The sequence below is a fragment of the Oxynema mangrovii CENA135 genome (assembly GCF_016632315.1).
In the GTDB taxonomy this organism is placed as follows: Bacteria; Cyanobacteriota; Cyanobacteriia; order Cyanobacteriales; family Laspinemataceae; genus Oxynema; species Oxynema aestuarii.
In genome coordinates, this window is record NZ_JAEOXH010000001.1 from 770,333 (window position 1) to 885,675 (window position 115,343).

The window sequence follows — 115,343 nt, forward strand, 5'->3', positions numbered from 1 at the left end:
CAGTTGTTTCCGCGATATCCGAACTGGGAACTGTGTCATCGCTTTGTCTTTGAACCGCAACCGCTTCAGTCACTGATTCAGTTTCTTGGGAGATATCGGAAGTTGCAACAGTTGCGTCGGTTTGTCTTTGAACCGTTTCCGCTTCAGTCACTGATGCAGTGTCTTCCGAAATATCCCAATTTAAAACAACTTCTGGCGTTTCTCGTTGAATGGTTTCCGCTTGCGAGGTCGATGTAGTTTCTCTCGGGAGATCTGACTTGGGAGGAACTTCAGAAAGTTGTTTTTGAACTATGTTGGAATCAGTGATAAGTTGAATGGCTTTGCTGGTTGGCGAAAAAGTAATATTTTCTAAATTTTGTTTTTGAAAGCTCTCTGTTTTTAGAGGAAATTTAGATTCGCTACTTTCCTGGGGAATGAGTTGATTTTTTTGGGTGTATGAAGGGTATGAATCGGTTTCTTTTTGTCTTATTAAAGGGTTGTATTCGCCTGATGGAGTAGGGGAATCTAGACGGGGAGTGTTAAACGAGGTTTGTTCGATGTTTTGGGGTGTTTCTGACCCGATCGCGCCGCCTTCAAGGCGATCGCGTTGAATCAAGTTAGGATCGGGGATAGACGGTTGGGGAAAGGATTGCTGGTGTTGGCGGAACGATTGAGGATTTTCTGGGGAGGAGGTGGGGGAGTCGGTTGTTGTTTGGGTTTGTCTTTGTACGGGGGATAAAGATGCTGAGTTTAACCCGGAATCTTCAGGAGTTTCTATTGGTGAATTTGGCGCTAATCCTTCCTCATTTTGCCACGATTCCCACAAGTTCGATTCGGTTTCTCTAGGATAAAAATTGGAAAAATCTGAGGTTCCCGCCATCGTTCTCCCCCCCAAGGGAGAGAGAAATTTTGGTTGCAAAAAACTCTGTCCCAAAGGAGACGGACAGTGTAAGCCTCGATGCAGTCCTAATGGTCTTTCGGACTGGCGAGTTTCTCCCTCTATTGCGGGGAGGTTTTCTCGCGGATTGGCGGTGGGTTCGGACATGGTTTAACTTCCGGAGAAATAGCCTAGGGAATCTCGTTGAACTTTGGTGGCGCCTCCACTTCCGGAGGGGTTGGCGACAACTTTCAATCCTTCATAAGCGAGGGTCAATTCTTCGATCGCCACGGAATTTCCACTCGCTTGCAATGAGGGGGTTTTCCATCCGACGGGTACGGCCCCGATTAAGGTCCATCGTTGCATGGTTTCCCCGGCTTGATTGAATACTAAAATGTTGATGTTGCGTCGTTCTTTTGCCCCAGTTGATAAGATTTGATTCATCCATTCCCAAAAGGTTAAATCGTTCGTAATCCCTCTTTTGAGAGTGATATCATCAAATTTTGCTTGCTTGAGCAAAATCCGTTGTTGGTCGTTGACTCCTCCTTCAAAAAATGTTTCTTTATCGACTTGGATACTCAATCCCGAACATTCACTAAAGGAAGCGGCGATCGCGCTATCTATTTCTACATAAAATCGATTGTCTGTAACGAAGTTTGCATGATTATATTGTCGATTTTTACTCTTAGCCATTACCACCTCCTCCCATATTCACCTCGGCGTTCGCGATCGCGTCTCAATTCTTCTGCCATCATCTCCCAAACCCGATCGCCCAACTCCTGCATTAACATCGGATCTTGGAGGATTTGACCTGCTAATTTCTTCAGCCGCATTTCAGTTTGGCGATCGCCTAAACGACTGTCGAACACTAAACTCGAACTTGCATATCCTGCGGGATCGCTGACTGCGGCAATGGGGGGAAGAAAAGCTTGCCGTTCTCTTCCCTTCAATCCCGATATTTCTGCAGACCGGATGCGGCGATCGCTCATAAAAGCCCCCATTCTACTTACCAGTTTAAACTGCGCTGCGGGCGATCGTCATTAGCCAAACGTCTAAGTTTCAGCCCTTATTCCGGTAAGGGTTGCACGGGAATCAATCCCGTCTGACTTAACAACCGTTGTGCTTCCACTGTAGACAGCATTTCGGCAAATTTCTGTCCGGCAGGTACCCGACTGTTATCCCTCGGGTAAACGACGACAACCGGATAGGCTAACGGATACTGACCTCGAACAAACGCATTAACATTATAACGATAACTTCCTTTGTTGTTGCATAAGTCGGTTTCTGGTGTAATTCCTTTATTATCTGCTTCAACTAATGGCGAGATTGGCACCCGATCTCCTTGCAAAATCGCTAAGGGATAAATCGAGCATTGACCAAAAATTTTACTCAATGTCCCAAATCCTATACTCCCGATTTCTTCACGCTCAAAATCTCGGATAATGGATCGTAAAATCCCAAAAGTAGGCAACTGTAAAAACTGCGGTTCTTCGATCGTAAAACTCGTCGAATCTTGCTGGGATTGGCGTAGGCGATCGAAGGAAATTTGTGCCGATTCTTCTGGCAAAACACGCTGTTTAAAAATCTCGATCGCCTCTCCATCTGCGGGAATGTAGAGTCGGACGGGTAAATTCGGTCCGCCGAGTTCCTGCCAATTTTTGATTTTTCCCGTATATAATTTTTGAAGTTGTTCGATCGTCAAACTTCCGTTGAGGGCTGCTGGAATACTGCGATCGCGGCGCGCATAACTAAAACTAACAAAAACAACTAAACCATCGTAGGCGATCGTTTGATATCCTAATTCTGTATAAAGACTGTCTTTTGCAAATTTTTCTAAACTCGGCAAACTCATGATTCCAAAATCGACTTGTTTCGATTGAATCGCGCCGATCGCTTGCGAAATAGATTCTTTCGGTCGGTAATTTAATTCAAACTTCGGTTTGTCTTCTGCCAAACTTTCGGCTAAAGTTTTGCCTTTCTGAATTAAGTTTTCTTGAGTTAAAATATAGCTCCAGTTTCCTTGTTTTTCTCCGGTATAAGTAAAATTCCCGTCGGGAACTCCTGCCACTTCCTCAATGCAGCAAATAACGCCATTTTTTTCTTCAATGTTTTTTTGTTTGCTGCGGGCGATCGCCACCCAAATCAATAGAAATAGTAATAGAAGTCCCGCCGTTCCTAAAATTAAAAAAGGTAGCCTTTTTTGCCATTGACGATCGCCTTTCTGGGCTTCTTTTTCGGCGCTTATCTCTTCAACGACTTCAATCTTTTCTCGCACTTGTGTAGAGATAATCCCCCGTTGAAAAGGAATTTTTAATAATGCAATTCGTGCGGCTTCTGCATTGGGGAAAGCAACAGCATTGACGCCGATCGCCCGTTCGATAAACTGTTTTAATTCCGGAGTGACATCCGTCGGCCAATTTCGCTCGATTTTCGGATCTAAATGTTCGTTGGTTTCCGGATCGATCGTCTGTCCTGCTAATAAATAAAAGGCGACTTTACCGAGATCGGCTAAATCTTTTTGGGGGGAAGAAGTCGGGATTTGAGAGGCAGGGGGAATAAACCGATATTCCCACAAGGCTAAATCGCATAAATAGATCAAAAATCCCTGCCAGTCGGGTAGAATAATTAAACTATCTAAGTTTATATTTCCGTGGGTCAACCCTTCTCGAATTAAGCCGGAACGTAGACGAAATTTTTGCGTGTGGAGAAACTCCAAACTCTGTAAGATGCGATCGAGAATTTGCCAAACTTGGGCGTTCGTTAATGGCCCGGTTTCGGCGAGATAAGTGGCGAGAGTGGGGGCCGTGTCGAGATGGGCGGGAGTGACTAAATAACAGCGTTCTTCGTTCGGATCGGCGATCGCCTCGATCGGATCGACGAGGCGAAAATCTTGGACTCTACCATCGGCTAAACTCAATCCCGCCAACCGCATAAACATTTCTTTGGTTTGGCGTTCTTCAAGGCGATTAAAATACTGTTTCGGTAACAAATATTCTTTAATCGCTACCGCTTGACGATCGCTCAAACGAATCGCCCGATAAATCCGCCCCATTCCTCGCGATCGCACGAAATTTTCAATTTCATAAACCCCACGACTCCCGCGAATTTGCGTTTCTGGGGCTAACAAGGCGGGAAATCCACAGCGAAGACAATATTTCGCTTTCGGTTGTTCGTCGAGGGTTTTTTGAGTCCACGGACACTCTAACGGATTGCCCCGTTCGCATCGATAATGTTGGTAGTAAAGTTTGACTTGTTGCGGAATATATAATCCCGCCGTTTCTTGCAACTCTGGGGGCAGTTGTTCGCGATCTGTTTCAACGCCCGGTTTCCCTTTGAGGCGATCGCTCACTTTCCCTTTAATTTCTTCTACACTAGGAGTGGGAATCTCTTTGAGATATTCACTCAAAAAAGGAACCATCCACCGCATTCTCGTGGGAATGAGGTTGACCGCCCGCATCAATACACTGCTTTTAACAAAGCCAACAAACCCAACCGCCCGACTGACTTCTTTTTGGCGTGCGGTTTTGGCCAAGTCTTTGAATGATTTTTTAGCCATAATTCATCGGTATTTTAAGCAATAAGTTCTCGTCGCAGCCTCTGTTTCTAGTAGAGACGATTTGACCGGGAGATTTTATTAAAAAATATTGAAATTTTTAACGATTTTGCGCGATCGCGCGTATTGCTAGAGTAGCATTATTCTAACTCAGGTGGAGAAATTCAATGGCACAAGAAGAAGTCGTCCGCCTCTTCCGCGAGGCGCAAACCAATCCCATGTTAAAAGCTCAAGTAAATGCGGCTCCAGATTTGGAAGCTTTTGTCAGCCTCGCCCGGGAGTTGGGATACGATTTTACCCTAGAAGAATGGAAGGCAGCAACGGGTTTCCAAGTTGAAGAATTTGAATCGGAATTGTCTGAAATTCCGGGAATTTAACGGGTTTTAAAATACGCCGTCACGGGTCTCTCAGGTAGGTCGGCAATTAAAATTATGACAAAAATCAACGGAACCTGAAAAGGCTTAGAGACGCGATCGCCCGCGTCTCTAATCTATCCTTCAATTAGGCCGATCGCCCCTCCAACACGAGTTATTGCAATCCTAACTCCGTCAAGGTTTCATTGAGTTGGTTGGTGCGATCGATTTGCGCCTGTCGTTGATTGTTGAGAATGATTTGATGCTGTTGTTTTTGGGCGTACTCTTGCCGAACTTGAGCAATTTGCTGGGTAATTTCTTGTTGGAATTGGGCGTAAGCCGTCTGATTATTTAATTCGGCGATCGCCGCATCAAAGGTATCCGAACTGACCACCACCCCTTTGACCCAACCTCCTGGAGTAATAGGCTCGAAAATTCCTTGAAGATCGTTAACAAGCTGAGCCGGGACGTTAATTTGCTGGGGCGCATTCCCTCCTTTAATATGTTGGTTGTAAATATGTTTGCCAAAGCCAAACGAGGGGGCTTGCTCGAAGCGTTCGACTTTCATGCGGAAGGAGATTTCCTCTTCAATATGATTGATTAATCCCCAGGCATAATACAGCTCTTTCCAGAAGGGAAGATCTAGCGCTTCCTGAATACTTCCCGGCGCATCTTGACTCACCAAAACTCGTTTTTGTCCGGCATTCAAATCGACCGGAACTCGTTGAATTTGTTGGAGAGAAGTTTGCGCTAGATTATTCACTTTTTTCTGGAAACTTTTGCCCCCTCTTCTCCTTTCGTTTGCAGCGCTCCACCACTTTGTTGAACCACGTGGGTTAACTCGTGGGCGAGTAATTCTTGACCGCTTTTACTATTGGGATTGTAAGCCCCTTGACTGAAATGAATATCTTGTCCGGTCGTAAAAGCGCGAGCCTGTAAAGATTTATTCAAATTGTCCGACTGGGCGTTATTATGAATCCGAACGCCACCGAAATTAGCACCAAAAGCGTTTTCCATCGGAGCGCGTACGTTGTCTTCTAGGGGTTGTCCGCTTCCCCGTGTTTGCTCGATAGATTGTTCGATGTTTTCATCCGCCGTTCCTTTGGCATTGGTGCGACGTTGAACTAAAGATTTAGGTTGAATTTCATCCTCTTCCGACGCTCCGGGGATGGGACCTTTTGTCTCTTCTTCACCCATTCCGGGGCGGGGAGATTGACGTTGAACTAAAGATTTAGGTTGAATTTCATCTTCTTCCGCCGCTCCGGGGATGGGACCTTTTGTCTCTTCTTCACCCATTCCAGGACGGGGAGATTGACGTTGAATGGGTTTGCGTTGGGTGGCGCTGGCTGAATTGGCGTTACTAATTTGATTGACGACTTGAGCGGCGACGCGGTCGGCTTCTTGTTCGTATTGGTCGTTGGGGGGGCCGACGGTTAATTTCGTTTGGATGGGAGCGGTGTGGGTCGCGGAAGGCACGATCGCGATCTCACTTAAATTGTGAGATAATGGTTCGACGCGATCGCCTCGATCTGGGGAATGCTCCTCTTCTGACTCGGGAGAAGACTGGGTTTGAACGGCAAAAGGACGCGATTGCAATTGAGTGGAAATATTGGTCGCGGACTGTTGCGATCGCGATTTTTTTTGGATTTCGTGCGCTCGGGTTTTCATCGCTCCGCCTCAAAAACTATAGATCGGGGTCTAACCCAATTATCTCATTAATTTTTGGGTTGCGCCATTCGCCATAAGTCGAATAACAGTCGAATAACAATAGATGCAGAAGTATTGAGTATTTTAACGGAGTCGTCGAACGGAGTACCCCTCTAAACCCACCCCTTAACTTCTACATCGGTAAGCGGTCTTTCCATTTTCGTATATTCACTTTTTGCCGCCTGTAAAAGATGCTGCATTCCGACGGGTTCGTTGGCTTCCGCCGCCAGAAAAGCGGCATTGAGTGCAATATTACGAATGTTTCCCCCGGCGACACTCAAGCGGGATAATTTGACAAAATCGAGTCCTTCTGTGGGCGTTTCTCTCGGAAAAATACGCTGCCAAATTTCAGCCCGTTGGTTGGCATCGGGAAAGGGAAATTGAACGACAAAACGCAGACGACGCAAAAAAGCTTGGTCGAGAGAACTTTTCAAATTCGTGGTTAAAATGGCTAAGCCTCGATACGCTTCCATGCGTTGCAATAAGTAACTGACTTCGATGTTGGCGTGGCGATCGTGAGAGTCTTTCACTTCCGATCGCTTGCCGAATAAGGCATCGGCTTCGTCAAATAACAAGATCGCGCCGCCACCTTCCGCCGCGTCGAACACCCGCCGTAAATTCTTCTCGGTTTCGCCAATATACTTGCTGACCACACTACTGAGGTCGATGCGATAGACATCTAACTTTAATTCTCCCGCTAGCACTTCCGCCGCCATCGTCTTTCCCGTACCACTCGCTCCCGCAAATAGGGCGCCGATCCCGAGTCCGCGTCTGCTTTTGCTGGCAAATCCCCAGGTTTCGTATACTTTGGCACGCTGTCGCACGTGAGCCGCGATCTCCCGTAGCACTTTCCGTTCTTTGTCCGGGAGGATCAGGTCGTCCCAAGTGGCTGCCGAGTCGATCCGTTGGGCGAGTTCGTCGAGTCGGGGACGGGCTTGCACCCGGCAGACCTGCCACAATTGCTGTTGAAACCGATCGCCACGATCGCCGTCGTCCTCGCCGGAGTGGCGATCGAGGCTGCGCGCTTTCAAATAGGCGGATTGAATCCCATCGGAGGTCAGGGTAAAGTGAGAGATCAGATGTTCGATCCCTCCGTTGGGTTCGGGCAGGGTTTCGCCTAAGACGGTCCGCCAGAGGACGCGCTGCTCGTCGTAACTGGGCGGGTAAATGTCGAAGCTCATTAACGGTGCGTTGAGACCGCAGAAGCGATCGCGACTGCTGAGGATGACCGGACAGTCTAAGGCTTCGATAAAGCGGGCGATCGCCCCTTCCTTGGTCCATTCCTGGAGATCGACACGATCGCACTCGATCGTTAAGGCGCGATCGCCGAGCAACCATTCTCGCTCGCACAAACAGCGAATTAAGTTTAACTGCGTCATCTCGTTCGGCAACGCCTCCGCCGCGATCGCGTGCGACTTCAACCCCAAATCCTCACCCGTGCGGACGGCGATCGCCCGCTTCGTCGAACTGTCCGCACCGCACAACTGCAAAATCGGCAAGCGCCGCCCTTCCTGAGATGCACTCATCCAGGCGATCGCCATCTGACGGGCAATCTCTTGATGAGACGGCACCAAAGCCCCGGCAGACGGTAACTCTTGGGCAATTCCTACCAACCGTTCCTCTCCCTGCTCGATCCCGGCGAGGTAGTGCAGAATACGCTCGTCAATTCGTAACGGACTCGCCGTCAGGGCGTGACCCGCACCGATTTCGACCAGCCGCCAACGCCGCAACGGTGCCGCCGGAGTCAGCGCCGCCCAGTTCGCCTCCGGCAAGACCGCCAGCGCCAAACTAAACGTCGGATATATTTTATGTGAATCCCCTTGAGCGCGAGCGCACAAAGATCCCCAGCTTCCGTCAAATTCTAAACCAGCACAAAGTATCAGTAAATCGCGCTCGAAAGCCGACAGGTCGAACAGTTGCGCGAGACGATCTAAGGCGGCAGGGGGTTCGATCGCCTCCAACTCAGGGAGGGCGATCGCGTCTGGATCGCCGACCTGTTGCGCGTTTTCCTGCTGTTCGATCCGACGGTTCAAACCGTGGCGCACCCGGGCGATCGCCGCCATTAAGTAGCGGTGATTGGCTCGATACCAATCCGGAGTAGCGGGTGCATCGATCGAAACCATTTAGCCTCCGTTCTGTTTGAGAAGTTGTTCTAAATAGGGTTGGGCTTCTTCCGGCGACAGCAACAGGTCGCGATCGCGCATCAGAATTTCGTATTTTCCCCCGCGATAACCGTGACCGAGAATCAATCCCAAGGCGACGGCGCGATTGCCCAGTTCGGTAAGCTGGTTATAACTGAGCATTTCGATTTCGCGATCGAGTTGTCTTTTGACGAAATCTTCCATAATTTTAGACTGTTAGATTGTTAGATTTTAGATTCTTAAATTGTTAAATTGATTTCGATCGGTTCTCCCTCCAGCCGATTAGGCGATCGCCACCTTCGGCCCGACATACCAATTAAACGTGGGACTCTCCGGATCGTCATCGATCGCAAGTTGACTTTCCGCCCCATCAATATAAATCCGGATTAAATATTCCCCAGGTTTGACATCGTAGAGTGAAAATAACAACCGACTCGTGTCCTCCCGGTGAACTAACGACTCGAATTGATAACTTTTCGGGTTCTCCACAGACCATTCATTCATGGATAACACGACTTGCTGGGCGGGCGCCACCGTCACGTTAACCGTCACCCCAACACGGGCATTACGCGGTTCGTTGCCGCGCCCTTCGATCTCCTCGACCTCGACCTCCACGACGCGCGGACGCAGGACGAAGGGCAAGGCATTGGACTGTACCATCGGCAGCGTATCCCGTTCTCGGCTCAACTCGGCGATCGCCCGACCGTTATTTCCCGATCGCCGCCCGGGGGTGGCTCCATTGCCGTTCCTCGGGGGTTGGGCAGACTGGGCGATCGGGTGAAGCACTTGCAGGGTATGGACTCCCGCCCGAATGCGATCGCGCGGCAGATCCGACAGAGGCACCTTGATTTCGAGATCGCTGACCTCCGACGGAATCACTTCCAAATCCGCAAAGCGAACCCGCGCCCCCTCGTGGGCGAGATGTTTGCCCCGAATGATTAAGGTACTGTCGAGCAAAATTGGCTGGAACGGCCCGCCCTCCGGCATCACCCTTTCGAGAGTCGGTTGGGTTAAAAAGGGACCGAGACGGCCAAAATTGCGCCCGCGTACCGGGAGCGATCGTTGGTTGGGTTTGTCCCCCTCGATCGTCACCACTAACACTTTATAGGCCATCGATAAAACGTATGGCGTTTGGAAAAAGACCGACCAAACTTTTGATAAATCTTCTAAGTTTAAATCCAACGGCATCACGTTAATTTGTTGGATTTGATATTCTAAGTTAGACTCGCTCAGAAAACCAAAGGTCGAGTCGGCTAAGGTTTCGCGAATCAGATTGGAATCGAGAATTGGAAAATCGCTAAATGTGCGAATGACACTACCTAAAAGTCGTTGCGGTTCTAATTCGGCATCATTGCCATAAAAGCTCATCATGTAATATAAATCGAGGGCCGATTGTCGTTGGGCTTGGGTTCCTTTCATCCGCAATCGGGTCGAGTCCATATTGTTTAAAGCGGGATTGGTAACGACTTGATAGAGAAAGACGTTGACGCCGTGTTCCGGGGTGCCGTTGCCCAAGCTACTCGGTCGCACGGTGGTCACCCGCGCCCCATCGACATCGAGCTGCACGGCAGCTTGTAACGTTCTTTGTAAAGTCGCCGTCACGGTGGCGATCGCTAAATAGTTACTCATAGCCCTGAGCCATTGATTTAAAATATGGGAAGAATGCCCGTGTTTACCCCCATAATAGTCTGCGATCTGAGGGATAAAAATAGGAAAAAAGTTTAGAAAAGGAAGGGGGCAGACCGAAGGTGGGCGATCGCGCCACCACCGATCGCCCGTGGCGGTTATTTGCCTTTGTGGGGAGAACGATAAAACGGTTTTTTAACGACTTTTCCCGGATAGGTTTTGCCGCGAATTTCTACTTCGATGTCCTGACCGACTTTCGCCAACTCGACCGGAACGTAAGCCAGGGCGATCGCCCGTTCCAAGGTCGGCGACCAAGTGCCACTGGTGACCTCACCCACGGTTTGGCCCTCAAAGACCACGGGATAACCGTGACGCGCGATCCGGCGCCCTTCCATTTCCAAGCCGACCAAGCGCCGTTTGAGTCCGTATTCCCGTTGCCGTTCGAGGACGTCGCGCCCGATGAATTCGCCTTTGGAGTCCAAGTGAACCAACCATTTCAAGCCCGCTTCTAGGGGGGTCGTGGTGGTGGTAATATCTTGACCGTAGAGGGCCATTGCCGCTTCTAACCGGAGGGTATCGCGACAGCCCAAACCGCAGGGACGGACCCCAAATTCGAGGAGCGATCGCCACACTTTGACCGCAGTTTCCGGCGAGACCATCACCTCGAAGCCATCTTCTCCAGTGTATCCCGTGCGCGCTAAAAAGCCCGTTTCGCCACAGATCGCGGCTTCTACGTGACCGAACGCAGGAATGGCGGACAAATCCGCTTCTACCAGTTTTTGCAGGTATTCCACTGCTTTGGGCCCTTGAACTGCCAGCAGGGCTTTTTCTTTAGAGAGGTCTTGGAATTCGATCTCGGCGCTTTCGAGTTGGGCGGTCAACCAGGCTTTATCGCGCGATCGGGTCGCCGCATTGACGATCGCCATCACCCGAATTTGGCCGGATTCGTCCGTTCCTTGGTGATAGACGATGATATCGTCGAGAATCCCGCCTTGGGCGTTGAGTAGGACTGTATATTGTGCCTGTCCGGCTTCCAAACGACTGAGATCGGACGGCACCAGTAATTGCAGTTGGGCGATCGTCTGTTCGCCTTTCAATGCAAATTTACCCATGTGGGAAATATCGAACATTCCCGCAGCATTGCGAACGGCGTGGTGTTCGTCCGCAATCCCAGAAAATTGCACGGGCATTTCCCATCCCGAGAACGCCGTCATCCGGGCGTTGAGTTCGACAGCTTCCTCGTACAGGGGAGTTCTGGCAAGGGGGCGAGTCGTCTCTCGTGCAGTTTTTGGCTGAGCCACTATTCGGGTTACCTCCTCGCGAGTTAAACATTCTCCATCTTACGGGAAGGGGGGAGGCTACCGAATCGGTGGGGCGGGGGAACGGCTGAGCAATAGTGAATAATACAGCACTCGGGCGTCTGATGAGGTACAGTGCCGATCCCCCTATCCCCCCTTCGCCCCCCTTTCAAAGGGGGGTTGGGGGGATGGTTGGGGGGATTTCGAGGGGAACGAGGAAAGTCCCCCTTTTTAAGGGGGATTTAGGGGGATCTAAATGTCTTGCAGAGCAGAGAAAAATGCTGTAGGGCGGGGAAAGAGTTGCCTACTCTACTTCATTACTGTTGTCACGGGTAGGGTGGGCAAATATTTGGTCACCCTACTTTTGTTACTCCGAGAATAGATTCACGAAACTCCGACAAGACTGAACGTCTAAATTGCATTAATAAAATCTTTAGATTCTTTGCTCAAGCTGTCCAATCTTAGGATAAAATTGCAATTCAAATACATAACCGAGGCTTACTAAATATTTTCGATCGAAATAAAAATCACTATTTTTTTCCTTTAATTAATCTTTACAAAATTAATTTTTGCGATATTTCCCGACATCGGGCGACATTAGCTTAAATTTTCTTGGCGAGAGACTAGCGAGAGGCGATTCGAGGCGATTCGAGGCGATCGGGGGTTGAACCCTTTGCCAGATCGAGGATATCACCTCAGTTTAGATCGAGGTTATATCCTAATTGTTGCCGAATCATGGGGTCACATCGGCGATCGGGTGAGGTAGTGGTTTCAATTTGTTGATAAAGTTCGCGTGAAGTGTCGCAAAGTGTCGCAAACCGTCTCAAAATATTGCAAGTTAGGGCAGTTGACAAGGCAGATTTATATTACCTAACATTGGGTTCAACAAGTTTAAAAGTGAATCGAGGGTGCCTTGAAGCACGCAACAACCCCAGGGGGTTTAGTGAAATATTTATTGACGGATCTACCCAATGCCCGGTTCACTGTTCCGGGACTTGAACTCAGCTCAGTTTGTCCGATTTGACGATTGGTTTTTTCTTCCGGTAGGAGAGAAATTTATCCGTAGTTTCACTGAGATTCAGTGAGGGTGTCCTTCGTTTCTAGGCTCTGCCTGGAAATGTCCCAATATGAAGCTCTGCCTCAAGTTTATGTTTGTTTTTCTGAACCCAAATTATCGCGGAGAATCTTAATGAAGTTGAATTTAGCTGTTAAAACGTTGCTGGCAACTTTTGCCCTATCTGCGGCGCTACCTTTAGCGGCTGTTGCTGAGTCCACCTCAGCATCGATGAAGCAATACTCAAGTGGTTCTAATAGTACCCGGTTTGTTTGTCGTAGTTATTACGACGAGCGATCTGGGTACACATATCCAGCAACGTTTGCCACGCGAGGAAACAAGCAATCACCTCCTTTACTAGTGTGGCGGACTAACTATTTTGGATCGGAATATCCTCCCGAAAGGCGCTGTAATGACGTTACGCAAAGATTCAACGACGTAGTAAGCTTTTATGGCGGAAGCTTACAAGGTTTACAGCTAACACATGGAAAGGTAAATGGTTCTACGGTTCTTTGCGTCGCCCGATATTATGGTGATGTTTGTACGTCGGAGAATATGCTATTCACCTTAAGACCAGAAAATGCACGTCGGGCGGCAGGAATTGTGCAGCAAATTGGAGCATTTTCACAAGGATATAGTAATGTTCCTCCAGTTTATGAATCTGGTGGCGAACAAGTTTATGTCGATCTGGGGGGTATGCTCGAACCCGAATTAAATTCTTCTGGTTCTGGTTCTTATCAAGAGGAAGACGATTTCCAAGGGTGGTAAGGAGTTATGCAAAATTCGGTTTTGGTGACAGCGACCGTCAGGGAATTAATTTCCTGGCTAATAGCCTAAGCCTGCCCCCGTGTTAGCCGAAACCCATGCCGAAGGCTATAGGCGGGGGTCGGTTAAAACCGACTGAAATTCTGAAATCCAGTTTTTGTAGGTTGGGTCGAACAAATTAAAACCCAACATCAGAAATCTGATAAAACCATCAGAGTTTACGCTTTCTTTTAATACCTAACCCCAAATGTAGGGGTGATTCGCGAATCACCCCTACCATATATAGAGATAATGCGTAAGTTCTGGAACAATCATCTGTGGTTCCCGTGAAAACGAGAATCCAGGAAAAGTCTCTGGTTGGGTTTCGTGGACGCTAGACCCAACCTACGAGTTCCGAATCGCCATGAGGAAAAACTGCCTGTGATGCTTGGGTTAATCCATTTACAATTGTGGAAGTTATTCATAATTGCTGGCTCGGTGGCGAGTTTCTTTCTATTTTGGGTTCTCAACTCCATCCCCGATCGACAGATGTCAGTAACTTCAGCACAAGTCGCTCCAAAAGTTCGGCTGGTCAATAAACCACAAGCCCTCAATCAATCTTCGGTCAGTCAATCGGTGCCAGAAATTGCTCGACAGGTGACAGTGCGAGTGATCGGTAATCCAGGAGTGAGTTCGGGAGTGCTAATCGCCCGTCGCGGAAACACGTATACAGTTTTAACTTGCCAGCATTGTTTGTCCTACAACTACGATAGTGCTTCGGCAAGTCAGTTTCAGGTGCTAACTGCCGATGGGTTAACCCACTCAGCGCAGTCTTTACCGGCTGACGAGTTTGGCTCTGTGGATCTGGGATTGGTTCAATTTACCAGTTCTCGCCGTTATCAAGTGGTGGAAATAGCTGAGTCTCAGTCTCTCTCTGTGGGCGATCCGGTTTATGTGGCCGGATTTCCCAAGTGGCATGGGACGAACCCAAATCGAGTGGAAGATACTAGCGACTGGGGGTGGGATGCCTATCGATTGACTACGGGTGAAGTGGGGATGTTGTTGAATCGTCCCCTAGAACGCGGCTATGGGTTGGGCTACACGAACGATATTGAAACCGGGATGAGTGGCGGGCCGGTTTTAGACCGATATGGTCGGTTGGTGGGGATTAATGGGCGATCGAAATATCCCTTGAATGGGATGGATGCGTTTGTATTTGAAGATGGCAGTCGTCCATCAGTGGCATGGTTTCGAGACATGGAAGCGTTGAGTTGGGCGATTCCGATTAGCCGATTTGAGCAAGTTCAGGGGCGCGGTTCGGCGAACTCTGATGTTTCTCCTCGGTCTCCAGTTCCCACTCGTCGTGAAATGGAAACTCCAGGTTGGTAATTTCAGTTAAGGAATTGACAATGTTATTCAGATTTTCTCAGATTAAATTTTTATCTCATTTTCTCCTGGGAATGGTCACGGTCTCTGCTTGGGTTGCCAGTCCGTTTGCAGCCGTGAGGGTTTTAGCGAATGAAAATGAGTGTGATGAAGCCCGATCGATAAATACGTCAGGCATACCTGAATCTGCACATCAGTTAACCGTAAGAGTTGAAGTTAGAAGGTATTTTCCTGGACCTGACAACCGATGTGCAATAGCTAGCGGTTCGGGAACACTTATTGCTAGAGAAAATGGCAACCAAAAAATTTACAAGTACACTATATTAACAGTCGCTCATAATTTTGGTATAAATACATATATTTTTGAAGATAAACAATTAAAAGACAAGAAGGTAGAACTCATAACCCATGACGAGAAAAGATATGAAGTAACAGCAGAAAACGTTACGCGCTTTAACTCGGATGAAAGATATGGTCTTGATTTAGCTGTGGCAACATTTGAAAGTGATGTAGAATATCCAGTTGCTACCTTGGCTCCTTTACCAGAAGGAGTCAGTTATGAGATTCGAGAACAGCAAGAACAACTTGTAAGAGTGACAGGTTGGCCTAACGATGAAGTAAAAAAAGGTCAACCTGTATTATGGCACAACCTAGGAATAATTAATCCACACGAAGATTATGACTACTTAGGTACAGCAGAAGAAACAAGGCGCGGCTATGTTATGGGATATAATGCTGAGACAGCAAAGGGAGTTAGTGGTGGACCAGTATTTGATGAGCAAGGACGGCTTATAGGAGTTCATGGTCAAGGCAGCGCAGATGAGCAAAATGCAGGTGGCCCAAGTTCTGAAAATATTATTGGCCAAACTGTTTCAGGGGGAATTCCCATTAACACTTTTACCGATCAACTACCAGGTTCAGATCGAAGACCTAAAGACAGGAATACTTTATTCGACAACCTTGAGAAAATCGGGTTAACAATCGGTTCAAGTTCAATGTCAATACAAGCAAGTCTTCCACCTAGCGACTCAGGTAATGACAATATCGCTGAAAATTCTTCTCAGTCTATAGATACTTATCTTGAGCAAGCGGCTCAACATTGGAAAAAGGCGATGACAGCATTAAATGCTTCTGCTGGAGCCGGATGTATCCCAGAATGCCGGGAAGAAGCGGAAAAAGCACTGGCTCAATATGACCAGGCATTAGAGATTATTGGTAATAATCCTTCCAGAGTCCGTGCCCGGGTTTTAGTATTTCGCGGCATCGTACACCAACTCCTAGGAAACAGTAGCAAAAAAGAAAGTGATTGGGAAGCAGCCAGCAAGATAATTCAAGGAGGAGGCGAACCTTTAGCTTATGTCTGGTTAGGCAATACTCTATACCGTTGGGGAAACACACAGAAAGCAGAAGAACTCTGGGACGAAGCCGTCAACATTGCCAATAGTGACGATAATGCTGATGTTTACTTAGAAATCGGCCAATTTCTGATCCAAAATGGCCGCCGTGAAGAAGGGCGGGAATATTGGAATCGTCTCATCACTAGCTTGCCGGAAAACTCTGTTATTCGCCGTAAAATCGCTGACAAGTATACTTATTTTGCAATGGTCGGTTACGATGACTTCGCTTATGACGCAGCAGCATTAGAACAGGCAAACAAAGCAGTGGAATTGGCTCCTAATAATCCCTACGCTCTCTACGATTTGGCAAAAGTCCAGGCTAACTTAGGAAATACCGCAGCAGCAGAAGCCACTTTACAGCAAGCGGCCAGTAACTGCGAGGAAAGCATTTGTGGTACATTAATTGAGGACTTAAATGAAGAGAAACAGCTCAACGTAAATATAGCTTGGGGAGGGAATACATTCGGAAGAGATGAACAATCAAGCGGCTCCTCTAACTCAAATAATCAAGCATCAACTGTCTCCTCTGAAGGGAGCGCTCCAGAACAAGAATTCACCCCCGATCCAAATCGAGAGATTGCAACTGGCCCGACTTATTTCTGCAATGACGCGAGCCGACAAACTATGCGTCGAAGTCAACCCCTAATTGAGTGGCAGTCGAGAGAATTTGGACGGCAATATCAGCCAGACGATCGCTGTACTTATGTTTCCAACCGACTTGAATCTTATGAAACAGACGGTCTTTTAAATCAGGCTCAAATCGATAAAGTTACTTATGGGGTCATCAACGGCTATCGCGTTTTATGTATTGCCACCGATGAAAACGCAGCAACAGCTCGAAATTGTGATAGTGGACAATTGATTGTCACCCTCGGTTCTGTAGATCGAATCAGCATAGGAGAAGCGGACGCAGCACTCAAAGAATTTAAGGATGCGCTGCTCAACCCCAACTACGTCGGCCCCTTAGACAACATTAAAGGAGTATCAAAACCGGAATAATTATTGATGTTTTATCAGGGTTAATTTGCTGCGTTACATCGGCGCCATCCCAGATTATTTGTAGTTCGCAAAAATCTCAGCGCCGACTAACACACTTTACCAATAAATACCTAGTTTAATTCTTGGCTTTCATTTTAATCTACTCTCACTATTCCAATAAACATGATCGACCAACTACTCGACCAACGTTATAAAGTTTTACAAATTCTCGGTGCCGGTGGTTTTGGCCGCACTTATATTGCCCAAGATCTGAAACAACCGAGTAAACCGAAATGCGTGATCAAACAACTTCAACCCCAGGGAGTAGATGACCCAACTTTGTCCGATGCTTCACGGGACAATCGTTGGGACATGGCTCATAAATTTTTTGAGAAAGAAGCGGAAACCCTGGAAGTTCTCGGGAACCACGACCAAATTCCTCGGCTACTGGCTTATTTTGAAGAAGAGCAAGAATTCTACTTGGTGCAAGAATTTATTGATGGCCATCCCCTAAGTTCTGAACTGATTCAAGGTCAGCCTTGGTCGGAAACTCAAGCAATTGCTTTACTCAAGGATATTTTAACGATCTTGGAATTTGTCCACGGCAAAAATGTCATCCACCGGGATATTAAACCGGATAATATTATTCGCCGCAAACGAGATAATAAATTAGTCCTGGTGGACTTTGGCGCCGTCAAGCAAGTGCGCGGCCAAATGATGACAAACTCTGGGGCATTTGGTTGGACGGTTTCTATCGGCACTGAGGGATATCGCCCCCCAGAACAAGCGGCAGGTCGTCCCCGTTTGAATAGCGATCTGTATGCTCTGGGTATGATTGCCATCCAAGCATTAACCGGAATCAATGCTTTTGATTTGCGATTAAGTTATAGCGATCCAAATACCGATGAAATTCACTGGCAAGACAAAGTAACCAATGTTAGCCCGGGACTCATTGAATTTTTAACTAAGATGTTGCGTCAAAACTGGCGCGATCGCTACGAAAGTGCCACCGCAGCCTTGCAAGCACTGGAGTCTCTAACCGCAAGTCCCCCTGAAAACAACTATCAGCCCACCGTGGTTCCCACCGCCGTTGCCACTCAGTTGCCCGTGACCACACCTCCACCCGCACCTGTTGCGGGTACGGAAGTGGCCCCCGCAGCACAGCCCACACAGCAGCCCACACAAGCAACTACAGCATCTAAGACTGCATCAAAACCACTGCCCCTAAAGCCGATCGGTTTAGCAGTTGCAGGAATTCTGGCATTAGCTCTAGTGGGTGGTGGTGTGCGATCGCTGATGAGTTCTTCAGGGGATTCTAATCAGGCGGTTTCTAATTCTACGGTTAACTCGGAGGTTCAGTCTGACAATGAATTAATCAGTTCGGGCGATCGCATTTTAATTCCTAACGAAGGCTTAGATAACCAAAAATTCCAGGAATTAAAAGAATCTGGAGTCGCGGCAATGGCGAAAAAAGATTACGTCACCGCTTACAAAAATTTTAACCAAGCTCTTACTATTAGGCGAAATGCCCCCGAAACTCTGATTTATCTCAATAATGCCGAGATTGGGGATAAAAAATCTTACACCCTGGCTGCCGTTGTGCCGATTAAAGATGGTAAAGATCCAGGCCGAGCCCTAGAAATGTTGCGCGGATTTGCCCAAGCCCAAAAAGAAGTGAATGAAAACGGTGGCATTAATGGCGTGCCGCTAAAACTGGCGATCGTCAACGACTACGATAACAAGGAAAAAGCGACAGAAGTCGCTGAAAATTTGGTCGACGATTCTAATATTATCGGCGTCATGGGACACCATATCACCGGAGTCACCGAGGAGGTAGCGCCAATTTATCAACAAGGCAACTTGGTATTAATTACCCCGATTAGTGTTGTGGACGAACTCACCGATGGCAGCAACCCTTATTTGTTTCGGATGAACCGAGCGAATATTGCCAAAGGTGCCGATGAATTAGCCGATTACATGGTTAAGAATTGGCAGCGGCGAAAAGTGGCCATTTTCTATAATCAGGAATTGGACTATACCAGGGAGATGAAAGATGCATTTAAAGGCGAACTTTTCAATGAAGGGGAAGTGGTCGGCGAATTCGATATATCAAAAAAGAGTTTTAATGCCTATACCGGTTTGCAAACAGCTAAAGCAAATGGTGCCGAGGTAATTCTATTACTACCTAGTCTCAGTACTTTAGACAATGCCTGGGATGTTTTACGGATTAAAAATCAATCCCCAGATGAGTTTGGCGATCTAAAAGTTTTAGGAGACATTGCCACTTTGTATCGCCTGGATACCTTAAAAAAAGGTCGCGATACAGAAGATATGGTGCTGGCAGTTGCTTGGCGACGCGACCCATCCGATACTCAAGGATTTTCTCAAAGTTCTGGAAAGCTTTGGGGGGCGGTCAATTGGGTGACAGCTATGTCTTATGACTCGGCTCGGGCATTTATTGCGGCGATCGAACAGAGTGATAATCCCACTCGCGAGAGTATTCAAAAAGCACTTGTGGCTCCAAATTTTCAAACTAACGGAGCATCAGGAATCATTACATTTAAAAATAATGATGTCATTCCCGATATACAAATGGTGACCGTGAAAAAAATGCCTTCTATAGAAGCGAGTGAATCGAAAACTGGCTACGATTTTGTTCCCGTTGAAGGAGGATTTTCTAGCTTTTAAGACATCCATATCCCTCGTTTTTAGGATCTGCCTAAAAATGCCAACTCTTGAGGCTCTGCCTCCCATTAAGAATCACAGGAGGCAGAGCCTCAAGAGTTGCATTCCCACGCCGAGCGTAGGAACGAGGGAAAATGTAGAGGTGATTCGCAAATCACCTCATATATAAAGGCGATGCGTAAGTCTCAATTTGATAAAAACTCAGCTAGGTATAAGGTCGATGAAGCTGGTATTACGTTCTAAAAATTGCCGCCTATTTTTTACCGGACAAGGCATTTCCCTAATTGGCACTTGGATGACCAAAGTAGCTGCAGGTTGGTTAGTTTATCAGCTAACCCACTCGGCATTGTTACTGGGTTTAGTGGCATTCACTGATGATATTGCCAGCTTACTTTTAGCGCCATTTACGGGAGTATTTCTCGACCAATGGAACCGGCAACGGGTTTTAATTATCACCCAAACTTTTGCGATGCTGCACGCCTTATCTTTAGCGGTGCTGACTTTAACAGGTAATATCAATATTTATGGGATGATTGCCCTGAGTTTATGCCAAGGTTGTATTAAAGCTTTTGATGTGCCAGCCCGACAAGTTTTTATCGCCGAAATTGTCGAGAATAAACCGGAAATTGGGGAGGCGATCGCCCTTAATTCATTCATTATCAGTTCCGGTCGCTTACTTGGCCCTGCTTTGGCGGGAATTGCGATCGCGCAATTGGGCAGTGGCTTGTGTTTCTTAATCGATGGACTCACTTACCTTTTCATCATTGCCGCCTTATTACTGATTCAACTGTCGGCTAAAAATAACCATTATCCCAAAGTCGATCGACCTTGGAAAAAATTGCAACGAGGATTTGCCTATGTAGTCAAGTTTTCCGACCTGGGTTGGATTCTATTATTGCTAGGCTTAGTGAGTTTTATGGCCATGCCCTATGCTTCTTTAGCGCCAATTTTTGCCAAGGAAATTCTGCAAGGCAATGCTGAAACTCTGGGGTTTCTCCTCTCATTTGCCGGACTCGGTTCGCTCACCGGCAGCATTTATTTAATATGGCGCAAGAGAATATTAGGTTTAGAAAAAATAATTCCCCTATCTACGGGACTAGCGGGTCTCAGTCTGATGATCTTTTCTCAGTCAGAAAATTTATTAATTTCGTTAATATCCTTGTACTTAATTGGATTAGCCTTAAGTTTGCAAGTGGCTTCTAGCAATACGATGCTGCAAATCTTATCACCAGATGATAAACGAGGCCGGATTATGAGTTTATTTACCATTGCTTTTATCGGCATGACTCCATTAGGTAATTTATTTAGTGGATTTGTGTCAGATCGCCTTGGTGTGGTGACAACTTTAACAATTAATGGCCTGATTTGTCTGATTGCTGCTGCCATCTTTTCCCAGCAAGTTCACCCGCTTAAGCGTTCCTTAAAACGTATGGTCAGTTCCGAATCTTAACCTTTAACTTGTCATTCCCGCGTCAGTGGAAATCCATTAACAATGGCATGGGTTACAACAGTGTAAATCCTATCCGGTTCTCCCCTTCTTAAGGGGGGTTAGGGTGGATCACCTAATCTCTGATATTTTATTAATTATTCACCATGTTGGCTAACACTGAAAATAAATCCCAATCATCATCAGGTAAAATCGAAAAATTGCTCCAGTCTCTCCAAGAACTGCACAAATTCGTGACAGCCACAGGGAGCCAAGATCCCACCTTTAAAACCGTGGCGGGAAAATTGAGAAGCCTAAGTGCAATTCTCAAAACTGGAAAACTCAAATTTCAAATTGTCAGCCAATCTTCTCCCCTCGCTTATGCAGTTGCCAAAATGGTAGAATCGAGTGCCACCCTACCTGCACTTTATCAATTTCAAACCACAACTTTACCCGGTCAATCTCAACGCACGGAAATTCCCATGCAGGCAGTAGAATATGCTCGCACGGAATTAGCTTCTCCGGAGCCCGTACTCCTGCAATTTACCGACCGCGATCGTGAACAGCCAATTTCTCATGGTCTGCCCAAAAATGGCAAATTACTAATCGGTCGTCGTCCAGACTGTCAAATTCAAATCCCGCAACAATATAGTTTTGCTTCTGGACATCATGCGGAAATTGTCCCAGTTCCAGGAACAGATAATTTTTGTAACTGGCAAATTTGCGACACCAGTACCAATGGCACTTACATTAACGGCGAAAAAATCGAGGGATGTTATCAATTGCAGCCGGACGATCGTATTACATTAGGCTATCCCGAACCGACCGATCGCAGTGCCGAACTTATTTTTAAATTAGAATATAATGTCGCGTCTCCCCAATCCACTCATGGTTCTGCCGGGAATCAAGCATCAGATCCGAACGAGTCATTATATAAAGAACTAATTGACTGCGACATTCTCTGTTTGGTAATTAACCCCACGGCGCCCCTTTCAAACACGGAAAAACGGCTGATTGAGCGAACAACTCAAGCACGACTGTTCAAAACTATTGCAATTTTTGATGTTTCGGCGATCGCTCGCGAACCGGAACGAGTCAACAATAATATTGATGCTTTCAAGCAGTGGCTAAAAAGCCAAAATTTGCAAGGGGCTGTTGCCTTGCCGTTGATTCCCTTGCATCCTTTTTATCCCAGTCCCGAACCCATGACCGAACTGGCGCCAAATGTGCAGCAAGAGTGCGATCGGTTTCGCCAATTTCTAGAACAGTCTGCGATCGAGAAACGGGAGGAAATTCTGATTCAGCGTGTCAGCAGTCAAATCAAACAACAACTCGCTATTTTAGAACGAGCTTACGCAGAAAAAGAAGCAGCCTTGCAAACCGGCCAAAACCTGTCAGTTGCCTTGCCTCCGGGAACAGATATTGATGAACTCGATCGGCAAATCAGAAAAGCCTTCAAGCAAGTAGCGGAAAACAAAGAAAAGTCATTCCGAGAAATTCGAGTCGAATTAAATAAATCCAAAGCCGCATTAATCGATGGATTCAGTAAAGAAAGTTTACTGTATAAAATTAAACAGTTTACCGACGAACTGCAACCTGTTGTTAGCAGAGAAAAAGAAATCGGTCAAGATAAAGATCGGGTTTCCCTGCGTTTACATTCTGACAAAATGAGCAAATCGCAGACCATTCATACTCACATGAACCGTCTTTGCTACGGAGATATGAGCCAGTGGGCAAAAGATGAATGGCAAAGAGTTTATGGCACCTATGGAGATGGGGGTTTGCAGGAAATTTTCCAACAAACTCATGCCGCCTTTGATTTTATTCCCGGTCTCGACTTGCCCAGTTCATCTTTTGCCGCAAACTCAGAGTTTGATGTTTACAAATGTTTGCAATATTCCTTTGTGGAATTTGACAATCAAGTTTCTTTTCAAGACCAATCTTCTGGCAACAAGTTAATGTTATGGGGATCGGCGGCTATGGGAGTTGTCGGTTTGGCAATGGGACAGCCATTTCTGCTGATGAGCGCTGGGATGGGTATGCTGGGCAAACAGGTCGCCCAACAACAAAGTGAAACTGCCAAAATTGAACAAATTACCGAGAATTTACGCAAAGGTTTATGCCAACATTATCAATCTTTAGCGAGAAGTATTGCGGACAAGTTATCTCAGCAGATTAATTTGGCAATTGAAGCGGAAGAACGCCGGTTCAAAACTTTAATGGAAACTACTAGCGATAAAGTTGGAGGCTACATGACTGAACTGAAAAAAGGTTTAGATTCTGCTCAAAACCAGCAGAAACAATTGCAAAAAGAAAAAAGCCAGTTTATGGAGATTCGCAAAAAAATGCAATTATAACTGATTGTTAGATGAGCCTCATCGAGGCTTTTTGCTAATCCTGAAATAAAGAATATTTATTTCAGGATGTCCTGAAACTCATTGCTAAGTATTGAAGCAATGATTAATTCGAGATAAATTTTGGAGATTCAACCAATGGTTTACAGTGGCAACCGCAAGGAATATTACAAAGATTATGACAACGATGGTAATAGTGACTATGCTGAAATTAGTTACGATCGCGATGGTGATGGCCATTATGAAACCACAATTAAAGGTTACGATTACGATGATGATGGCTCCTTTGATGTCGCTTATGGCTCCGTTGATTCTGATGGTGATGGAACCGCTGACTATGAGGTAGTTGCCTATCAGGATGATACCGGAAATGTAAATACTGTTGCTTCTGGTGGCGATCCTTATCAAAATAACTACAATGTTTCAGAGAATAATGCTGAACATGAAGACTATTCTGTATAAACAGAACAGGAGGAGAGCATGAAAACATAACCAAAAATTTCCCCTCTCACTGGTTCGCAAGATTTGAAATAATCCCCCCTGAGAACCAGTAATAAAGCGCTAAAGCGCAATTATAAACCTTCCTGTTAGGGAATATAACTGTTAGCTTGGTAACAAATGAATTCGGAGGAAAAACAATGGCAGATCCAGGTAACTATGAGTATTATGAAGATACCAATGGTGACGGAAAAGTTGACTATGCTTATGGTCGTTACGATACCGATGGAGATGGATATTATGAGACAGTAGTGGAAGCGTTTGATGATAATGGAGATGGCAATGTTGATTACGCTTATGCCAGTTCCGACACCGATTATGATGGCCACCATGACACGGTAGTTGAAGTGTTCGATCATGATAGTGATGGGTACGCCGATCAAGCGCGTTATCGTACTGATTACGATCAAGATGGTCATTTTGAGCAAGAAAGTTCTTATTACGCCTAAAGCCTAATTCAACGCTAGAGACCTCAATATCCTAGAGTCAATTAGGACATTGATGATTCCAGCAGCATCGGGCAGCGCTCGCCTATTGAAAAGATTAATTGGCGAGCGCTTTTATTGACACTTTTGGAACATTAAGATCGAATTGATTAACCTCTACATCTCAATCTTGCCCAATCCCATATTTCAATCTAGATCGTCTATTTTTTGTTTGGAAACTGGAACTTGCAAATGATGACATCTCATTCTCACAACTTTAAATTTTTGACACGCTTCTTTCTCGCAACTGCCACAGTTGCCACCTCCGTTGTACTGTTTCCCGAACTGGTACGAGCCAGCAATAGCCGAATCAGTGGTGAAACAATATCAGAACATTCTGTTAAATTAGTCTCAGCTTTACCCAAGCAAGGCAAGCAAGCAAATTCAGGACAATCCTTGAATAACCTTGGTAATTTTGAGGAATTTATGAGAGCAGCCCCGTTTTACTTACGAGGCAACGATCTTCTGAAAAAGAAAGATTATCAAGGGGCTATAGAACAGTACAATATAGCAATTAGCAACTACTCGGAACATGCTGAGGCATACGCTCAACGAGGAGTGGCTAGGAATCAAATTGGCGATCGGGCGGGAGCAATTCAAGATTTACAACAAGCCGCTATCTTCTTTGAAGCACAAGGTCAACCTGCTGCTGTCGAGAAAGTCCAGGAAATTCTGGATCGATTGCAGCAGTAAGTAGGGTTAGGATTAGGAAGAGCGATCGCCCCCTCACACCTAAATCAATTAAAAGGGCGATCGTTTCTTTTCATTACACATAATACGATCTTCAAAAAATACAAATAATACGGTTATTAATTAACGTTATAATGAAAATTATAAAAATTTTCAAAAGATTCTCCCAAATTAGTATTGCCTCTATACTAATTTTGTCTATCTCTTCTTGCTTTGACGATAATACCTTAGCTGAACTCGATAAAGCCATTGACCTTTTAAGCAATGAATCTGCGAATTGGCGCCAGGTGGTTAAAGATTTGGAAATTTCAACCAAGGAAACCATTCGCTATGACCTAGAAGATTTTGCTAAAAACACCATACACACAGCAGGATTAGAAGGTCGATGTAATGGTAAATTTATCAACGAATATCTTAGCTATGAACTCCTCAAAAAAAGAAACAATTTAGCAAAAGAAATTGGAGTCCCTTCCCGGACTATTCCTGCTCCAAAACCTAAAATTTGTAATGATGTACAAAAGATAATACTAAAAGGTAATCAACCCAGGATTTTGTTTGTTGATTTATATGGCTATAACCTCAAACCTGAAGAAATTGAAATAATTGCCGAGTTGAATGAAAAAGAAGCTCGAAAAGCTAGTGGAAGATATGTTCGTATCAATCAAAACGTATCGGGAGGTGAATTTAAGATTTCTCTAAATCTAGGAAGAAATGGTATTTCTGGTGATTTACTAAGAAAATTTAATCAAATTATCTTGAGAAGTAATAATCAAACGTTACATAGCCTTCCTGTAATTCAGGAGCCTATAGAAGCTAAAGAAGTTACTATCAGCGATCGTCGCAAAATGAGTGGAGGATATGCTACCGGAACAGCAATACTTTATCGCAATGGCAAATTAGTAATCGAAGGAGAAGCTATTGCTACAGAAAAGTTGCACGGTGTTAAAGCAAGAGTGAATGTTGTGGGAGTAGACGAAAACGGAAATCAAATACTTTCAAAAGACTTAGATATCCCTACAGCTTGTGGGAAATTGGACTTGGCTTGTTCTTCCCGTCAAAGTGGTCGTAGCGTTCAAGATATTTCTCTAGAAATAGCCAATAGAGTAATTCGTCTCCAGCTTCATTTTTCTGAACGTTAAGATATGAGTTTTTCTTGGAGAAGCCCCCATGCTATTTGAGTGGATTATGCCACTTACAATCATTTGCTTTTTTGCAGATGCGATCGCTTTTTAGAGGAACGACAGTTGAGAGGCCGGGTTTTTACGATCTCACCTTAGTTAAAGCAGTTAGGAAGTGTCACTTTTTACGAGACGCACTCGTCGAAAAGTTTGGGCAGAAACTTCTTTAAATTGATACAAAAATGTCGCAAAATCGTTCCTGTATCTGGTTTCATAGTAATAAGAATTATATTCACAAACATAAAAGTTGATTGGTAGATTTTCTGGCTATTGCCTGGTTTTGTTAATGCTTATAGCCAGAGCAAATAGAGGCGCAACCCTACTTTAAGTAAAAATGTATAATCATTGAGATAGCATGGGCTTTAAAAAGGTTCGATCGAGATCGACATGCACATACATAAATCTACGATTTTGCATGTCAATCTCTGGTCAGATTACTGCCCTTGACCAAGAATCTGTTGGATTTCTTGGAAGGCACTCATATTTCCTTGTTGCTTGAATAACTCTGCTGCTTGTTGTAAGTCGGCAATAGCTCCGTTACGATCGCCTAATTGAGCCTTGGCAACCCCACGATTGGTATAAGCTTCAGCATATTCAGGATTCAATTCAATGGCTCGATCGTACTCGGCAATAGCAGCATTAAAATCTTCTTCTTGGAAAAAACTATTGCCATCTTCGTAATGACTTTCAGCCAGTTGTAGATTTAGATTACCTAGATCCTCTAACTGTAGAAGAAGATTGTTAAGTTCTTCAGTTACTTCATTAAGTTCTTCAAGTTCTTCAAGTTCTCCTTCTGACTGTGCTTTTACTTCATGGTTAAAACCAAAACTCAAGTTCAAGAAAGTAAAAGCGCCTAAGAGTACGGCAGCGAACAGCTTAATTTTCACAGATAATTCTCCTTTAAGTACAAAAAACTAAATAAACCGAATACCTGTAGAGATAACACCGAACTGACAGTGCCAGCCAATTGTCGCCTGGGGTCAGTCCTATACTCTCTCGCCGTTGAATTTACCCCGAACTACAATAGTGAATTTCTTTAAACCCGATATTAAGTAATATAAATCCAGTTTGTCAATGGCCGGGATCGAAGACATTTTGCGACACTGTGCGACAATTAGCGACACTTTACAAAAGTTTTATCAAATGATTCAAATTTGTATTGCAACAGATCGCCACCCTCGGCTAGGATTTTTACAAAGATTGGAGTATAATTAGTAGCGTAGATATTCGCACAGCCTTATCAAGTCAGGGATCCAACTCCCTAACCTCCATAATTATCTCTCAGCCAAAAAATTTGAAGCCGATGTCGCTGAATGTCTGCAAAGGCGATCGCCTGTCGCACAAGAGCGTTTTGCAAAGATTGATTAAAGATAAACGTCAATTAATTTTTCCTTGGCTAGAAAAGATCGCCAGGTAAGTGAATGGGTGCTAAAACGGCTGGCTCCGATCGCCTGTAATACTCGATCCGTCAGTTTTATAGACAATTTTCTCTCTATTTTTTAGCGACCGAAAATTTTTGTACATTTACTGCTCAATGCTCCGAACGATGGATATAGCAGAAGTTGAAAAACTCGTAGAATTTGCCCAAGCGTTGCTGGACTCGACCACCCATGACCTGCTGACCGATTTAGAAAAAAGTGTCCTCAAAGGGGCGATCGCCGATTGGACTTACGACGAAATTGAACTCCGTGAATCTACGGATTTCAGCTCCGAATACCTCAGAAGAACCGTTTCTCCCAAGCTGCGAAAAAAACTCCTTCCTGCCTTGAAAGCGGTCGGGGTCGTCGATGCGAAAGCGAATACTATTTTAAAAAAAGATTTACTGCGAAAACTGCGGCAAGCGTGGCTTGAAGATCGTTCTACAAAGTCCCTCGAAAATCGATCGCCCCAACCGTCAACCGCCACCGAAGCGATCGAAACTCCACTTTCTGCGATCGCGACGACGAAAACGACAACAACCAACCTGCCGAAATCACCGTGCATTTACCAAAACTTACCGACGCGCGACCACACCACGTTTATCGGTCACGAAAAACAACTGCAGCACTTGCTCAAACTGTTGTCTTGGGAGAGTCGCGTTCACCGCATCGGGATTGAAGGGATTGGCGGCGCCGGGAAAACGACTTTAATTGTAGAGGCGGCGTATCGTTGTTTGGAGTCAAAAAACCTGCCTAATTTTGAAGCAATTATTTTTACTTCGGCGAAACCCCACCGACTCACGGGCACCGGAATTTTACCTCGGTTAAAAAAAGAAAATACCTTATCCGATATTTGCCGCACGATCGCGCGCACGTTGCAATGTCACGATTTGTTGATGGCAACACGCGATCGCCAAATCGAAGAAATCCTCGACTGTCTCACCCAGCAGCGCACCTTATTGATTGTCGATAACCTAGAAACGGCCTCAGATCTCGACCAAGTACGCTCCTTTTTATATGAATTACCGCCAACGGTGAAAGTGGCGATCGCCAGTCGCCAACAAGCTTTATTAGACGTTCCCATTCATCTCGAATCTTTCAGTAAAAAAGAGAGTTTGCGGCTGATTTACCATCACGCCGAACAAAAAAATTTGGAGATCGTACAGCAACAAGCTGAAAAAATTTATGCCACGACCGGAGGCATTCCGGCAGCCATTGTTTATACGATCGGCCAACTCAGCGCCGGATATCCTTTTTCAAAAGCGATCGCCCACTTAAACTACTCTCATAGCGAAATTGCCCGCTATTGCTTCCAAGATTCAATTATTCCCCTACGGCAACAAACGCCCCATTTATTGTTAATGGCATTGGCGATTTTTCCCAGTCCTGCCTTACCCGAAGCCGTTTGCGAAGTCGCCGATGTCTCCAACCGCGATGCTTTCGTTCCTTTGCAACAGTTATCCCTCGTCAAACTGGAGGGAGGACGCTATCAAATGCTACCCCTAACCCGGGGTTACGTGTTAGCGGAACTGCAAGCTTATCCCCTGTTTCAAACATCGGCACGCGATCGCTGGGTTAACTGGTATTTAACCTATAGCAAACAATATGGAAATACCGACGCTCATGAATGGAATGAATATCAAGAATTAGATCGAGAATGGGACAACTTGAGCGAGGCGATCGAATGGACAATTTTACAAGATCGTTATCAAGATTTTGGAGAATTTTGGAAATATTTGAAAGGCTATACCCATTTTGCCGGATACTGGATCGAACGCTTGCGCTGGATGGATTGGTGGCGAGAAACAGCAGAAAAACGCGAAGATTGGTTGACAATGGTACAAGCCCTTCGCGATAAAAGTCGCACCCTAATTTTAGTCGATCGAGCGGACTATCTCGCCCAAGCTCATCAACTTTTGGAACGAGCTTGGAAACTGTGTCAAATCCACCAATTGCCGATCGAAATTGACTTGGCCTTAGATATGACAATTTTGCAAATTCATCAACGGAATTTTAGCTCGGCAGATCGCTGGTTTTCAAAAATTTCTGAAATTCAAGCAACAATCGATTCGAGCGATAGTAATGCGCCTCGACGCTCAATTCAGATAGATTACTATCGGGGCGAATTTTATTTTAATCAACAGAAGTTTATCGAAGCCCAAAAATCTTACGAAAAAGCCTTGCAGAAAGCACAAGATATTGGATGGAATCGAGCCGTTACTTTTTTGCAGATTTGGTTGGCGTTAGTGGCGATCGAAGTATCAAAACTCGATCGCGCGGAATCTTTATTAGAAGAATCTTTTCCATCGGTAAATGTCAATGGCGATCGCCGTTGTCTGGCTTTCTGCAAACGGGCTTTTGCGTTGTTAAAAAAAGCCCAAGGAGATTGGGCTGGCGCGAAACGGTGGGCGGCGTCAGCTAGAGAAGATTTTTGTCAACTGTTGATGCGTCGAGAAGTGATAGAAATGGATGATTTTTTATCAGTCAAAAATTTTTAATATTTAATCTTGATTTTTACTTAAAAATAAATTTTAGTTAGTCAGCAAGTGAATTACAAGAAAAGCCAATAATGATAAAAGAACAACATTCAAAAAGCTTATTTTAAAAGCTTTGAATTCATTGAGATTGTACGATGCACGACAAACATCACAAACTCGTAACGCGGGATTGTTGGGATGTTGAACCCAATGACAGGGGAGTTGTTTAAGATTGCTGTTTTTTTCGTAAGGGCAAGACATCAGAATCTTCCTATAGAGCTTTTAGATCTGTTCTCAATTTAATCTCTAAATTCGATCGAAGAAAGAGATCCCCCTAAATCCCCCTTGAGAAGGGGGACTTGAGGATTTAGGGTGTAGGTTATTCTGTTGAAAATTCAACCTAAATGAGCGATCGAATTCGGTAGATCGATCGCTATATTGACCGTCGGTCGATTGGTTTGAGTCTGTTCTAATAAGACACAGACGCCGGGATCTTGCGAGTCACTTTTAGACTCTTCATTCGATTCATCGTCAGTGTCTGTACTTGCTTCGGCGAGGATAACGCCAAAGTGTCGGTCGAACAGAGATTGTGTTTGTTGAAAGGCAAGATCGAGTTGTTGCCGATCGCCCTCGTCGCGAATGCCAAAATAGGGGAAATGATGGATAAAACGACCGAACAGCATCTGACAGTCTTCAGCATATTTACTCGTGTCTAAAATATGCTGGTGCCACACCCGGTCAATTTCTCGATTGGGGGCGATCGCCAGATGAGGATAGAGGTATAGTAAACAAAGGAACATGAGATAACGAGTTAAAGCGCGACTGACGCGATCGCGGGTCCATCCCGATCCGGTTTCTGGGTGCATCAATTTATAGGCGATCGGACCTAAATCGAGTTGCTTGATTCTGGTAAAAAAGTCACCGATCTCGACCTTAAAACTTAATTCTTTTTCCAAGATAAGCACCTCAATTTGATTACTTCAGAACATCGAGCGATTAACTTCAGCATCAATGAGGAGTTCAAAAAGAATCAAGATCCTAGAAACACCGGAGAAAATTGCTCGAAAGCCTTATAATTAAAACGTTGTGGATTGGGGAGGAAAAAATTATTCTGGGAGATCCCAGATCGGTGAATCGATCGGGGGCTGGAGTTGGAGGGTTCAATGCCGCAAAGAAAAAACATGACCTGGGGGGAAATTCCCAAGCAACGAGTGAGAAATTTTTTAGAAGTTCTGCTCGACAAGCACAATTATGCTGAAGATCTGCTCAGTGCAGAATGGCAAAGCCTCGACGGCGATCGCCATCGTTTATACGTCCATTACACGACCAAAACAAACTTAGTGCGTTTAAGCCGTGGCAATCGCTATCCGAGTATGAAACAAAAAGCAGAAATTCAAGATGCGATCGCCCATTTAGAAGAATTGCACATTTTAACCGACCTGCGATCGGTAAAAACGGGAGCTAAAGCCGAAAAATTATCTTTTTATCTAGATTTACCGACGCGAAACTCGTCGGACATTTTAAATTTTATACTATGCCAAAAATGGCCGAATAAATCTTTCGAGAAAACGAAGACTAAAGACAGTCAATCGAACAATACGAGTGTTGGAGACCATCGCGATCGCCCGATCGCCGTTGCCAGTTCGGAATACGAAGCGATCGCGGAAATCGAACAATGGGGAAATCAAACAATAATTCGATGGAGGATTAAATTTTCGGGCAGAGTAGATCAACTCACTCCGGAATCGATCGCTAAAATGCAGACTACAGTTCGCAAACTCGCGGGAGATAATTCTCTAAATATTATGGATATTCACGAAGGCTCGATCGTTGTTGAATTTGAAGGCAGCGAAGCCGGATTTCGACGCATTCAAACCCTCTTAAATCGAGGGGAATTGACCGAGATTGAGGGATTTTCTATCGAAGCGGTAGAAGTCGTCCCTCAACCGATTCATTTAAGTGAATGGCAATCGAATCGTTGGCCGACAGGTTGGCAGGAACTTTCATCATTACTAACTCCCGCACAATATCAATTTGCATTTGGGTGGCGATCGGGGTGGGAACCGGAAACGATCGCGGGACAAGCGATCGCGATCGCCGGAATTTCACTGGTATTGGCGATCGCCTCAGTCCGAGAAAGCAATAACCAAACTTCTATTCTTTTACAACTGCATCCAACAGGAAACGAGGTAACTTTACCCGCTCATTTAGAACTAATTCTTCGCGATCGTACGGGACAAACCATTCTGACCACGGCAACCGAAAATAGCAACAGTAATATTTTGCAACTAGAGATTAAAGGCCATCCTGGAGAAGAATTCACCCTGAATATTTCCCGAGAAAATGATATAATAACTAAACGGTTTGTCATCTAAATCACCCCAGTCCCGAAAAGCTGATGGCGAAGTTAGTCATACTGATGTTGCAAGACGGCAACTTCGATCGAGGATTTCAAGCCCTCTTACAAATTCGGGGCGACAACCCGCCGACAGAAACGCAAATTCAAATCCCCGGAACCCTACCGCCAGCGCCCGAAATTCCGGCATTGCTCGATCGATGGCGGTCTAGCTTTCGATCGCTCAACATGGCTCGCATCGAAGCAATTTCGACTCAAATAGTCAGACCCGATCCGCAGGTGGCGGGCGAGTTAGCCGATCGCTTAAATGAATGGCTCAATTCCGGGGATAAAAAATGGCGTCAAATTCGCGATTTACTACTACAAAATAGTCACGAACAACTCCGCATTCTCCTAGAAACCGAAGATATTCACTTACGGCGTTTACCGTGGCAGGCTTGGGATTTATTTTCGACGGGGAATTACAAACAAACCGATCTGGCGCTCAGTCCGCGCAGCTACCAACAACCGAAGCCCTCTTTTTCTCAAAGTCAAGCAATCAGAGTTTTAGCAGTTTTTGGATATGCAAAACACCTGAAATTGGAACTAGATCGACAGGTTTTAGAAGAATTGGGCGATCGCCAAGCAGACATCGAAATTTTGCAACAGCCATCTGCAGAAGAACTCCGCCACTTATTGCGTCAAAAAAGCTGGCATATTTTCTTTTTTGCCGGACATTCACAAAGTGACGCCAATGGAAAAATCGGCAAATTCAAGCTCAATGAAAAGGAGTGGATGGAAATTGCCGATTTAAAAAACTCTCTGGATTGGGCGATTAATAAAAATGGATTGCAATTAGCCATTTTCAACTCTTGCGACGGCTTGGGGTTGGCGAATCAACTGGCACAACTGCACTTACCGCAAAGCATTGTCATGCGCGAACCCGTCCCCGACGAAGTCGCGACCCAATTTTTACAAGAATTTCTTAGAGCTTTTGCGAATCGCGAGTCTTTTTACGTCTCCGTTCGCTATGCGAGAGGAGCTTTAGAAGATGCCTTTCACCATCAGTATCCTGGAGTAAGTTGGTTACCCGTAATTTGCCAAAATCCGGCAGGAATGCCCCCCCATTGGGAGCGATGGTTAAATCCCCAACGATCGCCCGTCAATGTCGATGGTTTTCCTCTGCTAGCGGTCACTCGCGAGCAAAGTGACGCAGCGATCGATCGCGCGGCGATCGCGCGATCGCCATTAACCCCAAAACGATTAATTCAAATCGGATTTAGTTTATCTGTCATTAGCACTGTATCATTATTAGCCAGTTATGTTTGGGGAACGAGCGATCCTTGGATTCAAACCTTTGGCGATCGCGGTTGGACGATCGAAATGGCGCGGGGAATGCTTTTAATTGTCGGCATTATTTATTTAATAGGGACGAAGTTTTCCCGAGAAGCTGCCGCAGTTTTTGCCTTTCGTTCTCCGTCAAACGATCCGTATGAAATTTTTAATTTATTTCGCTGGTTTGTGAAGGTGTTTTGTTTCGCGATCGCCATTTTATTATTAGATCACCATCTGTGGACGGGACCGGAAGAACTTAAATCTCTCGTGGAATCAAACGGGAGTGATTGGTTAAATTATCGCCTACCCTATTTATTGTATTTACCCTATTCAACCATTAACTTTGCCTTGGCAATCTGGTTATTTGCTGGAGGGAGTTATGCAGCGATCGAAGATTTGCTCGACCTGCGATCGCAAAGTCTCAATTTGAAAAATAAACTCGAACTGATTAACGAAGAAAATGTCAAAGACGATCGAGCGTGTCAATATATCTTAGATGCATTTAAAATCTATTGTTACGACGTCATTTATTTAGCAAAGCGCTATACTTCACTGTTTTCCGGATTGGCGACAGCGATTTTATTTGAAACGATCGCCAGTCGTTCCGTGTTCGGTCAAGATACCTTATCGGAATCGGCGAAAGCCTGGTTTTGGGTCGGTGCGATCGTGGTGGCGATCGTTTTACTCATTATTTTTTGGGGATTTTCCCATTATGAAACCGTGTTTCAGCAGACCTCTCATTGTTTATCTAAATTTGAGGTAAATTATCAACAGTTTGAAAAAGAAAATAATTCCTTTAATGTTTTAAGACGGATTAGCCGTTCTAATTTGAGTATGTATTTAGGTATCTTGATGTTTTTAATTGCGATCGGCCTGATGTTTTGGTTGCCCGTTTAGTTGGGAGATTGTCAAGACTAAAAGAATGACAAAATGAGGGAGCGTACCTTACAATTGCGAGAGATGTTATCAATGAAATAATGATTAAGATCGTCCGCAGAAAGGTAACCTCACTAGAAGCTCAATTACTGGTAAAAGAAATCCAAAAAACCCCTTATATTGTGGGATATTCTGATAAAGAATGGAAAGAAGCAGAGAATATCCGGGTTGCTGAAGATCGTCAGGGCAATCTGATGGGGGTCAGTTTAAATATTGACTTTGGTAAAAATTGGACGAAAATCGCTGTTTTGTACGTGCGCGAAGCCGATCGAGGGCGTGGAATTGGCAAACGGTTATTTTATAGTGCTTTTGAGGAGGCGATCGCCCGCAAACGTCATGTTTATACAATTAGTGGCAATCCAATTGTGATTAAAATGATGGCCGATTTAGAATTTGCCACTTTTCCAAGTCTGTTGCAATTTCCACAAGCTTACCAGTCCGAAAGAAGGATTGTTTATGTTCACATGTTAGCATGGTTGGCGAATTTGTATAGAATTAAAGAAATGATGAGAAAACATTGGGTTTACGACGAGGAAGAACAGTTTATTTATGGGATTCACTTATCGTCTTCGCGATGAAATGAGATCGGAAAGAACAGTGAAGTTTGTCGGATTGAAACGATTATAATTGTAGGGCTGTAACCCGGTGGATGGGAACGGCTGAGGGGGGCAAATAAAATCGAATGTGAGGTTTTTGAGGCGAACCCTTTAAATCGATCGATATTGTAGATAAAACCGACCTAAATCTGGGAAGAGCGTACCCGGTTCGAGATCGCCTTAAGCCTTTACCACAGTAGCCGTTCCCTAGGATCGATCGCGCCGTCGGGGAACTGTCGCGAGAGGCGATCGCTCGGATTCCCCCTTCCTCAGTTGCCGACCCTGGCGCGGCGATCGTTCCGATCGACTTACAACAAGTGGCGGATTTCATTTCAGAAATCAAAAGTTATAATAATTGCTTGGAAGAACAGTTAGAAAGCTGAGTTTTTCAATTGGAATATGCCAAGAATGCTCGAACTGATTAAATCTGAAAATAAACGAGATTAAGCGGGCGTTCGACCCTCGATCGAGATCGCGACCCGTTCGAGTTCGATCGACCCCAATCGCACGCGCGAGGCTAAAGCGATCGCCTCACTCTTTAAAATTGAGACAACATCGAAACAAATTGAAGACAGTCAAAACGGGAAAACGGCAAGAGGAATGGCGCAAACTGCGGAGTCGGTAAACCAGGGAATGGCTAATATTTTAATCGTAGACGATACGATCGATAGTTTGCGGTTGTTAACCAGCGTTTTAGAGGAACGCGGTTACGTGACGAGACCTCTTCTCGATGGCAAAATGGCGCTGGAAGCGGCGCGGATCGAGCCTCCCGATTTGATTTTACTCGATATCATGATGCCCGAACCGAACGGGTATGAAGTATGCACGCAACTGAAAGCCGATCCCCAAACCGAAAAAATTCCAATTATTTTTATCAGTGCCAAAGGAGAGACCTTCGATATCGTCAAAGGATTATCATTGGGAGCGGTCGATTATATTGCCAAACCGTTCAAAGTTGAAGAAGTGCTGGCGCGGGTCGAAAATCAACTGAAGATTTGGCACTTGCAGAAAGAATTAGAAGCTAAAAATCTCAAACTTCAAAAAGAGATTCGCGATCGCCGGCGGGCGCAAGACTACTTACGAAAAAGTACGCGCCAACTGCGAGACCAAAATCGGATTTTAACGAGACTGGCCAAAAATCGTGCCCTGCAAGAGGGAGACTTGCCCGGCGCCTTGCGCGAAATTGCCAAAACCACGGGGGTGCATCTCGACATCGAACGAACCACCATTTGGCTCTACGACGAAGGGCGCACGGCGATCGAATGCGTGGAACTGTTCGAGCGCGATCGCGGCTCGTCGAACCCCCAACTGAGCTTGAGCGTGGCGGACCATCCGGCCTATTTCCAAGCCTTAGAAGCGGAAGGACCGATCCTCGCCCCCAACGCTGCCGAGAACGCCCAGACTGCCGAATTTGCCGAGCAGTACTTACAACCGTTTGGCATTGTCTCGACCCTCGACACCCCGATTTGTCTCGGGGGTAAAACCGTGGGGATTTTGTGCCTCGAAAGCGTCGGTGTCCCTCGCGAGTGGAACTTACAAGAGGAAATGTTCGCCCGCTCGATCGCCGATTTAATCGCCCTGGCGATCGAAGCCCGGGCGCGTTACGAGGCGCAAAAGGCACTAAAACGAGAGCTGGAAGCCTCCCAACTGCTGCGGCAAATGACCGAAGCGATTCGCGCCCAACTCGATTTAGAACAACTGTTGGAAACCGCCGCCAGTCAGATCGGGCGGGCCTTCGGGGTGAGTCGGGCGTCAATTTTGTTGTACGTCGAGCGACCGACGCCGAAACTTCCGGTTTTGGGGGAATATTTGGGACCCGGGTGCGAAGATTCCCTTTTAGATCTGCACGTTCCCATCGAAGGGAACGCCCACGCCCAGGCGGTATTAGCCAGCGATCGCGCGATCGCCTGTTCCGATGTCGAACAGAATTCCCTGTTCGATAACGTCCGTCAGATTACTCGCACCCACCAAATGCGATCGATGTTGACCGTGCGAACCTCCTACCAGGGAAAAGCGAACGGAATCGTCAGCTTGCACCAATGCGATCGCCTGCGCCAGTGGAGTACGGAAGAGATCGAACGAGTCCAAGCGATCGCCGCCCAACTCGGAATCGCGATCGCCCAAGCACAACTACTCGAACAGGAAAAACAAGCGCGGGCCGAGCGCGATCGCCAAAATCAGCAACTCGAAGCAGAAATTCGCCAACGCCAACACCTGCAAGACGCCCTCACTCACAGCGAAGAAAAATATCGCGCCCTCGTCGAAACCTCCCAAGACGCGATCTGGTATTGCGACCTCGACAGTCGCTATACCTTCGTCAACCCCGCCATCCGGACGATCTACGGCTACGAACCCGAAGAGACGATCGGACGGGAGTGGGTAGAATTTGCCGCCCCGGAACGACAGGAGCGCGATCGCGAGATCTTCAAGCGCTTGGGGAACGGGGAATCCGTATTTCAATACGAAACCACCCATCTCGACCGACACGGACGCAAAATCGAGTTATTGGTCAACGCAACGCCCGTGCGCGATCGTCGAGGACAGATCGAGGCGATCGCCGGAAGCACCTCCAACATCAGCAAACGCAAACAAGCCGAAACCGACATCCTCTGGGCCAAAGAGCTGCTTCAAAGCATCTTCGACAAATCGGCGGACGCCCTGTTTCTCGTCAACCCGAACACCGGACGGGTAACCGACTGCAACCGCCGCGCCCTCGAACTGTTTGAAGTCGAAGATAAAAACGAGCTCGTCGGGATCGAAGGTCACACCCTCCAAAAACACCAATTTTCCGCCGAACAACTCCAGGCCATTTACCGAGAAGTCAGGGCGACGGGGATCTGGTCTCAGGAAATAGAATATATCAGCCGCAAAGGTCGCTTCTTTTGGGGAAACCTCGCCGCCACTCAAATCCTCGTCGGCGGCGAACGATTTAACTTAGTGCGCGTCACCGACATTACCGAGCGCAAACAACGAGAACGGGCCTTATCCTTGATGGTCGAAGGCACCGCCGCCGCCACGGGTCGAAACTTTTTCTATACCTGCGTTCGCTACTTGGCTCAAGTGCTCGACGTGCGCTACGCCGCCATTTCCCAATGCGTCGATGGTTCCGAACGCGGACGCATCCGCACCCTAGCCTTTTGGTCCGGAGAAACCTGGGAAGAGAACGTCGAATACGACATCGCCGGAACCCCTTGTGAGGATGTGATTTCAGGGGAACGGTGCTACTATCCCGATTCCGTACAACAATCCTTTCCCGACGACCTCTATTTCGCCCGTAGCGGGGTGCAGTCTTATTTAGGTTGGCCGTTGAAAGACTCCACCGGAAAAGTTTTGGGACTGCTGGCGGTCTTTGACGTGCGTCCCATGCCCGCCGACCCGGGACGGGAGTCGATTTTGAGGATTTTCGCCGCCCGCGCCGCCGCCGAACTGGAACGGCAGCAAGCGGAGGAAGCCTTACGCAAGAGCGAACAGAGATTCCGGGTGCTGTTCGAGTCGAGCTTTCAATTTTCCGGTTTACTGCAACCGGACGGCACCTTAATGGCGTCCAATCAGACCTCGTTGCAGTTTATCGGTTTGGACGACGATCGCTCCCTGGTGGGCTTGCCCTTTTGGGAAACGCCGTGGTGGTTGCCCGGTCCGGGAGACGAGCCCGACGCTGCCGGGAAACTCACCTCGAAACAGCGCCAATTGCAAGGGGCGATCGCCCGGGCGGCGACGGGAAAGATCGTCCGTTACGAAGTCGAAATCGTCGGGAAAACGGGAGAGGCGATCGTCCTCGATTTTTCGATCGAGCCGATCGCCGACGAAGGCGGACGAGTGGTGCTCTTGTTGCCGGAAGGGCGCGACATCACCGATCGCAAGCGGGCGGAAGACGCCTTATTACAAAGTCAGCGCTTTGTACGGCGGATTGCGGAAGCGTCGCCCAACCTTTTATATATTTACGACTTAATCGAGCATTGCTTGATTTATACGAATCGGGACTTTGGCCTGTTGCTCGATCGAATGCAAGGGAATGAAAGGCCGAGTGCGTTCTGGGAACGAGCGATCCATCCCGACGACCTGGGCAATTATTTAGCTCACCTAGAACAGTTCGAGCAAGCAGAAGACGGGGAAGTTTTCGAGATCGAGTATCGGATCCGCGATCGCTCCGGAGCGTGGCGCACCTGGATCGCGCGCGAAACCCTGTTTGCGAGGACGGCGGACGGTCGGGTGCAGCAAATTTTAGGCACGGCGACGGACATCACCGATCGCCAGCAAAGCGAGTTAGAACTGCGCGTGGCGAAGGAGCGCTTGCAATACTTGCTGACCGCTTCTCCGGCGATGGTTTTTAGCTGCAAGGCGGACGGAAATTACGAGATGACCTTCCTCAGCGACAACATCACCGAAATTTTCGGTTACCGACCCGACGAGTTTCTCGAAGATCCGCAATTGTGGCCGAGCCGCATTCATCCCGAGGATCGCGCGCGAATTTTCCAAGGCTTGCAGCAGTTGTTCGAGTCCGATCGCCACACTCACGAGTATCGCTTTCGTTCCAAAGATGGCCACTATCGCTGGATTCAAAATCAGATGCGGCTGATTCGCGATCGCGACGGCCAACCCCTCGAAATCGTCGGGTACGGCGCCGATATCAGCGATCGCAAACTCGCCGAACTCGCGTTAGAAGAGAGCCAGCGCCGCTATCAAACCCTCGCCGAAGTTTCTCCCGTCTGTATTTTCCACGCGGATCGCGAGGGGCACTGTACCTACATCAACCGCCGTTGGCAGGAAATGACGGGAGTTCCCGCAGAAAACATCCTCGGCGACGGCTGGCTGAGCTACGTCCACGACGAGGATCGGGAGTGGGTGCATTGGCAATGGCTGCAAGCCTACCGCGATCGCTCCCCCTGGAAAGCCGAACTGCGGATGGTCCGTCCGGACGGTTCGGTGCTGACGATCGTCGCCCAAGCGGTGCCGGAAATTGACGAAGACGGCGCCCAAGTCGGCTACGTCGGCACCCTCACCGATATCAGCGAGCGCAAATTAGCCGAAGAAGCCTTGCGCGAAAGCGCCCGACGGGAACGGGCGATCGCCCAAGCGATCCAGCGAATGCGCGAAACCCTGGATTTCGATCGAATCTTCCACGCCACCACCGAAGAACTGCGCCATCTGTTGAACTGCGATCGCGTCGTCATCTATCGCTTCAACGGCGATCGCTCGCTCCACGCGATCGCCGAATCGGTAAGCGACCCCGCCCTCGCCTTACTCGCCGACGAACCGACCACCGAATCCGTCAATCGCTCGGGACCGCAACTGGGCGTGCATCGCAGCGACGCCGAGCAGTTTTTCGCCGCCGAAGGGCTCACCCCCCACCAAGACTGGTGCTATCGGGCGATCGCCGATACGGAAACGGCCCCACTGCCTCCCGAAGACCGCGACGCCTTAGATTGCCTCAGCGCCCGCGCTTATATCGCCGTGGCCATTTTCTGCGGTCCGCGACTGTGGGGGCTGCTCGCCACCTATCAAAATCGCGAACCGCGTCAGTGGAAAGCGGCGGAAATTAACACGATCGTGCCGATCTCGATTCAGTTGGGGGTGGCCCTGCAGCAAGCGCAACTGCTCGACCAAACCAAACAACAGTCCGCCGCCTTGGAACGGGCCGCGATCGCCGCCGACGCCGCCAACCGCGCCAAAAGCGAATTTCTCGCCGCCATGAGTCACGAACTGCGAACCCCCCTCAACGCCATCCTCGGCTTTACCCAACTCATGAGCCGCGATCGCAGTTTGAACGCCACCCAACACGAGCAACTGAGCATTATCAACCGCGCGGGCGAACATCTGCTCGAATTGATCGACGACATTTTAGAAATGTCCAAAATCGAAGCGGGACGCACGGGACTCTCTTGCACTCCCTTCGATTCGATCCGCCTCTTACGCGCTTTAGAAGACATGTTACGGCTCAAAGCCGAACACAAACACTTGCAATTCGAGGTCGAGATCGCCCCGACGATGCCGCGCTACGTTCGCGGGGATCCAGGAAAATTGCGTCAGGTCTTGTTAAATATCCTCGGCAACGCGATCAAATTTACCGAAACGGGAACGATCCGCTTAGAAGTCGAACCCCGCGCCTTCGAGGGGGATCCCGAAACCCTCGGCCCTTGTCGGATCCGCTTCCAAATCGTCGATAGCGGACCGGGAATCGCCCCGGAAGAACTCGACGACCTCTTTAAACCGTTCGTGCAAACCGCTTCCGGACGCAAGTCCCAACAGGGAACCGGGTTGGGCCTGCCGATTTCGCAAAAATTCGTGCGCCTGATGGGAGGGGACATCGAGGTGGAATCCACCGTCGGCGTCGGCAGCGTGTTTCGCTTTGAAATCGACCTCGATCGCGTCGAACCCAGCAGCGTCGGCGAACCGCCTTCCCGGCGACAGGCGATCGGCTTGGAACCGGGACAGCCGGAATATCGCATTTTGGTCGCCGACGATCGCCCGGACAGCCGTCTGTGGTTGGTGACGCTCTTGCGCGAGATCGGCTTTCAAGTGTGCGAGGCCCAAAATGGAACCGAGGCGATCGGCATCTGGCAGCGCTGGCGACCGCAAGCGATCTTGATGGACATGCAAATGCCCGAGATCGACGGTTACGAAGCCACCCGGCGCATCAAAGCCACTGCGGAAGGCAAAAAAACCAAAATCCTCGCTCAAACCGCCAGCGCCTTTGAAGAAGACCGCCAGCAAGTCTTGGCGGTCGGTTGCGACGACTTCCTGCGCAAACCCCTGCGACCGGAAAAACTGCTCGACAAACTCGGCCAGCATTTAGGGTTACGATATGTTTATCGGGAAGAGGAAGAAGGGGCGACCTCGGACGCCGACCTTCCCCCAGAACCCTTGAGTGACGATCGCCTCCGCCTCGATCTCGCTCAAATGCCTCCGGAGTGGATCGAGCGTATCGGTCGAGCCGCCCGCGAAGGGAATGACGAGTTAATTTTAGAAGCGATCGCCGATCTTCCCGAAGACCTCGCCCCCTTAGCCCGCACTCTGACCGACTTCGCTCAAAACTTCCAGTTCGAGAGCATTATGAATTTGGTTCGACCCGAACAGCTCTAATGGGCCAAACTGCCCTCGAAGGGAGATCGCACCCCGACCACTGAAGTGAAAAGTTAAAAGTGAAAAGTTAAAAGTTACTATTCACTATTCACTATTCACTATTCACTTTTCACTATTTCCTCTTGGCTTTTTGCGAGAACGTGGCCCACGAGATTTTACCCCAACCCTCCATGAATTCCGATCTTCCTGAGAATGCCAGCGTCGATATTTTAATCGTTGACGATACCCCGGATAACTTATATATTTTGGCGCGAATGCTGTCGAAACGCGGCTACAAAGTTCGCAAGGCTCTCGATGGCTCGATGGCCTTGACCGCTTGTAAAACGTTGGTTCCGGATCTAATTTTACTCGATATCATGATGCCGGAAATGGATGGGTTCGAGGTGTGTCAGCAACTCAAAGCCAATCCGGAAACCCGCGATATTCCCGTGATTTTTCTCAGTGCCTTGGTGGATGCTTTAGATAAGGTGAAAGCCTTTAAAATGGGGGGGGTCGATTACATTACCAAACCCTTTCAGTTGGAAGAAGTGTTAATCCGGGTTCAACACCAACTGCTGTTACGTCAGGCTAAAGAAAAAATTCAACAGCTCAACGCCGAACTCGAATCGCGGGTGCGCGCCCGAACTCAGCAACTCGAACTCGCCAATCAAGAGTTGAAAAATGAGATCGAACGACGGCAAGAATTGCAAAATGAATTGTTGCACCTGGCCCTCCACGATTCCCTGACGAATTTGCCGAATCGGGCGTTGTTTATGGAGTCTTTACAAAAGGCGATCGCCCAACTCGAACGGGAGGAAAACTATCAGTTTGCCGTCTTGTTTTTAGACTGCGATCGCTTTAAGGTCGTCAACGATTCCCTCGGTCATTCCGTCGGCGACGAACTGTTACAGGCGATCTCCCAACGCCTCCAGCACTGCCTCAAACGGGAGGATTTACTCGCCCGCCTCGGCGGCGATGAATTTGCCATTTTACTCCGTCGCATCGCCGATGAAGCGGAAGCGATCGCCGTCGCCGAACGCATTCTCTCCAGTCTTTCTACCCCATTTCAGCTATCGAGACACGAAGTTTTTATTAATGCCAGCATCGGGATCGCCCTGAGCAATGTTTACGACGATTCCCCGGAATATCTGTTACGGGATGCCGATACCGCCATGTATCGGGCTAAAGCTTTGGGACGCTCCCGCTACCACGTTTTCGATCCGTCGATGCACCAGTCGGTCTTACGGCGTCTGGAGCTAGAAAACGATCTCAGACGGGCGATCGAACGGGAAGAATTAAAAGTTTTTTACCAGCCGATCGTCGATTTGTCAAGCGGTCGGATAGTCGCTTTCGAGGCGCTGGTGCGCTGGTTCCACAGCAAGCGGGGTTTTGTCTCTCCGGCAGAATTTATCCCGGTGGCGGAAGAAAGTGGCGTCATTCACGCGATCGACTTGTGGGTTTTACAATCGGCCTGTCGCCAGCTCCAACAGTGGCAAAAAGTGGGGGCGATCGATTCTAAGCTGTCGGTGGGGATTAATTTATCGGCGATTACGTTTTTGAGACCCCATTTAACGGAGGAAATCCGGCGGATCGTCACCGATCTCGATTTCGATCCGGAGCGCTTAAAACTAGAAATTACCGAAACGGCAATCCTGGAAAATAAGGATCTCGCTCAAGCGAAAATTGGCGAACTGCAACAGTGCGGCATCAAGATCAGTTTGGACGATTTTGGCACGGGATATTCGTCGTTGAGCTACTTGCACGAACTCCCGGTCAACACGCTCAAAATCGACCAATCTTTTATCCGCCGCATGGATGGCAACCCCCAAAATCGCGATTTAATTCCGGCAATTATTACAATGGCTCATACAATGGAAATGGAAGCGATCGCGGAAGGAATCGAAACTCAAGGGCAGTTGAATCAGTTGCGGAAATTAGCGTGCAATTGCGGACAAGGATATCTGTTTTCGGCTCCCCTCGACGCTCCATCGACCCGGGATTTGCTAGCCAGCCAGCCTCGGTGGTAAACCACCCAACTATCAATCGCAGGGGAAGGGCGATCGCGACTTCGGATCCATGGGGGGATGTTATCGCGAAGCGATCGCCGTCGTCGAGTCAACGTGCGAGAACAAGATCGTCCTCGCGATCGCTCCCTTGGAGTATCATAGTCCAGCTAGCGCGATTGCCTGGAACTCTCCGCGCTATTGTCCGCACCTTCAGGGTCGATCCGTTGCAAGCCGCGTTCGCTTAGGGTCTCCCGAGGAGGATCGCCGATTCCAGCATCCCGACCGGGTAAGGGTTTCATTTCTGGAACCGCACTCGTGTCGCCGGAGGGAAGCGAGCCGATTTTCATGTCGGTCTCGACGGGGACGCCGATGGGGACTCGAACGCACAGAGGCTTCTAGACTGACCGATGATTTCAGGGGGTCTACAACAAACGGCGATTCACCTGCGCAGATGCATCGCGATCGCCCGGTTGTCGCGTTTGTCAAGATGTTTTGACTTGAGGACTGGCATCATTATGACCGAACCTGTAAGCGAACGGCCAACGATTCTGATCGTTGACGATACCCCCGATAATTTAAGGCTGCTGTCGGCTATGCTCAGCGATCGCGGCTACGAAGTCAGGAAAGCGATTAATGGCCGTATGGCGTTGATTGCGGTGGAAGCGGCCCATCCGGACCTGATCTTGCTCGATATCATGATGCCGGAAATGGACGGTTACGAGGTCTGCACCCAACTGAAAAGCTCGCCAGTCACTGAGGAGATCCCCGTAATTTTTTTGAGCGCGCTCAACGAAATTAACGATAAGGTCAAAGCCTTTACGGTCGGGGGAGCCGACTACATCAGCAAACCGTTTCACGAACGAGAAGTGTTGATTCGGGTCGAAAATCGCTTGATGTTACGGCGACTGCAAAAACAACTGAGCGAGCAAAATACCAAACTGCTCGAACAAAACGAGCGACTCAACCAGTTAAATGCCGAACTCGAACGCTCGAATCAAGAATTGGAACAGTTCGCTTACGTCGTTTCCCACGACTTACAATCCCCGTTGCAAAGTATTATTGGGTTTGTCGATTTACTCGCTTACAAATACAAAAATAAGCTCGATGAAAAAGCAAATCGCTACATCTATTTTATTGAAGATGGCGCCAAGCGAATGCAACAATTGATTCAAGGGTTGTTGGCTTATTCTCGGGTGGGACGAAAAGGGGGAGAGTTTGAACCCGTCGATTGCAAGGCGATTGTCGATGCGGTCACCCATAATTTATCGGCGTCGATCGCCGCCAGCGATGCGGAAATTATTTGCCATGCTTTACCGGAGGCGATCGCCGATCCGTTGCAACTTTCCCAAGTGTTTCAAAATTTAATCGGAAATGCGATTAAATTTTGCCGTCCAGAGGAGCCGCCGAAAGTGGAAATTTCCGCCGAACGGAAAGACGATCAATGGTTATTTAAGGTGAGCGATAACGGGATCGGGATCGAGGCGGAATACTTTCAGCGTATTTTTGAGATTTTTCAACGGTTGCACACCCCAGAAGAATATCCGGGAACGGGAATTGGGATGGCAATTTGTAAGAAGATCGTGGAACGCCACGGGGGACAGATTTGGGTGGAATCGACGGTGAATGTGGGAACGACTTTTTACTTTACCCTGCCGTGCGATCGCCCCTAATCTCTATCGAGTTATTATTATAGAAATTAATGAGGAAAGATTAAAGGTCAACGGGAGGAACGATGAATGGGATTGGGCGATCGCATCAGTCGGCTGGTTCGTTCTAATTTGAACGACTGGCAAAATCAAAAAACCGACCCGCAAACAGAAGTCGATGCTACCCTCGCCGAACTCCAATCGAGCGTGAACCGAGCCCTAGAGGCGCGACGCCAACTCGAAGGGGATTTGGAGGAAGCGCGCGGGAGGGGCGATCGCCTCCAAGAGACGGCCAAACGGGCACTGCAGCAAGGCGACGAACCGGAAGCCCGCCGGATTTTGTTGGAGAAGCGCACCTATACCCAACAGGCGATCGCCTTGCAAACGCAACTCGATCGCCTGGCGCCGACGGTGGAGCGACTCCAACAACAACTCGCCCGTCTCGAATACCAACGCAGTATTTTACACGGGAGCGCCACCGCCGCGCAGATGGATCTGACCTTAGAAGAACTCAAGAATAATGTGGCTCAGATCGATGCGGAACTCGAATGGTTGCGATCGCAACTGTAATCCCCATTAAGCGGGCGATCGCTCCGTCCCGATGCCCGATTCCCAATGGCCAATTTTTGCCCCAAGGGGTAGCAAACAGCGCCCCTTGATTGCAAAATAGAGGTAGAAAGATGAGAATGTTTTATAAATCTTAAGAAAGGGGGAATCCAGCTATGGATCTTGACTTACGTTTGCTGATTGTTTTGCTGCCCGTGTTAGCTGCAGGGGGTTGGGCGTTCTACAACGTCGGTAAAGTGGCGCTGCAACAACTGCAAAACTTTTTGAATAAAGAAGCCTAAATTCCACACACAAGCGTTGGCACGCACTCGGCACGCGGCGATCGGGTCGATCGTTCCCCACGTCTTGAAGGAACTCTCAGCCCGGTTGCGCGGTCTACCGAAGTAAGCAGCTAAGACTGCCCTTGTGCATTTGCAAACACTAAACCCAAACATATACACCCTATATAAAGCTTCTAGTCGTTGGCTGGGAGCTTTTTTTTTGGGAATTTTTGGGAATTTTTGGGGACCGATGGAGAACGGCGATCGCCCTCAATCGCTCAAAATCTAAATTCTACCCGAGAGGTAAGGTAAAAAAGAACTGACTGCCTCGGGACAGTTCGCTTTCGACCCAAATTCTACCGCCGTGTTGGAGGACGATTTGGCGGCAAATGGCCAAGCCGAGACCGGACCCGCCATAGGCGCGCGAGTCGGACGAGTCTACTTGCTGGAAGCGCTCGAAAATGGTTTCGAGTTTTTCTTTGGGAATCCCGCGACCGCGATCGCGGACTTGGAAAAGGATGTCGCGATCGCCGATCTCGGCGTCCAACCACACCGAACTGCCGGGGGGAGAAAATTTAATCGCATTGCTGAGTAAATTGGTCAATACCTGGATGGCGCGATCGCGATCGCAGTAAATCGGCGCCTTGGGGACCCGCACGAATAAGGAAATTTGCCCTTTTTCGGCGAGGGGTTGGATCGATTCGACCGCTTGCGCGGCGATCTCGGAAGCATCGCCGTTGTGGGGGTGCATGACGATTTTACCCGAGGTCATCCCTTCAATATCGAGAATGTCGTTGAGTAACAACAACAGGCGATCGGTATTGTTGAGGGCAATTTCGAGCATTCGTCGTCCTTTGTGCGCTTCGGCGGAGATGACCCCACTGGCGAGCAAACCCAAGGCGCCGCGAATCGCCGCGACGGGGGTTCGCAGTTCGTGGCTGACCATCGAGAGCAATTCGTCTTTCATGCGCTCGATTTCCTGACGTTCGGTAATGTCTTTGAAGGTGACGACCGCACCGACAATTTGACCATTTTGCCGGATCGGGGCGCTGACGTATTCCACGGGAAAGGGTTTGCCGTTGGGACGGAGGAACCAGGCGTTGGTGACGTACTGGACGCTGCCTTCGGCGATCGTGGTGGCGATCGCGGCTTCGGGTTGGGGGCGATCGCCCGAGGGGTCGTCGGGGGGAGCAAACAGGCTCGCGATCGGCATCCCGATCGCGTGGGATGTATGGGTTTGCAGCACGACTGCCGCCGCCGGATTAAGGTAGGTAATTTTGAGATCCGCATCGAGTCCGCAAATCCCTTCCCCGGCGGAATTGAGAATCAGTTCGTTTTGCAGGCGCAGCCGTTCTACGGCTTGTTCGGCTTGTTTGTAGTCGTTTAAGTCTTGGAGAATACTCAGGGCGTACAGATCGGCGCGATCGGCCATTTGGTGGAGGCGATCGCGAATCGAACCGAGTTCCTGACGGTCGTTGACCGGGGATCGCGGTGCGGGAATTTGCGAATTCGGCCACGTGGGCAGGTTGTTACACGGACAGACTTGGGGAGGCATTCCTCGACTCCGCAAGGGAATGGGCATCGTACAACGCGAACACTCTACAATGTCCCACTCGGGACTGAGAAGGTCGGCGATCGTTTCGTCGGTTCCTTCTAAATAACAATCGCCAAATTCAGGAGTTCCCACTGCTTGCCATAACGATTCAAAATCGCTGCTGTAGCGATCGCCTCGAATCACTGGCCGGGGTTGTTGCTCGATTTCTCCATTACAAACAAAAACTTTCTTGCCCAATTGCAACCAATAAGCAAGATATTGTCTTACTTTTAAGTGGGAGGCCATGAATAAATATCAACCGTTTATTTAAAAAAAACAATTAATGATTTGATTTTAAACTATTTAACTGAATTATAGCCGGACATCGGTAAAAACACCCTAAAAAAAGGCTTAAAATCGATCGCCATTTCCGTGCGATCGCGCCGTGTAAAGAGGTGGATCGGTGGCATTGAACGGGATAAAACGGCGATCGATTCTCTCCCCCGATTGCTGACAGCAGTATCCTTTGAATCTGGAGGCAAGATCGGGGGGGATCGCCGACTTTTGGCCGATCGCGGCATCGAAACAGAGCGGCGCGATCGCGCGACCTTAACCCCCGTTTACTATCCCGTTTTCCCTCAGTGACGGCGGCGGGGCTTCTCCAAGCTCACCGAGGCAAGAGGACGGGGATCGCCGTCTCCGGCAGGACGACGGTTAAACCGGGGGGTTGACCCACCGTTAAAGTCCCGCCAACTTTGCCCCATGTTTCCTGTACGTCGCTGGGGAGTCGAACGGCGATCGCTCCGGGGAGAAACGTCGATCGTTCACGGGTGCGATCGCGAGTTTGAGAGACTTAACTCCTGTAAAGATTGTCCGGTCACCCGACAAATCCGCCAATCGGGAAGGAGATCGGCACCGAGATGCTGGTAAAAGGCGATCGCGGGTTCGTTCCAATCCAATACGGACCATTCCAAGCGACCGCAACCGCGCGCGATCGCCACTTGTGCGAGATAACTTATCAAAGATTTGCCGATGCCTCGACTGCGATATTCGGGCAGAACAAATAAGTCTTCTAAATAGATTCCCGGTTTGGTTAAAAACGTAGAATAGTTGTAGAAAAATAGAGCAAATCCGACTAAATTGGTTCCGACTTCGGCGACGATCGCTTCCGCGTAAGGGCGATCGCCGAATAAATGCGCTTTCAAGGTCTCGGGATTGCCTCGCACTTGATGGGAAAGCCGTTCGTAAGCGGCTAATGCTCGAATTAACTCAAAAATCCCACGGGTGTCGTCTTCGATGGCGGGACGGATGGCAAAGGATAAGTCAGGTTCGGACATCACTGGTCGAAAGGAGGGGGCGATCGCGCGAGAGCTTTTCTATCTTAGAGTATCCTTGCAAGATTTAGACGGACGGCCTCCCCCGTCGTCGCCGAAAAGAGGCGGTACAATCGAAAGGCCGATCGACAGTTAACGCCGATGCCCTTTTCCTCCGAGACTTGCGATTTGCCCGTCGTTTCCCTCGCCGTCGCCGAACCCGGTGGCGCCTACGAGTGGCGGGGGGGCGATCGCCCGTCCCTGTGGGTGGAAGTGCTCGTAGACCTGCCCGGAGAAGACCGCAAATTGTGGACTTATGCGGTTCCGCCGGACTTGTTGGTGCGACCGGGAGATATTTTAAGCGTTCCGTTTGGTTCCCAACAGTTGGGGGCGATCGCCGTCGCGACGGGCGATCGCCCCCCGCAAGATCTCGATCCCGAAGCGGTCAAAGCGGTGGAAGATGTAGTCGTCTCCGGCTTTTTTCCAGCGTCTTATTGGGCGTTACTCGAACGGGTCGCCGCCTATTACTATACCCCCCTGATTCAAGTGATTAAAACGGCCCTCCCGCCGGGACTGCTGGGGAAATCCCAGCGCCGCATCCGCTTGAGTGGGGAAATTCCCAAGGGTGCCGAGGTGTTTTGTACTCCCGCCGCCCGCCAAATTTTGGAACTCCTGCGCGAATCGAAAACGGGGGATTATGCCTGGATTTACCTGCGCCGCCAGGTTCCCAAGGCGACCCGAGGTTTGCACGAACTCAGTAAAAAAGGATGGGTGGAAAGTTATTTGGAACCGCCCAAACCGCCTCGGGCGAAGTTGCAAAAAGCGGTGACGTTTGTCGGTGTCGAACCGGGGGTGGAGTTGACCGATCGCCAGCGCGAAGTGTTAGATGTGCTGCGGCGCCGTGGCGGCGAACTGTGGCTGACTGAGTTGCAGCAAACCTGTCACACCAGTTCCGGACTGATTCAGACGTTGGAGAGTAAGGGATGTGTGGAAATTGACGAACGGGAAGTGTTGCGGACGGGCGATCGCCGTCGGCGGGAGCGCGATCGCCCCAAAACCTTGACAAACGATCAAGCATCTGCGTTAGAAACCTTGCACGGCTTACGAGGATTCAATCGGGTGCTGTTGCATGGCGTCACTGGGTCGGGAAAAACGGAAGTCTATTTACAGGCGATCGCCCCGATCCTCGATCGCGGCGCGTCGGCGATCGTGCTGGTTCCCGAGATCGGACTGACGCCCCAACTGTGCGATCGCTTCCGCGCCCGTTTCGGCGATAAAGTGCTGGTGTATCACAGTGGTTTATCCGACGGCGAACGTTACGATAGCTGGCGGCAAATGCTTGCAGGTTCACCGCAAATTGTCATCGGCACGCGATCGGCGATCTTCGCGCCTTTACCGAAACTCGGGGCGATCGTCCTCGACGAAGAATATGACGACAGTTACAAGCAAGACCGCCCCTCGCCGACCTACCACGCCCGAACCGTCGCCGAATGGCGCGCCGAACTCGCCGACTGTCCCCTGATTCTCGGTTCCGCCACCCCGTCGTTAGAAACTTGGGTGGACTACGCCCCCACGGAACCGGACCCGACCCGCGATCGCTACCGTCGCCGTCAAGCCACGGTTTCCCCCGCCCCCACTCATTACCTCTCCCTCCCGGAACGGATTCACGGGCGCGCCTTACCTCCGGTAGAAGTGGTGGATATGCGGCAAGAATTTCGCAAAGGGAATAAATCGATTTTTAGCGAATCCTTGCAAGCGGGACTGATTCAGCTTGTCGAAACCGGACAACAGGGAATTTTGTTTATTCACCGCCGGGGACATAGCAGTTTTGTGTCCTGTCGCAGTTGCGGTTACGTGATGGAATGTCCCCATTGCGACGTGTCGCTGTCGTACCACCACACTCACGAGGCGGCGGCGGAACGCTTACGCTGTCACTATTGCGGGTACAGTCAAAGCCCGATCGATCGCTGTCCCGATTGCCATTCCCCCTATTTCAAACATTTTGGCAGTGGCACGCAACGTGTCACCCAAGCCCTCGCCAAGCAGTTTCCCGAGTTGCGGGTCATCCGCTTCGACAGCGACACGACCCGAACCAAGGACGCCCACCGGATTTTGTTAACCCGATTTGCGAATAAAGAGGCGGATTTGTTGGTGGGGACGCAAATGCTCACCAAAGGGTTGGATATCCCGCAAGTGACGTTGGTGGGGGTGGTGGCGGCGGATGGGTTGTTGAATTTGTGCGACTATCGGGCCGCAGAACGGGCATTCCAGACCCTCACTCAGGTGGTGGGTCGGGCGGGTCGCGGCGGCGATCGCGGACGGGCGGTGATTCAAACCTACAACCCGGATCACCCGGCGATCGAAGCGGTTCGCCGCCAGCAGTACGAGGCATTTATACAAGCGGAGTTGGAAACTCGCGAGGCGCTGCATTACCCGCCTTACGGGCGTTTGATTTTACTGAGAGTTTCGGGAATGGACGAAGCGACGGTGTGCGAAACGATCGCCGAACTCGCCCACATGCTACAACCGGAACCGGGGTGGGAAGATATCGCCCACGAGGTTTTAGGTCCGTCCCCCGCCCCGATCGCCCGGGTCTCGAATCGCTATCGCTGGCAGCTTTTGCTGAAGTTTCCGCCGTGGGTTCCGGTTCACTTACCCCGTCCCTTGGAGGAGTTGCGATCGCGCTGCCCCCATACGGTGAGGTTGGCGATCGATGTCGATCCGTTGAACTTGGGATAACTCCAATTTGTGCTAAATTTACACAATTAGGTTTACAAAGTATCGGGATCGATCCCCATTTCCCGGAGGCGATCGGCGAGTAATTGCGCCCGTTCTTCCGCCTGTTGTGCTCTTTCTTCCGCCTGTTGGGCCCGTTCCTCCGCTTGTTGACGCAATCGATCCAGTTCCAACGTCGTCAAAAAGCGATCGCCGTCCGGTCGATAAATTTGTAACTCTTCCTGAGACAGATCGAAACGAATTCCCAAACGGGGACTGACCCAACCATCGATCGCGTCAATGGGACTGAGAACCCCTTCCCGACGTTGAAATCCCATAAAATCGAGGGTTTGCGGGTCGTAAGCATAATATTCCTCGACGCCGTGGCGATCGTAAAACTGGAATTTGCGGGTAATGTCCGAGGGTCGATTTCCCGGCGACCAGATCTCGAACACCACTTGCGGGGCGATGTTGTCTTCTTCCCACTGTTTGTACGACCCCCGATATCCCTTCGGTCGTCCAAAAATCACCATCGCATCGGGCGCCTGTCGGATCGTCGGCGACCCTTCCACCGGATACCAGAGTAAGTCTCCGGCGATAAATACGTCTTCGTCGTCGGCGAATAGGCGTTCTAGGTTTTCTTTAATCCAGACGATCAGTTCGAACTGTTTCGTATTTTCCGCCATCGGTTGACCGTCACTGTCCGGATAAACGATCTGTTCTTGCTTGGGCGATCGCACGTCGATGACCATCGTTGTTTCTCCCCAGCGAGTTTTATCTATTTTGACTGAATTTTGATTAAATTTCGAGTCGATTTATTCATTGTAGAGATCGCCGCTTCCCTAGAGACGATCCGGGTCGATTCCCATGTCGCGCAATCGTTGTTCTAAGGCGCGCGATCGTTGTCGTTCCCGTTCCAGTTCCGTTTCTGCGATTTGGGCTCTTTCGTCGGATTGTTTTGCTCTTTCTTCCGCCTGTTGCGCCCGTTCCTCCGCTTGTTGACGCAATCGATCCAGTTCCAAGGTCGTCAAAAAGCGATCGCCGTCCGGTCGATCGATTTGCAACTCTCCCTGAGACAGATCGAAACGAATTCCCAAACGGGGACTGACCCAACCGTCGATCGCGTCAATGGGACTGAGAACCCCTTCCCGACGTTGAAATCCCATAAAATCGAGGGTTTGCGGGTCGTAAGCATAATATTCCTCGACGCCGTGGCGATCGTAAAACTGGAATTTGCGGGTAATGTCCGAGGGTCGATTTCCCGGCGACCAGATCTCGAACACCACTTGCGGGGCGATGTTGTCTTCTTCCCACTGTTTGTACGACCCCCGATATCCCTTCGGTCGTCCAAAAATCACCATCGCATCGGGCGCCTGTCGGATCGTCGGCGACCCTTCCACCGGATACCAGAGTAAGTCTCCGGCGATAAATACGTCTTCGTCGTCGGCGAATAGGCGTTCTAGGTTTTCTTTAATCCAGACGATCAGTTCGAACTGTTTCGTATTTTCCGCCATCGGTTGACCGTCACTGTCCGGATAAACGATCTGTTCTTGCTTGGGCGATCGCACGTCGATGACCATCGTTGTTTCTTCCCAGCGCGACTATTTTTTTATTTTAGCGATTGACGGCGATCTCCGCTTCTCTAACTCGGCAAACTTTTAACGACTTCCAGCAATTTCTCTACCTCAGCATTGGGGTCTAAAAACGAGAATAAATGCTTGAATCTAAGCTTTCCTTCTTTATCTAAGATAAACTGCGCCGGAAGGGGTGCGCCTAACGCCTGTCCGGTCCAGTAGGCGCGGAAAATCCGGCAACTCGGATCGCTTAACAAGGGCATTTTTAAACCCAAATCGCGCACGACGATTTTACTTTGGCGATCGTCGGTACTGGTAATCATTAAAACTTCCGCCCCGGCTTCGACAAATTGTTCGTAAGCTTCGTTGAGGGCTTTAATATGGGGAAAACACAGGGGACAATATTGTTTTTCTGTAAAAATGCGGGTGAAGGCAAGAACTACAGCTTTTTCGCCCCGATAATTGGAGAGTTTAATTGCGCCTTCTCCGTTGATATTGGGCAGTTGAAAATTAGGGGTGCCGACGTCGGAATAGAGTTTATTGGTAGCGGGAATCGGAAAGAAGTTTTTAAAAAAGCGTTCGTTGAATAAGCCGCGAAAATCGGTGGAAGTCAACACGATCGATCTTCTCCTTATCTTCGTTTATATTGGTAATCGATAGCCGTTCTCAATGTAGGATAACTCACCCTATTTTAGAGCGATCGCTCTAAAATGAGGAAAAATTCCGAGGGACAACATGCCCTCGGAATTGATTTGGTATCGGTCTGAAGCTAACAGAGACAAGCGGAAACTTAGACAGCCGCGAAGAATTCTTTCGACTTGACCGGATCGGGGTTCATGGTTTTTTCGCCGGGTTTCCAGCCTGCGGGGCAAACTTCGTCCGGGTGAGATTGGACGTACTGAAGGGCTTGCAGGGTTCGCAGGGTTTCATCGACGTTGCGACCGAAGGCCAAGTTATTGATGGTGGCGTGTTGGATGACGCCTTCTTTGTCGATGATGAACAGACCGCGTAAGGCGATTCCGGCTTCGGGGTCGAGAACGTTGTAGGCGGCGCTAATTTCTTTCTTGATATCGGAAACTAGAGGATAGTTCAGGTCGCCGACACCGCCTTGTTTACGATCGGTTTGAATCCAAGCGAGGTGAGAGAATTCGCTATCGACGGAAATACCGAGGACTTCGGTGTTGAGGTTTTTAAACTCTTCGTAGCGATCGCTGAACGCGGTGATTTCGGTCGGGCAAACGAAGGTGAAGTCCAGGGGATAGAAGAAGACCACTACATATTTGCCGCGATAGTCAGACAGCTTGATGGTCTTGAATTCTTGATCGACAACGGCAGTGGCGGTAAAATCGGGGGCCGCTTGACCGACCCGGATACATCCTTCATTAGCACTCATATGATTCTCCTGTAATAACGATCGAATGATACGGACTTGCAGGTCAGCATCGAAAGGCCAAACCCACGATCGCCGCATTTTGTTTACGAACCTTAACAACTATATCATAATCATAACGATTTTGAGTAACGCGGAAAAGTTCTCAAAAAAAATGACGGACACTGAATCAGGGAAAGGCGATCGGGTTCGATCCTACCATCGACCCGGACGGGGCGATCGCCCATCCAGGATCGGCGATCGCCCGTTGACGGCGGCGAGTGGATTAGATCTCGCGAACGGTCGGTTGGTTCTCTTTAATTTCGCCAATCAAGACCACATCGGTGACGCCAACAAACAACCCGTTTTCTAAAACGCCGGGAATATTGTTGAGGGTTTTTTCCAATTCGGCGGGATTGTCGATGCGATCGAACTTGACATCGATGATGAAATTGCCTTGATCGCTGATTACCGGACCCGCTTTCTTGACGCCCATTCTCAATTGAGGCTGACCGCCGAGTTTTTCGATCGCCTTCATCACCGGAGTCATCGCCATCGGTAAAACTTCCACGGGTAACAAAAACGTCGAACCGAGGCGATCGACCATTTTAGAACTATCGACCACGACGATAAACTCCTCGGCGAGAGAATCGACAATTTTTTCGCGGGTATGGGCGGCGCCACCCCCTTTAATCAAGTTCTTGTTCGGGTCCACTTCATCGGCGCCGTCGATCGCCACGTCGATGCGATCGACCTCATCGAGAGTCGTCAGAGGGATCCCGTATTCCTTCGCCAACACCGTTGCTTGAAACGACGTGGGAATCCCTTGAATATCCTTGAGATCGCCAGACTTGAGACGTTCTCCGATATATTGAATCGCATAAGCCGTGGTCGAACCCGTTCCCAGACCGACGATCGAACCGGACTTAACGCGGTCGGCGGCGGCTTTCCCCACCTGCTCTTTCATTACTTTAACTGGATCTGCGGTGGCACTCATACTTTTTCTCCTAATTCGACGTTGTGATGTAGAAATTGCCATGACAATCAACACCAGTGTTTACTTTACCGCGTTCTTGAAAACGAAAGAACAACTCGTATAACTTGGTCTAAGTTGGCCGGAGCGATCGCCCAATTTCGCTAAAATAATGTAGTTTGAATCATACTTTTGTAGCGATCGCGCCTTGGGAGAACCCCCTAAATCCTCCTGAAAAAGGGGAAATTCAGAATTGTAACATCGGCGATCGCAAGTTTCTATTTTTTCAAAACCATCGATGAAAATTGCTTTTTTAGACCTTTCCACTTGGGACTATAAAATTGAAAGCGCCTATCAAATCCCGTTAGGCGGTTCCCAATCCGCTTTATGTTACCTCGCCGAAAACTTGGCAAAACAAGGACATGAAATCTTCTTGCTCAACGGAACCAAAACCCCCGGACGATCGCGCGGCGTTTCCTGTTTACCGTTAGACGACAACGACGACATTCGCCAACTGTTTCGATCGCTGGATGCGGCGATCGTTCTCAATCAAGCGGGATGGGGAAAAAAGCTCAAACCCTTATTAGGTTATGCTACAAAACTATTTCTTTGGACGCAGCAAGTTCCCAGCTTAAAAGCGATGCAAGCATTAGGCGATCGCGCCGAACTCGACGCCTACGATCGCCTCATCTTTGTCAGCAATTGGCAGCGCGATCGCTTCTTAGACTTCTTCGCGATCGATCTCGCAAAAACTGTCGTTTTACGGAACGCGATCGCCCCGGCATTTGCGAACTTATTCCCAGAACAAACAAATATATTAGCAGCAAAAACAAATCCGCCCATTCTAGCTTATACCAGCACACCTTTTCGCGGATTAGATTTATTACTATCCATCTTTCCAAAGATACGCGAAGCCATTCCCGGAACCAGACTGCAAGTTTTTTCAAGTAAAAAAGTTTATCAAATGGCGACCGAATTAGACGAGTCCGTTTATGGAATCCTCTATCAAAAATGCCGCCAAATGGAAGGAGTGGAATATATCGGTTCGATTCCCCAACCGCAACTCGCCGAAAAACTGCGATCGATCGCCATGTTAGCCTACGCCAATACCTTCGAGGAAACCTCCTGCATTGCGGTCGTGGAAGCCATGGCAAGTGGTTGCTTCGTCGTCACTAGCGAGTTGGCGGCGTTACCGGAAACGACGGCGGGATTCGGTCATTTAGTCTCCGTTGAAGGTGTCGAAGGCTTTTCCTCCGTTCGGGATTGGCAGTTTTCCCAACGCCCGGATTGGCAGAATTACGCCGATCGCTTCCTCGAAAAAACCGTGCAGGTTTTACGCAATTGGCAGTCCGAAGAGTCTGCAAGTTTGTTAAAAAAACAAGTTGAATATATTCAAAAACAATGTACTTGGACGGTGCGATCGCGCGAGTGGGTTCGCTATTTAGAACAAGTTTGCGGTATAAACGAGCGCAAAAATCCGGAAATTGTCCGGGCGATCGCTCGCGAAGTCCGGGGGCAATTGCAGCAGGGAAATACCGGGGAAGCGATCGCCCGATGTCAACGGGCGATCGTGCAATATCCACAGTCGGCGATCCTCTATAAAAGCTTGGGAAATGCATTGCAAACTCAGGGGAAAATTGATGCAGCAATCCGCGCCTATGCGAAGGCGATCGAACTGGATCCAAACTTTGCAGAAGCCCGGGCAAATTTAGGCAGTATGTACTATCATAAAAGGCAATTAGTAACGGCAATTAATTTTTACAAACAGGCGATCGAACTCGAACCAAATTTAACGGGGGTGTATTGGAACTTAAGTAAAGTTTTAGAAGAAAACGGACAGTTAGAAGAAGCTAAGATTTACCGCGATCGCGCGATGGAGCGATCGGTAGAATAAGATGGATGGATAGTAGAGATACAGAAATTCTGTACCTCTACGGGGTTACAATAGGGAAAGGCTGTAAAATTCTAATGTAAAATTATAAAATTGGCGATGAATCAGGGTGTATCTGATTTAAATAAATGGGCAAAAAAACTATTAGAATCGGGGAAATATCAAGAGGCGATCGCCACATGTCAACAATCGTTAAAACTCGATCCGCATTGTCGGCAAACTTACGAGATTTTAGGGAATAGCTTCTCTAAACTTGGTAAAAATAAATCAGCAAAGCGGGTTTATAAAACATTAGAAAATCTCGATCGCCCATCCGCCGAAACTTATTTTAAAAGAGGAAACGATTGCGCTCAGTTAAAACAGTGGGACGAGGCGATCGCCCACTATCGACGAGGGATTGCGATCGCCCCATCTTCGCCCCAAATGTACGAGAAATTAGCGATCGCCCTCTCCCACAGACACTGCTTTTCCGAGGCGATCGCTTGTATCCAAAAACAAATTAATTTGCAACCCCATTCGGCAACTGCTTATCAAAATTTAGCAATATTATTAGAACTTGAAAATAATTTAGAAGCGGCGATCGTCGCTTATTTGAAATCATATCAAATTGACTCGAATAATTTTAGTCTTCTGATTAAATTAGTCAACAGTTTTGCTCTTAACGGGCAATTAGATAAAGCGGTTAGTTTTACTGAAATAGGATTAAAAAAATATCCTAAATTAACGCAAAAATACTTCAAGCTGGAAACAACCAGTTGCGATCGCGAGACGATCTCGATCGGCAATCATTTAATCGAAAAAATAGTTTATTCCAGCCGGGAATCGGCGCGAAGCGATCGCGCGATCGCCTGTCGAGAACTTTACCCGAGTTCGCCGATATCCCTGCCTTCTCAAACCCTTTCGGGAATCTCGCCGCCGGGATTTGTCGTTAGCGTTCGCGAGGGTCAAGTTTGGGGAGATAGCGCCAATACGATCGTCGTTGCTGGCGGCGATCGCCTGTTAGCGGATGTCTGTACGGGTGGGGGAAAAGTTGCGTGGATTTTTGGCTTAAAAACGGTTTATTCTATTCGCAAATTGCCGGGAATGACGGCTTGTTTGTCCGTCCAAGCGGGGCGGGATTATTATCATTGGATGGTGGATGTTTTACCTCGGATCGAATTATTGGAGTTAGGGGGATTTGAGTTAGATAAAATAGATCGTTTTCTGGTTAATCGGGTACAGTATAAATATCAACAAGAAACGTTATCGATTTTAGGGATTCCGCGTCAAACATGGCACGACATCGAGGGCGATCGCTTCATCCAAGCGGAAACCTTAATCGTTCCTTCGATTCCGACGACGGCGCCGAAATGGATGGGCGAGTTTATTGACGGTCCGCCGAGGTGGGTCTGCGAGTTTCTGCGCGATCGCTTTTTACCAAAAGAGGAGGGTGCGATCGCAGTTTCTCCAACGCCGAACAAGATTTATATTAATCGCCAACAGGCGAAACATCGCCGGGTAGTGAATGAATCGGAAGCGATCGAATTTTTAAAGAACTATGGTTTTGTCAGCGTATCGTTGGAGAGGTTATCGTTTCGCGAACAAGTCCGTTTATTGAGTGGAGCTCAAGTCGTTGTCGCCCCTCACGGCGCGGGGTTGACGAATGCGGTATTTTGTCAGCCGGGAACGGTAGTTATCGAGTTATTTTCCCATCGTTATCGGTCGAGTTGTTATCAGGTGATGAGTCATCATTTGGGGTTGGAGTATCGCGCGGTTGTCGGGAAGGATTATCGAAGTTTGGCGGTGTCGGATTTTTTAGAACGCAATCCGAATTTGTTACCCTATAGTATTTACGAAGATATTTATATCGATCTCGAACAGTTAGCCGAATATTTGTAGAGGAACAAGCGATCGCCTCCAATCTACAATCTCAAATCTCCAATCTATTTAGGTTTTGTAATTGTCAAAATCGTCACCGGATTGAGGGGGGCGAAGCGGGTCAGGTGGGCGACGGGGACGGAACGGGAAACCTGAACTTGTAAGGCGCGGTGGGGCCAGTTCCAATCGCGAATCCAGTTAAACGCGGTAGTGAGATGTTCGACGGTGGCGATCGCGAGGACAATGTTACCGCCTTTGGCGAGTTGTCCGGCGCAGACACCGAGGATTTGGCGCAGACGTCCCCCCGTTCCGCCGATGAAGATGCGATCGGGGACGGGGAGGCGATCGAGGATATCGGGGGCGTTTCCGTGGATGGAAATCACGTTGCGGACTTGGAGACGCTGGCAATTTTGCTCGATTAAATTGATTCCGGCGGCAGTTTTTTCGATCGCGTACACTTGCGAGGACGGGAAGAGGCGGGCGACTTCGATCGCCACGGTTCCGGTTCCGGCGCCGACATCCCAGACGGTTTGATCCGGTTTTAACCCGAGTTCGCCGAGGACGATCAGGCGGATTTCGCGCTTGGTCATCAGTCCGGGGCGATCGCGAAACGTGAGGAAAGTGCGATCGCTCAATCCCAAACGGGGCAAATCGTCGATTTCCAACTCGTCGCCGACCTCGCCGCGACGGCGGACCAACACGACGACATTGAGACTGGCGAAGCTTTCCGCATCCAAGGCGGCGATCGCCTCTTCCCCGTTGACCGCAAACGATCGCACTCGTTCGTCGGAACCGCCGAGATTTTCGCAGACCCAAAACTCGTACTGACTGGGTAAATCCAGACCCAACAACACCCGGGCGATCGCCGACGGCGAGTTTTCGCGATCGGTGAGGACGGCGATTTTCTGTTCTCCCCGTTGCAGCGCCTCCAAACATTCATCGAGCGATCGCCCGTGGGCGCTGACGATACAAGCATCTTGCCACGGCACTTTCACCCGATTGAACGCCAACTGCACGCAACTCAAATGCGGGTAAAAATGCAAGGATTCCGGGGGAAATTCGGTCAATAACAGGCGTCCGAGACCGAAAAACAACGGATCGCCACTGACGAGGATCGCCACCCGTTCCGGGTCGATCGCCGGACTCGCCGTTTCCGACTCCCCGGCGGCGATCGCGGGGTTCTCCCGTGCGGACGCAGCGCGATCGAGCTTGCGCCGTAACGATTTCAACGTCAGGCGCAAATCTCCCAACACCAAGCGCCGGGCCGGATGTTCGGGAAAATAACCCAAGTGGCGATCGCTACCCACCAGCAACGTCGCCGCGTCCACAATCTCGCGGACGGGCGCACTCAACCCCTCCGCGCCGTCCAAACCGATACCGACTACATGAATCATCGCCCGGGGTAATACCTTACGGCTTCATCCTTCATCGTTTATTTGCCCGTTGTTCTGCCATGCCAGAACTATTAAAGCATTAAGGATGGCCGCCGCTACAGGGGAACCGCCTTTGCGCCCGTCAATGCGAATCTGGGGGACGTCCGTCTCGGCGAGCACCTGCTTCGACTCCACCACGGAAACGAACCCGACCGGGGCGCCGACGATCAGGGCCGGACGGCGATCGCTGCGTTGAATTGCATCGCACAGGGCCAGCAAAGCCGTCGGCGCGTTCCCGATGACAAAAATCCCCTCGGGATGTTCGGCGAAACACTCCAAGATCCCCGCTTCCGTGCGCGTTTTCCCCGGTGGGGCTTGTTGAAAACGGTCTACGGCGGCGAGGAGGGGATTGTTAAACGTTTTGCCGAGTAACCCGGCGACCCCCTGTTTGACCATCGTCACGTCGGCGATCGCGGGAGCCCCACGGCGCAAGGCATCGATCCCGGAGGAGATCGCCCCCGGACTGAAGCGGATCGCCTCTTTGAACTCGAAATCTGCCGTCGCGTGAATAGCCCGCCGCACGATCGCGTACTGGCGATCGTCGAAGGAATGCGGACCGATTTCGCGATCGATCGTCGCAAAACTTTCGAGTAAAATTGGATGGAACAGTGATGTCACCCCGATGATTCCTCCCCTGGCGGTATTTTATACAAAATCTAACGTCGGCCAATCCGGTTCGCGGGTATAGGCGGTCATATCTGCAAACTGGCGTAACTCCGCCCGGGTGATGACCAACTCGCGATCGCACTCCAACCAACGGTTATTAAACTCCGAAAGCATGACGGCGACGCGATGGCGGTCTAAATCTTTGGGAATTTCGCCGAAATACCCCAAAGTCACGTGAGCAGTTAAGTGATATTGCTGTTCGACCCCCAAACCCATTAAATTTTTATTTTGATAAATCGCCCGTCGCAATTGCAGCACGCGATCGTAAGATTGCTCGTCTTTCGGTACCAGACAGACCCCGATCGCCCGCGTCATGACGATCGCCCCGAGAACTTCCCAGCGAATCGGTTCGGGACTTTTGAGAGCGTCGCACTGCGCGAAACTTTCCGCGATCGCCGATCGCAATTTCGCCTCGTAATCGGGAGATTTCGCCGCCGCATCGCGAAACGCATCGTTCCAAATTAAATCCGCCAGAGTCACGTGAAAACTCGGCGGCGGAACCGCCACCGCCAATCCCTCGCCCATTTGGGTTAACAGTTCCTGCTGACACTGTTGTAAATCTTGATAAAACGCCTCGTTTTGGCGATCGTCCCCCCATGGCGGCGCCACGATCGTATATCCCGGAAACGGAACCGCTTGTCGCGTCCCGTCCTCACTCGGCTTGTATTTCGGCGAGGTTTGAATGTGCTGGAGAACGCCGAGATAACTTTCGAGCAAAGTCATCCGCGCGACGCGATTTAAGTACAGTTGTAAGGTATCGTCCAATCTGATCGGCCTCGTGAAGTAAGCGAACATCAAGTTAGAGGGTCGGGAAAAAGCCACAGTCACAAACAAAACCCTTGAAGGCTGCACCCCCGGGCTTCTATCTTGGTCTATGCGGTTTCCTCGTCCCCTCGTAACGGTTTCCTTTATGCCAATTTACCTCTATTGGGGTTCCGATGAGTTTGCAATCTCGAAAGCCGTGGCGGATTTGCGCGAGAAAATACTCGATCCGGACTGGGTGAGTTTTAATTTCGACAAAATCCCCCCAGACGAACCCGACGGCCCCATCCGCGCCCTCAATCAAGCCATGACCCCGCCATTTGGAAGCGGCGGTCGCCTGGTGTGGTTGGTCGAAACGACGATCGCCCAACAGTGTAGCGCCGATTTACTCGCCGAAATGGAACGAACCCTCGGCGAAATTCCCGAATCGAACCTGTTGTTGTTGACCAGTCGCAACAAACCGGACGGACGGCTAAAATCGACTAAATTATTGCAAGAACGGGCGACGATTAAAGAATTTTCTCAAATTCCCCCGTGGCAACAAGATAAATTAATCGGCAAAGTGCGACAAGTCGCCGACGAATTGGGTGTAAACTTGAGTCAAGGCGCACTGGAAGCGTTAGCCGACGCGGTCGGAAATGACACGCGATCGCTGTACAACGAATTGGAAAAGTTAAAGCTGTACGCCGACAGTCTCGGCAACGGCGCGATCGACGAACGGGCGATCGACAGCTTGGTTACGTGCAGCACCCAAAGTAGTTTTCAACTCGCCACTGCGATCCGTCAAGGAGACATTTCCACGGCGTTAGAATTGGTTGCGGATTTGATAAACCGTAACGAACCCGCTTTGCGAATTGTAGCGACCCTAACATCGGTTTTTAGAACGTGGTTGTGGGTGAAGTTAATGGGGGAAAGCGGCGAACGTGACGAACGCGCGATCGCCAAAGCTGCCGATATTGGCAACCCCAAACGGATTTACTTGTTGAGAAAAGAGGTCAGTGCTTTATCCTTAGAGCAACTGCGCCAAACTTTACCCGTCTTACTCGAACTCGAAGTGAGTCTCAAACGGGGTGCGGACGAGTTAGCAACTTTGCAAACTAAAGTCATCGAACTCGCTCGACTGTGTCACCCTCCCCGGCAAAATTCTTTTCGATAACCTCCTGTGCCATCGGGCGTCCTCATGCGCTACCATGCACCTTTAACCCTATATTTGTACGCCAAAATAAAAGGATATTCTCATGATTTTTTCCGACCGATTGCCATCGAGGCTCAATCATTTTTTATCGCGATCGATCGCCTTCGCCGTCGCCTCTAGCGTCGTCATTTTCGGGGGAGTTGCCGCTCATTTAGGCGTCGATAACGTCGTTTACGCTCAAACCAATTCCGAGCGCACCCCTACCGCCGCACCGACCCCCAACAATCCCCCAGTTGCGAATCCCAATAATAATACGGAAATTCTCAATTACGCCCGCAGTTTAATCGCGATCGAAAATATTCGCCAACAAGCCTACAACGATATTAAAAATATCGTCGGCGAAGGTCAACCCGTACCCGGCGTCGTTTGTTCCCAAGCGAGTAGTTTGGACGGACTCAACCGAGAACTGCGCGAAATTGCCGTCAATTACTGCAACCAATCCAAAGAAATTGTCGAAAGCTTCGATCTGACCATCGAGCGATTCAACGAACTGACCCTACAACTCCAAGAAAATTCCCAATTCAAAAATCAAGTTAACGCCGCTTTAATTGAGTTGCAATAGCCTCAAACTGCCGACTGGTAAAATATTCTTATAGCAATTCCTCAATCCGTTGAATCCGAGATCGACCTTGTCAACTCGCCAAATCCCTGTAGGTACACGGCAATGCCGTGTCCTACTTCTATTTTTGCACGATTTTTCTTCTAAAGCGGCTTTTGTTTCGGAAGGCCCACCGCGCGAGGAAATTGAGCCGGAGTTGGCTTGATTTTACTCAAATACAAACAATTTCTGACCCCACGAGTTAACGGCGTGGTAAACGCTTCTACCGTCGAAATAACTCCACCTAATTGAGCCGCAGTTGTCGAAAGTTTCTCCGTTTCTTCCTCCGTCCAATGACCGCGATATAAAATCGCCATCCCGCCAATTTTAAGCAACGGTAGGGCATATTCCAAACAGACCGAAGCCGGACCGACCGCCCGCGCCAACGCCAGATCGTAGCTTTCGCGATCGGAATTTTTCCGTCCGACTTCCTCCGCCCGCGCCGTCATTGTTTTAATATTTTCCATCCCCAATTCTTCAGCCAATTGCTGTAAAAAATTGACTTTTTTGTGCGTAGAATCGAGCAGGGTTACCTCAATATCGGGACGGGCGATCGCCAGAGGAAAACCGGGAAAACCCGCCCCCGTTCCGATATCAATGGCGCGGTACTTTTCCGCATCCCCTTCCGGAAAAACTTCCCCGCGCAAAACGCAACTGACCCCCCGTAGAGAATCCCACAAATGCTTTTCCCAAAACTCCTCAGCTTCGACAATTCGGGTTAAATTAAATTGAGTATTGGCATCGACGATGCGATCGTACAGAGTTTGAAATTCTAATAAATGTCCCGCATCGGGCTGCCAACCGAGGGTTTCGTGCCAAACATCGGAAAGATCGGGCAATCGAGAATGTTGAAGCGAATCTTGGCTCATGACTTTAGAGGGGAGAATAACAAATGAGGGGATTGAGACAAAATTGCAATCACTGCAATCATTGCACGTAGAAAAAATGCAGGTAGAGCAAACATTAACTGACGGCGGAAAGCTGACGACTGATGGCGACGCGATCGCGCTCGACCTCATTTAATTGACCGTGATTGAGGGTCCAACATTTATCGGCAATTTCCAATAAATCTCCCGCATCGTGGGTGACAATTAGCAAACTCCAATGATTTTTAAGTTTACTCAACAACGTGACTAATTGCCGTTTCATCGACCAATCTAAACCCGCCGTCGGTTCGTCCAATAACAGTAAGTGCGGCTGACGAATCAGTTGCACCGCTAACGCCAAACGCCGTTGCTGTCCGCCACTGAGGGCTTGAGGTGCCACGTTGAGCGATAAATGATTCAATCCGACTTCGGTTAACGCTTCTTTCACTCTTTCCGAACTTAATTCTGGATGTCCCAAGCGCAATTCTTCTAGAATTGTCCCGCAACAAAAATGACGTTCGGGAAATTGAAAAACTAAGCCGCCGAGTTGTTGTAAATGTTCTGCGCCGAGTAATTGTTCTCGCCAATAAATTTCCCCTGAAGTGCGTTGAGCCAGTCCGCTTAAAATTTCTAATAACGTTGTTTTTCCCGAACCACTCGGGCCAATAATCAGCCCCAATTGTTGGGGAGCAAATTCTAAATCGATCGATTTGAGAATTGCTTGGGGGGTCGCCGTGGGATGATAACTTAGATTTCGCAGATAGAGCATTGAAGTGTAGGTCGGGACAAAACAATAGCTAAAGTTTGAAAGTATAGACAAGCGATGCCGATCGCGCGATCGCCTCGACACCTTATCCTAACTTCTATTATTGCTAACAAACCGAGCTAGAGCAGAAATTACGAAGAAATTGGGTAATTTCTCGGAACTTGGGCGATCGCGCGGCGTCAATTTCCCCAACAGCGACGCTACATTTTGACCGAGATCCGACCGTTGTAGCGATCGCCCGTCTGAATTTAGCATCATAATTAAACAGCACTCCCAACACCGAAAACCATGAGAACCCGATTCTCTAAATATAGCCGCGCGATCGCCACTGGCTTAGCAACCGTGGCGATCGTCGTCGTCGCCAATCCCATCCCTCCCTCTTTGGCATTAGATCCGTTTCGGACGAGTCAAAACCAGCACGAAATCGGCGATCTGACCGAATCCGCCTTTCGCGTCTTATTCGAGGAAGGGAACTACACCGAAGCCCAACGGCAACTCAAACAAGCGGAAAGCCAAGAAGCTAGCGAACCCTTAGTGTACGCCATGCAAGCCGCCTTCGCCTATCTCGATGAAGATTGGGATACCTTAAAAACTTACGCCACCCAAACTCGCGAAAAAGCCGAAAACTTGACCCCAAAAGACCCCTTACGCGGCAATCTTTATACTGCCGTCGGTCACTTTTTAGAAGGAGCTTATATCATCAGCACCGAAGGCACCATTAAAGGAATGCCCGACGCGATGAATAAGTTGCGTCAAGTGTTCAAACATTTCGATGCGGCGGAACAAATTGCACCGACCGATCCGGAGTTAAATCTAATTAAAGGCTACATGGATTTAATGTTAGCGGTGAACCTCCCGTTTAGCGAACCGGAAGAGGCGATCGCCCGCCTAGAAAACTACGCCGCCCCTCAATATTTAGCCTATCGCGGGATAGCCGTCGGTTATCGCGACCTCGATCGCGTCGAAGAAGCCTTAAGCGCCGTCAATCGGGCGATCGAAATGACTCCCGATAACCCCGAGTTATTTTACTTGAAAGCGCAAATTCTCGTAAAAAAAGGGAACGATCTCGACGAAGTTAACTTGCTTCAACAAGCAGAAGAACATTTTCAAATGGCCCTCGCCAAAGCCGAAACCCAATTTCCCGAAGGCTTACAAAAACAATTGAGAAAAGAGCGCGATCGCAACGCCCGAAAGATTGCAGAAATGACCGCCAGTGCGCGGTAAAGCGGGCATCTTCGCCACCTCTTATATTTGTAGCGCGGGCATCTTGCCCGCCCCTTGTCTCGATCTGGATCGATCTAAAATCGAATGTCGCCAAATATGTTACTCTAAACTCTGCACCGTTCCCCTAATCTTATCGAGCGATCGCCATGAAAATTGAATTTCGCGAATTCAATCCCTTTGACGTTTGGTTCTGGATTGAGTTCAACACCGTTCCCGGCAATATGGAAAAACAGTATCTCGAAGAACTGTTTGACTCCTGGTTTTTCATCGGCAAACTCGGCGGATTTAATGCCGAAAACCTCCAAGTTCAAGACACCGGACTGGAGGTGAGTTATATGGACTACGATATGGACAATGCCGATCGCTCCTTAATGGCATTAATGCATAATATGGGCGAATTCGAGTATCACGGAACTTGGGCGCGCTGTTGGTTCGATCTCGGTACCAGCGACGCGATCGCGATCGACATTCTCATCAACGCCTTGCAGCAGCTCAATAAAGAATACGTCTTAGTCGAACGCTTAATTATTGGGGGTGAAAACCCCGATTGGCCTATCGAAGATAGGGAAGATCGCTCCTTATTTGCCCACGAAAATTAAACTGCTATTTGCATTTATGGGGAGTAAAAATAAAAATAAAATTCGCGTTCTGGCTTTAGGAATTATCCGCGATCGCGATCGCCTGTTCGTCGCCGAAGGATCCGACGAGAACAACCAACCCTTCTATCGCGTCCTCGGCGGCGGGATCGACTTTGGCGAAACCAGTCGAGACGCCTTAATTCGCGAATTTCAAGAAGAAATTCAAGCCGAACTCACCAATATCCGCTATATCACCTGCTTAGAAAGCATTTTTTTCCATAAAGGAAAACCCGGTCACGAAATCATTCAACTCTATCAGTGCGATTTCGCCGACCCCCAGTTTTACGACGCCGAACCGATGATGTTTTCCGAGGGAGAGCGCCAAAAACGCGCCCTTTGGGTCGAGATTGCGCGCTTCAAGTCCGGACAACTGCGGATTGTCCCCGAGAATTTCCTCGATTACGTCCAGTAAATCGGCGTCCCAACCCTTGCAAATCCCCGGTAAATTTTGCTAGAGTAAAGGGTGTTGCTGGTGTAGCTCAGTGGTAGAGCATCCGCCTTGTAAGCGGACGGTCATGGGTTCAAATCCCTTCACCAGCTTTTTTTCATGCGATCGCTACATGAGTTGTCAGCATTGTCAAATGAGTGTCATCTCGACTCATTAATTTATTGTCCAAAAATCTGTCCTTAGAGCTTGTGGTGTAGCTGTTGTTGGCGCTTGAGTTAAGATTTGTAAATGTTTCGACGAGGGCGATCGTGCTGCTATACAATTATCCTGCCTAACTGATAAAGCGAGGGTCTTAGTCTGAGAAGTTCGCAGAGCTTTGTGACCCTACCCGCAGGGGTGACAAAGTTGAGAGATATTGCGCCTGGATCGATCTACAGACTGAGAAGCGATTTATGTTGAAGTGGGAGGAAAAGGTGTGAAAATAGGAGTTGGTAGAATTTGACTGTGAAGGGGCGATCTCATCCCTCGATCGATGTCAGTCGCTGATTCCTCTGTGGTTAGAACAGATTTATCACAACTTGAATAGAAAGTAGAAGAAATTTATTGATTAAAAAAAGCAAATAAATGGGCAATAACGATAAAACTCCCGATGAAGGCGTTTTTGGCTCTGCTTTAGCCAATCAAAAACTTGTTGATGAGACTTTCTTCTTAGATTTTTCTAGCGACCAAACAATTGCTCAGAACCTTCATCAATCAGATGAAGTTGTACAGGGTAAGATACGCCAGCTCATGAGAAATGCTAAGACAGAAACTCAATTCCTATTTGATTTTAAGACCTATGGCAGTGAATTGGATAGCGAAGTAGCTCAAGATTTAATAGAAGGGGAAATTGCTGCAATTGACTCCAGCGATATGTTACCCATAACCGATCTCATGAATACTTCCTTTTATGCCGTGGGAGTTGGCTGTATTACAAGTCAAAATCGTTCTACTCCAGAAATTGTTTTAACAAGTACAAATACTCGCTACGCAACGCCTGAAGAAATTGTCGTTACTAATGACAATTCAGATTTGTTTCAATTATGCGATGAGTTAGATCGAACTCGTCAAACTAAAGGCTCATGGGCAACTACATTTCGTGAGTATCAGGAAAGAGAAGTGGCAATTGCTTGTCAACAAAATACTGTTTTGTTAGATGGCCCAATATTTACACAAAACTTGATAACTCAGAGGCAAGGACAAGAACTGTACTCACGCATGATGCAAACAGAAAAACGCTTTATTGGGGTTATTAAAGATTTAGGAAGTTCATGGGCAATTTGCAAATGGACTGCAATGAGCTTAGAACGCGAGGAGGGTTTTGTTTTGTGTCCTATTCAACAGCAATATCAAATTAGATTTGGAGAAATTCGGTCTATAAATGACTGGCTTCAACAATTGCCTGGAAAATATGTCCGTGTAGTTTATCGTCCTGCTGAAAAGGCATTTGCTTTTGAGTGTGCATTACATGATTTACCGTATGCAGTCAGTCTGTTACGACAAGATGCTAGTCCAACAGTGAATCATGAGATTCCTTTACTATTAGAAACTGTAGATTCCCATCTCAGAGGTAGCAACAATTCTCAGGCAATTAAGCAATCTTTTATTACCGAGATTCAACGAAATAACTATCGTATGGGTGTAGACATCACTAACGAGAGAGATTACCGATGACACTAATTCAAATTCCTGACACAACTAATTCTGACCTTAGCTTGATTTGTGGTTATACCTTTAATGAACCAGAATTTTCGGCAAATGATTTTGTGATTATTGAAGACAAAGCTGGTGAGCGAAGGTACTTCGGCCAAATCGTAAGTCCGCAAGCGAACTTGAATAGATCGGCACTTGGTCCTCAAGACAATGCTAGGGTCTGTCATCAATTAAGAAAATTGACAAAAATAGTGAAATGTGTGTAGCCTGCTACCCGTTCACTCAAGATAGCTCAAAACCGGGATGAAACGGCGTTACGCTTTACGAGACGACCAATGGCAACGCATTGAACACCTGCTTCCGGGTCGTCCGGGTACAGTTGGGGTCACAGCTAAAGATAACCGTTTATTCGTCGAAGCCGTGTTGTATCGCTTTCGAGCAGGGATTCCTTGGCGAGATCTTCCCGAACGCTTTGGGGATTTTCGAGTCGTCCACACACGCTTCACTCGCTGGTCAAAAACTGGGGTGTGGGAGCGCGTTTTCCAAGTCCTCTGCGAGGAAGCCGATAACGAATATGCTGCCATCGATTCCACCATTGTGCGAGCGCATCAGCACAGTGCTGGAGCATCAGGGAGTTCAGCCGAAGAGGAAAATATCGGTCGTAGCCGAGGCGGGTTGAGTACGAAAATTCATGCGGTGGTGGATGCTTTGGGGAATCCCATATCTTTTTTTTAACTCCCGGTCAGGCCAGCGATCTAGTCGGTGCCGAGCGGTTGCTACCATCAGTGGAAGTCCAGGCACTGCTAGCGGATAAAGCTTACGATGCCGACGAACGAGTCAGACAACCGTTGCACGAGCGAGGGATTGAAGTCGTCATTCCCTCGAAAAAGAATCGAAAACAAGCCCACGATTACGATCGATTCTTGTATCAAACCCGACATCTGGTGGAAAACTTCTTTGCCAAGCTCAAACAGTATCGAGGGATTGCCACTCGTTATGACAAGCGCTCGGTGAACTTCCTGGGTGGCATTTACCTGGCTGCATCCGTGATTTGGCTGGCTTAAATGTCCGCAGGCGCTTTCCTCCACATTTGGTCACTTTTGTCAACCTACATAATTGATGACACGCCCTACGATTAATGCTTTTGAACAGTTGGAACAAAATAACTATTCTCGTGAAGTTGTAGTTCGCGAGGTTTATTACTATCAAGTCAGCTTAGTTAAAGATATTACCCAAGAACCTCCTAGTAGCATTCGTCGGCGACCTCAAATTGGATCGATTGCAAGAGCAGCTACAGAAGATGAAATTATCCAATACTTGAATTTGCCAGAGGCAAAAGAAGAATACCGAATCGGAAAGATCGTAGACACTAATATAGGTATCTATATCAATCAAAGATCTCTTTTCTATCAAACCTTATTTGCTGGTGCTACTGGAAGTGGAAAAACAAACTCTTGTGCTAATTCTATTTGTGCAGCATTGAATATGAAATTTGCAGTGATTATTTACGATCACAAACCAGACTATCAGCATATAACTGAGCCTAATCGCGATGCCCTCAACTTATTGACAGGAAGTAATCAGGAAGACACATTTCCTAGTTGGATTCAGAGGGTCGATACTGATTTTTATTATCTAGGTGAAGACTCTACTGCTTTTCAAGGTTCTCCAATTGCAATTCCTGCTTCAGAGTTCGATCCCGCAGTGTTAGCAGCAGTAATGTACTATCCGCCCAATGAAAACAATCAACGTGAAGAGTTTGAAACATTACTAGAAGAGTTTGACGATGAACAGCAAGCGAATCAGGATAGTGATGAGCGCGCTATTTGGACGTTAGGCGATTTCTATCGGTGGGTCACAAGCTATAACCCTCAAAGTCCTAATGCTCAGGCGCAACCACCTGCCCATGCAAGAGAACGATTAGGAGGACGACAGGCAGTAACTTATAAATCTATGGTAAGTAAAATGCTACGCCGGAATCGCCGTCCAGCTTGGGTTGATGGTGGACAGCCAATTCATCCTAACAGAAATCAAGGTAGAAGAGTGAGTGCTAGCGCATCTGCATTTGGTCAAACTCAACCCTCTAATCAACCTCCACAATGGTTTGATCCCACAACTTTGTTAAAGCCAGGAAAAGCATTAGTAATTCGTGTCGGACAAGCAGGGGGAGGACGCGACTATGGTTTGTTTCTTAACTATATGCTTAAAAAAGTTTACGATTTGAAAGATCGACGTCAGATTACCTTTCCAATACTCCATCATATTGATGAGGCTCAAGACCTATTTAATGGTAGTAAGCAGTTCGCTACTGCGATGGGAAATGTACTCAGCGAGGGAATTCGCAAAGGTAGAAGCCGACAGATTGCTTTTAATATTGCTGTTCAAAGTGCCGCTCAAGTACCAGATGATATTTTAAATAATCTTAACTCTCGTATTATTCATCGGCATAATCGAGCCAGTGAAGCTAAACGAGCCTTAGAAAAGGCAACCGATGCTCAAGTTGAGATGACTAAAAATTTTGGCCCTGGTGAAGCACTAGTTGATTTATTTGCTGCATCAGCAGTGGTGAGTGCTAGGATGCGCCTATCCCCATTCCAGCTTACTACTGAAGAGTTATTGCAACAACAAGAACACAAGAACAAGCTCAACAACAGGAAGCTCAAGAACAGCAAAAATCCTTAGATACTATGCCATTTTAGGTTAATGGGACTTGGATATCTTTAGCTTAGAAAACTAATCTAAGTCCCAATAACAGTAAGATGAAAAGTCCTCATAAGGAAAATTTAATAGCGATTTATGTACGAAATATACGACCAACAGCCAGATACAATGGCTACAACTACTATCGTCCCAACGGTTGTGGTTGGTAGCCCTGAAAAACATTATCGCTCACAAATTGATCGGTTGAAGCATATTACTACTGCTTCAAAATCTATCATGGAGCTTGTACAAGTCAAGCGTCATGCTACTGCATTAGAAGAAGTCATTCGCAAGCTCCAGAGAGACTATGAATTGAGCCAAGACATACTACCATATGCCATTGAGGTACGACTCAGTTGTCAGCGTGAGATAGGTAAATTGCTCGCCGAGTCTAAAAAGAAAAAATCTCCCCCCCTGAGAGTTTCAGAAATGGGGTTAACGAAAAGAGAATCCTCTTTATTTCAACGTTTCGCTAATGCTTCTGATAAAGCCTTTCATACTGCTCTTGAAAAACTCAAGACTGAGGTAGTGAATGGTAGATATAAGTCGATATCAACTAAGCGGTTACTTGAAGAGTTGCAAATGCAGGTAAATGGGAAGGATAGTCCACAACAACAAAGTTCTGTCATTAAACCTTCTGATAACTGGAACTTTTCTTCTATTCGTTATCCACGATTACAGTCGCAAACTGATGATTGGGGTTACATTCCTGGCGATTTATATGTTAATTGTTTATGGTACTACGCAAAGCCTGGAGATATCGTTGTTGCACCAATGGCAGGAATGGGACAGATTCAAAGGGTTTATGATGACCGAAAAGACTGGATGAGAGGAGACTTTTTTGATTTTACCCTCAAGCTACTCGATCTGAATCCTAGAGGTCCGTATGAAGATAAAATTCAAGCGAATGATTTGACAGAAAAACTACCTGTTGAGAAAGCTGATTATATTATTATGGACATTCCGTATTTCGGTATGGTGGGAAATCAATATTCACACAATTCTAAAGATATTGCTAATATAACGAACTATCAGGATTGGCTGAAGGCAATGCACGCGATCTCCAAGAATTGCAGTATCGCTCAGTTACCACAAGGACTATGCACCGTAATTACGCCCAATTATCGGCATGTTACTAGTCAAGAAATTTTGATGGTGACGGATGACATTCGTTCGATCTGGACAAGCTGTGGTTATCAGCTATTTGATAAAGCCTATGCATCAAGGCGAATTCAAAAAACACAAAATATTTCAATGGCTCGTCTCAACAAAGCAGCCAAGAAACAACGCATTATGCTAACTGACATAAGTGAAATACTAACTTTCATAAAACTTTAAGATCCAACGATCTTTTGTCATTCTAGTTAGGGCAAAAAAAAATCGTAGCCAGCTCATGAAAGCTATGCTCCATCTAGAATCTGGCTCTCGCCAATTGATAGGAAACCATATCTTCAGCTCAAATTGTGTATGCCTTTTTCTATAAAATTTCCAGCTTTTTATTGACCCAGAGTGACAAAAAAGTGCTATTCTCAATTTGTTATTCAATTAAGCGATAATTTCCCAACGATCGCCCGTCCAAATAGCGGGGAAATGTGGGGAGATTTCCAGAGTTTTACTTTTGCAATACCAACCGTAAGCAAACAGACCGTCACCGCTAGGATTTTCCATCAATTGAGTTCCATATAACTCGGTTTTTTCGCTACCGGAAACCACGGGAGTAGAGGCGATCGCGCGATACGGTCCGGTGAGGCGATCGCTGACATAACAATAGAGAGAAGAATCGCTAATCAAGCGGCGATCGACCGTTTCCAACCAAGCGGGATTGATTAAGCGAGTCCAGCAAGAAAAGAATAAATAATAGCGATTATTTTTAAAAATAACTTGCGGTCGTTCGAGTTCGTAAAAAATCGATCCTTTGCTATCGGAAATGACCGGATCGCAAGCGGGTGGTAAACATCGGTAAACCCCATCTATTTTATCAGAAACAGCGACGCCGACACAACCGCTATAAGTTGGATTTTTACCGCGCGATCGCCCGACCACGGCAGTAAAAAACATGTAATACTGACCCGTTTTCTCCTCTTTTAAAATATACGGATCGCGACATTGCACGATTTTTGTTATCGGATCGTTTTGGTCGAGTTGCGGACGCATCGAACCGCCATAAAAAAGAGGGTCGGGTTTGAGAATCGGTTCGGGCGATCGCCGCCAATTCAAGCCATCATTTGAAGTTGCCAGACCGATACTTTGGACGACGCCATCGGCTTGATAAACGGAAGCGGAATAAAATAAATAATAACAATTTCCTTCTTGATAAGCACTTCCCGCACAGAGATTATCCGCTTCCCAGTCACTGGTTGCGATCGGCGTTAAAACCGTGCCTAAATAGTCCCAATTTTTCAGATCTGGCGAGATTGCCGCACTAATTTGTCCTTGCTTCCAAAAGGGTTGGATGTGGCGTTGTCCGGTTAAGTAAAATAGACGATATCCGTCTGTTGTTTTTAACAACCACGGATCCCACAAGATATGTTGGCCAAAGGTTAATTCAGAGTTAAAATGTAGATTTATGGCCAAATCGGGATAAATTGCAAGGGTAGCAAAATAGTAACTTTTTCGTGCCAGTTCTGTTTCTCCTGCTTTTAAGAGACGATCGCCCAAATTGAATAAAAATTGAGCGCATTCAGGGACGATCGCGATCGCCTGTCGGTAAGTGCGAATCGCTGCCTCGAAATAACCTTGTTTTTCAAAAAGTTGAGCTAAATAGAGATAGTTTTTAAAATTACAGGGATCGATTTTAATCGCTTCTTGACATTGAGCGATCGTCCATTCGCTTGTCACCCAATGATTCTTGTTTTCTGCTTCCATGCTCTTTCCTGATTTTTGAGGTAGGAGGTACTTCAGATGTCTGTCTGCTTCCTGAAGTCCCCCTTTTCAAGGGGGATTTAGGGGGATCGTCCCTCTTTTATTAGCCTGAAGTCCCTCTTGTTAAGGTAGATTTAGGGGGATCGTCCCTCCTTTATTAGATTGGGAAACACTATATTATAGGCGGCCAATATTCCGGCTCAATACAGGTAAAGTGTTTGCGCCACAGACAATCATGCTATACTCTAAAACAACAAGGCAATGGGGCTTGCCTTAACCGCCTCCTGACTTATTTCAAATTCGCTTAAAAGCGACAAAAATTATTAATATCGAGGCTGATAGCTCCTACTTTTCGGGTTGGTGACCTGAGAGTAGGGCTATGGCGGTCTCGACTTTTGGAAGAACCAACCCACCTCATCCAATCTTTCAGGAGTTCGAGACATGATAGCAGGTATTTTATGGATTTTGGTGATGGGTTTCTTTGTGGGACAAATTGCCCGTCGCTTGGGTGCGCCTTCTTTAATTGGAACGATTCTCGTCGGGATTATTTTAGGGCCGCAATTGGGAAATATTATCGACGAATCGATCCTCAATCATGCCGATGAATTGCGAACGATCGCCGTCATGGCCATTTTGATGAAAGCGGGGCTAGGATTAGATCGTGAAAAGTTAGCAAAACAGGGAACGGTGGCTTTACGGTTGGGCATTTTGCCTGCATTTACGGAAGCCATAACGATCGCGATCGCCGCAATGGTTTTATTCGATTTTAATTGGATGACGGGCTTATTACTCGGCTGTATTATCGGCGCGGAATCCCCCGCCGTCATCGTTCCGGGAATGCTGCGGTTAAAAAGTAAAGGATGGGGAGTTGCCAAAGGCATTCCCGATGCAATTTTAACCGGATCGGCACTTTCCGATGTCTTTTTACTGTTGCTGTTTAGTTTATTGTTAAATTTCTTAAGCCAGGGGCAACTCGATCGCCTCAGCTTACCGTTCGGAATCGAATTGACGGCGTTGCAACTGTTGCCCTTCCAAGTCATTTCCGAAATTGTTTTAGGCGTGGCGATCGGCTATTTTGCCGCCCGGTTGTTGGTGGTGTTACTCGTGGGGCAAAAATGGACGCAGAACCAAACCCAAGAAATGTTACTTGCCGCCTGTTTGGCTTTATTTCTAGTAATTTTTGCGAACCGTTGGCCGCATTTTTCCGGGTATTTGGCGGCGATGGCGATGGGATTTTTCTTGGTGGAACTAGACGCCCCTCTGGCGCGGCGGTTGCGCTTGGGATTTGACAGTTTGTGGACGATCGCCGAAATCTTTCTGTTTGTTTTGATGGGGGCGAGCATTCAAATTGCGGTTTTAGAAAAAACCCTATTCCCGGGATTGTTGTTATTGGCGATCGGCTTATCGATCGGGCGGATGATGGGCTGGTATTTATCGACAATGGGCAGTAATTGGACTTGGCGGGAACGCTTATTTTTACTGCCGGGAAATTCGGCAAAAGCGACCGTGCAGGCGGCGATCGGCGCCATTCCTTTAGCTGCGGGAATTGACGGCGGCGAAACGATTTTAGCGATCGCCGCCTTATCGATTTTAGTCACGGCCCCGTTAGGCGCTTGGGCAATTCCGACATTCGCGCCCAAACTGTTAGAAAAAGGGGCGATCGATCCGACGAAAGTCACCGTCGCGACCCGCACCACCTTTTTAGCGGCGGTAGATACCTCGCCGTTAGCCCCCGCCGTGTTGACAAAAACCGCAGATTTGGCGCGTCGGAGCAATGCTCGCGCGATCGTCTTGCACGCGGTCGGAGAAGATCGTCCCCAGCAAGTCGAGGAATTGCGACAGGTGGCGCGGCGGTTGTTATCGGATATCGAACATGAATTTTTCACCGTCAATGGTGCTGCAGCCGAGGCGATCGTGCAACTGGCGCGAGATTTCCGGGTGACGGCGATCGTCCTGGGAAAACGGGGTCATCAACCGTGGGAAAATGTGTTGGTCGGTTCGGTATCGCGTGCGGTCTTGGAAACGAGCGAGATTCCGGCGATCGTGGTTGAGGACGAATCGAGGGGAGTTTCAGATTTTAGATTTTAAATTTTAGAGGGGGGACTCGGGGCGATCGCCCGACTCGCGACACCCGACACCCCCTTCCCTATTCTCCGAATTGACAAGCCCAATTAGACTAAAGGCATCACCATAAAGAGCCTAGCTATCGAGAGAGTCTGCTTTGAATGCTGAGAATCAAAATCTAAATTCCACCTTTCAACTCGGTTCGCGCAAAGAATTGCGCGAACTCGTGCGATCGCAGCTCCAAGCGCTGCTCGAACAGGGAGACCTACAAGGCGCCAAAGCGATTTTGGTTCCCGTCCAACCTCCCGATATCGCCGAAGCGATCGAAGGGTTACCCGAACACATGCAGGCGATCGCCTTTCGTTTACTCTCCAAAAACGAAGCCACCGAAGTTTACGAACACGTCAACTCTTCGGTACAGCAGTCCCTACTCGAAGTCTTCCGGCGTCAAGAAGTTCTCGACATTATCGATAACATGTCACCGGACGATCGCGCCCGTCTGTTCGACGAACTCCCGGCGAAGGTCGTGCGCCGTTTGCGCGCCCAACTCAGTCCCTCAGAATGGCAAGCCACCGCGATTCTGATGGGGTACGAAGCGGGAACGGCGGGCCGAATTATGACCCCGGAGTACATCTCGCTCAAAGAACATTTCACCGTCAGTCAAACCCTCGAACGGATTCGCAATCTCGCCTCGGTCACGGAGATGATTTACTATCTCTACGTTACCGACGCGGCGCGCCGTCTGACCGGGATCGTCTCCCTGCGCCACTTGGTAACCGCCCAACCCGAGGAAACTATCGGCGAGATCATGACCCGCGAGGTCGTTTACATCTCGACAGATACGGATCAAGAAGAAGTCGCCCATCTGATTCAGCGTTACGACTTCCTCGCCGTTCCCGTGGTCGATAGCGAGAAACGCCTCGTCGGAATTATCACCGTCGATGATGTCATCGACATTATCGAGCAGGAAACCACCGAGGATATTTATGCGTTAGGTGGGGTGCAGTCGGAAGGAGACAATTATTTCCACACGAATTTAATTACAGTAGCGCGGCGACGGGTGGTGTGGTTGTTCGTGTTGTTGATTACCAACACGGTAACCGGGACGATTATTAACGCCCAGCAAGATATCTTGCAGCAAGTGGTCGTGCTGGCGGCGTTTATCCCCTTATTGACCGGAACCGGGGGCAATGTTGGCGCTCAATCGTCTACGGTGGTGATTCGCGGCTTGAATACGGACGAAATTCGCTTACTCGGCCCCGTGCAGGTGGTCTGGCGCGAAGCATTAGCAGGAGCCTTACTCGGCTCGATTTTGGGCGTGATGGCGACGGTGTGGGCTTATTTCTTGCAAGGGCGCTTGGGAGTGGCGATCTCCGTCGGTTTTTCTTTGATCGCGATCTCGGTGCTGGCGTCGGTGTCGGGTTCGGCGCTCCCGTTTTTATTCCGATCGCTCAAATTGGATCCCGCCTTGATGTCGGCTCCGTTTATTACCACGGCGGTCGATGTGTTGGGGGTGTTGATTTATTTCAGTATTGCCCGTCTGATTTTGGGATTTTAGAGTAATTTTAGAGTTTAGATTTTAGATTTTAAATTGAGACGGTGACGCTTCCGTTCGCAGTTCTAATTTCTAACTGTTCTCCGACCGACTCCCGACTCCCCCTTGTCATGACTCCCAACCGCCATTGGCTCGAAAATGCCGAATCCGTTCTGATCGTGGCTGCCGTCCTCGCCGCGATCGCCGCAATTTTTTATCGATCGCTAGTGTATCTCCCTCCCGTCTTGCTGTCGCTGCTGTTCGTCCTCCAGCCGATCTTGCGCTACCGTTCCGAACAGTTGACCCGCCGGATGGATGCCGTATTGAACCAGCGCCTCCAGCGACAAGTGACGGAAGAAATCGAGCTGTTGACCCGACGGGTCGCCGCTCGGGAGATCGCCCCGGAAACGCGATCGCGCGAACCGTTGCCCCCTGGGGATCTGGCGCCTTTACAGCAGCGTCTGGAGGCGATCGAAAACCAGGTGCGATCGCTCTCCAGTGCCGATCTCGACGGTCTCGCCAGTCAGCATCGAGATTTGCAAGAATCGATCGCCCAAACCATCGACTATCTCAACCGTTTGGCGATCGGTAAGCGTTTGGAGCGCCTGGAACGGGCGGTGCAAACGTCGAGTGCGAGGGTCGAGTTGCCTCGCGCGACCGTCGAGCCTCCCGAACCCCCCTCGGAAACGGAGGATTCTCCGTCTCCCAGCGAGGCGAGTGCCGTTTCGCCGCCGCCTCCCGCTCCCGCTAAACTGAGTGCGAGTGGGGTTCAATTACCGAAGTTTGCTCGAGAGGAGATCGTCCCCCAACAGTGGGAGTGCGTCCGCAATTTGAACGCTCATTCGGATTGGGTGCGGGCCGTGGCGTTGACGCCGGATGGCAACCTGTTGGCGACGGGGAGTTTTGACACGACGGTGAAGTTATGGCAAGTGGACTCGGGGGAATTACTCGCGACCCTCGACGATCACGATCGCGGGGTTTTTGATTTGCTCGTGACCCCCGACGGTCGAACCCTGGCGAGTGCGAGTTGGGATAAGACGGTGAAGTTATGGCACTTGCCCGAGGGGCGCTTGTGGACGAGTTTGGAAGGTCATACGGGATCGGTGCGATCGCTGGCCCTGTCTGCAGACGGTACAACTTTGGTCAGTGGCAGTTTTGACGAAACGATGAAAGTTTGGGACCTCGATCGCGGTGCCTTGCGCGATACCCTCACGGACTATACCGGACCGATTTATGCGGTGGCGCTCTCTCCGAATGGCGAGTGGCTCGCCGCCGGGGAAGGAGACGGCACGATCACCCTATGGCACTTGCAGCGCGGCGAATACATCGATTCGATCGTCGGCAGTTTGGATGGGGTCGAGGCGATCGCCTTTGCCAACGATCGCGCCGTCGTTACCGGGAATGGCGACGGGACGATACAAGTTTGGGACTTAGATCGACCGGGGGCGATCGACACGCGAGCGGTTCATTCCGGTCCGGTGACCGGGATCGCGATCGCCCCGGACCGTCGCAGTTTCGCCACCAGCAGCGCCGACGGCACCGTTAAAATTTGGCATTTCCCCACACTGACCCCGTTATCGACACTGATGGAAGAAACGGGGGCGGTGATGTCGGTGTGCTTCGCCTCGGACGGCCAAACCCTGGTCACGGGCAGCGCGCGCGGTCTGGTGCGGATCTGTCGGCTCGCCGTTTAGGGACCGCTCGACTCCCCTGGAACCGCCACCGGACGGCGATTATAATTTTTGTGAAGAATTCTTGACGGCGAGCCAGGGATCCGGCACGTTTTAAGACATTTAATCTGGCCGAGAGATCGCGATCGCTTTCGAGCGGCGATCGCGATCGCAATTTACAAAGTTAAAGGGATCGAATATACTCAAAAGGCCGTTTCTCCCCCCAGGAGAAAAAAATGGCTGTTTTAATTTTTATGAGTTCCTAGGGCAGGCGCGTTCGAGCTTTTTTATTGAAAAATAATTTTTATAAACCGAACTTGACTCGCCGATCGCAAACCGCTATAACTGGGACTTGAAAAACATAATAAAACAGGGAAAACTCCCATCTACTCAAGCTCTGAACTTCCGATAGACTCGGAATCCTTCAGCTTAATACTGCTCGTCGGTCGCCGTCGTCAACTCTTCTAACAATAAGGGTTACGTCGCACTTCGCCGCTCGGGCGTCAGGAGTTTGTCGTCAACTTACGAGCGCTCTCGTCATAGCAAGTTGGCTTAAAGAAAACCGGGTTATCTGTCTTAAATTTAGAACCAAACTTTAGAATCCTTATTTGACCGACTAACCTGATTCGGGTTTAAGAAAACGGCTCGATTGTCGTTGAGGTTAGGCGCGAATTTCATGATTGACAAATGACTGATTAATGAGAAGCTAATTAAAGCTTTAAAATTCGCGTTACCGATCCAAAAAGGGTTTAGTGGAAGCATCAGGGGCATCGCAGACATCCACTCATTGCATCGGGGTCATTAATTGGCGTGGGCTTCCCAAAAAAAACTGGAAATAAACAGGGTACATCCTATCGATTTTGGCTGGCGATCGCGCTGCTGTGCGCCGGGGCGATCGCGCCGTACCGGATATTAGCGCAGACGACAGCCGCAGGCACCCAAATCGAGAACCGGGCGACGGGAACCTTTGAAGACCCGAACAATCCCGGGGTGGCGATTCCCGTCGAGTCCAACACCGTCGTCCTCACCGTGGCCGAAATTGCCGGGATTACGGTGCAGCCCGACGGCGCTCGCAAAGATGGCGAAGGAGCGATCGAACCGGGCGATCGCCTCTTTTTCCGTTTTTCAATTACCAACGTCGGTAACGATCCCACCCGTGTTCGCATTCCCAACAGCGCCACGGTTTCCGGGGCCGGGACCGTCTCGGGCAACCTGGAAATCAGCACCGACGGCGGCAATACCTGGACTGAGATTAGCGGGAGCGAACTGATTACCGGGTCGATCCCGATCGGCGGTAACCTGCTGGTGCGCGTTCCGGTCACCGTCAACGGAGGCGCCACGGAAGGCGACGAGATCCGCGTTCAACTGGGCAACACCCCCAACAGCGCCCAGAACGTCGAACGCACTCCCAATGACACGGATGTCTTCACCGTAGACAATCCAGAAGGGGCCGTCCCGACGGAAGCCGCCGGGGATCCGTTCAACGGAACCCGCGAAGCCAGTGCATTTGAGACCATCACCGTCGCTTCGACCCCCTTAGCCTTACCCGTCATCCTCAAAACCCACGGCACCCCAGTAGAAATTGGCGACCCGGCGAATCCCGCCGACGACGTCATCACCTACCAACTCGCCTTAGACGTGCGATCGCGCATTCCCGCCGGGGCCAGTGGCTTCGTCCCCGGCAACCTCGCCCCCAATACCAACTTTCCGATCGCCGTCGATGGGGCCGTCGCACCGCGCATCCTCGTTTCCGACGCCATCCCCCAAGGGACCGCCCTGGTTCCCGACAGTTGGCAAGCCCCCGCCGGGTGGCAAGTGGTCTTCACCGCCGATAATCCCGAGGTCCTCAATGCCAACCTCGCCACCTGGACCACGGATCCCGGGGCGATCGGGGGGGCGGCGAATGCCACCCGGATCGGCTTTATCTTCGACGGCATTCTCAACGCCGGAACCACTACCGCAGGCTTCCAATTCCAACTGGTCACCAGTGGCTTGACCGGACCGGGAACGATCGCCAACGTCGCCCAAGTCTTCGGCGGAACCGAAGGCAATCCCGGTCCGCTCTTATTCGACGAATCCGGCGACCAAAATCCCAACAACTTTAACGACGACGGCACCCCTCCCCCAACCGACGATACGGGCAATCCGATCGTCACCCCCGGGCTGTCGAATCCCGGTCGAGACGGCCAAGACGGGGACAACAACAACGGCGGAAGCGGACCGGGGGGCGAAGCGAACGTCGTGGTGATTTCCGGCGGTGCTGGGGGCATTCTCAACGGACCGCCGGGATCCCCCGGGGCGATCGGGCCGACGGACAATAACGACGATTTCCATAACAAAGTGGTCGCCACGCCGCCGAACTTGGGACCGAACGAACCCTTTACCCCGGATCCGGTCGCCTTTACCAACAGTCTCTCCAACGCCTCCGGGGCCGACGTGACGATCGCCCCGATCGCCCCGCAAGAGCGGGATTCCCTGCCCAACGGCACCCGCGTCACGGTAACCTTCGACCAACAAACGGCCATCTACACTTACGATCGCGCCGCAGGCTTCCGTACCGACGACCCCCCGGTGACGATCCCCGGAACGACCACGGAAGCGGACTACTCGGTAACGATCGCCCTGCCGACGGCAGTCAAAAATCGAGGCTACGGCGTCCCGATTGCCGCCTTCGACGATCGCGACGACGACGGCTTCTTCGACGAAAGCGAGCCGGGGAACGTCAAAATCGACCGCGTTTATACCGGATTTATCGAAATTCTCAAAGAATCGCGCATCCTCAAAGGTAGCGGACCCGACGTTCTCGACGGACAGGAGCAATTCAGTCAGGACACCAAAACCCCCGGACCGGGCAACCTGATCGAGTACCGCCTCAGTTACGACAACATTTCCGAAGCGGGCGGGCCGGGGAACGTCACCCTGACGGCGGACAACTTGGTGATTTCCGAAGACGGAACCACCTACGACCCGATCGAGAATCCCGGGGGCAATAATTGGGCCCTCGATACCGACGATGCTGACGGGGACAACGACCCGACCACGGGGATCGATACCTCTCACGTCATCGGTTCCCCGGTGGATTCGCTCGGTGGTACCATCAACTTTTTTGGCGGCAGACCGCCCACGGCGCGCAGTGGGCCGCAAAGCGGGACGACGACGGCATCTGACGTGAGCAAATACGAAGTGCGAGTGCGCGGTCCCCTCGGACCGGGAGAAACGGGAACGTTTACCTTCCAACGACGGGTGAATTGAGTAGGTGGGCAAAATGTTGAAGATTTTCTTAGTGCGTTTGAGTTTAATCGCCGTCTTACTCGGCACCGCCGCATTGCCCTTGCGGGGTCAGACCCCGGAGGAGTCAGTGCGCCTGCAGTTGGAGGTCGATCGCCGGATCGCCAGCTCGGAGCAGGTGAGCTGGGTGGATTTACCCCCGCGCTGTAGCGAGGCGAGTTGTCGGGTGCAGCCGGGAGATATGCTGCGCTATACCGTGACGGGGGTTAACGATAGCGATCGCGCGATCGCCAACTTCGTCATCACCCAACCCCTCGATCCCCAGACCACCTACATTCTCGACAGCCTCAGCGCGACCCCCACCGCCCAACTCAGCTACAGCATCGATGGCGGTCGGACCTTTAGCGCCAATCCCACCATCGAGGTCGCCGGGGCGAACGGACGGGTCGAACGGCGTCCGGCCCCGGCAGAACGCTACACCCACGTGCGCGTCCGATTTCGCGAACCGATCGCCGCCCGAGGGCAGGCGATCGCGCAGTTTCAAGTGAGGGTGAAATGAAGCAGCAACGACGCGACAACCACCGCCCGTGGATGGGGGTTCCCTCGAAAGCCGCCAGCCTGCTCGCCGTTGCGGCTTTCCTCGGCGGCGCCGGAACCTGGATCGCTCGTTCGGCAGGCGATCGGGCGATCGCCCAAACCGACACGCCCCAATGCGTGGTTCCCGGGATCTTAGTGCGCAACCAAGGGGAATACAGCTACAGCGTCGGCGGCGAAACCTTTTCCGGAATCACCAATATCGACGAAAACGCCGTGATTCCAGGCGGTCCGGTGACCGTCGATCCCGACGGCGTGCGCGATCTGGCGGACAATCGAGTCACCGGGTCGTTAGCCGGATCCTTGGCGGACCAATTAATCGAATTGGGATTCAGCCAACAGGAAGCCACCCGCGCCACGATCGCCGTCACCGTCGCCTTAGCCCAACTCCCGGTAGATTCCAGTTTCCGAGAAGTGGCGATCGCCGCGCGCGACGCGATCGTGCAAGCGGTCCCCGAACAAGGACAAACCGTCGCCGAACTCGAACGGTCCGTCGCCCAAGAAACCGCCGCCGCCATCACCGCCGAACTGGCGCGCACCTTCCTCGTCAGCGCCGGACTGACCGCCACCGAAGCCGAACAAGCCACCCAACAAGCCTTCTCCGTCATCCTGCGAAGTGGCGACAACGCCCCCGTAGACGACACCTTCCGCCAAGCCTTTCAAGCGATGGTCGCCGTCGCCCCGGACAAAGAAGAACAACTGCGCGAACTCGCCCAAGACGTCGCCGACGAAATGCGCGAAATCCGCCAGGGCATTCAAACCGGGGCCCAAGCCGGAGACTTACTCTTTTTTGACTTTACCATCAGCAATCCGGGCGATCGGGCCTTGCGTTTCACCATCCCCGATCCCGAAACCATCCAACGGGTCACCTCCGGCGCCCAAGTGCGCGGCGTCAAATACTCCATGGTCACCACCCCCGAAGGAACCGTCCTCGTCGGCGACTGCATCCCCGTAGAGGTTCCCCCGGAAGAACCGGAAGAACCCCCAACCCCACCGGAAATTACGCCCCCCGAACCGCCCATCGAGGAACCCCAACCCCCCACTACCCAAGACCCCTCCCAACCGCCAGAGATTACTCCGGCGCCGATCGAACCGCCCCAACCGCCCGCCCAGGTGCCGCCAGCGCCGCAAATCACCCCTCCCGACATTCCCGAACCGGAACTGCCCCCGACGCCGACGACCCCATCCCGTCCCGTCGTCGATCCGGTAGACGTGATTTTGCCTCCGGGCGGCGAAGTCACGGTCACCGTGGAAATCATTGCGCCGGAAGTTCCCGACGGAGGCGGCGGCGTCACCGTGGTCATTCCCGACGAAGACGACGAACCCATCGGCCAACAAACGGTGATTATTCCCCCCCCGACGACGCCGACCAGTCAGCCCAACGTCGGGCGAATTACCGGATGTGCCGGGGAAATTCTGTCCGACTATACCGGGTTTAAAGTGGGCCTGTTCGAACCCGACCCCACGGACCCCACCGGAGGCATTCGCGAGGTCGTCGCCCTGACGCCGACGGAGTTCCCGGATTTACCGGGTAACGATGTCGGTCGCGGCTTCGAGCCGAATGTGGACAATGCCAACCCCTTCTTCCTGACCAACGGCGAAGGCGGGACGTATAACTTCAGCCTCGACGCCTCGCGCGGTCAACTCGACCCCGGACGTCAGTATATTTTTGTCGTCAGTCCCCCTGCAGGTAGCGACTTGAGCGAACGCCGCATCCGCTTGGAGATCGGGGAAACGAATAATGGCGTCGTCTCGTTTACCGCCACCTCTTTAGACGGACGCCCGATTAATGCTGCCGACGGCGGCACCAAGGCGACCGGAACCTTTACCCTCAGCGCCGACGGTACCCCCATCGGTTTGAATTTTGGATCGTTCGACCTGACGGCGGCGGTGTGCGAAGCACAAGAGATTCAAATTGTCAAGACGAGCGATCGCGCCGCAGCCGAACCCGGGGATACGGTGATTTACCGCCTCGCCGTTCGCAATCTCTCCAGCAGTCCCCTCAACGGCTTATTTATCACCGATTTACTGCCGTTTGGCTTGCAATTCCACGACGATTCGCCGAAAGCGGAAATTGCCGGAACCGAGATCGATGTCGTCAGCAGTAACGACGGGCGACAAATTCGTTTCGACCTTCCCGAGGCGACGATTCCCGCCGGAGAAGTTCTCAACCTCGCCTATGCGGCGCGGGTGACCCCGGATGCTTTGCGCGGGAACGGTCGGAACTCGGCGTTTGCCAACGGACAACGGACAGATACGGGACTGAACGTCAAAGACGGTCCGGCGATTCATCAACTCCAACTCGATCCGGGGATTTTGTCCGATTGCGGCACCTTAATCGGTCGGGTGTTTGTCGATAAAAACTTTAACGGACTGCAGGAGAAGAACGAACCGGGTATCCCGAATGCGGTGATCTTTATGGACGACGGCAACCGGATTATTACCGATGCCAACGGTTTGTTCTCGGTGGCTAACGTCGTTGCGGGGTATCGAACGGCGGTTGTGGATTTGAGCAGCGTTCCGGGCTACACCCTGGCACCGAATTTATATTTCAGTGAAGGGAATAGTCAATCTCGCTTAGTGCGCTTGGAACCGGGCGGTATGGCGCGGGTGAATTTTGCACTCACCCCAACTTTCCAAGAGGAGGGCAATCTACCATGAAAAAGGGATTTTATTGGCTGGCGGTTCCTTCTTCGGCATTGCTGTGGGCGTCGTCGGGGGAAGCGGTGCAGGTTCCTCAATCGGGGGATTTTGTGGCGACAAATGTAGGTTTTCTGGGGGCGCCCCTGGAAAATTCGTGGGCCGAGAGCGATCGCCCCGGACTGCAAGGATCTCTGTTGAGGTCTACATTTGTAGCGACGACAGGCGATCGCGAACTGCCGAAGAATGTAGGGACAAATGTAAGTTTAAATGACTCTATCTTTACTTTAGAAACTTGTCAGGACGAAACCGATTGTATTGATTCGGTCAATGCCTTATTAGAAAAAGCAATTAGGGGCGATCGCGCCGTAGCGGAGCTATCAAATCCTGTAGTTACAAACAGGGTGACGACAACATCGTCGGCGATCGAGCATAATTTAGCCCTATCCGGAAACAGAGTAGATCCGAGCGCATCCGAAATTCGGACAGATCGCCCCCTTTCCCCCAATATTTTAACCGATTTAAGCGATACTCGAACGAACTTTTCAACCGGAATCGAACTCAATGGCGATTCCGCCGTGCAAATCGGGCAAACTGGAGCGGGAGACGCCGGAGCGATCGCCGAAATCCTGGCGCCCGGTCCCGGCGAAACCACCGATCTCCCCGCCACCACCGTCATCGCCCGCTTCCCCAGCGAAGCCGAAGTCACCTTACTGGTCAACGGCGAGGCCGTTTCCCCGGATTTAGTCGGACGCACCGAAACCGACACCGCCACCGGAATCACCGTGCAGACCTGGTACGGCGTCCCCCTCCAGGAAGGGGAAAACACGATCGCCCTCTCCGTCAACGGCCAAACCGTCGAAAGCTTTACCGTAGCGGTTTCCGGTGCGCCGACCCAGGTGCAAATCGCCACCCGAGAAACCCGGGTTCCGGCGGACGGGCGATCGACCCTCACCGTGACCGGACAAGTCTTAGACGCCAACAACCAACTCGTCCAACGGGATACCGTAGTCACGCTCAGCAGCAGTGCTGGGGAATTTATCGGCGCCGACTACAACCTCGACGCCCCCGGCTTTCAAGTCCAGGCCGTCGGCGGCGAATTCAGCGCCCAATTGCAAGCGCCCCTCGACGCCCAAATCGTGCGGATTCGCGGGGCGATCGACGACGCCAGCGCCGAGGGCGAAACCTTAGAAGCCTTTACCCGCGCCGAATTCACCACTTACCTGCGCCCGAGTTTGGTGACCGGATTGGTCAACTTCCGCCTCGGAAAGCGGGGGACCAACTACTGGGGCAGTTTCCGCGACTTCCTCCCGGCGGACGAAGATTACGACTACGAAGCGGACCTATCCGGCGCCGTCTTCGCCACCGGGAAACTCGGCGGCTGGCTGTTCACCGGGGCTTATAACTCCGATCGCTCCCTCAACTGCGACTGTAGCGGCAACGATCGCCGCCTGTTCCGCGACACCCAACCGACCGAATTGGATTATCCCCTTTACGGCGACAACTCCACCGCGAGTACCGTGGCGCCCTCCCGGGATAGCGTCTACCTGCGGTTCGAGCGATCGTCCCCGGTAGAAAACGCCGGACTGGACTATTTTATGTGGGGGGACTACAACACCCAAGAACTCGCCAATCGCACCCAAGAATTCACCGGGTTGACGCGATCGTTCCACGGGTTTAAAGCCAATTACAACTTTGGCGGCTTGCAACTGACCGGACTCTACGCCAACGACGTCGAAGGCTTCCAACGGGACGCGATCGCCCCCGACGGGACCAGTGGTTATTACTTCTTCTCCCGGCGCCTGCTCATCGACGGCAGCGAAAATATCTTTATCGAACTCGAAGAACTCGGACGCCCCGGCAATGTAATCTCTCGCCAACAACTCAACCGAGGCGAAGACTACGAAATCGACTACGATCGCGGCACGATCCTCTTCCGTCGCCCCCTACAGCGCACCGACGTCGTCACCGACGCCACCGGAGTCAGCATCGTCGTCGTCCGGCGGATCGTCGCCACCTACCAATACGAAGAACGCGACGGCGACACCAACCTCTGGGGCGGACGGATGCGCTATCACTTTTCTCGGGATTACAATAACCCGATTTGGATCGGCGCCACCTACCTGCGACAAAACCAAGGGATTCGGGACTTCGAACTCTACGGCGCCGACTTGATGTTTACCTTTGGCAATGCTACGGAGAGCGATCGCGTCACCTCCGGCGCCACCGCCCTCCCGTCCATTTCCAACGCCGAATTTCCCGAAACCCTCCCCGCCGAACCTCCCAACCCAAGCCGCAACGCCACCCCCTTTAGCGGCGAACTGATCGCCGAATACGCCCATTCCACCAACGATTCCGAACTCCTCGGACTCGTCACCGGGGAAGCCTACCGCATCGAACTCAACGCCCGAGGCGGTCCCTTGACCGGACGCGCCTATTACCGAACCACCGATAGCGGTTTCGCCAACGACGCCACCACCAGTTTCGTCCCCGGACAAACCCGCTACGGAACTCAACTCAGCAGTCGCCTGACCTCCACCACCCGCTTAAACTTTAATTTCGATCGCGAGGAAAATTCCGGCGTCGCCCCCCGTCCGATTACCGAATTCGACGACTTCTTAACCCCCCGCCTCGAAGCGATTCCCGGTAGCGAAGTCGATAACAGCTTGACCACGATTAGCGCCGGATTGCAACAGCAAATTTACAAAGCCACCCTCGGCGTCGATTGGGTCTACCGCCACCGCACCGACGATCGCCCGACCAGCCCCCTCGACGTGACCTCCTCCCAGCTTCGCAGTCGCTTACTCGTCCCGATTACCAGTAAAATCAGTTTCCGCGCCCAAAACGAACTGAGTTTGTCCTCCGACGAAGACATCGTTTATCCCGATCGCACGATCTTGGGTCTCGACTGGCGCCTGCTACCCGGCGTCACCGCCCAACTCAATCAAGTCTGGTTTACAAGCGGTCAGTACGAGGACAACTCGATTACCTCGTTCAACCTCAACGGCGACTACAACCTCACCGACGACACCACCCTCACCGGGCGCTACTCCTTCGTAGACGGTCGCACCATGGGCGCCGCCTTGGGGATCCAACACGGCTGGACGATCGTTCCCGGATTGCGCCTCAATCTCGCTTACGAACACGTGTTCGGGTCGTTATTCTCCCGCAACGCCACCGGGACCGAGTTCGCCCAACCTTACGCCCCCGGGCAAAGTTCCGCCGCCTTGGGAATCCGCAGTGGGGACAGTTACAGCATCGGTCTGGAATATACGGATAACCCGGACTTCACCGCCAGCGCCCGTTACGAACATCGTTTTTCCAGTAGTGGCGATAATACAGTCATTCAAGCGGCGGCGACGGGAAAACTCACCGATGCGATTTCGGTGTTGGGACGCTACCATCAAGCTTCGTCGTCGAACCAGTTGTTAGAGGATATCGGCGATACGATTAATTTGCGCTTCGGTTTTGCGTTCCGCGACCCACAAAGCGATAAGTTTAATGCTTTGTTGCGTTACGACTTCCGCCAAAATCCCTCCTCGATTCCCGATACGATTTTGTTCGGTAGCGGGACGAAAGCTCAAGACCACACCCTGGCGTTGGAAAGTATTTTCGCCCCGAATTGGCGCTGGGAGTTTTATGGGAAATATGCGTGGCGCCGCAGTACGTCTTATCTCGCCGATGATTTAGTCGGGACGAATACGGTCTCTCTGGCGCAGTTGCGGGCGACTTATCGCCTGGGATATCGCTGGGATGTAGTCGGCGAGGGGCGCTGGATTTATCAACCGTCGGCGAATTTTAGCGAGTTCGGCGTGGTGGCGGAGGTCGGTTTTTATCTGACGCCGGATTTACGTCTGGCGGCGGGATACGTGTTTGGCAAGGTGGATGCGGACGAGATGGAGAGCGATCGCTCGGCGAGTGGTCCGTATCTGAATGTTTCGATGAAATTAAATCAATTATGGCCGGGATTCGGTCAGCAGCCTGTGGCGCCACCCCAACAACAAGAGTCGGCGGTGGAGTTGTCTTTGCAACCCGTACACGAATTCGGAGGTGAACGATGATGGGACGTTGGCGGGTAGGGTTGGCGGTCTCGATCGTGTCGCTGTCCTTCGTCGGATCGGTACGGGCGATCGCTCAAGAGGGGGGACCGACCTGGGCGATCGCGGTCAATAGCAATGGGGACGAGGTTCGGGCGGACGAGGGGCTGACGTTGCGCGAGGCGATCGCGATCGTCAATGGCAATTTAAGGGTGGAACAGTTAAGTCCGGCGGAGCGATCGCAACTGCGCCAACTCCCGGAAATCGAGGTTTCCCGGATCGAGTTTGCTTTAGACCCGCAAGCTACGACCATTGGTTTGACGGCGAGTTTGCCGCCCCTACAGGCGCCCGTGGCGATCGACGGGACGACGCAACCGGGTTTCGACCCCGAGGAGGAGACGCCCCGGGCGGTGGTGACGTTGACCCCGGCGCCGGAAACGGAGATTTTGCGCGGGTTGGTCGTGATGGCCCCGGACGTCTCGATTCGCGGTTTGAGTGTGCACGGGTTTACGGCGACTCACCAACGCACGGCGAGTCCTCCGGCGGCGGATATTTTGATTGTGGGGGGCGAGTCGGCGGCGATCGCCGATCGCGTCACCCTCGAAGAGGGCCAGTGGCGCCGGGAAGTGACCGACGCGGTGGAAGATGTTCCCGTTCCGAACAACGTGACGATCGCCGGAAATTGGCTGGGACTGTTGCCGGACGGGACGTTCCCGGAACGGCGATCGGCTTTTGGGGTCTGGGTGTTCGAGGGGACCAATGTGACGGTGGAGGATAACGCGATCGCCGCCCACGACGGCAGCGCTGTCATTACGAGCGTCCGCGCCGATAACTTGCAAGTCAATAACAATCAAATTTTTGAAAATGGCTTTCGCGGAATGCCCGATGCCTTGCGTTTAGAAGGATATATCGATAATACGTCGGTCTTCGATAACGAGATTTATAACAATGCAGGTTCCGGGATTTTCCTCTTCAATCCTTCCGGTGCGGTGGCGATCGCCGATAACATTGTGAGAAGCAACGGGCGGCGATTGCAACGGGCGGCCATCTACTTAATGGGAAGCGGACATCAAGTGAGAAATAATAAAATTACCGACCAACCCGGTCCGGGGGTGGTGGTGGCGGCAGATCCGCCGGGCGATCGCATTGCCATTGAAGACAATCGCTTCGCCAATTTAGCCGGGTTGAGTATCGACCTCAATACCACCTCCAACGATCGCGCCAAGCACTTTCAGATCGGCGACGGCCCCAACCCGCCGCGCAACTCCGGCAATCGCCGGAAAGATACGGGCAACCGGGCGATCGAGGCGCCCCAGTTTTTGGCTCGCGAGTTTTATCAACTGGGAGACGCCCTCACCGTAGACGGTCTCGCCGAACCGGGAGGAACCGTAGAAATTTATCGGGTCAACGAGTCCGGGATGGCCCACGGACCGTTGAGCGAACCCCTCGCCACGGTCGCCACCGACGGTTCGGGTCGTTTCAGCATCGAGCTCGACTCCCTCGAACCGGGAACGACGATTAGCGCGATCGTTACCCATCCCGACTACGGCACCTCCGAACCCGCCCGCAACGCCACCGTGCGATCGCGAAGCGACGCCGAGTAACCTGATTCCCCGCCGTCGAGTCCTTTTCACCCCCTCTCCCGCGATGAACGCCTCTGCCAAGTTCCCGAACCGACTCATGAAACGAACTGCGAAATCCTCGTTTCTCCTCCCCCTCGCCTTGCTCCTGTTCGGCGCCCTCCCCGCTCGCGGTGAGGGGAGTCGGGAGTTAACGGCGAACGGGGGTCAGCGATTTTTCCTGGAATATCGCAATGATTTCACTACCGGGATTCCTCGCCGAAGCATTATCAAAGTGTATGCGGAAGCGGGGGAAGAAATTTTTCTCGGTTCGAGTGCAGTCGGTCGCGGAGGAACGATTAACTATCGCGCTCCCAATGGGACGACCGGGACTTGTGGCGCTGCTGGGGCGATCGCCGATCGCGCGCAAGAGTTAGCCGGACCAAGCGCACTGGCGGCAGGAGGCTATAACGAATGTACCATTACGACCGCACAAACTACAGCAGCAGGAGATGGGGTTTGGGAAATTGATTTTGTCAGCCCCAATCCCGGCAGTGTCGACAATCCAATTAGCATTGGCGCTGGTTTTAATTGGACGCAAGCGGGCAATCAACCGACTAACGTCGGCTACGTGACGGCTTGGGATGTCACCGTTAACGATCCGGGGGGAGAAGGCGAACAAACAGGGCGCGTGTTTGCCAACTACCTCGCCCTCAACCCCGGTGCCGACGATCCGGATATCGCCTTTGAATTTGAACCGACGATCGTAACGCGAGATGGTTATCAATATTTAGTTAACTTAAATGGGATGCAACCGTTTGGGTTTATCTTCTTTGCCAATAAAAATGGATTTACAGATGCGGCAGGAATTCCTCTGTATCAATCGGTGGATTTTCCGGCGCAGACTGACGATCCCAGCAATTTTGCTAATGACGATATTACCCATAAAATTTTCTTTAATAGCCCCGATAGCACCGGAACCAATATCTTGCCACTGTCCGGTAATTCGCCCCAGGGTTCAACTTGGTTGTTAAACTCTCCTCAAGATCCGCCAGAACCGAGTAATTTAAGGTTTGTTGGGAGTGAAGGAACGGTCAACCAAACCGGAAGCAATCCTTTAGAAGGTCGTTTTCTCTTTAATTCACCGGAAGCCACCTCCTTTCAAATTACGATCGATATCAATGACGATGGCATTTTCGGCAATGACAACGATCGCATTATTTTTGGCTTTGCCGGGATCGGTGAGAACAGCGTTGTGTGGGACGGCTTAGACAGAGATGGTGTTCCGGTACCGCCGAGTGAGTTGGGCTATGCAGCCGATATCCGCTTGTTCGGTGGGGAAGTCCATTTTCCTTTCCTCGACGTTGAAGGGAATCAAAATGGTTTGATTATCGAAAGACAAAACAATCCACCAAACTACGATGCTAGCGATCCTCTGGCCAATCCCTTTTTGGTCTACTACGACGATCGCAATGTTACCCCCCAGGAAACGGCTCCCAATCCCCTTTCCGCCTTGAGTGGAATCGATAGTTCTACCGGAGCTCACAGTTTCCCTGCAGGGAACTTTACAGGGTGGGGAGACCAACGAGGAATTGACACCTGGGCTCGTTTACCTTCAATTCCCGTGCAGTTAGCTGGCAGAATCCGGGTACTCGAAGCCGATTTAGACATCAGTAAAACGGTAGTCACAACCAATCTCCTCGTCGGTGGACCCATTGAATATGACATTGTCGTCACCAACAACGGACCGAGTTCGGTTACAGGTGCGAGAGTCAGGGATGGCTTGCCCCCGGAAATTATCAATGTCTCCTGGACTTGTGAGATTACCACGGGAACTGGAAACTGCGCTCAAGAAACGGGAAGCGGCAATCTCTCCACGACCGTCGATCTCGACAGTGGCGCCCAAGCGACCTATCGCATCTCTGGAGGACTCGGCCCCGATGTAGGAGATTCGGTAACCAACATCGCAATTGTCACCCGACCGAGTGACGTCACCGATCCCAACGATCAAGATAATAGTGGTGGGACCAACGTCACGGAAAGCGCCACGGCGATCGCCGAACCCATCAGTCCCGGTAATGCCCAACTGGGAACGGCAAAAGCGGCAGGTACTCCCGTTAATAATGGCGATGGTACGTTTACCATTCCTTACACGATCCAAGTTGAAAACTTAGGCGATCTTCCCTTCGATACCCTCCAAATTGAAGAAGATTTGACGACGACCTTCGCGGGAGTTACTTCGTTTACCGTCGAGTCCGGTTCGATTAGCAGTCCCGACGGACTCAATGTCAATACTGATTTTAACGGTCAGGGAAACAACCAGTTATTAGCTGGCGATAACAGTCTCGCCGTCGGTGCAACCGTGACCGTTCAATTTAACGTCATTGTCACCCCCGGGACGGCGTTTGGCCCTTATGAAAATACCGCCACCGCAACGGGAACGACTCCAGGCGGCATTGAAGTAACCGATGACTCGACCGACGGCAACGATGTAGACCCGGATGGGGATGGCAACCCCGACGAAAACGATCCGACCGTGGTCAACTTAGTGGTTCCCCGTCTTGGTGTCGCGAAGGCGGCGGGGACTCCTGTCAACAATGGCGATGGCACGTTTACGATTCCCTATACGATTCAAGTTGAAAACTTGGGCAATGTTCCATTGAGTAACCTACAAGTTACAGAAGACCTCACCACGACATTCTCGGGAGTCAGTTCGTTTAGTGTCGTGTCGAATTCAATTGGTAGTCCTTCCGGTCTGGTGGTGAACTCGAACTTTAACGGACAGGGAAATAATGATTTACTCGCTACGGGAAATACCCTGGCTATTGGTGAAACGGAAACGATTGAGTTTGAAGTCACGGTAACGCCGGGGACGAATTTCGGGCCTTATGAAAATACGGCGACAGGTTCGGGAAGTGGTCCAGATGGAACGGAAGTCACCGATGACTCGACCGACGGCAACGATGCCGACCCGAATGGAGATGGAACGCCGGACGAAAACGATCCGACCACGGTCACTCTCTCATCCCAACCCATTCTCGGTGTCGCGAAGGCGGCGGGGACTCCTGTCAACAATGGCGATGGCACGTTTACGATTCCCTATACGATTCAAGTGGATAACTTGGGCAATGTCGCCATTGAAGACCTGCAAGTTGTAGAAAATCTGGCGAATACCTTCTCGGGGGTCAGTTCGTTTACGGTGGTGTCCAATTCCTTGACGAGTCCTTCCGGTTTGGTGGTGAACTCGAACTTTAACGGTCAGGGGAATAATAATTTACTGGCAACTGGAAACACTCTGGCGGTTGGTGCAACGGCAACGATTAGTTTTGAAGTGACGGTGACGCCAGGGACGAATTTCGGACCGTATAACAATACGGCGACGGGTTCGGGAACGGGACCGGATGGAACCCCTGTGGAGGACGATTCGACGGATGGGAACGATGTAGATCCGGATGGGGACGGGACGCCAGATGAGGACGTTCCGACGACGGTTTCTTTGCTCGCACCGCCGGATGGACGGGCCAATCTGCGCTTGGTGAAGCGGGTGACGGCGATTAACGATCGCACCTTCATCGATGTGGTAGACGATCCGAACCTCGACGATAACGCGCCCAGTTGGCCGGGGAACTACCTACAAGGGCGGATCGACGTGCCGGATGTCTTCCCGGGCGACGAGGTTGAATATACAATATACTTTATGTCCGACGGTGAAGTTTCTGCCAACAATGTGAGGATCTGCGACTTGGTGCCGCTCAATCAAACGTTTGTCCCCGATGGATTTAACGGGTTGGCGCAAGCGGGGGGCGGCTTTGGTGGCGTCAATCGCGGGGTGGCGATCGCCTTCGGCTTGAATGCGCCCCTATCTTATACCAATGCCAACGATGGCGATATCGCTCGCTTCTTTACCCCGGGTAACTTCGTCCCGGTGCCGCCGGGAGGGGCCGCACCGCAACCTTGTCCGGCGGTCAATAACTCGGCCAATGGCAATGGGGCGATCGTCATCGAACTGGGCGATTTACCGAGTGTCGCGGACGATCCACAACGTGCCTTTGGCTTTATCCGCTTCCGGGCGACGGTGGATTGAAGCTGCCTTGCAATCGACAGGGACAAGACCAACCGACAATAGAAAAGGACACGGCAGATGTCGTGTCCTTTGAGGGGTGAAGGCGAGGTGTGCAGGCGATCGCTCAATTCACCGGAGAACTGACCGTGCGATCGCGCCATGACATCGAACTCCCACTGGTCGTCAAGTAAAAATAGCGCCGGGTCAACTCCGGTAAAATAGCTCCGTTGAAATCCGTAGCCTCGATATTCGTCCCGACCAAGGTCGCATCGCTCAAATCCGCGCGAGTCAGATCGGCGCGGGTGAGATTCGCCCAATTGAGATTGGCATGATAGAGATAAGATCCGGAAAGATTCGCTCCGGTCAAATCCGCCCCCATCAAACTCGCCGATCGCATCTGCGCGTTGGTCAAATTGGCGACAATTAAATTAGCCCCTTCTAAATTCGTGTGGGTCAACTTCGCCGCACTCAAATTAATCCCGTTGAGATTGACCCCATTGAGATCCACCCCATTGAGAAACGCCTCACTCAAATTGACCCCATTAAACTGAGCGCCGTAAAGCATCGCCCCACTCAAGCGCGCGTGGGTCAAATTCGCCCAACTCAGATTCGCCCCGGTTAAGTTGGAACTGCGCAAATTCACCCATTCCATGCTCGCACTGGTGAAATTGACGCTGCGTAAATTGCTGCCGCGCAAATTGGTTCCCGTCAGGGTGGCCCCACTAAGTTTGGCTCTCGGTAACTTGGCTTTGATTAAAATCGCCCCACTCAAGACCGCTTTGGTCAAATCTGCATCGGCGAACTTGCCATATTCCATTTTGACAAAACTCAAATTCGCCCATTGGAGCTGAGCGTCACTTAAATCGGCTTTGGTCAGGTTGCTGCGGCTGAAATTGGTTCCCCGAAGATTGGCCCCACTCAGGTCGATCCCGACTAAATGGGTTCGACTTAAATCGGCTCCACTCAGATCCACCCCAGCAAAGTCTCTTTCGCCCCGTTCGTACCGTTCGAGTAATTCGCTACTATTCACGATCGTTCCTGCTCCAATAATGTCTACGCCATGCTCGCTCAAGTGGCAAAGGTTGACGGTCGGTAGGGGAATGACTCCCGGCGTTGCCTCGTTCCCGTTATTGTGATTCGGATGGTCATGGGAGCAACTGCGATCGCTGAACCGTTCCTATTACCATGTTTTTCTCAAAAAGCGATCCTAAGTAATAATATTTTAAGGTTTCCCTTATTGTTAATTCTACTACATAAACATTGGAGAGCATCTCAACGGTCGTGAAATTTTGTTACTCATATTGTGTCCATTTTTACGGAAAAACAAACAAATTCTATAAGTAGCAACACGGAATTTCTGGTCTCGATCGCCCCATCCTCTCCGAAAGCCCCCGTCACCCGTACCGCCGCCAGGTCGCGAAACTCGGGAAACGACTTGGATCGAACCCCGGTGGAACTCTAAAATCTAAACTCTGAACTCTCAAATCGGAAATTCCCATACTTGTAATGTTACGAAAACTTGGATTTACCCTGTTATGGATAGGTGCGATCGCCTATGCTTTTGGATTTGCTCCCCCCGATCGCCCGGAAACCTTCTCATTAATTCAAAATCTATCTACCGGAAACTGGGAAGGCATCAATCCGGCGATCGTCGCCTTATTCAACGTCATGGGAATTTGGCCCTTTATCTACAGCGCCGTGCTCCTCTTCGACGGACGCGGCCAAAAAATCCCCGCCTGGCCCTTCGCGATCGCCTCCTTTGCCGTCGGCGCCTTCGCCATCTTGCCCTATCTCGCCGTGCGATCGCCCAATCCCGACTTTGACGGCGACAAAAACCCCCTCCTCAACCTCCTAGACTCGCGCGGATTGGGAGCCTTTCTCTCCGTCGGCGCCGTCGTCTTGCTCGCCTACGGCGTCACCCAAGGCAACTGGGCCGAATTCGCCGCCGACTGGCAAAGCTGGCGCTTTATTCACGTCATGAGTTTAGATTTCTGCTTGCTTTCCCTACTCTTCCCCGCCCTTTTACACGACGACATGGCCCGTCGCCATTTAACCCGCCCAGTCGTGTTTTGGATCGTCGCCCTCGTTCCCTTGCTCGGACCGCTTGCATATTTGACCTGGAGACCGAGGATTGAGAGTCGGCAGTAGGATTGTAGAAGTTATACCAGTTTTCAAAAATAATGAGAGAGAGCGAGGGTAAGGACACGGCAATGCCGTGTCCCTCTAAAACCCCTGAATTTGACAACCGATCGAGGATGGCTAGATGACCTGACTCCCGAGTTTCTACGCCTTATTAACCCGTAACTTCAGCCGCACGTCACCCGAGAACCCATTAGGGACGACCCAACGGGAGAGCGATCGCCGGAGGCTCGTAATCGCCAGGCGATCGGGCAACGCCGAAGCCCGATCGTCGAAGATAACGCGCACCACGCGGCCATTTTCAACCTTCAACTCCCAAACCACCTCGCCGCTTAACCCGGGGTCGAAATTGTGCTGGGCTAAATACCGCTCCAGATCGGCGATCGCCGCTTCATCCAAACCCTCCGCCTCGAGAACCTCAATCCGATCTCCGGCCATCGGTTCCGGGGTCGCCAGATCCACCTCTTCCTCAACCTGTTGCAGGCGCACGCCTCCACCCGCGCGACGGGTGGCCATTCCTGCAGGCGACGGGGCAGACATCGCACCTGTTGGTGGTGGGGCTGGGGCAAATTGAACGCGATCGTCTACATCGCCGAAAATGCCCTCGTAACTGACCCCTTCCGGCAATTCTACCGGGACTTCGACCCGACGAGTGGTTCCGTCGGGATCGACGCGCACTTCCTCGCTGACCGCGACAAAGGCGGTGTATTGAGACAGGAGGCGATAAGTGAGAGCCGTATCGGTGACCGCCTCCACGGCGGACGTGGTTTCGCCGCCGTACATTTGCGACATCAACTCCTTAATCCGCGCCCGTCCCCAGAGTTGGGCGATCGCCGGATTCCCAGACTCCTCAAACGTCATCCGGAACAATTGCTCGTAACGGCGACCCCCGGCGGCGATTCCGCGCACCCGCAATTGACCTCGGGCGCGATCGCCCTTGCGTCCGAATAAAACTAACGGCTGTTCGGCGAATAAGTCCGGCGGCGCTTGCGGATAGACTTGAGCGGGTTCGCCGCCGCCTTCCCAGGCGACCTCAATATTCGTCAGCACTGGATTGTTGATTTGGCGGAAAAAGCGATCGGCCACTTCTCCCGTAGGTTCGTCCTGGCGGATGACTTGCGCCGTTCCCCGTCCGACCTCGGCGAGGCGATCGAGTAAAAAGCGGTTGACCGAACTGCCGACCCCAAAACTATACAAACGATTGCCCGCTTGCAAGCGTTCCTGAACTTCCGCAATCACCTCGTTATCGTTACCGATATAACCGTCAGTAATCAGTACGACACTGCGCAAGCGTCCTTCCTTGGCGGCGGGAAAATTCAGCACCGCTTGCATTCCATTGAGCAACTCCGTCCCGCCGTTGGCGTCGAGTTTGTCGATGTAACTTAAAGCCCGGCGGCGGTTGGCGGGGGTATTTTCCAAAGGTTCGGCGGATAACGCTTGGGCCGTGTTGGCAAAATCGATAATTGTAAACGTATCGTCGGGGTTGAGTCCGTTGATAAAACGGCGCATCAACTCTTTAGACTTCGCCAGAGGATCGCCGGATTGAGATCCGGAGGTATCCATTAAAAAGACGACATCTTTGGGAACAATTTCTTGAGTATCGTAGTCGATCGCCGGAATCAGATAAATCGCAAAATGGCCGCCGCGATCGTCCCCTTGGGTCAACACCGTAGCTTTGGTATTGTCTCCCGAAACGCGATAGCGCAAAATTAAATCTTTATTGGGAATCGTATCCTCCGGGGCGAGACGAACGGCGATCCGGTTCTCGTCGAGTTGGCGCGTTTCGAGATCGTGAGACGGCGATCGCACCTCCGAGATCGGCACTCCCGCATCGATTTCCACAGTCACGCCGATATCGTGACCCGATCGCACCTCCGGCGGCAATACCGGGGGAGTGATGCGCGACGCATCCGGGACGCGATCGCTATTTCCCTCGCGATCGATCGCCTCTCCCGGAATATAACGCGGTCCGACCACCATCGGAAAGACGAATTCGTAATCGCCGCCTTCAAATTGCAACGAATCGGTATAGCGAATCGTCACGTCAATTTGTTCGCCGGGTTTAATATTGGCTAACGATTGGGTAAAAATATTAGCGCGTTCTTGTTCGAGGAGTCCGGCGGTCCGTCCTTCGCGTTTGGCGTCTTCGTAAATTTGTTGCGCTTCTTCGCGTTCTTTGATTTCCCCTTTAATAATGCGATCGCCGATTTTAATTTCCATGTCGTCCACCGCCGCCTCGTCGGGTAACGGGAACACGTAAACCGCTTCTAAAGGTTCGTCAAACGGATTTTGAAACGTTTGGGTCACTTCGACCCGAGAAAGATTCCCGGCAATTGTGGCGTTAACTTCCGTATGTTTGAGGGGAAAAACCTGACGTTCCCCGTCTTCGGAAACGGCGTACAAGCCTCCGGTTTCTCTTGCGGTTTCGGCGGCAGCACTCGATCGCCCCCGGGCGGTCACCTCGGTATTAGAATGGCTGCGGGAGAGCGGCGTCCAGGTTTGAGCTAAAGCAAATTTGGCGATCGCGCCAACCCCTGCCAGCAGGAGGGTACAGGCGATCGCGGTATAGAGAGGTTTCATAATTTAGAGTTCTCAAACATGCTGATTCTGTAGGTTATTCCAGCATGGCACAGTTCGATCCGCGCGATCGCGCGGTTACCTTTTTGGTAACGCCATTTCAACCCCCTCTCCGTGGCGATCGCCGTCTTATCGATAGTTCAAATTCTGGCATTCTTTAAACTCGTCGATCGCGGTGTCTGGAATCTGACCCGTGGCGAGTTTTTGAAATCCTTCTAAGTCTACTGTTTCATTTTGGTAAAAGTCCCACGGCGAAGCATCGGAGAATCCGTAAGCGGCGCGACTCGGTGTCGCCACATCGGCACGATCGATCGCCTTCGGTCGAACGTTTCCTCGATAACAGGTGATATTGCCAGTTTGGTAAATATAGTAAATGCCGCGAACAGTTTCCCCATTTTTAGTAAAAATTGAATAAGCGGAACCGCCTTGTTTCGGATCGGCAACTTCCCCATAAAAATGAGTTCCGTCACTCAATTCCGTCAGGGGTGGGGTCATCGTCTCGCGATCGGAGTTTTGCGCCTTCCCTTGGGTCGGTGCGATCGCGATCCCGGCGATCGCACTGAAGGTTACTAAAGTTAAATGAATTATAGATTTCATGAGAAATAATTTCTTATTCTTGAGTTCTGAATTACTCTCACTCTATCCATTGACCGACGGTCTTCGCGTCTACCTTGAGTTAGAAAACCCGCAAACCGATCGCTATTCGCCGCTATTCGCAAGTTCTCAAGCGATAGCCAAACCCGTGAACGGTTTCGATCGGATCGTCTGGGGCGCCAATTTCACGAAATTTCCGGCGCAAACTTTTAATATGAGCTTTAACTGTTTCTTCGCTGGGGGGTTCTTCTAAAGACCATAAATATTCGAGAATTTCACCACGACTGAGAACCCGGCGACCGTTGCGCACGAATAATTCTAAAAGTGAATATTCTTTAGGGGTCAATTGTAAAGGACGATCGCCGTAAGTGACTTCATAAGTCGTCGGATCGAGTCGCAAGTCGCCCCAGGTTAAAATAGGAGGCGCCGCGTCTTGCGATCGCCGCAATAACGCTCTCAAACGGGCGAAGAACTCTAAAAGATCGATAGGTTTGACCAGATAGTCATCGGCCCCAGCATCGAACCCTTTCACTTTATCCCGACTGGTATCGAGGGCAGTCAACAACAAAACAGGTTGAAAATAGCCGTTGGAGCGCATTCGCTTACAAAGACTGACCCCATCGAGTTTGGGCAGCATGATATCGAGCACAATCAAATCGTAATTCACCTGGGTGACTTGCTGCCAAGCAGCCTCCCCATCCCGAGCAATATCGACAATGTATCGCTCGTCTGTCAAAACTTCCGCTAAGGTGTCCGCAAAAGGAATATCATCTTCGACCACTAAAATTCTCATAACTGTAGATCCTAAAAGAGAGAGGAAGCGCACTCGACCTTTTGAAAAAGGAGCTGTGCGAGCGATCGCCGCCTAATCTTGACGAACTTTGCCTCTCAATCCGAACATTTTCCCAACTTTGGCTGTTGGTAGCGGTCGGGACTCGTCAAGCATCGATCTCTCTTTCAGAAAAGGGCATACTTAAGCGAGAATTCAGGAAAGGAGAGGATCTCAACTCAACCGCAAAGGGCAGCTCTTCAATATCTCTAAAGCAACAAGTAGGTCATAGAGCCTGATTTAAGTTGAGCGAGATTTACGAACGTTACAGATGAACGAAAATCGCGAAGAACCACGGGTTACTAGGGTGTTTGGACTAACGGCTTTAGCTATTATTAGCTTCAGCTTGATTTTTGGTATTTTTTTATCAAGCTCGATCGCATTACTCAACAAATCGCAATACATGGGGGGATTGGCGATCGCCGACAGTTTTATTTTACTCCTATTGCTGGGGCTTTATAAGTTTGTTGTCCGTTCGATGGCAGCTATTCGCCGATCGCCAAGAACGCCGGACAAAGGAGGCGCCGACCCTCTAGAAACTAACCCTGAAAGCTTCGACTGTGCAACTGAACAGATAGGAGAATCGGCAAAAAATCGCATACCCAATCTAACCGATCTGGCGATCGGCGCCAATCAGAAATATCAAGATTTAACAATGAGCGATCGCCGGGGCGGCACCACGGAAATTGACGAACTTCGCAATCGAGAACGGGAACTGCAAGCGATTTTCGATGGGGTTTCCGATGCCCTGACGATCCTCGACGACCGAGGCACCTATTTACAAGCCAATCCGGCAGCATGGGACTTATTCGGTTTGGACGAGTCTCAACTTCTCGGTCGTCGCCTCGCCGAGTTTATCGACGCCGAGAGCAATTCGGACGATCGCTTCGATCGCGTCTGGGCCGAGTTTCTGCAACGGGGCAAAATGCGCGGCGAATGTCGGATCGTGCGGGGGGACGGTACGACAAGGGAGGTGGAATTCTCTGCTACGGCGAATTTCCTCCCGGGACGGCACTTGTCGATCGCGCGCGACATTACCGATCGCCAACGGGCGGAAACGACCTTGGGGGAACGGGAACAGCAGTTAAGTGCGATCGCCGCCAATATCCCCGGTTCCATCTATCGGGCCGTTATCGGGGACGACGGACGGTTACAACTGACCTATATCAGTCCCGGGGTGCAAGCCCTTTACGAAATCTCCCCAGAAGTGGCGATCGCCGATCCTCAATCTTTGTTCGACTGCACCCATCCCGAAGATCGAAGCACGTGCGATCGGCTTCGGCGTCAGGCGACCGCGAACCTCGCCGATTTCGATTGCCAATATCGGATCCTCACCCCCTCCGGTCAAGTGAAGTGGATTCGCGAAACCGGGCGCTGTTCGCGCGATCGTCGCGGCACCTTGGTCATCGATGGGGTCTGTCAGGATATGAGCGACCTCCACGGGGCGATCTCCGCCCGAGAACAGCGCGACCGCCAATTTCAAGCCCTCGTCGAAAATTCTCCGGATATTATCGCCCGCTTCGATCGCGATCGGCGCCACGTCTACATCAATCCGGCGATCGAACGGGCGACCGGAATCTCTCCGAATACCTTCATCGGCAAAACCAACAGCGAATTGGGAATGCCCCCCGACACTGTACTCAAGTGGGATCGCGCTTTGATGGACGTGTTTGCAACTGCACGATCTCAAGTTCTCGAATTTGACTTTCTCACTCCTGTCGGACGGCACTACTATCAGAGTCGGCTCGTTCCCGAACTCGACGCCGAAGGGGGGGTCGAATCTGTCTTATCCGTCGTCAGCAACATCACCGAACTCAAGCAAACCGAAGCAGCCTTGCGCGCCAGTCAACATTTGCTCGAACAAATTGCCGATACCACCCCAGCGTTAATTTGCATTTACGATCTCACCTGCGATTGCGATCTCTATCTCAATCGCCAAAGTCGGCTCTTTCTCGGATTGCCTACCGAAGGGGCGATCGTCGGCGGGACGGACTTATTTATGCGGTGCACCCATCCCGACGATCGCCAACTCTGGCAGGACGTTAAAATCCGCCTCACTCAGCTTGACGATGGCGAAATTTTTGAGAACGAATACCGCTTGCAACATGCGGACGGTCAGTGGCGCTGGTTGCATTCTTGCGAAGTTGTTTTTAAACGCAATCGGGAAGGGCAACCCCAACAAATTCTCAGCGTGGCGATCGACATTACCCAGCGCCGCCACGTCCAACAACAACTGCGCCAAAGCGAAGTCCTTTATCGCACCCTCGTTCAGAATTTTCCCAACGGCGCGGTGGTTTTATTCGATCGCGATTTGCGCTATACCCTCGCCGAAGGAACGGCCTTGCTCGATGTCGGACTCTCGAAGGTTAACTTAGAAGGAAAAACTATTTGGGAAAACTTCGATCCCGCCACTTGCGAAATTCTCGAACCTCCTTTGCGTGCCGTTTTTATGGGGCAATCTTCGGTCTTTGAAATGCCCTATGGCGATCGGTTTTACACGGTTCACACTCTTCCCGTCACCGACGACCGAGGGGAAATTCATGCGGGACTGTGCATGACTCAAGATATTACCGTTCGCAAACAAGCCGAACTGGAATTATTAGACGAGCGCAACTTTATTGCTGCGGTGTTGGATACGGCGGGAGCGCTCGTGATCGTCCTCGATCGCGAGGGTAAAATTGTCCAGTTTAACCGGGCTTGCGAACGGATGAGCGGATATCTGTTTGAGGAGGTAAAGGATCGAGTTTTTTGGGAGTTTTTACTGCTGCCTGAAGAACGCGAAGCGATCGAACAGGAATTTAACCACCTGATCGACACTACCCCGTCGAGCGAATATGAAAATTATTGGGTTGCCAAAGATGGCAGCCGCCGACTGATTGCCTGGTCGAATACGCTGCTGTTCGATCGCGATCGTTCTCTGAAATATATTATCGGCATCGGCATCGACATTACCGATCGCAAACGGGCGGAGCAAGTGGAACGGGCTTTGCAGCGCGAGCAGGAATTAAATCAACTCCAATTGCGCTTTTTTTCGATGGTTTCGCACGAATTTCGCACGCCTCTGAGTACGATCTTGATGTCGGCTCAAATTTTGGAGAAGAACTATCCTAACTTATCGCCGGGTCGGGTTTTAAAAAATTCCCGGAGGATTCAAAAATCCGTGCAGCATACCCTACAATTACTCGACGATATTCTAACGCTGAATCGTGCGGAAACTGGGAAGTTAGAGTTTCAACCCGCCCCGTTGAATTTGATTCAGGTTTGTCGGCAAATTATCGAAGAAGCACGGCTAAATTCTGACGGAAATCATGCGATTGATTTTTGTTACGATCGCTGGTTGCTGCCGCCGAGTCGGCGAGTTTCTATGGATGCTAAATTGCTGCGATCGATTGTCATGAATTTACTCTCGAATGCGATTAAATATTCGCCTCAAGGAGAAGCGATCCAAGTCGAGTTATCTTCAGCGTGCGGGTCTATCGACGACGACGGTTCGGTGCGTTTATCCGGGGAGGGGGAGCCAAATTTATCGATTTTGACCGTGAAAGATCGCGGAATTGGTATTCCCGAGTCGGATCTTCCGCATTTATTTGAAGCCTTCCATCGCGGTGAAAATGTCGGCAGTATTCCCGGAACCGGATTGGGGTTGACGGTGGTCAAAAAATGTGTGGATTTACACGGCGCGGCGATCGGCGTAACCAGTAATGTAGAAGGAGACGCACGAGTACGAGGAACGAGCTTAACCGTGACCATTCCTTTCTCTACCTGAGCGATCGGTTTCGGACTCGCCCCACGGATCGATCGGCGATCCGACCTCGAACCTGTAGACCGCCGATCTTTTGTCATCCCTTCCTCACTCGACTTTTAGGAATCTTTCTTGTAACTGTACTCTTCTCAACTTTTAACGTCTGACCGCTCGACTTTTCAGCTCTCCTAACTGGTTCCTTGCCAGAGACTGGATCCCCTTGCTACCTTAAGCAATGTAGCTACAATAAGTATGACAACATGGCTAGAGACTACATGCTGCGAATTCGGCTCAACAGCCAAGAATTGGAAAAATTGAAAGCGGAAGCACAGCGACGAGAACTGTCGATGTCGGAAGTGGTGCGCGATTACATCAAACGAATGCCCAAACCGAAGAAGGCGCCGCACACCATGACCGAGACAATGACCGAAACGTCCTCAACCCAGGGGTGAGCGTTCGCCGATCCGGGGGTCTACAGTTCGGGAGAGTCAATCGGTCCGTCGGTCCGTATCCTCGGGGCGTTCGGTGGAGTCCGACTCCTCGCCGAGGTCGAAATCGAGAGAAGAGTTGGCAGGGGGTTCGGGAGGATCCTCCTCGTCAAAAGTCCAATCGAGGACCGTTGGCGGACTCACCGGAGATGGTGATGGTGATTCCGAGTCCGGTGTCGGTTCGGGGAGGGGTTCGTCAAAGCTTTCTGGGGTATCGACCGGGGTCGGCGTTGCAGAGACCTCGTGACGGTAAATGCGGATTTGGTTGAGGCGCGGACCTTCAGCCGAGACGACGGTAAATTCGAGGTTGTCATAGTGAAGGGTTTCGCCTTGTTGGGGGATTTTTTGAAATTGATAGATGACGAAACCGCCGAGGGTTTGATATTCGTCGATTAAGGGTAATTCGAGATTGAGTAATTCGTTGACTTCTTCGAGATGTAACTGGGCCTGAACTAAGAAGGTGCGATCGTCGATCATCTGTAAGGTCAACGCTTCGGGGTTTTCCGCTTCGGGATTTTCGCCGATAATTTCCGCGACCAAATCGTTAATGGTGACCAATCCCGCCGTCCCGCCGAACTCATCGACCACGGTGACCATCGATCGCCGCGATCGTTGCATCATGGGCAGCAATTCGCTCAAGGGGGTATATTCGGGAACGAAACGGGCGGGTCGAATCCACGGCTCGATCGAGCTGTCCGGATGGAGGATCCCCCGGGCGAGGGGTTCGGCGAGTTCTTTAAAATAAATAATGCCGCGAATGTCGTCTAAAGATTCGCCGATCGCCGGATAGCGGGAGTGACCGCTTTCGACGACTTCGTCGAGTAAGTTTTGAAACTTGGCATTGTAAGCAATGGCGCGGATGCTGGTACGCGGGATCATCACCTCGCTGGCGCAGACATCGCCGAACTCAAAGACATTATTGAGCAGTTCTCGTTCTTCCGCCTCCAAGCCGATCGATTCGCGTTCCGTGGCGATAATCAGTTGCAGTTCTTCCGGCGTCACGCGGTTGTACCACCCCTGACCGCTATAGCGAATTCCGAACAGGCGCAATAAAAAGCGCGTCGATTGATTGAGAATCCAGATAAACGGGTTGAAGAAGCGGGCGATCGCCAAACTCGGCGGACCGAGGAGACGCGCGAGTTGTTCGGCGTAAAGCATCGCCATCGATTTCGGACAGAGTTCGCCGAGGACGATTTGCAAGTAGGCGACCATGAAAAAGGCGACGGGGATCGCGATCGAATGGGCGAGAACGTCGCTCACTTCCGTGGAAAGGGGCAGACGGCGCACTCCGGCGACGACGACCACCGCCATCGTATTTTCGGCAATCCACCCCAGGGCCAAACTCGACAGGGTGATCCCCAGTTGGGTCGTGGAGAGGAGGCGATCGATATGGCGTTGTAAGTGCTGGACGGTTTTCGCCTGGAGGTCGCCGCCATCGGCGAGTTGGTTGATGCGCGATCGCCGCACGTAGACCATCGAAAACTCAGCCGTGACGAAAAAGGCGTTAATCGCAATCAGGGCAAAAACGGACAGCAAGCGCCAGAACAGATCGGGCTGAGTCTCGGAAATTCCGAGTGGGACTTGGGCGTGGGATACGACCGAGGCGCCAAAGAGGACGGCGACGAGGGCAAGTATCCAAGAGACAGACAAACGGCTATAAAAACGCACCGGAGGATTTTAGGTGTTGGATCTAAGCTAAGGATTCGTATTCTACCGAGTGATGTTGGATTTTAGAGTTTAGAGTTTAGATTTTAGATTTTGTAGATTTTAGCTTTTAGATTTTAGGTTTTAGATGTTAGATTCAAGATTAACCGAGGCGGCGATCGCCCGCGATCGGACGATCGCCGCCCGTTGGCTGAGGTTCGGCGCGGGTTTACGGGGCGATCGGAATGGGGGACATGTCTAACTGCAATTCGCGATCGGGATAGTCCGTCAGACTCATCGAGACTTGTTTCGCATCATCGAGCAAACTGGTGGGAATGCTCACCGTTCCGGTATACACCCGGGCGTCCGGGGGCAGGTCGCCGGGGAGACCGTCAGTACTGGCGCTCAAGACCCGACCGCGATCGTCGGTGACATTTAAGAAACTATAGAGAAACTGGATCGAGCGATCGCTTTCATTTTTGAGACTGACATCGAGAATTAAGGAATTTTCCTCTTTTTTCACCGATCGCACCTCGAAGGTCACGTCGCGATCGCGCGCGGCGATCGGAAAGCGATCGTCTTTCTCTTCCTTGTTCTCCTCTGCTTTCGGTTCTGTTTTTTCCGGTGTTTCCGCTTTCGGTGCAGGAGACGGTTTTTGCTCCTTGGGTTCCGGTTCCACAGGCACTTTACCGTCCATCTGCGCCTCGACTCGCTTGATGACTTCCTCTTCTTTCAATAACTTTAGGGGTGCGCCCCGTCCGCTATTACCCGTGTTGTCACCAGTCCCATTGCTCGGGCGCACGTCCGGTTGAGTGACATCTTTGAGCGCGTCTTTGCCGAGTTTGAGTCCCCAAGAGGCACTCAGTCCCCCCGCCCCAAACATCATGGCTAAGAGAAACAAGGTCAAGGCTATCGTGGGGTTAATTCTCATGGGAGATTCGCGGTGATGTTGGCTGGATGTTGGATTTTAGAAGATGAGAGCTCGGAGCTGAGAATTTCGATGGCGCGATCGCTCGGGCTGCTGCGGATTCGGCGATCGCGATCGCCGCAACTCGGCCCTGTATTTTTCATACATGCTCTATCATAATCAATCCGCTACCCACGGCGATCTCGTCGTCGGTTGGACTTCGCCCGAACAGCTAGACAGCAGGAATTGAGGCAAGCTATAATTGCATCGTTTCGCGATCGCGTCCCGACCTGCGATCGATCCTCGCGTAGAACGAAACAACCCGGGCGGTTGGCCGAGCGGTTTAGGCAGCGAACTCATAATTCGCCTTAGGCGGGTTCAACTCCTGCACCGCCCATGATTTTAAAAACGCAAAAATTCCAGAAAAGCCCTTTCTCTACCTCCTATCCGGGTCGAAAGGGCTTTTCTACGGGGCTTCAGCGCAACGGTAAGGGGTCGAAACCCACTTGAGACCCCGAATTGCCATTGACCAACGGCGAACCCGGTAAGGTTTGTACGGAGGTGTTAAACGGATTGGTCAGATCCGGAGTCCGAATGACGCGATCGCCTGCGACCTGCTGTTCGAGAACTTGGTGATACAACTCGTTAACATTTTTCGCATCCCGAGCGATATCCCGTTCGGGAAAGGTAAACGGCAGCAAATAAAAATAAACTTGACGGGTAATCGAGCGATTCGTATAAAAATCTTTCGACCAACCGAAAAACTCCTCTTCAAATCGTTGGGGGATCGACCCTTCAAGATTTTGGGCGATCGCCCGCGACGGCATCGCCACACTCGCCAATCCGACAACGAAGGCCGTCGCCAACAAGGCTTTCAATCGTCCTCTCATTACATTCACCCTCAGACATTGGCTAGATACTAACTCATCTTCCGCGATATGATGATTCACCGCACGATTTTTCTCGCCCACCTATCGAAGACCTTCCAGCGATGACCCTCACAGCCGATGCCCTGGTTCGCGCCGATTTAGCCGCCGTTCGCACTCAACTGCTCGATTTATTCTGCCAACTCGCCTATCGCGAGGGCGATTTCGTCCTCTCTTCCGGCGCGCACAGCAGCTACTACATCAACGGCAAACTCGTCACCCTCCATCCCCTCGGCGCTTTAGCCACGGGTCGCCTCCTGCTCTCGATGCTCGACGCCGACACCGGGGCCGTCGCCGGACTCACCCTCGGGGCCGATCCGATCGTCAGCGCCGTCAGCGTGGTTTCCGCTTACGAAGCTCGCCCGATTCCCGCCTTGATTATCCGCAAGGAAGCCAAAGGACACGGCACCCAAGCCTATATCGAAGGGCCGACCCTCGAACCCGGCACGAAAGTGGCGGTTCTCGAAGATGTGGTCACCACCGGAGCTTCCGCCCTTAAAGCGGTAAATCGCTTGCGGGATGCGGGATACGTGGTCGAAGAGGTCATTTCTCTGGTCGATCGTGCGGCAGGGGGCGCCGAACTGTACCGCGAGCAAGGGTTGGGATTTCGCGCGGTTTTCCCGATTGACGAAATCCAACGACGGGCGCGCCAATTGGCGAGTTAACAGGCTTCATGGTTTTGACTGTCGTTCTGTCGGACACATCCGAGCAGAAAATAGGTGGTCATTTCCCCTTTGCCTTTAATGGTCATCCGACCCCGTTTTGTGACCCGATAGCGATCGCCTAAGCGAGCGCAGGTGGTTTCGCTGATGTGGATCCGACCGGGAACGCCGTGAGATTCCATGCGGCTTGCGGTATTGACCGCATCCCCCCAAAGGTCGTAAATAAACTTTTTAATGCCGATCACTCCGGCGATCGCCGCTCCGGTATTGATGCCGATCCGAAGGCTCAAATCGGTTCCCTGGGCTTGATTGAACAGTTCCAAACTGTGTTGCATGTCCAGGGCCATATCGGCGATCGCCTCGGCGTGGTCTTCCCGAGGGGTGGGCAATCCCCCCGCCACCATATACGCATCGCCGATGGTTTTGATTTTCTCTAAATCGTGTTTGTCGCAGAGGCGATCGAAACTGGAAAAAATCTCGTTGAGCAAACTGACCAGATCGTGGGGGGATGTCTTCGCCGCCAACGGCGTAAAGTTGACCAAATCTGCAAATAAAATTGTCACTTCCTCGAACCCTTGGGCGATTAAGCCGGGTTCTTCTTTGAGCTGTTTGGCAATTTTGCGCGGCAAAATATTGAGTAACAGCCGTTCTACCTTCTTTTTCTCCCACCGCAAGGCTTGCGCCGTTTGTTTGCGTTCGGTAATGTCGTGGACAAAGACCGATAAACCTTCGTAAGAGGCGAAGGCGCGCACTTCCAACCAACGCCGCAAGGGGCGATCGTATTCTTCAAAATTAACGCTGACTTGTTGGTTCATCGCTTGGCGATAGTGGGTCTCAAACTTCGATCCGATCGCCTCGGGAAATTCTTCCCAAAACTTACGACCGAGCAGATCGTCGATCTCGCGCTTTAACAGTTGTGCGGCGACCCGATTGATGTAAGTAAAGCGCCACTGGCGGTCTAAGGCAAAAAAGCCGTCGGTCATACTTTCGAGCAGATCGACGATTTGACGGTCCGAGGCGCGCAGTTTTTCTTCCGCTTCTTGTTGGCGTTTGAGCTGGCGCTGCAATTTCTTGAGGTTGAGCCGCAATTCCATTTGGGCGATCGCCTGTCGCGCCAAGGCTTGTAAGGCTTGCTGCTGTTCCCGAGTCAGTTTGCGCGGGATGCGATCGATCGCGCATAAGGTCCCTAACGCATAACCGTCCGGCGTCACTAACGGCGCCCCGGCGTAAAAGCGGATATTCGGATCGGACGTCACTAAGGGATTGCCCGCAAACCGCTCGTCTTCCAAGGCATTGGGAACCACGAGCAGTTCGTCGGGATTGAGAATCGCATGGGCGCAAAAGGCGTAATCTCGCGGGGTCTCGCTGGCGTCTAGACCGACTTTCGATTTGAACCATTGGCGGTTGGTGTCGATCAAACTCACCAACGAGATCGGCGTCCCGCAAATATGGGAGGCTAAGGCGGTAATGTCGTTAAAGGCTTGTTCTTCTTCGGTATCGAGAATCTCGTAACGACGCAAGGCGTTGAGACGTTCGATTTCATGGGCGGCGAGGGGCGCAACTTGCATCGATGCTCTACGGTGCGATCGCCGATCGGACCCCGGGGACCGTAGAAACTGGGTAAGCCGACGCAGCAAGGCGATCGCCGCCTCCCTCAAACCCCTGCCGATCGCTCGGAGGGCGTGCCAAATTCGCATTGGATGGGATGGTTTCCTGGACAAAGCAATAAACTCGGAATGCTTGCAACTTGAAATGAAATGCCCCAATGTCGATCGAACGTCGAATGCTCGCGCACTAGAACAGAGCGATGCGATCCCTCTCCCTATTCTAATTCTGCCCTATTTGTGGGCCGCGATCGCCTCCGCCAGTTCCCGCGCGGCCCGCAGTCCGGACAAATACGCCCCGTGAACGGTTCCGGGATAGTCTCGCGAGGTCGCTTCTCCGGCAAAAAATAGCCGCGATCCCACCGCGTCGGCGAGGCGATCGCGATCTTCGATCGTCCCGCCGACGGGGATTTGAGAGTACGACCCCCAGGAAAAGCGATCGCGACTCCAGCGCGTCACTCGGGCGTTTTCCGGTTCGGGAACCGCCGGGCCGAACATTCGCCGCAACGTGGCGATCGCCTGGGAGACGATCTCGCGATCGCTCTGGGTTTCTAACTCTCGCGCCGCTTTCCCCGCCGTCAGGGCTATTAATACGGGCCGCCCGCTACATTTTTGGCCGTTAAAAAATTCCCAAAAGGCGCTATTTTCTCGATTGAGATAGCCGATTAAATCGCGATCGCCCTCCCAAAAGGTTTCCGGAAATTGCAGCACGATTTTATTTAACGTTCCCATTTCTAACCGGGCGATCGCCTCTCGTTTAGTTGGTGGCAATTCTGGCGAAAATTTGACGGTTCCCGCTTTTAAAACCCCTAATGGCAAGGTGACGATCGCCTCGGTTCCCTTAAAGTTGTCCGTTTCGGTGGTCACGGTTACCCCGTCTTCAACGATCGCCATTTCTGTGACGGTTTGCTGGTAGCGAATATCGAGGTTTTCGCTCAACTGCGCGACGATGCGATCGTACCCTTCGCGAAACAGATAATCGGCCCCTGCAAAATCCTCGTCTTCGTCCCAATACCAACAAGAAAGCCGTTCTAAATCCATCCCGGTTTCAACGAGCAGTTCCGAGGCTCTGCACCAGTGGATTAAATCGTTGAATTCGTTCTGTTTTTCGTTATTTTCTTCTACTTGGGCAAACTTTTCCCAAGCTCGGGCGATCGACAGATCGCTTTCTAGGCGTTCGGCTTTGCGTTTGACTCGGGCGATCGCCTTAGCGAAGTGTTTCCAACTTTTCCAAATATCTTTTTCACGAATCTTATTCCCATTGCGATCGTAAATGACTAAGTTATCGTAATCAGTTTTAACGAGGGGTAAATGATACTGTTTTGCAAGCTTGCCGATCGGATTTTTTTTAATCCCGTGAATCCAACTCGCCCCTAAGTCTACCGGGTATCCGAGGGTGCGATCGGTATAAATCCGCCCGCCGAGGCGATCGCGTCCTTCTAATACCGTCACTTGAATATTCTGTTTTTGCAAGAAATTTGCCGCAGCGATTCCGGAGATTCCCGCGCCAATAATCAACACCGATTTAAGCATTATTTTGAATAATAACCCATTGATTTTGAGGAAATATTGCCTATAATACAGGGTTTCTCAGTCTGCTGAGGTATGGCGGAATCTCTTGATTTCGGGATTGGGTTTAGTTTGATGTACCTCACTGGCTTAAAAAACGCTATAGATCCCCCTAAATCCCCCTCGCCAGGTAGGGGTTTGGTAACCAAACCCCTACTTTCCTCATTTCCCCCGAAATCCCCCCACCCCCCCTTTGAAAGGGGGGCGAAGGGG

The 115,343-nt window shown here is 50.4% G+C and carries 82 protein-coding genes, 2 tRNA genes and 1 riboswitch; of the genes, 48 read left to right on the forward strand and 36 right to left on the reverse strand.

Annotation, left to right across the window (positions count from 1 at the left end):
• From JJD41_RS03045 to JJD41_RS03060, 4 genes are all read right to left on the reverse strand, one after another.
• Positions 1 to 595 (reverse strand): hypothetical protein (locus JJD41_RS03045; protein ID WP_200664657.1); only part of this gene is annotated, 595 nt, incomplete at its 3' end.
• A 432-nt stretch (positions 596 to 1,027) separates the two neighbouring features.
• A complete protein-coding gene (locus JJD41_RS03050; protein ID WP_200664658.1) occupies positions 1,028 to 1,549 on the reverse strand; it encodes a phage tail protein in 522 nt (173 codons plus the stop codon).
• Positions 1,549 to 1,857: a hypothetical protein gene (locus JJD41_RS03055; protein ID WP_200664659.1), complete on the reverse strand. Its 309-nt coding sequence runs from the start codon at positions 1,855 to 1,857 to the stop codon at positions 1,549 to 1,551. Before JJD41_RS03055 ends, JJD41_RS03050 begins: the two co-directional genes overlap by 1 nt.
• Positions 1,858 to 1,922: 65 nt before the next feature.
• Positions 1,923 to 4,412, reverse strand: a complete 2,490-nt coding sequence (locus JJD41_RS03060) for a substrate-binding domain-containing protein (RefSeq protein ID WP_200664660.1) — start codon at positions 4,410 to 4,412, stop codon at positions 1,923 to 1,925.
• A gap of 164 nt (positions 4,413 to 4,576) precedes the next feature.
• Between JJD41_RS03060 and JJD41_RS03065 the strand changes: the two genes are divergently transcribed.
• Complete coding sequence (locus JJD41_RS03065) at positions 4,577 to 4,786, forward strand: Nif11-like leader peptide family natural product precursor (protein WP_168568589.1); 210 nt, start codon at positions 4,577 to 4,579, stop codon at positions 4,784 to 4,786.
• 151 nt (positions 4,787 to 4,937) lie between these two features.
• On the opposite strand, the gene JJD41_RS03070 is transcribed toward JJD41_RS03065, so the two are convergent.
• The 6 genes from JJD41_RS03070 to gcvT form a co-directional block, all read right to left on the reverse strand.
• A complete protein-coding gene (locus JJD41_RS03070) occupies positions 4,938 to 5,525 on the reverse strand; it encodes a regulator of G-protein signaling domain-containing protein (RefSeq protein WP_200664661.1) in 588 nt (195 codons plus the stop codon).
• Positions 5,522 to 6,430, reverse strand: a complete 909-nt coding sequence (locus JJD41_RS03075; protein ID WP_200664662.1) for an eCIS core domain-containing protein — start codon at positions 6,428 to 6,430, stop codon at positions 5,522 to 5,524. The genes JJD41_RS03070 and JJD41_RS03075 overlap by 4 nt, the downstream gene beginning before the upstream one ends.
• Before the next feature lie 152 nt (positions 6,431 to 6,582).
• Positions 6,583 to 8,592, reverse strand: a complete 2,010-nt coding sequence (locus tag JJD41_RS03080; protein WP_200664663.1) for an ATP-binding protein — start codon at positions 8,590 to 8,592, stop codon at positions 6,583 to 6,585.
• Entirely contained in the window at positions 8,593 to 8,814 is a 222-nt protein-coding gene (locus JJD41_RS03085; protein WP_234488485.1) for a hypothetical protein, read from the reverse strand.
• Between the two features lie 78 nt (positions 8,815 to 8,892).
• Positions 8,893 to 10,239 carry a DUF4255 domain-containing protein gene (locus JJD41_RS03090; protein ID WP_200664664.1) on the reverse strand — a complete coding sequence of 449 codons (1,347 nt, stop codon included), beginning with the start codon at positions 10,237 to 10,239 and terminating at the stop codon, positions 8,893 to 8,895.
• A gap of 155 nt (positions 10,240 to 10,394) precedes the next feature.
• A complete protein-coding gene (gcvT, locus tag JJD41_RS03095) occupies positions 10,395 to 11,537 on the reverse strand; it encodes a glycine cleavage system aminomethyltransferase GcvT (RefSeq protein ID WP_200664665.1) in 1,143 nt (380 codons plus the stop codon).
• Positions 11,538 to 12,723: 1,186 nt separating this feature from the next.
• Between gcvT and JJD41_RS03100 the strand changes: the two genes are divergently transcribed.
• From JJD41_RS03100 to JJD41_RS03145, 10 genes are all read left to right on the forward strand, one after another.
• Positions 12,724 to 13,356, forward strand: coding sequence for a COP23 domain-containing protein (locus JJD41_RS03100; protein ID WP_200664666.1), 633 nt, complete (start codon positions 12,724 to 12,726; stop codon positions 13,354 to 13,356).
• 525 nt (positions 13,357 to 13,881) lie between these two features.
• Positions 13,882 to 14,721 (forward strand): S1 family peptidase, encoded by an 840-nt coding sequence (locus tag JJD41_RS03105; RefSeq protein WP_200664667.1) that lies wholly within the window; start codon positions 13,882 to 13,884, stop codon positions 14,719 to 14,721.
• Positions 14,722 to 14,741: 20 nt separating this feature from the next.
• Positions 14,742 to 17,114, forward strand: a complete 2,373-nt coding sequence (locus tag JJD41_RS03110; protein ID WP_200664668.1) for a COP23 domain-containing protein — start codon at positions 14,742 to 14,744, stop codon at positions 17,112 to 17,114.
• Between the two features lie 162 nt (positions 17,115 to 17,276).
• Entirely contained in the window at positions 17,277 to 19,781 is a 2,505-nt protein-coding gene (locus JJD41_RS03115) for a bifunctional serine/threonine-protein kinase/ABC transporter substrate-binding protein (protein WP_200664669.1), read from the forward strand.
• A gap of 217 nt (positions 19,782 to 19,998) precedes the next feature.
• On the forward strand, positions 19,999 to 21,228 hold the full coding sequence (locus JJD41_RS03120) for an MFS transporter (RefSeq protein ID WP_200664670.1): 1,230 nt from the start codon (positions 19,999 to 20,001) through the stop codon (positions 21,226 to 21,228).
• A gap of 197 nt (positions 21,229 to 21,425) precedes the next feature.
• Positions 21,426 to 23,561 carry an FHA domain-containing protein gene (locus tag JJD41_RS03125; protein ID WP_234488486.1) on the forward strand — a complete coding sequence of 712 codons (2,136 nt, stop codon included), beginning with the start codon at positions 21,426 to 21,428 and terminating at the stop codon, positions 23,559 to 23,561.
• A 135-nt stretch (positions 23,562 to 23,696) separates the two neighbouring features.
• Complete coding sequence (locus tag JJD41_RS03130) at positions 23,697 to 24,020, forward strand: hypothetical protein (protein ID WP_234488487.1); 324 nt, start codon at positions 23,697 to 23,699, stop codon at positions 24,018 to 24,020.
• A gap of 176 nt (positions 24,021 to 24,196) precedes the next feature.
• The gene (locus tag JJD41_RS03135; protein ID WP_200664673.1) at positions 24,197 to 24,505 is read left to right on the forward strand and encodes a hypothetical protein; all 309 of its coding nucleotides are present in this window, start codon (positions 24,197 to 24,199) and stop codon (positions 24,503 to 24,505) included.
• A gap of 228 nt (positions 24,506 to 24,733) precedes the next feature.
• Positions 24,734 to 25,234: a tetratricopeptide repeat protein gene (locus JJD41_RS03140; RefSeq protein WP_234488488.1), complete on the forward strand. Its 501-nt coding sequence runs from the start codon at positions 24,734 to 24,736 to the stop codon at positions 25,232 to 25,234.
• Between the two features lie 131 nt (positions 25,235 to 25,365).
• Complete coding sequence (locus tag JJD41_RS03145; RefSeq protein ID WP_234488489.1) at positions 25,366 to 26,370, forward strand: hypothetical protein; 1,005 nt, start codon at positions 25,366 to 25,368, stop codon at positions 26,368 to 26,370.
• A 473-nt stretch (positions 26,371 to 26,843) separates the two neighbouring features.
• Here JJD41_RS03145 and JJD41_RS03150 read toward each other — a convergent pair whose 3' ends face one another.
• The gene (locus tag JJD41_RS03150) at positions 26,844 to 27,296 is read right to left on the reverse strand and encodes a tetratricopeptide repeat protein (protein ID WP_200664676.1); all 453 of its coding nucleotides are present in this window, start codon (positions 27,294 to 27,296) and stop codon (positions 26,844 to 26,846) included.
• Between the two features lie 659 nt (positions 27,297 to 27,955).
• Here JJD41_RS03150 and JJD41_RS03155 point away from each other — a divergent pair.
• A complete protein-coding gene (locus JJD41_RS03155; protein WP_200664677.1) occupies positions 27,956 to 30,325 on the forward strand; it encodes an NB-ARC domain-containing protein in 2,370 nt (789 codons plus the stop codon).
• A gap of 374 nt (positions 30,326 to 30,699) precedes the next feature.
• Here the strand turns inward: JJD41_RS03155 and JJD41_RS03160 are convergent, their stop codons facing one another.
• Complete coding sequence (locus tag JJD41_RS03160) at positions 30,700 to 31,260, reverse strand: glycine-rich domain-containing protein (RefSeq protein WP_234488490.1); 561 nt, start codon at positions 31,258 to 31,260, stop codon at positions 30,700 to 30,702.
• 225 nt (positions 31,261 to 31,485) lie between these two features.
• Here JJD41_RS03160 and JJD41_RS03165 point away from each other — a divergent pair, with 225 nt between their 5' ends.
• The 5 genes from JJD41_RS03165 (at position 31,486) to JJD41_RS03185 (ending at position 44,592) form a co-directional block, all read left to right on the forward strand.
• Positions 31,486 to 32,679, forward strand: a complete 1,194-nt coding sequence (locus tag JJD41_RS03165; RefSeq protein WP_234488491.1) for a DUF1822 family protein — start codon at positions 31,486 to 31,488, stop codon at positions 32,677 to 32,679.
• A 23-nt stretch (positions 32,680 to 32,702) separates the two neighbouring features.
• Complete coding sequence (locus tag JJD41_RS03170; RefSeq protein WP_200664679.1) at positions 32,703 to 34,871, forward strand: CHAT domain-containing protein; 2,169 nt, start codon at positions 32,703 to 32,705, stop codon at positions 34,869 to 34,871.
• A gap of 80 nt (positions 34,872 to 34,951) precedes the next feature.
• The gene (locus tag JJD41_RS03175; protein WP_200664680.1) at positions 34,952 to 35,488 is read left to right on the forward strand and encodes a GNAT family N-acetyltransferase; all 537 of its coding nucleotides are present in this window, start codon (positions 34,952 to 34,954) and stop codon (positions 35,486 to 35,488) included.
• A gap of 618 nt (positions 35,489 to 36,106) precedes the next feature.
• A complete protein-coding gene (locus JJD41_RS03180) occupies positions 36,107 to 42,586 on the forward strand; it encodes a PAS domain S-box protein (protein ID WP_200664681.1) in 6,480 nt (2,159 codons plus the stop codon).
• Between the two features lie 170 nt (positions 42,587 to 42,756).
• Positions 42,757 to 44,592 carry a two-component system response regulator gene (locus JJD41_RS03185; protein ID WP_200667040.1) on the forward strand — a complete coding sequence of 612 codons (1,836 nt, stop codon included), beginning with the start codon at positions 42,757 to 42,759 and terminating at the stop codon, positions 44,590 to 44,592.
• Positions 44,593 to 44,738: 146 nt separating this feature from the next.
• Here JJD41_RS03185 and JJD41_RS03190 read toward each other — a convergent pair whose 3' ends face one another.
• A complete protein-coding gene (locus tag JJD41_RS03190) occupies positions 44,739 to 44,918 on the reverse strand; it encodes a hypothetical protein (protein ID WP_200664682.1) in 180 nt (59 codons plus the stop codon).
• A gap of 168 nt (positions 44,919 to 45,086) precedes the next feature.
• On the opposite strand from JJD41_RS03190, the gene JJD41_RS03195 reads away from it, so the two are divergent.
• From JJD41_RS03195 to JJD41_RS03205, 3 genes are all read left to right on the forward strand, one after another.
• On the forward strand, positions 45,087 to 46,241 hold the full coding sequence (locus tag JJD41_RS03195) for a sensor histidine kinase (protein ID WP_200664683.1): 1,155 nt from the start codon (positions 45,087 to 45,089) through the stop codon (positions 46,239 to 46,241).
• Positions 46,242 to 46,307: 66 nt separating this feature from the next.
• On the forward strand, positions 46,308 to 46,787 hold the full coding sequence (locus tag JJD41_RS03200; RefSeq protein WP_200664684.1) for a PspA/IM30 family protein: 480 nt from the start codon (positions 46,308 to 46,310) through the stop codon (positions 46,785 to 46,787).
• Positions 46,788 to 46,939: 152 nt separating this feature from the next.
• The gene (locus JJD41_RS03205; protein ID WP_168568611.1) at positions 46,940 to 47,065 is read left to right on the forward strand and encodes a photosystem II protein Y; all 126 of its coding nucleotides are present in this window, start codon (positions 46,940 to 46,942) and stop codon (positions 47,063 to 47,065) included.
• Positions 47,066 to 47,336: 271 nt separating this feature from the next.
• Here the strand turns inward: JJD41_RS03205 and JJD41_RS03210 are convergent, their stop codons facing one another.
• Together JJD41_RS03210 and JJD41_RS03215 are read right to left on the reverse strand one after the other, a co-directional pair.
• Positions 47,337 to 48,884 (reverse strand): PAS domain-containing sensor histidine kinase, encoded by a 1,548-nt coding sequence (locus JJD41_RS03210; RefSeq protein ID WP_200664685.1) that lies wholly within the window; start codon positions 48,882 to 48,884, stop codon positions 47,337 to 47,339.
• Between the two features lie 518 nt (positions 48,885 to 49,402).
• Positions 49,403 to 49,915 (reverse strand): GNAT family N-acetyltransferase, encoded by a 513-nt coding sequence (locus JJD41_RS03215; RefSeq protein WP_200664686.1) that lies wholly within the window; start codon positions 49,913 to 49,915, stop codon positions 49,403 to 49,405.
• Between the two features lie 138 nt (positions 49,916 to 50,053).
• On the opposite strand from JJD41_RS03215, the gene priA reads away from it, so the two are divergent.
• Positions 50,054 to 52,630 carry a primosomal protein N' gene (priA, locus tag JJD41_RS03220; RefSeq protein WP_200664687.1) on the forward strand — a complete coding sequence of 859 codons (2,577 nt, stop codon included), beginning with the start codon at positions 50,054 to 50,056 and terminating at the stop codon, positions 52,628 to 52,630.
• Positions 52,631 to 52,662: 32 nt separating this feature from the next.
• On the opposite strand, the gene JJD41_RS03225 is transcribed toward priA, so the two are convergent.
• From JJD41_RS03225 to rpiA, 5 genes are all read right to left on the reverse strand, one after another.
• Entirely contained in the window at positions 52,663 to 53,358 is a 696-nt protein-coding gene (locus JJD41_RS03225) for a Uma2 family endonuclease (protein WP_200664688.1), read from the reverse strand.
• 90 nt (positions 53,359 to 53,448) lie between these two features.
• On the reverse strand, positions 53,449 to 54,186 hold the full coding sequence (locus tag JJD41_RS03230) for a Uma2 family endonuclease (RefSeq protein WP_200664689.1): 738 nt from the start codon (positions 54,184 to 54,186) through the stop codon (positions 53,449 to 53,451).
• A 62-nt stretch (positions 54,187 to 54,248) separates the two neighbouring features.
• Positions 54,249 to 54,797: a peroxiredoxin family protein gene (locus tag JJD41_RS03235; protein ID WP_200664690.1), complete on the reverse strand. Its 549-nt coding sequence runs from the start codon at positions 54,795 to 54,797 to the stop codon at positions 54,249 to 54,251.
• A 173-nt stretch (positions 54,798 to 54,970) separates the two neighbouring features.
• The gene (locus JJD41_RS03240) at positions 54,971 to 55,573 is read right to left on the reverse strand and encodes a peroxiredoxin (RefSeq protein WP_168568619.1); all 603 of its coding nucleotides are present in this window, start codon (positions 55,571 to 55,573) and stop codon (positions 54,971 to 54,973) included.
• A gap of 262 nt (positions 55,574 to 55,835) precedes the next feature.
• Positions 55,836 to 56,546, reverse strand: coding sequence for a ribose-5-phosphate isomerase RpiA (gene rpiA / locus JJD41_RS03245; protein ID WP_200664691.1), 711 nt, complete (start codon positions 56,544 to 56,546; stop codon positions 55,836 to 55,838).
• 274 nt (positions 56,547 to 56,820) lie between these two features.
• On the opposite strand from rpiA, the gene JJD41_RS03250 reads away from it, so the two are divergent.
• Both JJD41_RS03250 and JJD41_RS03255 read left to right on the forward strand, forming a co-directional pair.
• Entirely contained in the window at positions 56,821 to 58,416 is a 1,596-nt protein-coding gene (locus tag JJD41_RS03250; protein WP_200664692.1) for a tetratricopeptide repeat protein, read from the forward strand.
• Positions 58,417 to 58,512: 96 nt separating this feature from the next.
• On the forward strand, positions 58,513 to 60,291 hold the full coding sequence (locus JJD41_RS03255) for a glycosyltransferase 61 family protein (RefSeq protein WP_200664693.1): 1,779 nt from the start codon (positions 58,513 to 58,515) through the stop codon (positions 60,289 to 60,291).
• 44 nt (positions 60,292 to 60,335) lie between these two features.
• Here JJD41_RS03255 and cbiE read toward each other — a convergent pair whose 3' ends face one another.
• From cbiE to JJD41_RS03270, 3 genes are read right to left on the reverse strand one after another with little or no spacing between them, the layout of a single operon-like run.
• Complete coding sequence (cbiE, locus tag JJD41_RS03260; RefSeq protein WP_200664694.1) at positions 60,336 to 61,664, reverse strand: precorrin-6y C5,15-methyltransferase (decarboxylating) subunit CbiE; 1,329 nt, start codon at positions 61,662 to 61,664, stop codon at positions 60,336 to 60,338.
• Between the two features lie 24 nt (positions 61,665 to 61,688).
• The gene (locus JJD41_RS03265) at positions 61,689 to 62,321 is read right to left on the reverse strand and encodes a cobalt-precorrin-8X methylmutase (RefSeq protein WP_200664695.1); all 633 of its coding nucleotides are present in this window, start codon (positions 62,319 to 62,321) and stop codon (positions 61,689 to 61,691) included.
• A gap of 27 nt (positions 62,322 to 62,348) precedes the next feature.
• Positions 62,349 to 63,134, reverse strand: coding sequence for a DUF1868 domain-containing protein (locus JJD41_RS03270; protein WP_234488492.1), 786 nt, complete (start codon positions 63,132 to 63,134; stop codon positions 62,349 to 62,351).
• A 145-nt stretch (positions 63,135 to 63,279) separates the two neighbouring features.
• Between JJD41_RS03270 and holA the strand changes: the two genes are divergently transcribed.
• Together holA and JJD41_RS03280 are read left to right on the forward strand one after the other, a co-directional pair.
• Positions 63,280 to 64,287 carry a DNA polymerase III subunit delta gene (gene holA / locus JJD41_RS03275; RefSeq protein ID WP_200664696.1) on the forward strand — a complete coding sequence of 336 codons (1,008 nt, stop codon included), beginning with the start codon at positions 63,280 to 63,282 and terminating at the stop codon, positions 64,285 to 64,287.
• Between the two features lie 82 nt (positions 64,288 to 64,369).
• Complete coding sequence (locus tag JJD41_RS03280; RefSeq protein ID WP_200664697.1) at positions 64,370 to 64,888, forward strand: DUF4168 domain-containing protein; 519 nt, start codon at positions 64,370 to 64,372, stop codon at positions 64,886 to 64,888.
• 140 nt (positions 64,889 to 65,028) lie between these two features.
• On the opposite strand, the gene rsmG is transcribed toward JJD41_RS03280, so the two are convergent.
• Both rsmG and JJD41_RS03290 read right to left on the reverse strand, forming a co-directional pair.
• Positions 65,029 to 65,793 carry a 16S rRNA (guanine(527)-N(7))-methyltransferase RsmG gene (rsmG, locus tag JJD41_RS03285; protein WP_200664698.1) on the reverse strand — a complete coding sequence of 255 codons (765 nt, stop codon included), beginning with the start codon at positions 65,791 to 65,793 and terminating at the stop codon, positions 65,029 to 65,031.
• Positions 65,794 to 65,887: 94 nt separating this feature from the next.
• The gene (locus tag JJD41_RS03290) at positions 65,888 to 66,559 is read right to left on the reverse strand and encodes an ABC transporter ATP-binding protein (protein WP_200664699.1); all 672 of its coding nucleotides are present in this window, start codon (positions 66,557 to 66,559) and stop codon (positions 65,888 to 65,890) included.
• 285 nt (positions 66,560 to 66,844) lie between these two features.
• Between JJD41_RS03290 and JJD41_RS03295 the strand changes: the two genes are divergently transcribed.
• The 9 genes from JJD41_RS03295 (at position 66,845) to JJD41_RS03335 (ending at position 74,536) form a co-directional block, all read left to right on the forward strand.
• Positions 66,845 to 67,780, forward strand: coding sequence for a Sll0314/Alr1548 family TPR repeat-containing protein (locus JJD41_RS03295; protein WP_200664700.1), 936 nt, complete (start codon positions 66,845 to 66,847; stop codon positions 67,778 to 67,780).
• 146 nt (positions 67,781 to 67,926) lie between these two features.
• Positions 67,927 to 68,379: a DUF3531 family protein gene (locus JJD41_RS03300; protein WP_200664701.1), complete on the forward strand. Its 453-nt coding sequence runs from the start codon at positions 67,927 to 67,929 to the stop codon at positions 68,377 to 68,379.
• 16 nt (positions 68,380 to 68,395) lie between these two features.
• On the forward strand, positions 68,396 to 68,830 hold the full coding sequence (locus JJD41_RS03305) for an NUDIX hydrolase (RefSeq protein ID WP_200664702.1): 435 nt from the start codon (positions 68,396 to 68,398) through the stop codon (positions 68,828 to 68,830).
• 56 nt (positions 68,831 to 68,886) lie between these two features.
• Positions 68,887 to 68,958: transfer RNA gene (locus JJD41_RS03310), tRNA-Thr, on the forward strand.
• A gap of 472 nt (positions 68,959 to 69,430) precedes the next feature.
• On the forward strand, positions 69,431 to 70,519 hold the full coding sequence (locus tag JJD41_RS03315; protein ID WP_200664703.1) for a hypothetical protein: 1,089 nt from the start codon (positions 69,431 to 69,433) through the stop codon (positions 70,517 to 70,519).
• Positions 70,516 to 70,764, forward strand: a complete 249-nt coding sequence (locus JJD41_RS03320) for a hypothetical protein (protein ID WP_200664704.1) — start codon at positions 70,516 to 70,518, stop codon at positions 70,762 to 70,764. Before JJD41_RS03315 ends, JJD41_RS03320 begins: the two co-directional genes overlap by 4 nt.
• A gap of 37 nt (positions 70,765 to 70,801) precedes the next feature.
• Positions 70,802 to 71,562, forward strand: a protein-coding gene (locus JJD41_RS03325; protein WP_200664346.1) for an IS5 family transposase whose coding sequence is annotated in 2 segments (ribosomal slippage) — positions 70,802 to 71,228 and positions 71,228 to 71,562 — 762 coding nt in all. Because the reading frame shifts where the segments join, the coding sequence is not laid out codon by codon here.
• 55 nt (positions 71,563 to 71,617) lie between these two features.
• A complete protein-coding gene (locus tag JJD41_RS03330) occupies positions 71,618 to 73,180 on the forward strand; it encodes an ATP-binding protein (RefSeq protein ID WP_200664705.1) in 1,563 nt (520 codons plus the stop codon).
• 114 nt (positions 73,181 to 73,294) lie between these two features.
• Positions 73,295 to 74,536 (forward strand): hypothetical protein, encoded by a 1,242-nt coding sequence (locus tag JJD41_RS03335; RefSeq protein WP_234488493.1) that lies wholly within the window; start codon positions 73,295 to 73,297, stop codon positions 74,534 to 74,536.
• A gap of 207 nt (positions 74,537 to 74,743) precedes the next feature.
• On the opposite strand, the gene JJD41_RS03340 is transcribed toward JJD41_RS03335, so the two are convergent.
• Positions 74,744 to 76,063, reverse strand: a complete 1,320-nt coding sequence (locus JJD41_RS03340; RefSeq protein ID WP_200664707.1) for a tetratricopeptide repeat protein — start codon at positions 76,061 to 76,063, stop codon at positions 74,744 to 74,746.
• Positions 76,064 to 76,308: 245 nt separating this feature from the next.
• Positions 76,309 to 76,415, forward strand: a riboswitch (Fluoride riboswitch).
• Positions 76,416 to 76,501: 86 nt separating this feature from the next.
• On the opposite strand from JJD41_RS03340, the gene JJD41_RS03345 reads away from it, so the two are divergent.
• From JJD41_RS03345 to JJD41_RS03385, 9 genes are all read left to right on the forward strand, one after another.
• On the forward strand, positions 76,502 to 78,148 hold the full coding sequence (locus JJD41_RS03345; protein ID WP_200664708.1) for a cation:proton antiporter: 1,647 nt from the start codon (positions 76,502 to 76,504) through the stop codon (positions 78,146 to 78,148).
• 133 nt (positions 78,149 to 78,281) lie between these two features.
• Entirely contained in the window at positions 78,282 to 79,682 is a 1,401-nt protein-coding gene (mgtE, locus tag JJD41_RS03350) for a magnesium transporter (protein ID WP_234488494.1), read from the forward strand.
• 107 nt (positions 79,683 to 79,789) lie between these two features.
• Positions 79,790 to 81,352, forward strand: coding sequence for a WD40 repeat domain-containing protein (locus JJD41_RS03355; protein ID WP_200664709.1), 1,563 nt, complete (start codon positions 79,790 to 79,792; stop codon positions 81,350 to 81,352).
• Between the two features lie 786 nt (positions 81,353 to 82,138).
• Positions 82,139 to 84,580, forward strand: coding sequence for a DUF7925 domain-containing protein (locus tag JJD41_RS03360; RefSeq protein ID WP_200664710.1), 2,442 nt, complete (start codon positions 82,139 to 82,141; stop codon positions 84,578 to 84,580).
• Between the two features lie 13 nt (positions 84,581 to 84,593).
• Positions 84,594 to 85,115: a DUF11 domain-containing protein gene (locus JJD41_RS03365; protein WP_200664711.1), complete on the forward strand. Its 522-nt coding sequence runs from the start codon at positions 84,594 to 84,596 to the stop codon at positions 85,113 to 85,115.
• Positions 85,112 to 87,811 carry a hypothetical protein gene (locus JJD41_RS03370; RefSeq protein WP_370583711.1) on the forward strand — a complete coding sequence of 900 codons (2,700 nt, stop codon included), beginning with the start codon at positions 85,112 to 85,114 and terminating at the stop codon, positions 87,809 to 87,811. Before JJD41_RS03365 ends, JJD41_RS03370 begins: the two co-directional genes overlap by 4 nt.
• The gene (locus JJD41_RS03375; protein ID WP_200664712.1) at positions 87,808 to 91,851 is read left to right on the forward strand and encodes a TonB-dependent receptor; all 4,044 of its coding nucleotides are present in this window, start codon (positions 87,808 to 87,810) and stop codon (positions 91,849 to 91,851) included. Before JJD41_RS03370 ends, JJD41_RS03375 begins: the two co-directional genes overlap by 4 nt.
• Entirely contained in the window at positions 91,848 to 93,431 is a 1,584-nt protein-coding gene (locus JJD41_RS03380; RefSeq protein ID WP_200664713.1) for a right-handed parallel beta-helix repeat-containing protein, read from the forward strand. Before JJD41_RS03375 ends, JJD41_RS03380 begins: the two co-directional genes overlap by 4 nt.
• 76 nt (positions 93,432 to 93,507) lie before the next feature.
• Positions 93,508 to 97,470 carry a DUF11 domain-containing protein gene (locus JJD41_RS03385; RefSeq protein ID WP_200664714.1) on the forward strand — a complete coding sequence of 1,321 codons (3,963 nt, stop codon included), beginning with the start codon at positions 93,508 to 93,510 and terminating at the stop codon, positions 97,468 to 97,470.
• A gap of 103 nt (positions 97,471 to 97,573) precedes the next feature.
• Here the strand turns inward: JJD41_RS03385 and JJD41_RS03390 are convergent, their stop codons facing one another.
• Positions 97,574 to 98,479: a pentapeptide repeat-containing protein gene (locus tag JJD41_RS03390; RefSeq protein ID WP_200664715.1), complete on the reverse strand. Its 906-nt coding sequence runs from the start codon at positions 98,477 to 98,479 to the stop codon at positions 97,574 to 97,576.
• A gap of 476 nt (positions 98,480 to 98,955) precedes the next feature.
• On the opposite strand from JJD41_RS03390, the gene JJD41_RS03395 reads away from it, so the two are divergent.
• Positions 98,956 to 99,597, forward strand: a complete 642-nt coding sequence (locus JJD41_RS03395) for a DUF2834 domain-containing protein (RefSeq protein WP_168568644.1) — start codon at positions 98,956 to 98,958, stop codon at positions 99,595 to 99,597.
• A 135-nt stretch (positions 99,598 to 99,732) separates the two neighbouring features.
• Here the strand turns inward: JJD41_RS03395 and JJD41_RS03400 are convergent, their stop codons facing one another.
• From JJD41_RS03400 to JJD41_RS03410, 3 genes are all read right to left on the reverse strand, one after another.
• Positions 99,733 to 102,168: a VIT domain-containing protein gene (locus tag JJD41_RS03400; RefSeq protein ID WP_200664716.1), complete on the reverse strand. Its 2,436-nt coding sequence runs from the start codon at positions 102,166 to 102,168 to the stop codon at positions 99,733 to 99,735.
• A 126-nt stretch (positions 102,169 to 102,294) separates the two neighbouring features.
• Complete coding sequence (locus tag JJD41_RS03405) at positions 102,295 to 102,762, reverse strand: hypothetical protein (RefSeq protein WP_200664717.1); 468 nt, start codon at positions 102,760 to 102,762, stop codon at positions 102,295 to 102,297.
• A 112-nt stretch (positions 102,763 to 102,874) separates the two neighbouring features.
• Positions 102,875 to 103,552 carry a response regulator transcription factor gene (locus JJD41_RS03410; protein WP_200664718.1) on the reverse strand — a complete coding sequence of 226 codons (678 nt, stop codon included), beginning with the start codon at positions 103,550 to 103,552 and terminating at the stop codon, positions 102,875 to 102,877.
• Between the two features lie 307 nt (positions 103,553 to 103,859).
• Here JJD41_RS03410 and JJD41_RS03415 point away from each other — a divergent pair, with 307 nt between their 5' ends.
• Together JJD41_RS03415 and JJD41_RS03420 are read left to right on the forward strand one after the other, a co-directional pair.
• On the forward strand, positions 103,860 to 107,354 hold the full coding sequence (locus tag JJD41_RS03415) for a PAS domain-containing sensor histidine kinase (protein WP_200664719.1): 3,495 nt from the start codon (positions 103,860 to 103,862) through the stop codon (positions 107,352 to 107,354).
• 236 nt (positions 107,355 to 107,590) lie between these two features.
• On the forward strand, positions 107,591 to 107,782 hold the full coding sequence (locus JJD41_RS03420) for a ribbon-helix-helix protein, CopG family (protein ID WP_200664720.1): 192 nt from the start codon (positions 107,591 to 107,593) through the stop codon (positions 107,780 to 107,782).
• A 36-nt stretch (positions 107,783 to 107,818) separates the two neighbouring features.
• On the opposite strand, the gene JJD41_RS03425 is transcribed toward JJD41_RS03420, so the two are convergent.
• The 3 genes from JJD41_RS03425 to JJD41_RS03435 all read right to left on the reverse strand — a co-directional run bounded on the left by JJD41_RS03425 (position 107,819) and on the right by JJD41_RS03435 (position 110,533).
• Positions 107,819 to 109,468 (reverse strand): hemolysin family protein, encoded by a 1,650-nt coding sequence (locus JJD41_RS03425; protein ID WP_370583713.1) that lies wholly within the window; start codon positions 109,466 to 109,468, stop codon positions 107,819 to 107,821.
• 223 nt (positions 109,469 to 109,691) lie between these two features.
• Entirely contained in the window at positions 109,692 to 110,393 is a 702-nt protein-coding gene (locus JJD41_RS03430; protein WP_200664721.1) for a hypothetical protein, read from the reverse strand.
• Positions 110,390 to 110,533, reverse strand: coding sequence for a hypothetical protein (locus JJD41_RS03435; protein ID WP_200664722.1), 144 nt, complete (start codon positions 110,531 to 110,533; stop codon positions 110,390 to 110,392). The genes JJD41_RS03430 and JJD41_RS03435 overlap by 4 nt, the downstream gene beginning before the upstream one ends.
• Before the next feature lie 160 nt (positions 110,534 to 110,693).
• On the opposite strand from JJD41_RS03435, the gene JJD41_RS03440 reads away from it, so the two are divergent.
• Positions 110,694 to 110,766: transfer RNA gene (locus JJD41_RS03440), tRNA-Ile, on the forward strand.
• 79 nt (positions 110,767 to 110,845) lie between these two features.
• Here the strand turns inward: JJD41_RS03440 and JJD41_RS03445 are convergent.
• Positions 110,846 to 111,319 (reverse strand): hypothetical protein, encoded by a 474-nt coding sequence (locus JJD41_RS03445; RefSeq protein WP_168568651.1) that lies wholly within the window; start codon positions 111,317 to 111,319, stop codon positions 110,846 to 110,848.
• Positions 111,320 to 111,360: 41 nt separating this feature from the next.
• On the opposite strand from JJD41_RS03445, the gene pyrE reads away from it, so the two are divergent.
• Entirely contained in the window at positions 111,361 to 111,960 is a 600-nt protein-coding gene (gene pyrE, locus JJD41_RS03450) for an orotate phosphoribosyltransferase (RefSeq protein ID WP_168568652.1), read from the forward strand.
• Here the strand turns inward: pyrE and JJD41_RS03455 are convergent.
• Both JJD41_RS03455 and JJD41_RS03460 read right to left on the reverse strand, forming a co-directional pair.
• Positions 111,957 to 113,525: an adenylate/guanylate cyclase domain-containing protein gene (locus JJD41_RS03455; protein WP_200667059.1), complete on the reverse strand. Its 1,569-nt coding sequence runs from the start codon at positions 113,523 to 113,525 to the stop codon at positions 111,957 to 111,959. The genes pyrE and JJD41_RS03455 overlap by 4 nt on opposite strands.
• Before the next feature lie 270 nt (positions 113,526 to 113,795).
• Positions 113,796 to 115,094: an FAD-dependent oxidoreductase gene (locus JJD41_RS03460; RefSeq protein ID WP_234488496.1), complete on the reverse strand. Its 1,299-nt coding sequence runs from the start codon at positions 115,092 to 115,094 to the stop codon at positions 113,796 to 113,798.
• Positions 115,095 to 115,343 lie beyond the last annotated feature (249 nt).

Coding starts and splice junctions, on each gene's coding strand:
- JJD41_RS03330 (WP_200664705.1), top strand. CDS start 71,618: ATGACACGCCCTACGATTAATGCTTTTGAACAGTTGGAACAAAATAAC.
- pyrE (WP_168568652.1), top strand. CDS start 111,361: ATGACCCTCACAGCCGATGCCCTGGTTCGCGCCGATTTAGCCGCCGTT.
- JJD41_RS03280 (WP_200664697.1), top strand. CDS start 64,370: ATGATTTTTTCCGACCGATTGCCATCGAGGCTCAATCATTTTTTATCG.
- JJD41_RS03085 (WP_234488485.1), bottom strand. CDS start 8,814: ATGGAAGATTTCGTCAAAAGACAACTCGATCGCGAAATCGAAATGCTC.
- JJD41_RS03430 (WP_200664721.1), bottom strand. CDS start 110,393: ATGAGAATTAACCCCACGATAGCCTTGACCTTGTTTCTCTTAGCCATG.
- JJD41_RS03370 (WP_370583711.1), top strand. CDS start 85,112: ATGAAGCAGCAACGACGCGACAACCACCGCCCGTGGATGGGGGTTCCC.
- JJD41_RS03145 (WP_234488489.1), top strand. CDS start 25,366: ATGAAAATTATAAAAATTTTCAAAAGATTCTCCCAAATTAGTATTGCC.
- rsmG (WP_200664698.1), bottom strand. CDS start 65,793: ATGAGCCAAGATTCGCTTCAACATTCTCGATTGCCCGATCTTTCCGAT.
- JJD41_RS03100 (WP_200664666.1), top strand. CDS start 12,724: ATGAAGTTGAATTTAGCTGTTAAAACGTTGCTGGCAACTTTTGCCCTA.
- JJD41_RS03315 (WP_200664703.1), top strand. CDS start 69,431: ATGGGCAATAACGATAAAACTCCCGATGAAGGCGTTTTTGGCTCTGCT.
- JJD41_RS03185 (WP_200667040.1), top strand. CDS start 42,757: ATGAATTCCGATCTTCCTGAGAATGCCAGCGTCGATATTTTAATCGTT.
- JJD41_RS03165 (WP_234488491.1), top strand. CDS start 31,486: ATGACCTGGGGGGAAATTCCCAAGCAACGAGTGAGAAATTTTTTAGAA.
- JJD41_RS03240 (WP_168568619.1), bottom strand. CDS start 55,573: ATGAGTGCTAATGAAGGATGTATCCGGGTCGGTCAAGCGGCCCCCGAT.
- JJD41_RS03410 (WP_200664718.1), bottom strand. CDS start 103,552: ATGAGAATTTTAGTGGTCGAAGATGATATTCCTTTTGCGGACACCTTA.
- JJD41_RS03400 (WP_200664716.1), bottom strand. CDS start 102,168: ATGAAACCTCTCTATACCGCGATCGCCTGTACCCTCCTGCTGGCAGGG.
- JJD41_RS03380 (WP_200664713.1), top strand. CDS start 91,848: ATGATGGGACGTTGGCGGGTAGGGTTGGCGGTCTCGATCGTGTCGCTG.
- JJD41_RS03435 (WP_200664722.1), bottom strand. CDS start 110,533: ATGAAAAATACAGGGCCGAGTTGCGGCGATCGCGATCGCCGAATCCGC.
- JJD41_RS03420 (WP_200664720.1), top strand. CDS start 107,591: ATGGCTAGAGACTACATGCTGCGAATTCGGCTCAACAGCCAAGAATTG.
- JJD41_RS03135 (WP_200664673.1), top strand. CDS start 24,197: ATGGCAGATCCAGGTAACTATGAGTATTATGAAGATACCAATGGTGAC.
- JJD41_RS03300 (WP_200664701.1), top strand. CDS start 67,927: ATGAAAATTGAATTTCGCGAATTCAATCCCTTTGACGTTTGGTTCTGG.
- JJD41_RS03090 (WP_200664664.1), bottom strand. CDS start 10,239: ATGAGTAACTATTTAGCGATCGCCACCGTGACGGCGACTTTACAAAGA.
- JJD41_RS03290 (WP_200664699.1), bottom strand. CDS start 66,559: ATGCTCTATCTGCGAAATCTAAGTTATCATCCCACGGCGACCCCCCAA.
- JJD41_RS03355 (WP_200664709.1), top strand. CDS start 79,790: ATGACTCCCAACCGCCATTGGCTCGAAAATGCCGAATCCGTTCTGATC.
- JJD41_RS03335 (WP_234488493.1), top strand. CDS start 73,295: ATGTACGAAATATACGACCAACAGCCAGATACAATGGCTACAACTACT.
- priA (WP_200664687.1), top strand. CDS start 50,054: ATGCCCTTTTCCTCCGAGACTTGCGATTTGCCCGTCGTTTCCCTCGCC.
- cbiE (WP_200664694.1), bottom strand. CDS start 61,664: ATGATTCATGTAGTCGGTATCGGTTTGGACGGCGCGGAGGGGTTGAGT.
- JJD41_RS03210 (WP_200664685.1), bottom strand. CDS start 48,884: ATGGCCTCCCACTTAAAAGTAAGACAATATCTTGCTTATTGGTTGCAA.
- JJD41_RS03295 (WP_200664700.1), top strand. CDS start 66,845: ATGAGAACCCGATTCTCTAAATATAGCCGCGCGATCGCCACTGGCTTA.
- JJD41_RS03200 (WP_200664684.1), top strand. CDS start 46,308: ATGGGATTGGGCGATCGCATCAGTCGGCTGGTTCGTTCTAATTTGAAC.
- JJD41_RS03105 (WP_200664667.1), top strand. CDS start 13,882: ATGTCAGTAACTTCAGCACAAGTCGCTCCAAAAGTTCGGCTGGTCAAT.
- JJD41_RS03225 (WP_200664688.1), bottom strand. CDS start 53,358: ATGGTCATCGACGTGCGATCGCCCAAGCAAGAACAGATCGTTTATCCG.
- JJD41_RS03230 (WP_200664689.1), bottom strand. CDS start 54,186: ATGGTCATCGACGTGCGATCGCCCAAGCAAGAACAGATCGTTTATCCG.
- JJD41_RS03250 (WP_200664692.1), top strand. CDS start 56,821: ATGAAAATTGCTTTTTTAGACCTTTCCACTTGGGACTATAAAATTGAA.
- holA (WP_200664696.1), top strand. CDS start 63,280: ATGCCAATTTACCTCTATTGGGGTTCCGATGAGTTTGCAATCTCGAAA.
- JJD41_RS03215 (WP_200664686.1), bottom strand. CDS start 49,915: ATGTCCGAACCTGACTTATCCTTTGCCATCCGTCCCGCCATCGAAGAC.
- JJD41_RS03345 (WP_200664708.1), top strand. CDS start 76,502: ATGATAGCAGGTATTTTATGGATTTTGGTGATGGGTTTCTTTGTGGGA.
- JJD41_RS03170 (WP_200664679.1), top strand. CDS start 32,703: ATGGCGAAGTTAGTCATACTGATGTTGCAAGACGGCAACTTCGATCGA.
- JJD41_RS03385 (WP_200664714.1), top strand. CDS start 93,508: ATGAAACGAACTGCGAAATCCTCGTTTCTCCTCCCCCTCGCCTTGCTC.
- JJD41_RS03080 (WP_200664663.1), bottom strand. CDS start 8,592: ATGGTTTCGATCGATGCACCCGCTACTCCGGATTGGTATCGAGCCAAT.
- rpiA (WP_200664691.1), bottom strand. CDS start 56,546: ATGAGTGCCACCGCAGATCCAGTTAAAGTAATGAAAGAGCAGGTGGGG.
- JJD41_RS03110 (WP_200664668.1), top strand. CDS start 14,742: ATGTTATTCAGATTTTCTCAGATTAAATTTTTATCTCATTTTCTCCTG.
- JJD41_RS03130 (WP_234488487.1), top strand. CDS start 23,697: ATGGTTTACAGTGGCAACCGCAAGGAATATTACAAAGATTATGACAAC.
- JJD41_RS03305 (WP_200664702.1), top strand. CDS start 68,396: ATGGGGAGTAAAAATAAAAATAAAATTCGCGTTCTGGCTTTAGGAATT.
- JJD41_RS03340 (WP_200664707.1), bottom strand. CDS start 76,063: ATGGAAGCAGAAAACAAGAATCATTGGGTGACAAGCGAATGGACGATC.
- JJD41_RS03365 (WP_200664711.1), top strand. CDS start 84,594: ATGTTGAAGATTTTCTTAGTGCGTTTGAGTTTAATCGCCGTCTTACTC.
- JJD41_RS03075 (WP_200664662.1), bottom strand. CDS start 6,430: ATGAAAACCCGAGCGCACGAAATCCAAAAAAAATCGCGATCGCAACAG.
- JJD41_RS03155 (WP_200664677.1), top strand. CDS start 27,956: ATGGATATAGCAGAAGTTGAAAAACTCGTAGAATTTGCCCAAGCGTTG.
- JJD41_RS03115 (WP_200664669.1), top strand. CDS start 17,277: ATGATCGACCAACTACTCGACCAACGTTATAAAGTTTTACAAATTCTC.
- JJD41_RS03415 (WP_200664719.1), top strand. CDS start 103,860: ATGAACGAAAATCGCGAAGAACCACGGGTTACTAGGGTGTTTGGACTA.
- JJD41_RS03175 (WP_200664680.1), top strand. CDS start 34,952: ATGATTAAGATCGTCCGCAGAAAGGTAACCTCACTAGAAGCTCAATTA.
- JJD41_RS03375 (WP_200664712.1), top strand. CDS start 87,808: ATGAAAAAGGGATTTTATTGGCTGGCGGTTCCTTCTTCGGCATTGCTG.
- JJD41_RS03065 (WP_168568589.1), top strand. CDS start 4,577: ATGGCACAAGAAGAAGTCGTCCGCCTCTTCCGCGAGGCGCAAACCAAT.
- JJD41_RS03055 (WP_200664659.1), bottom strand. CDS start 1,857: ATGGGGGCTTTTATGAGCGATCGCCGCATCCGGTCTGCAGAAATATCG.
- JJD41_RS03460 (WP_234488496.1), bottom strand. CDS start 115,094: ATGCTTAAATCGGTGTTGATTATTGGCGCGGGAATCTCCGGAATCGCT.
- JJD41_RS03405 (WP_200664717.1), bottom strand. CDS start 102,762: ATGAAATCTATAATTCATTTAACTTTAGTAACCTTCAGTGCGATCGCC.
- JJD41_RS03050 (WP_200664658.1), bottom strand. CDS start 1,549: ATGGCTAAGAGTAAAAATCGACAATATAATCATGCAAACTTCGTTACA.
- JJD41_RS03255 (WP_200664693.1), top strand. CDS start 58,513: ATGAATCAGGGTGTATCTGATTTAAATAAATGGGCAAAAAAACTATTA.
- JJD41_RS03205 (WP_168568611.1), top strand. CDS start 46,940: ATGGATCTTGACTTACGTTTGCTGATTGTTTTGCTGCCCGTGTTAGCT.
- JJD41_RS03320 (WP_200664704.1), top strand. CDS start 70,516: ATGACACTAATTCAAATTCCTGACACAACTAATTCTGACCTTAGCTTG.
- JJD41_RS03190 (WP_200664682.1), bottom strand. CDS start 44,918: ATGAAAATCGGCTCGCTTCCCTCCGGCGACACGAGTGCGGTTCCAGAA.
- JJD41_RS03455 (WP_200667059.1), bottom strand. CDS start 113,525: ATGCAAGTTGCGCCCCTCGCCGCCCATGAAATCGAACGTCTCAACGCC.
- JJD41_RS03060 (WP_200664660.1), bottom strand. CDS start 4,412: ATGGCTAAAAAATCATTCAAAGACTTGGCCAAAACCGCACGCCAAAAA.
- JJD41_RS03195 (WP_200664683.1), top strand. CDS start 45,087: ATGACCGAACCTGTAAGCGAACGGCCAACGATTCTGATCGTTGACGAT.
- JJD41_RS03140 (WP_234488488.1), top strand. CDS start 24,734: ATGATGACATCTCATTCTCACAACTTTAAATTTTTGACACGCTTCTTT.
- JJD41_RS03180 (WP_200664681.1), top strand. CDS start 36,107: ATGGCGCAAACTGCGGAGTCGGTAAACCAGGGAATGGCTAATATTTTA.
- JJD41_RS03395 (WP_168568644.1), top strand. CDS start 98,956: ATGTTACGAAAACTTGGATTTACCCTGTTATGGATAGGTGCGATCGCC.
- JJD41_RS03120 (WP_200664670.1), top strand. CDS start 19,999: ATGAAGCTGGTATTACGTTCTAAAAATTGCCGCCTATTTTTTACCGGA.